The following is a 115,343-nucleotide window of genomic DNA, read 5'->3' as shown; positions in this document are numbered from 1 at the left end:
TTCGGGGATGTCTGTTCATGATTTGACGCGGCATATTCGTGATGTGATCGCCGATGCTGGTGAGGTTCCACTTCGGATTACAGTTGAATCCTTTGGGTTTAAGCATGGACTTCCCCTGGATGCTGATCACGTGCTGGACGTTCGTTTCTTGAAGAACCCTTACTGGGTCGATGAGTTGCGCCACCTGACAGGAAAGGATCAACCTGTCGCCGACTACGTGCTCTCACAACCCGGTGCTCGGGATTTTGTCCTAGGCTACGCAGATCTCCTTGCTCCCATGCTCAGGGGGTATATTGGTGAGCTCAAGCGGTACACGACGATCGCAGTTGGGTGTACGGGCGGGAAGCACCGTTCAGTGGCGAGCGCAGAGCTCATTGCCCGCCGGCTGCGTGAACACGGATTTAGTGTTCGCGTCACGCACCGTGATATGGGAAAGGAATAGCCGATGACCTACGTTGATGCTGCTGGGTGGATGCAGCGCGGCGATTCGAATAATCGCGTCGTCGCACTGGGGGGCGGACATGGATTGTCCGCAACTCTTCGCGCCCTTCGACACATCACGCGTCAGCTCACCGCTGTTGTGACCGTTGCAGACGATGGTGGTTCTTCTGGGCGTCTGCGCTCAGAAATGCCGATTCTCCCACCTGGCGATTTGCGCATGGCGCTTGCCTCGCTGTGTGAAGAAACGGAGTGGGGCCTAACGTGGCGCGATGTTTTCCAAATGCGTTTGAAGACCAGCGGTCCCATGGACGGACATGCAGTTGGCAATATCGTCATTGCCGGTTTGTGGCAGCTCCTCGATGATCCGGTAGAAGGACTTGATTTTGTCGCTCGCCTCTTAGGAGCTCAGGGGCGTGTGCTTCCTATGTCTGTCGATCCGCTGAGCATTGAAGCCGATATGGATGACAACGGTCGGCACTATACGGTGAAGGGACAATCGAAAGTAGCGATTGCCCCGGGGACAGTTGAATCGGTTCGTTTGACTCCCGAGAAACCGCGCGTTCCTGCGGCCGTTACAGAAGCGATCTCTGAGGCTGACTGGGTCGTCCTTGGCCCAGGTTCGTGGTACACATCGGTCATTCCGCATCTGTTGGTTCCTGAGCTTCATCGCTCCTTGGTTACTACTGAGGCTCACCGTGCGCTTATTTTGAATCTGTCGCGTCAACGCGGAGAAACAGACACGATGACCACGGCTGACCACGTTCGCGTTATCGCTCGGTACGCGCCGAGTTTTAAGCTCGATGTCGTCATTGCTGATCCGACGACGACTGATGATATTGATGACCTTGCCGAGGCCGCTGATGCCTTGGGTGCGCGAGTACTTCTACGCCAAGTGCGTACGGGCGACGGCGAGCCTCACCATGATCCTCTTCGTCTAGCTGCAGCCTTACGAGATGCTTTCGATGGTTTCCTCGGCGAAGTCGGTCGTAGCGAAACTTGGCTTCCCTGATTTCTCACAGTCCTTGTACTTTCCCTAAAGGAGTAACGGTGTCCCTCACATCGGATATGAAGGATGAGCTTGCCCGCAGTGCGGTTACCTCGCAGTCCGCGATGGCAGCCGAGGTCTGCGCGATTCTACGTTTCTCGGGTGGTCTTCACCTGGTGGGCGGCCGCATCCTCATCGAGGCCGAACTTGATTCTTCGGTTGCGGTCCGCCGTCTTCGCGCTTTCCTCTCAACCCTGTACAACGTCGAGTCCTTCGTCGTTGTGGTTTCGGGTTCATCATTGCGGCGGGGCAAGCGCTACGTGGTTCGGGTCGTGCATCGGGCGGATGAACTCGCTCGCCTCAGTGGCCTCGTTGATGCCGCGGGACGTCCGGTCCGTGGGCTGCCGGCTGCGCTTGTTGCAGCAGGTAAGGACGAGGCCGCAGCCGTGTGGCGCGGTGCTTTCCTAGCGCGTGGCTCCCTTCTGGAACCGGGGCGTTCGTCATCCTTGGAAATTACGTGTCCGGGACCAGAGGTTGCCTTGGCAATGGTTGGTCTGGCACGCAAGCTTGGCGCTGTTGTTCGTTCTAAGGAAGTTCGCGGTTCGGATCGAGTGACAGCTCGTGACTCTGAAGCAATCAGTGCGCTAATTCAGGCGCTTGGAGCCCCGGAAACTCATCGTTCATGGGAACAGAGGCGTGAGCGCCGTGAAGCGCGGGGGTCTGCTAATCGTCTTGCGAATTTTGACGACGCTAATCTTCGGCGCAGTGCGCGTGCTGCGGTCGCTGCCGGTGCACGAGTGGAGCGGGCTTTCGCGATCCTTGGCGATGATGTCCCCGAGCACTTGCGCGAAGCGGGTGAACTGCGCATTAAATTTAAGCAGGCCTCGCTTGAGGAACTTGGAAAGCACACTGATCCGCCTTTGACGAAGGATGCAGTTGCAGGACGCATCCGCAGGCTTCTGGCGATGGCAGACAAGGTAGCGCATGATCGCGGGATTCCGGATACCGAGTCTGCGCTCACCCTTGACATGCTCGACGGTGATTGAGATCTCTCTTTCAGCATAATGTGGGCCAGATCTCTAAGGACTTAGTTCACCCTCATCTGTGGCGGCGAGGGTGTAGATTAGAAGTACTGGAACCGCAGAGCACTGCGGGCCATAGATGCAAACCGCATCTTCATGGTTGATACAGAAAGTGTGTCCCGCAGGGGGCACAAGCAGGAGGACAACAGTGACCACCCGCGTTGGCATTAACGGCTTTGGCCGCATCGGTCGTAACTTCTTCCGCGCTGCAATTGAGCAGGGCGCAGACCTCGAGGTCGTTGCAGTTAACGATCTGACCGACAATAAGACTCTGGCACACCTGCTGAAGTACGACTCGATCATGGGTCGCTTCAATGGTGAGGTTTCCTACGACGATGAGGGCATCATCGTTGATGGAAAGCACATCAAGGTTCTCGCACAGCGCGATCCTGCCGACCTGCCTTGGGGCGAGCTCGGTGTTGAGGTTGTCGTCGAATCCACCGGTTTCTTCACCGATGGCGAGAAGGCAGCTGCACACATCGCAGCCGGCGCAAAGAAGGTTGTCATTTCGGCGCCTGCAAAGAACGTTGACGGCACCTTCGTTATGGGCGTGAACGATGGCGATTACGATCCCGCCACCATGAACATCATCTCCAACGCTTCGTGCACCACCAACTGCCTTGCTCCTCTGGCCAAGGTTCTCCACGAGAACTTCGGTATTGAGCGTGGCATCATGACCACCATCCACTCCTACACCGGCGACCAGCGTGTTCTCGACGCTCCCCACTCGGATCTGCGTCGTGCACGTGCAGCAGCTCTCAACATGATCCCCACCAAGACCGGTGCGGCTCAGGCTGTTGCTCTGGTTCTGCCCGAGCTCAAGGGCAAGTTCGACGGACTCGCAGTCCGCGTTCCCACCCCGACCGGTTCGCTGACCGACCTGACCTTCGTTGCTACCAAGGAGGTCTCGGTTGAGGCTATCCAGGCTGCCGTCAAGGCCGCTGCTGAGGGCGAACTCAAGGGCGTTCTCGAGTACACCGAAGATCCGATCGTTTCGACCGATATCGTGGGCAACCCTCACACCTCGATCTTCGATGCGACCGAGACCAAGGTTATCGGCAACCTGGTTAAGGTTCTCTCCTGGTACGACAACGAGTGGGGCTACTCGAACGCTCTCGTTCGCCTGACCTCGCTGGTCGGCTCCAAGCTCGCCTGATAGGCGCGCTGAGCGTGATGTACTAAGTTCTGGGCCCGTGTACGTGCAAACGTATACGGGCCCAGTTCACTACTCACCACTTCAATTCTTTACGATATGAGGAGAATTTTATGAGGACGATCGATAGCCTGGGTGACCTTTCCGGAAAGAGCGTGCTGCTTCGCTCGGATTTCAATGTCCCCCTCGACGGCGACCAGAACATCACCGACGATGGCCGTATTCGTGCCGCACTTCCTACCATTAAGCTGCTTCTCGACGGCGGTGCAAAGGTCGTAATCGCAGCTCACCTTGGCCGTCCTAAGGGCCAGGTCAACCCTGTTTTCTCTCTGGCGCCGGTTGCTCGCCGACTCCAAGAACTCACCGGTGTGAAGGTCACCCTTGCCGCCGATACTGTTGGCGAAGGTGCGCGTGCAGCTGTCGCTGCCGCTCAGCCCGGCGAGATTGTTTTGCTGGAGAACGTGCGTTTCAACGCAGCAGAAACCTCAAAGGATGACGCAGAGCGTGAAGCTTTCGCTGCTGAGCTTGCGTCGCTGGCAGATGCTTTTGTTTCTGACGGGTTCGGCGTCGTTCACCGCAAGCAGGCTTCGGTTTACGATGTTGCCAAGATTCTTCCCAGCGCTGCTGGTCTTCTTGTTGTCAAGGAAATCGAGTCCTTGGGCAAGGCCGTTAATGATCCCGAGCGTCCCTACGTCGTGGTCCTCGGTGGTTCGAAGGTTTCTGACAAGCTCGGAGTTATCGCGAACCTGCTGTCCAAGGCTGACAAGCTGATCATCGGTGGCGGCATGGCTTACACCTTCTTGGCTGCAAAGGGCTACGAAGTCGGTAAGTCTCTTCTCGAAGCGGATCAGATTCCCACGGTTCAGGGCTACATGGAGACCGCCGCGAAGAACGGCGTCGAGCTTCTTCTTCCCGTTGACACCGTTGTTGCTCCTGAGTTCGCTGCCGACGCTCCCGCAACCGTGGTCGATGCTGACGCAATCCCCGCTGATCAGATGGGCCTCGATATCGGCCCGAAGACCCGCGAACTCTTTGCAGGCGCCATCGCGTCTGCAAAGACTGTTGTGTGGAACGGCCCAATGGGTGTTTTCGAATTCCCGGCTTTTGCTGAGGGAACGAAGGCAGTTGCGCGTGCTATGAGCGAAGGCAGCGCCTTCACCGTCATCGGTGGCGGTGACTCGGCATCTGCTGTTCGTAACCTTGGTTTCGACGAATCCACTTTCTCTCACATTTCTACCGGTGGTGGAGCTTCCCTTGAACTTCTTGAAGGCAAGGTTCTCCCCGGTATCGCAGTACTGGAGGACTGAATAATGACACGTACCCCTTTGATGGCCGGTAACTGGAAGATGAACCTCGATCACCTCGAGGCCAATCACCTTGTCCAGGGTCTCGCAATGGAACTCTCGGATCACAACTTCGATTACTCGCGCTGCGAGGTCCTAGTGATCCCTCCCTTCACTGATCTTCGCACCGTTCAGACCGTCGTTGACGCTGACGAGCTTCAGATCAAGTACGGCGCACAGGATATTTCTGTCCATGACAACGGTGCATTCACCGGCGAAATCTCCTCTGAGATGCTGACCAAGTTGGGTTGCTCTTACGTTGTTGTCGGACACTCAGAACGTCGTGAGTACCACAACGAATCCGATCAGTTGGTCGGACAGAAGGCACGCAAGGCTTTTGATGCTGGCATGACTCCGATCCTGTGCTGCGGCGAGGCTCTTGATGTCCGTAAGGCTGGAACTCACGTCGAGTTCGTCCTCGGTCAAGTTCGCGCTGCCCTCGAAGGCTGGAACGCCGAAGACGTTGCGAAGATTGTCATCGCCTACGAACCCATTTGGGCAATTGGTACTGGTGAGACTGCAACTGCAGATGACGCACAGGAAGTGTGCGGTGCCATTCGCGAGGCTCTCCGTGCAGACTACGGTGATGCGACCGCTGACTCGACCCGTGTTCTCTACGGCGGTTCTGCAAAGCCCGGAAACATCAAGGAGCTCATGAGCCAGCCTGATGTTGATGGTGCACTTGTTGGTGGCGCGTCGCTGAAGGCTGATTCCTTCGCAGCGATGGCGCGTTTCCAGGAACTGTGATTCATTAACTCAGTGGTGCGCCGAAGAAGCAACACTTCGGCGCACCACTGGCTTTATAGTTTGTTTATTCGCTAGACTACTCAGCGTTGAAGTATCTGAAAGAATCGGAAGAAGAACGTGGCAGCTCTGAAAATTACATTGATCGTCATTATTACGGTGACTAGTATCCTGCTCACCCTGACGATTCTTATGCATAAGGGAAAGGGCGGCGGCCTGTCGGACATGTTCGGCGGTGGTATTTCTTCTTCCGCAGGATCTTCTGGCGTTGCGGAGCGTAACCTCAATCGGATTACTTTGGCTATTCTTTTGATTTGGGCGGTTTCAATCGTCGGTTTCGGTGTGTTGACGAAGTTCGCTGCCTAAGACATTCTTCATCGTGCTGCATCCGCCTGCGGATGCAGCATTTTTTACCCTGCGATAGCATGAACTTATGCTGAGTGGAGTAATGAGTGCCCTTCTGGTCTTTTTACCTGCCATATTTTGGGGCATTCTCTTTGCTTGGTCGTATCGGAATGAGCGACTCAAGGGTCGTCATTTCTCTTTCGGCGTTGCTCTTGGCTCTGGGTTTGTGGTTCTTCTTCAGTTTTGTCGCACTACTTGTGTATTCCTGGTTCTATCGCAGGCTCCCGCGGAAGCGACGCTTTGATTACATCATCATTCACGGTGCTGGTTTACAGGGTGAAGAACCAACGCCCCTTCTGCGAGGCCGAATTGATAAAGCCCTCGAGCTTTGGAGTGCTCAGGGATGCAGTGCGATCTTAGTTCCTTCTGGCGGGCAGGGTAGTGATGAGGTTATTTCAGAGGCTGAGGCGATGAGCCGTTACATGCTCCGCCTTGGAGTTCCGCGGGAGGCTCTTCTTCCAGAAGACCAATCAACGACAACGATGGAGAACCTCGTTTTTGCCAAGAAGCTTCTGGATGCGCGTCAAACAACACCCTACCGCTGCGCCTTCGTGACCTCGGACTACCACGTCTTTCGCACAGCACTTTATGCGTCGCATGTCGGTCTCAAAGGAGACGGGGTCGGCTCAAGAACCGCCTCCTACTATTTCCCGACGGCCTTTATTCGCGAGTTTATCGCAATTACGAAAGAACACTGGATGCCCTATGTAATCGTGACGATCGTGTGGGCAACCAGTGTTCTCGCGCCGTATTTTGGCCACCTACTGGGGATCTTTTTCCCCAATCAGTAGCGCGCCGGACTTAGTGGGCTGAAGCAAAACTTTCACGAGCCTTTGCTGCGATGTTCTCGGGGGTAAAGCCGTACTTTTCGAAAAGACGACTGCCTTCCGCTGACTCGCCAAAGTGCTCTAGCGAAACGATGCGACCGCAGTCGCCGACCCAGCGGTACCACGGCATCGCAATCCCGGCCTCGACGGCGACGCGCGCGCGAACTGCACGGGGGAGGACCGATTCGCGGTAATCCTCATCCTGAGCCTCGAACCACTCCATGCAGGGGACCGAGATCACGCGAACGCGAAGTCCTTCTTCTGCGAGCAGCGCGCGGGCTTGCAGGGCAGGTGCAACTTCAGATCCAGACGCCAAGAGAAGAACATCGGGAGTTCCCTCGCAGTCAGCGAGCACGTAAGCTCCGCGGCGCACGCCTTCGGCCCCTGCAAGTTCTGTTCCCTCCCCGCGAGCAGGGTTCGGCAGGTTCTGACGGCTGAGAACTAAGCCAACCGGGTGATGCTGAAGGAGGGTAGCCTTCCAGGCCTCGGCAGTTTCGGCAGCGTCTGCAGGACGAACGACTGCGAGATTCGGAATTGCGCGATAGGCAGCCAGGTGCTCGATGGGCTGGTGGGTCGGACCGTCCTCTCCAACACCAATTGAATCGTGCGTCCACACGTAGGTGACTGGAAGATCCATGAGAGCAGCAAGACGGACCGCGCCACGCATGAAGTCGGAGAAGACGAAGAAAGTTCCACCGTAGACACGGGTCAAGCCATCCGCGGCGATACCGTTCATCGCGCACGCCATGGCGAACTCACGAATTCCGAAGTGGAAGTTACGACCGAAGGGATCGGCTTCGAATGAACGCGAGTAGGTCCCTTCGGGGAGGAAAGACGTCAATCCGTTGAGGAAAGTATTATTTGATCCAGCCAAGTCAGCAGATCCGCCCCACAGTTCGGGAAGCGCTGATGCAATCGCGTTCAGCACCTTTCCCGAGGCCGAGCGGGTTGCCAGTGCCTGTCCTTCAGGGAAGCTTGGGAATGAAGATTCCCAACCAGTCGGCATTTCACCCTGGCGAAGACGGGCAAGTAGCGCAGCCTTTTCCGGGTTCTGTTCTTGCCACTGAGCGAAACGCTGATCCCATTCGTGCCGCAACTGCTTCGCGCGAGCAGCAAACTGACTGCGAGCGTAGGCGACAGCTTCTTCGTCAACATCGAAGCTCGCATCGGGGTTAGCGCCCAAGGCTTCTTTAAGTCCTCGAAGGGCGTCAGTCCCGAGCTTTGCACCGTGGATTCCGCCGGTGTTCATCTTCTCAGGAGTGGGCCACCCGATTACGGTACGAAGCGCGATGATCGAAGGCTGCTCGGTATTCGCGCGAGCCGCTTCCAAAGCAGCATCAAGAGCCGTAACGTCTTCGGTGTAGGAACCATCCTCACTGAGCCAATTGACGCGCTGAACGTGCCAGCCATAGGCCGAGTAGCGCGCCAAAACATCCTCACTGAAAGCAATATCCGTGTCACCTTCGATTGAAATGCGGTTGTCATCCCACAAAACAATGAGGTTGCCAAGCTTTTGCGTACCTGCAAGCGAAGAGGCCTCAGCTGAAACACCTTCTTGGAGGCAGCCATCACCTGCGATGACATAGACCTTGTGATCGAAAACGGACTCGCCGTATGGTGTTGAAGGATCGAGCAGCCCGTGGGTGAAACGTTCTGCCATTGCAAAACCGACAGCAGAAGCAATACCAGTTCCCAGCGGTCCCGTGGTCAGTTCGACACCCGGAGTGTGACCATACTCGGGGTGCCCGGGGGTGAGAGCACCTTCCGTGCGCAGAGCTTGAAGGTCCTCAAGCTCGACACCCATGCCAGCGAGGTAAAGCTGGAGATACTGCGTGAGAGACGAATGCCCTGAAGACAAAATAAAACGGTCACGACCCAGCCACTGTGGGTCGTGAGGATCAAGATGCATATGGCGGTGGTAGAGGGCATAGGCTGCGGGAGCGAGTGAAATAGCCGCTCCTGGGTGTCCATTTCCTACTCGTTCTACGGCGTCTGCGGCGAGAATCTTGGCGGTGGAAACGGCGCGGCTATCGAGCTCATTCCATAAAGCGGGCACGGTGTAACCTCCTGGTAATTGACGTGACCTCCCTGTACAGGCCAAGTGTAGCGGTTCGGCGCGCGTAACTTGGAAATACCTGGCGAGCATCGAAGCAATCCATACAATGGGCGCGTGGCAAGTACCTTTGAGAGGGATCGCGATGAATGGCTCGCGTTTCTGAGCGTTGAAAAAGGCGCATCAACGCATACCGTGTCGAATTACCGCCGAGATGTTGAACGCTATTTGGAATACCAGCTTCAACGAGGCCACGCCACCTATGACGCAATTACTGAGCGGGCAGTCGAAGACTATCTCGCTCATTTGAGTAGTGGAACTGGCGGGAGGAAGGCAGCGCCTTCGTCAGTGGCACGTGCTCTAGCCGCAATCCGTTCTTTCCATAAATACATCCTTCGTGAAGGCATTGCTTCCCATGACCCCAGTGCCCAGGTGCGAGTTCCTCAAGTCGGAGAGCATCTACCCAAGGCTTTGACGATCGAGCAGGTCGAGGCCCTGCTTGAAGCTGCGGGCACAGGCGACGACGCTAGGTCCTTACGTGACCGGGCGCTCTTAGAAACCCTGTATGCGACCGGAGCTCGAGTGAGCGAAGTTGTCTCGCTGGCAATCGACGACCTTGATCTTGATGAAGAACTCCCAATCGTTCGTCTTTTTGGGAAAGGACGTAAAGAACGTTTAGTCCCACTTGGCTCGATGGCGCAGCAAGCACTCGAAGCCTATCTGGTACGCGCGCGTCCCGCATTTGCATCAAAAGGAAGAGGTTGCCCCAATGTATTTCTGAATAACAGGGGAGGGGCGCTGTCGCGTCAATCTGCCTGGGAGATTATTCAGCGTGCGGCAACTCGAGCAAATCTTGAGGTTGCTGTATCACCGCATACCCTGCGTCACTCATTTGCCACTCATCTTTTGGAAGGTGGCGCGAATGTACGTGATGTCCAAGAGCTACTGGGGCATTCCTCGGTGTCGACGACCCAGATCTACACCAAGGTCACAATTGCGACTTTGAAGGAGATGTATCGCTCGGCGCATCCACGCGCAAACGTCGATCCTGCATCGATCGTTCATGCGGCCTCGGGAGAAGAGAAAAGAATTGAGACAGCCCGCGGGTAGGGCGCACAAGGCTTTGATGATNTGATCCCATTCGTGCCGCAACTGCTTCGCGCGAGCAGCAAACTGACTGCGAGCGTAGGCGACAGCTTCTTCGTCAACATCGAAGCTCGCATCGGGGTTAGCGCCCAAGGCTTCTTTAAGTCCTCGAAGGGCGTCAGTCCCGAGCTTTGCACCGTGGATTCCGCCGGTGTTCATCTTCTCAGGAGTGGGCCACCCGATTACGGTACGAAGCGCGATGATCGAAGGCTGCTCGGTATTCGCGCGAGCCGCTTCCAAAGCAGCATCAAGAGCCGTAACGTCTTCGGTGTAGGAACCATCCTCACTGAGCCAATTGACGCGCTGAACGTGCCAGCCATAGGCCGAGTAGCGCGCCAAAACATCCTCACTGAAAGCAATATCCGTGTCACCTTCGATTGAAATGCGGTTGTCATCCCACAAAACAATGAGGTTGCCAAGCTTTTGCGTACCTGCAAGCGAAGAGGCCTCAGCTGAAACACCTTCTTGGAGGCAGCCATCACCTGCGATGACATAGACCTTGTGATCGAAAACGGACTCGCCGTATGGTGTTGAAGGATCGAGCAGCCCGTGGGTGAAACGTTCTGCCATTGCAAAACCGACAGCAGAAGCAATACCAGTTCCCAGCGGTCCCGTGGTCAGTTCGACACCCGGAGTGTGACCATACTCGGGGTGCCCGGGGGTGAGAGCACCTTCCGTGCGCAGAGCTTGAAGGTCCTCAAGCTCGACACCCATGCCAGCGAGGTAAAGCTGGAGATACTGCGTGAGAGACGAATGCCCTGAAGACAAAATAAAACGGTCACGACCCAGCCACTGTGGGTCGTGAGGATCAAGATGCATATGGCGGTGGTAGAGGGCATAGGCTGCGGGAGCGAGTGAAATAGCCGCTCCTGGGTGTCCATTTCCTACTCGTTCTACGGCGTCTGCGGCGAGAATCTTGGCGGTGGAAACGGCGCGGCTATCGAGCTCATTCCATAAAGCGGGCACGGTGTAACCTCCTGGTAATTGACGTGACCTCCCTGTACAGGCCAAGTGTAGCGGTTCGGCGCGCGTAACTTGGAAATACCTGGCGAGCATCGAAGCAATCCATACAATGGGCGCGTGGCAAGTACCTTTGAGAGGGATCGCGATGAATGGCTCGCGTTTCTGAGCGTTGAAAAAGGCGCATCAACGCATACCGTGTCGAATTACCGCCGAGATGTTGAACGCTATTTGGAATACCAGCTTCAACGAGGCCACGCCACCTATGACGCAATTACTGAGCGGGCAGTCGAAGACTATCTCGCTCATTTGAGTAGTGGAACTGGCGGGAGGAAGGCAGCGCCTTCGTCAGTGGCACGTGCTCTAGCCGCAATCCGTTCTTTCCATAAATACATCCTTCGTGAAGGCATTGCTTCCCATGACCCCAGTGCCCAGGTGCGAGTTCCTCAAGTCGGAGAGCATCTACCCAAGGCTTTGACGATCGAGCAGGTCGAGGCCCTGCTTGAAGCTGCGGGCACAGGCGACGACGCTAGGTCCTTACGTGACCGGGCGCTCTTAGAAACCCTGTATGCGACCGGAGCTCGAGTGAGCGAAGTTGTCTCGCTGGCAATCGACGACCTTGATCTTGATGAAGAACTCCCAATCGTTCGTCTTTTTGGGAAAGGACGTAAAGAACGTTTAGTCCCACTTGGCTCGATGGCGCAGCAAGCACTCGAAGCCTATCTGGTACGCGCGCGTCCCGCATTTGCATCAAAAGGAAGAGGTTGCCCCAATGTATTTCTGAATAACAGGGGAGGGGCGCTGTCGCGTCAATCTGCCTGGGAGATTATTCAGCGTGCGGCAACTCGAGCAAATCTTGAGGTTGCTGTATCACCGCATACCCTGCGTCACTCATTTGCCACTCATCTTTTGGAAGGTGGCGCGAATGTACGTGATGTCCAAGAGCTACTGGGGCATTCCTCGGTGTCGACGACCCAGATCTACACCAAGGTCACAATTGCGACTTTGAAGGAGATGTATCGCTCGGCGCATCCACGCGCAAACGTCGATCCTGCATCGATCGTTCATGCGGCCTCGGGAGAAGAGAAAAGAATTGAGACAGCCCGCGGGTAGGGCGCACAAGGCTTTGATGATGCACTAGGATGGTAGGCGTGACGAATCCATCTCAGCCAACGCTTACCGGGGACCTACCTGCCGACGAAGAACAGGATTTCCCGATCCCGGCTCCTTTGACGGGACATGGACCCGCGCGCATTATCGCGATGTGTAATCAAAAGGGTGGGGTCGGAAAGACGACGACGACCATTAATCTTGCGGCATCACTTGCCGAGTACGGACGTCGTGTTCTGATTGTCGATTTTGATCCTCAGGGTGCTGCCTCAGTTGGACTGGGTATTAATACTCTGGATATGGAGCACACCATCTACAACCTCCTGATGAATCCGAAGGAAGATATTCATCAGGCACTGTGTCATACCTCGGTTCCGGGTTTGGATATTGTCCCGGCGAACATCGACCTATCGGCTGCTGAGGTTCAACTCGTCAATGAGGTGGCTCGAGAATCCGCGCTCTCGCGCGTTTTGCGTGCGGTTGTCGATGATTACGACGTGATTTTGGTCGATTGCCAGCCTTCATTGGGCTTGCTCACGGTCAATGCGCTGACGGCTGCGCACGGTGTTATTGTCCCGATGGAAGCAGAATTCTTCGCGCTGCGCGGTGTGGCACTTCTTGTGGAGACTATCGAAACTGTCCGTGACCGGATTAATCCTCGCCTGAAGATCGATGGTATCCTCGCGACAATGGTCGATACGCGCACCCTGCACTCGCGCGAAGTTCTTGAACGACTGGACGAGGCCTTCGGAGACTTGGTCTTCACCACGCGTATCGCGCGTACCGTGAAGTTCCCCGACGCTTCTGTTGCAACGGTTCCGATCACGACCTACGCACCAAACCACCCGGGTGCGCGAGCATACCGACGTCTTGCCAGAGAGATCATCGCCCGTGGAGACGTCGCCTGACAGCACGCTGACTCAAGCGGCACTTGACGAGTTTCAGGTGTCGCTTGGGGTCTTTGAAGGCCCTTTCGACCTTCTTCTTCAGCTCATTTCACGCAAGAAGCTTGATATTACGCAAGTAGCTTTGGCTGAAGTAACGGATGAGTTTATTGCCCACATGCAGGCGTTTCCTGATTTGTCGCGGACGACTGAATTCCTTGTCGTCGCGGCAACTCTTCTTGATATGAAGGCCGCGCGTTTGCTGCCCGACTACGACGAGGACTCATCGATAAGCGCAGAGGATTTAGAGGCGCGTGATCTTCTCTTCTCCAAGCTCTTGCAGTATCGCGCGTTCAAACTCGCAGCTGCTACGCTTGCCGAGCGATTGGACACCCACATGGGGCTCGTTGCTCGAAGTGTCTCGCTCGAAGCTCGTTTTGCGCGTCTCTTGCCGGAGTTGCGCTTTGAAACAACGCCGGAGGATCTTGCGCGGTGCTTCGCTGAGGTACTGAGCGCTCAGCCTCCCAGCGTGGAAGTCACTCATCTTCACGAGGCTCAGGTGCCGGTTGCCCGCGAGGCTCGCAATGTGGTGGCGTTCCTATCTGCTCATGGGAGAGCGACTTTTGCTCAGTTGATTGAAGACGCCCGCGATACCGCTGTGGTTGTCTCTCGATTCTTGGCTATCTTAGAGTTGTATCGGCGCCGCGCAATCGAGTTTGAACAGGAACAAGCTTTGGCTCCGCTTCAGATCGTGTGGAATGGAATCGACCCTCAGGTCGACGAATGGGAGGAAGACGCATGAGTGAGGCGATTAGCCCACAAGAAGCGCAGCTGCTTTTTGCTCCCGTGGAAGCAATTTTGATGGTCGTCGATCAACCGGTTACCTCCGAAGAATTGGGGAGGGTTCTTCATCTTTCCCCCGAGGATATGGAGAGTGTTCTCCACATGCTTGCTGCTGAATACTCGGGCGCGCACGGTGGCCGTGACCATGGTTTCGAGCTCCGACGTTTCGGCGGTGGGTGGCGTATCTATTCTTCTGCGCGCTGGGAGTCGCTGGTGTCGCAGTTTATTGTTGGCGCGGGACAATCTAAACTGTCTCAGGCAGCACTAGAGACACTTGCAGTCATCGCATATCGTCAACCGATTTCACGAGCGCGTATTTCGCAGATTCGTGGCGTCAACGTTGACGCAGTCGTTCGGACTTTACTGGCACGCGAACTTGTCGAAGAAGTTGGCCAATCTTCTTCGGGAGCTCGCTTGTATGCGACGACCGCTGTTTTTCTTGAACGGATGGGGATGAATTCCCTTGACGAGTTGGCCCCATTAGCACCCTACCTTCCAGCATCGGATGAGCTGGATGAACTTGAGGAGACACTGTGAGAAACGAATCCTATAGCGAAGACGGAATTCGCCTGCAAAAGGTCCTCTCACGTGCGGGGGTTGCCTCTCGGCGTGCCGCTGAGGAAATGATCGCCCAGGGGCGCGTGCAAGTTGACGGTAAGGTTGTGCGCGGTCAAGGTATGCGTGTTGATCCCGCAACCCAGGCGATTCACGTCGACGGTAAGCGCATTATTCTTGAAGAAAATCGACCGATTGTGATGGCTGTTAACAAGCCTGTTGGAATGGTTTCGACGATGTCGGATCCCGAAGGGCGGCCAACTCTTGCCGATCTGCTGGTCGACTATCCAGAGCGTCTTTACCATGTCGGACGTTTGGATATCGATACTTCCGGACTGCTGCTTCTTACCAATGACGGCGAGCTCGCAAACCGCTTGACTCATCCTTCCTACGAAATCCCTAAGACCTACGTGGCCAGGGTTCATGGAGAAGTGAAAGCTGGTGTTCGTCGTCGTTTGATGGAAGGCATCGAGCTCGAAGATGGTCCTATCGCCGTGGATTCCTTCCGTACGATGGAAACCTACGGTGACATTACAACGGTTGAGATCGTTGTTCACGAAGGTCGTAATCGCCTGGTTCGTCGTTTGATGGACGAGGTCGGTTACCCGGTTCGCGAACTGGTTCGTACGAAGTTCGGGCCGATCCGTCTGGATCACCTCCAACCGGGGACGATGCGCCGAGTGAAGGGTCCGCAGCTGGCGGCTCTCTACGATGTAGTCGGTTTGTGAGAAGCACAGTGTCGGAGCGCACTTTAGCGACACAGGGGCCTGTTCTCATTATTGGAACGGGGCTGTTGGGTACGTCGATAGCCTTGGCGCTTCGCAGTGGGGGAGTTGAGGTATACCTTCGGGATGCTTCACCAACTGCTGGAAGACTTGCGCAAGACCTAGGTGCGGGTACTTTGATCGCCCTAGACGATCCGTGTTCTCCGCGCCTCGTCATTGTATCGACGCCCCCTGATGTCGCCGATGTCTGCGTTGTTGATGCCTTGCTTCGCTATCCGCAGGCAGTGGTTACCGATGTTGCCTCTGTGAAGTCCGCTGTCTGCGACGGAGTTTTTGACGAGGCCAAGCGGCGCGGTGCGGATATTCCCAGTCGGTATGTGGGTTCCCATCCGATGGCGGGGCGGGAAAGAAGCGGGGCTGGGGCGGCTGATGCTGACCTGTTCTACGGGCGTCCGTGGGTGATTGTTCCTAATCGTTACTCAACTCCCGACGCTGTCATGGAGATCCGCTCGCTTGCCGTTGATCTTGGAGCTTTCCCGATCGAGATGGATGCTCGTACTCATGACCAGTCGGTCGCCTTAATCTCACACGTTCCCCAGCTTGTTTCCTCGATGCTCGCCGCCCGTTTGGTTGATGCGCCGCTGTCTGCGCTTTCGCTGTCTGGCCAGGGACTTCGTGATACGACGCGCATTGCGGCTTCTGATCCTCGACTCTGGACGGCAATTTTGGCCGGAAATGCCGGGCCTGTCGTTGAGGTTCTTCGTGAAATTCGCGGGGATCTTGATGACCTCATTGAACATCTCGATGCGGCGGCCCAGCGGGGTCCCCTCGAAGGGGGGAGCGTCGGCGCAGTTCATCGGGTCATGGACCTGGGGAACAGGGGAGTTGCGCGAATTCCCGGCAAGCACGGTGGCGCTCCAACCCGTTATGCGGTGCTTGACGTTTTTGTCCCTGATACCGCTGGTTCACTTGGTCGATTGTTCACAGAACTCGGCGAGATTGGCGTCAATATCGAAGACCTTTCTTTGGAGCACTCCGCTGGAGCTCAGATGGGTGTCGCAAGGATCAGTCTTGACCCATCAATCCTTGCTTCAACGGTGAAACAGCTTGAAGAACGAGGCTGGAATACAGGAAGCGGAGACTAATGATGGAAAGTACACCTCGTCGCCACGGCTTAACGATCGCGATTGACGGTCCTGCAGGTTCAGGGAAGTCGACGATCGCCAAGCTTCTTGCCGAGCGCCTCGGGATTGGCTATTTGGATACGGGCGCAATGTATCGTTCCCTCACGCTGGTGGCCCTGGAGGCTGGAGTTGATCTTGATGATCACGAGGCGGTTGCTGGACTCTTGCCAAGTCTGCATTTGAGCGCTGATTCAAACCCTGTGAATCCTCACTTCTACGTGGGTGAGAGGGAAGTGACCTCGCTGATCCGTACCCCTCGAATTGCCGAGGCCGTACCCAAGATTGCGGTTAATCTTCTTGTGCGCGCGTGGATGGCCGAGCAGCAACGTAAGCGTATGGCCGAGGCTAGCGCCGACGGCTCGGGCATGGTTGCTGAGGGGCGGGATATTACGACGGTGGTCTATCCCGAGGCTGATCTACGAGTTCTGCTTGTGGCGTCGCCTCTTGCCCGGATGAAACGGCGCGCGCGTGAACTTTTTGGTGATGACAGCGCTGAAAGCTTGGCCAAGGTACGCGCGCAGATTGTGGACCGCGACGCATCTGATTCAACGGTCAGTGAGTTTCTCACTCCCGGTCCCGGAATCGAATTAGTCGATACCTCAGAGCTTGATATCGAGGGAGTTTTGGAAGCTGTTCTTGCCTTAGTCCCAGCAGATTCTGGCGTGGCTCACTCGCGAATGTGACGGGGGTCGCTGTACTCGATTGGAGTTTTTGAGGCGAGTTGGGCTAGACTATCCGAGTCGCCGAAATACAGGTGATTAAAACGGGCTGTGGCGCAGTTTGGTAGCGCACTTGACTGGGGGTCAAGGGGTCGTGGGTTCAAATCCCGCCAGCCCGACAGTGATCAGGACCGAGTCATCGGTCCTGATTTTTTATTTGTTGGTGTTTGCTTCGCATGCGCTTTACGTGCGAGCGCGAGAAATATTGCTGCAGCAACGTGTTCTTATAGTTTTTGCATGAAAATATATACAGTTTTTCAGATAAGCGTCACTATCTGAATGTTAGCTAAACAGTTGCTCAAAATCCTGTATTTTTCAATCGTTTAAGGATATAGTTTCCTGAAAGGGTTCTCACTGTTATTAAGGCGTATCAATGGGAATGCAACACGGAGCTTTCAGTAGCCGGAGACCTCGTCTCCGATTCCTCGTCATAAACTCAGTCCTCGTCCTGGCATTAAGCTGCTTCTTCCAGCTTGCTCCTGCGGCGCAGGCCGATGGGAATAAAGAAATTCCTGGTACAGGAACATTGAGCTTCTCAGACATTAAAGGTCGAATCGGCGTCAGCGTCATTAATGATTCTGGTACTGACCGAAAGACGGAAGTCTATGACACCGCCTACTCCGGAATTATTCGAGGGAAAGAACCCTTTAACTCTGCAGACCCAAATGAGTATTCGGCACGTCATCGTCGAGGAGTCGAACCGCGTTGGCTGACACCTGAGGTCGCACAAAACGATTATTGGTCGTATTTCTCGCGCGGTATTCCCTACTATGATCAACGTGACCGCGGGGTGATCTCGGTTTCAGATACCTCTGCCCTGGGTTATAAACCCAATGACCCGGGCACTGTGAAAGCAAACACTCCCTTCTTGATTGGTACCGTTCGCCACAACAACTTCCCGATCATGTCCTACGTGCATTGGGTTCACTCGAGCTTCGACATTCAAATTGGAGATTTAAAAGAGTCCTTCCCATTTGATCAGTTTGAAACGGACAATGACACTCAGACCACCGCCGTCAGCAGAAGGGGAGGCCCCTACGTTTTCGACAGCGTGCAGCGGCGGGGTTATTCCTGTCCTTGGAATGCTCGTTACCACGCCTATTCACGCGGCGGCGGTATCAACTGCTATCGCTACGTGGGTGAAGGAAATGGCGACCGAGATATCTACACCAACTACCCAGCGAATTACCCCGAATCTGCGGGTGTTCCCGATCAGACCCCAGATTCTGATGACATCTTGACCATTACGAAGACCACATCGTCTACGAGCGTCCAGATTGACGGGATGAGCTATCGCTTGGTCCTCTTCGGATTTGTCCCTTCCGCAGATGGGAATTGTCCCGCTCAGGTCCCAGAGGGAGCTCAAAGAGTCAACGTATTCAAGACAAAGGAGAACCAGAGCTCTTTTGGATGTCTCTACGGGTCTTTTAGCCAAGAGCGCTACGTGAGGATCGCAAAGACTGTGACAAGCGATCCTTCTTTACACAGCTCGAATATTCCTGCATTTTCATTTACGACTGTCGGCTATGGCGATTGGACTGGAAAGGCTAACGCAACTCCACGCACAGATATCGTGCCAAACGTCAGTTCTTTTATCGATTGGGGAACTTTTTCTGATCAACCGTTGACCCCAACCGCCTTTGGCGCGACAGGGACAGTTTATTCGAGTGAGTATTACGCCTTCACTGTGGGTAATAGTCAGTTTGTCATTGCAGAAGGCGGTCCAACCCTACCTGGACGGCCAGCACCAAATTTCGGACAACCTGGTTTTAAAGGGCCGTGGAAAGTAGGAGAAGGCGCAACTCAAGGACGCTGGGAAAACACGAGCGTCAAATGTCTAAATGGGCTTAGGGAAGAAGTTCAAGCGACAATAGATCCTGACAGCGGTGGTATTGATTTCGGCCAAGTCCAAGCAGCACGTTCGCCCGAAGCTGTACCTATAACGTGTACTTTCGTGAACGAATACACTCAGCCTAAGATCTCCGTTCAAAAAACACTGGTGGATAACGGTGGAATGTCAGCGGGGGATGACTTCACGGTTACCTTCGCGATTCAAGCGAAAAATGAAGGCACTCTATCTGGCTCAACCGGACCGCTTCGTGATGCTCCCGGATTTGCCTCAGGACTTGAGATCACCTCGGCGCACATCGCTGCAAAGCTCGACGAGCTTAGTACCGCGCCAGCGGCAACCCTCGATCAGGGAAGTTATCTCCTGACTGAGGGCCTGGAGCTCGCCCCTGGCCAAACAACCACCTTCTATATCCGCTTCAATGTCCATCGGAATCCTGCTGTATCTGGATACTCCGAGCAAAACCTCGAGTGTGAACGCCATGTCGATGGCACGTGGGTTCGCGGACGAGGTCTGTGGAATCAGGTGAGCACGGATCCTGGCTATGATGCGGACGGAGAGAAGAACAATATTGACTGTGGTCCCGCACGCTTAAGACCAATTCGCGTGACGAAGGTCGGGACTCAAGCGCAGGGACAGGCAAATCCCGACGGTTCTTATCCTCTTCCCGGGGCAGAATTCGCAATCTACGATACCGATCCTGTCACCGCGAACGGCACGCTCACACCGGTAAGTGTTCTCAGTGATCCGAGCGGACGGAAGAGTGAATTTGAATCGAGCGCTCTCGAGATCGGAAAGGACTATTGGCTTGTTGAAACACGTGCGCCGGCTGGACATAACCTCCTCGCCCGTGCGGTAAAGTTCCGGCTTAAGGTGGATGAAAGTTCAGCGATGAGGCCAACGATCATCGAGCTTCTCGACCCAGTTGAGCAGCGGGGTATGTCAATCACGGTCATCTCGTCTTCTGATGGTTTCGCCACACAACACCCCGCTATTCAGGTGTTTGATCTTGAAGTGGGCCACTTGCCCTATACCGGTGGATGGGGAATTCTGCCCTATCTCCTCGTTGGCCTACTACTGCTCGGGTCTGCAGGAGCGATGCGAATGACAAGAATTTGATTTCCACATAAATAGCTGCTCGCATCGTGTGAGGCCTTCCACTAATTACTGTTGTTCATGTGACAGATGTGTATAGTGTTACGAAAGTGACAAACCATCATCACTGACGGAGTTTTTCGATGCGATTAGTTTCTCTTGCGGCGGGCATCGCCTTCGCAAGCTTGGTAGTTCCACAAGCGGCAGCTACTGCAGCCCCCCAAAGTAGCGCGCAAGCGGCAAGTCAGGCCGCGGCCTCGTCTGGGCAGGAACGTCCGGTCCAAAAGATCATTTTGACCCGCGCCAAAGGCGAACCCACGCAGCTTGCGCAAGCCGGCCTCGAGACGGTCAACATCGGAAGTGGACACGCGCTAACGCGGATTTCTCGCGCAACTTTGCAAGGCCAGGGGACAAGCAGCTTCGATCCAAGCCAAGATGCCGCAATTTTGACGCAGCCCTTGAGCGTTGATCCATTTTTGGTCACGGGTTTGTCATGGAGTGGGAAAGACAGCCTTGCCTCAGGCACCCAGATTTACATCCGCGTGCGCGAGAGGGGCGAATGGAGCCAGTGGTACCTCACTGATGGCGATGGTGGCGCAGGTAAAGACCGCGCTGACGGACATAATGTGCGCGGAGGAACTGATCCCTTTGTGACCGCCGGTGCCGACGCGATTCAGGTTCGCGTCACTGGAAAGGAATCTGACCTTCCTTCGGACCTCGAAGTCGCAATGGTTCCCGAAAATCCTCAAGGCGAAACCGTTTTGAGCGAGAATGATCTTGACTCGGTCCCGGCCGCGAATACCGATCTCAACCAAGACTCTGTTCAAGAGAACTCGCCGAGCTTTGCCTCTCAGATAGAGTCTTCTTCCGCTGCTCAAAGTGGCGAAGGGGAAGAGGCAGAATTTTCTGCCCAGGACACCGATGTCGATCAAGAGGCAGTCGAGACTGATAATGCACGCTCTGGCGTGATCACCTCCGGCGTAGGTTCCGGTCAGGCTCGTGGGCTTAACGGAACGAAACTTGCTCGCGCTTTCCCCGCAACTGTTCAGCCCAATGGGCTGCCGGTCGCTGTAACCAACAGGAGCGGTTGGGGAGCAGATGAGTCCTACCTTGACTGGGATCCGGAGTACTTCACGGCAAGTCATGTTGTTGTTCACCACACCGCGGGGACGAACAACTACACAATGGACCAATCAGCATCGATTGTTCGCGGGATCTATCACTATCATGCGGTCACCTTGGATTGGGGAGATATCGGGTATAACTTCCTCGTCGATAAGTGGGGACGCGCCTTCGAGGGACGAAAAGGGACGCTCTCCTCACCGGCCGGCAAGATGGTCGCTGGTGCCCACGATCAGGGCTTTAACTCCGGGACGATGGGGATCTCGATGATGGGAACCTATCAATCCGAGGCGCCGTCTCAGGCAACCCTCAATACTGTCGGTGCTCTTGCAGGATGGCAGCTCAGGCGTGCAGGAGTGACAAATATGTCCGAATCTGCAGGCTTTAGACCTAAGGGATCCAACCCTAAATATCGGGCCGGCACCTACATCAATCTTGCCCGTATCTCCGGCCACCGAGACACTTACCCGACGAGTTGCCCGGGAGATGCCGGATACTCGAAGCTTCCAACAATTCGTCAGATCGCGCAGAATGGTGCGCAGGATTCCCAATCGGCCTCGGCGGCGAATAATCGTCCGGCTTCCTACACCGTGAAGGGCGCGATCTGGGGGCTATGGAATGACAGCAAGTCGCTCATGGGCAATCCCAAATCGAATGAGGAAGCAAGTGCTCCTGGTGTCTACCAACTCTTCGATCGCGGGACCGCGTACTGGACTGCGCAGACCGATGCGCACTTTGTTGGCGGGAAGATTTTCGTCGAATACGGTAACCAGCGCTATGAGCGAGGCGTCTTAAAGTTCCCAACAAGCAACGAATACTCTGCGGGCTCTGGACGCGCGCAAGAATTCCAAGGCGGAACAATCACGTGGACCCAAAATTCCGGTAGCCATACGCTTCGCTATGGCACTGGCATTGCTAATGCTTTTAGAGAATTAGGTGGCGCGAAGGTACTGGGTGCTGCGACGTCCAATGAGACTCGTTCTGGTAGCGGTGTTTTCCAAGTCTTCGAAAAGGGGACCGCCTACTGGACGGCGGCGCATGGAACGCACTTCGTGCGAGGCCGTATCTTCGAAAAATACGGTCCGGCTGGGTATGAACGCGGAAGTTTGGGATACCCCACCAGCGATGAATACGCAGTTGCCTCGGGGCGCGCGCAAGAATTCGAAGGTGGAGTGATCACCACCTCGAACTCCGGTACGTACGTTCTGCGCTACGGCACCGGGATTGCAAACGCCTACCGAGACCTCGGAGGGGCACAAGTCGTTGGCCTGCCAACTACGGCTGAAACGCCTTCCGGGAAAGGCGTCTTCCAGGTGTTCGAGTATGGAACTGCGTATTGGACCGCCGAGGGAGGAACGCACTTCGTGCGTAATGGAATCTTTGGTGCCTATGGTGCATCCGGATACGAGCGAGGGTTCCTTGGCTACCCGCTGAGCGATGAATACTCCGCGGGATCCGGACGCGCGCAAGAATTCGAAGGTGGAGTAATTACCTGGTCTTCGGATTCAGGAACTTACGTCTTGCGTTACGGCACCGGCATTGCAAACGCCTACCGAGACCTCGGAGGCGCGAAAGTATTGGGCGTTACAAGGAGTGCTGAGACAAACTCCGGTAAAGGAGTATTTCAACTCTTTGACAAGGGAACCGCCTACTGGTCACCTACTACCGGTTCGCACTTTGTACGTGGACACATCTTCGAGGCCTACGGTCGCAGTGGATACGAACGCGGAGGCTACGGCTATCCCACCAGTGATGAATTCTGGTCCGGAGGTAGTAGAGTTCAATACTTTGAGGGCGGTAGAATCGCCTCATAATTCTGCCCCGGCGGCGTAGATGAGGCAATGATGGCGTACACGCAAGAAGACTTTCAGGAATGGATTTTCTTCATTTCTGACAAGCTGGACTACATGACCGATACATTCGCAAAGGAAAACGGTCTGAATCTTGACTTCTCAGTCGAGTCTATTGATGCCCTTGAAGAGTGGATGCTTGCGCATTACTCATCGCCTCAAGACCTCATTAACGATCCGCGGATGCACGATCTACTCACTGTGTACATCGGCGAGACCTATCGTCATCATCTCGGTGGCAAGTGGTTCATGGATCTGGAGAACAAGAAGAACGCATACTATGCGATGCCTATTCTGAAAGATCTGAATTCGCGAAGGGCTGGATCGATGACGCCCCTCATCGATGCGACAGCATCTCTCAATCGGCGCACGGGAACGTACTTGAGCACAATCTTCCGGTATAAAATCGAGCTTTCGAAAGAAACTGATGACTGAGCACTGATGGTTTGAGCGCCGTTAATACTAGTGGTGTGGCCTCCCCGATGGGAGGCCACACCACTACTCATTTCCGTCAGACTAACGACGACGACGCTCGCGCACACGTACCGAGATCTGAATCGGCGATCCTTCGAAGCCAAAGTCTTCTCTCAGACGACGTTCGATGAATCGGCGATATCCGGGATCTAAGAATCCAGTCGTAAAGATGACGAAACGTGGAGGCATGTTTGATACCTGAGTCGCGAAGAGGATGCGAGGCTGCTTCCCGCCGCGAAGAGGGTGCGGATGCGCTGCAACCAGTTCGCCGAGGAAGGCATTCAAGCGACCAGTTGGAATGCGTGTTTCCCAGCTCTCGAGAGCCGTATCCATGGCGCGCGTGAGGCGGTTGATGTGCCACGTTGTCTTTGCTGAAAGGTTAATGCGCGGGGCCCAAGCGACTTGCACAAGCTCGCGTTCTAACTCGGCCTTCAGTTGGGCTTGACGCTCTTCATCGACCAAGTCCCACTTGTTATTGACGATAACGACCGCACGGCCAGCATCAACTGCCTGCTGCACGACTCGAATGTCTTGCTCCGTCAGCGGCTCTGAAGCATCGAAAAGAATCAACGCAAGCTCTGCCTTCTCCAAAGCTGCCTGGGTACGGATCGATGCATAGTAGTCAGCGCCGGTCGTTCGATGCATCTTGCGACGGATGCCAGCGGTGTCAACAAACCACCATTTCTCACCGTCGAGCTCAATGAGTTCGTCAACGGGGTCGCGAGTCGTTCCTGCCAGTTCATTCACAACAACGCGTTCAGCGCCAGCCAAGGCATTGAGTAATGATGATTTACCGACATTCGGGCGTCCGATGAGCGCAACGCGACGGGGACCGCCTTCAGGAAGAGCTGAAGCGACAGCGGACTCCGTAGGAAGAACAGCCATGACTGCATCGAGCAGGTCACCGGTTCCTCGCCCGTGTAGGGCAGAGATTGCGTAAGGCTCTCCCATGCCAAGGGACCACAGATAAGCTGCCTCGGCTTCCTGCATAGCTGAGTCGACCTTGTTCGCGGCCAATACGACCGGCTTGCCGCTGCGTCGAAGCATTGAAACGATACGCTCATCTGTGTCAGTCATTCCGACCGTCGCGTCGACAACGAAGAGGACTGCGTCAGCGCAATCAACCGCGACTTCTGCCTGCTGGGCAACGGAACGATCGATACCTTTTACATCGATTTCCCAGCCGCCGGTGTCAACAAGTGTGAAACGGCGACCCGCCCACTCGGCGGGATAAGAGACGCGGTCGCGAGTTACTCCGGGAGTATCTTGGACGACGGCCTCGCGCCTTCCAATAATACGATTGACCAGTGTCGACTTACCGACGTTTGGCCGACCAATGACAGCAAGAACCGGGAGGCCAAACTCGTCTTCGACCTCGTCACCGTAGTCGAATTCCTCGTTTAATAGGGCGAGGTCTTCTTCATCGAGGTCAAATTGATCAAGGGATTCACGCATCGCGCGTGCACGAAGCTCCCCCTGAGTTTCGTCGTAGGGGTCTTGGATGTCGATGTGCTCTTCACTCACAGACTTATCCTATCGGTTGCAATGCCTTAGAGGCGCGCGCGAATGTCTTGCGCGAGCACTTCCTGTGCGACAGGAACGTCATTGTAGGCATGTTTAATTCCACGGATCTCTTGGTACCATTCAGCGCCCTTACCCGATATGACAACGATATCTCCGGCTTGGGCAGCAAGAATAGCTTCGCGAACGGCGTCGCGGCGGCAGGTCGGAACTTCAGTGACGTTCTCAAGATCGGGGCGGACCGAGCGAATTCCGGAAAGAAGCTGGCGACGAATATAGGAAGCATCTTCCGATCGTGGGTTCTCGTCGGTCACCCACAAGACATCAGCAAGCTGCGCGGCGATTGCTGCCAGGGGTTCTCTCTTCGTCGCGTCACGGTCACCATCGGTTCCAAAGACCAAGACGAGCTTGCCGCGAGTGAGTTCGCGAACTGACTTGAGAGTCCACTCAAGACCTTCAGGAGTGTGGGCGAAGTCGACAATGACGAGCGGTTGATTACCCGGATCCGGGTTCACGGAAGTCATGCGTCCGGGGACCTGCTCCGCATTCTCGAGCGCCTGAACAGCAGCATCAAAATCGGTGCCCATCTGGACTGCGCTGACCAAAGCCACGACGGCGTTTTGAACGTTGACTTCGCCGAGCATCGGCATGCGAATGGTACGCACATGCGATTGAGGCGTTTCAAGGTCAAAGGTGACGGCGGGGATGCCGCGATCGAAAGTAACCTTGCGAACCTTCCAATCGGCCTCGTGGTCAGAAAAAACTGCAACTGTCGTCACAGGGACTTCGCTCTCTCGTGCGAGGCGCTGGCCCCACTCATCGTCCAGGCATACAACGCCCTGCTTGGAGTGCACAGGAGTGAATAGGCTCTTCTTGGCAGCGAAGTAGGATTCCATGTCGCCGTAGTAATCCAGATGATCGTGCTGAAGATTCGTGAAAGCTGCAACGTCGAAGACGATGTTGTCGATACGATTCAGGCTGAGCGCATGAGCGGAAACCTCGACAATTGCGGCACCGCAGTCTTTTTGCCGGGCTAGGGCGAGGATTCTTTCGATTTCGGGAGCCTCAGACGTGGTCTTCTCGGAATTGATCAGCAGATCTCCCACCCGGATCTCAACTGTTCCGCACAGCGCTGGATCCCTAAAGCCGCCTCGAAGAATGGAGCGCAGAAGATAGGTAGTCGTCGTTTTGCCATTCGTTCCAGTGACCGCAGCAGTTTTCAGTGACGAGGCCGGGTGGCGATAGACATTCGCAGCGATGAGGGCACTTGCCTGGCGTGGGTCGGGAACAATGACGATCGGAAGACTTGGATACTCCGCGCGGGCCCGCGAAGCCCCCTCAGGATCGGTAACGACAGCGCAGGCACCGGAGCTGAGCGCCGAATGAAGGAAACGAATTCCGTGCTGCACGAGGCCCGGAATTGCAATAAAAATCCAGCCCTCTTCCATATCGGTGGAAGAAACGCTCACGCCATTAACAGGGAGCTCAGGATCGGGGCACAAGGTCCAATCCACGTCTTCAACGCCTTCGAGTGCCTGGGTAAGAGGCATGGCGGGGTTATTAGGACGAATTTCATTGGCTTGTGTCATACCGTTTAGCCTAACTTCTTGGCTCATGAAAAGCTCTTTCATCGACACGTCGGCAGGCAAATACCTAGAATGGCACCATGTATGTCCTGACCCGTGAAGATGCCCGTCAACGCTCTGCTTCCATAAAGGTACGACACATTGATGTGTCCCTCGATCTGTCCGGAGCGACACGCGAGTCACATTTCCCTGTGTGTTCGCATATGACGCTTGTGACTGCCACCCCCGATCTTTTCATCGATTGCGCGGGGATTGTTCAGCAGGTCAGTGTTAATGGAATCGCAGTCCCATACACGCATGATGGCGAGCGGATTGACCTCCACGAACTGCCAACAGACCAAGAGATCACTATCTGTGTTGATGCTCAGTGTCGATATTCGACAACGGGGGAGGGACTGCATCGCTATCGCGATCCCGAAGACGGTCGTTACTACCTCTACACACAATTTGAACCAGAAGACGCTCATCGGGCATGGCCGTGTTTTGACCAGCCTGACATCAAGCCCCAGTGGACATTTCATGTGATCGCCCCCTCTTCTTGGGTTGTCACTTCGAATGGTGTTGCGACAACTACTGATCTGGAAGAGAGCAACACGCGTTGGGACTTTTCAACGACGCCACCACTGTCGAGCTACATCACGGCCGTTGTCGCCGGTCAGTGGGCCATTGTTGATGGGGGAACCTGGGAAGGCAGCGCGGGAGACGGCGCCTCGGCCTGTCTCGACTTGCGTCTGATGTGTCGGCAGGCGCTTGCTGAGGCGATGGATAGCGACGATATCCTGGCGGTTACGCGCGCCGGCCTCGATCACTATCACGCACGCTATGGATATACCTATCCTTGGGGAAGCTACGACCAGATTTTTGTCCCCGAATATAACCTCGGGGCTATGGAAAACCCGGGGTGCGTGACTTTTACGGAGAGCTATCTCAGCCGCGATACTCCCTCTTTCGCTCTTCGACAAAAACGAGCGAATACGATTCTTCACGAAATGTGCCACATGTGGTTTGGCGATCTTGTAACTCCTGCTTGGTGGGACAACCTGTGGTTGAAGGAGTCCTTTGCCGAAAATCAAGGAACGACGACGGCAGCGGAAGCAACTGTTTACACGGGGGAGTGGGCGTCCTTCGCCATTGGCCGTAAAGCGTGGGCCTACGCCCAAGACCAATACCCGACAACGCACCCGATCGTTGCTGATATCCCCGATATTCCGGCTGCGACGAATAATTTTGATGGCATTACCTATGCAAAGGGGGCCTCTGTACTCAAGCAACTCGTTGCTTGGGTCGGCGAAGATGCTTTTTATCGAGGTGTCCGCCTGTACTTCCAGCGCCACGCGAACGGTGCGACGAGTCTTGACGACCTGTTAACCGCGTTGGAAGAGGCAAGCGGTTACGATCTTGCATCCTGGAAAGATGCGTGGCTTTTGACCACGGGGCCTTCGAAGCTTTCTGTGACAACAACTAGTGATGAAGACGGAAGGGTTACCTCTCTTACTCTTGTACAAGAGGGCCTTGCGCGTCCTCACTGCCTGAACATCTCTTATTGGACATCTCGGGGCGACGCCCTTCAATGCGTCAGCAAGGATCGCGTTCGCATTGAGGGTAGGGATCTGTCACTCAGCATTCCCGAAGAGTTTTCAGTCCCGGGCGGCGCCGAAATGCTCGACCTGATCGTTGTTAATGACGACGATCTGACCTACGCGATTGGAACCTTGGATGAGCGCTCGACTCAAACTGCTTTGAGCCGAGTTTCACGTATCGAACAAACGATCACCCGAGCGGTCATTTGGTCACATCTCTTTGCTGCTGTACGCGAAGGAGAACTCGACCCCCGACGCTATATTGACGCTGCATTAACCCATATGACTGCGGAGAAGGAAGACGCGATTTTTGAGCGTCTTCTGGCGACAATCGCTCAATCTCGCACTTTCTTGCCAGGACATGTCAGAGGAGAATACGACAGCAAGATCCTCCAGGCAATTGCGCAAGCCATGCGCGCAACCTCCTTGGATCGTTCGCGCTCGCTTCTTCATCTCTTTGTCGATGTGTGGAGTGCTGGAACAGATACAAGCTACTCGGATTCGCTTGTTGCCCTTGCGCGAGGCGAAGAGGGTGAGTTGCTTCCTCTGATCGCGGGGGAGGAGAGCGCGTGGGCCGTCCGCTGCGCACTGGCGGCGCGTGGCCTCGTTGATGAAAAGCAACTTGATGCGTGGCTCGATGAGTCGCCGACGGGGGAGAACAAGACTCGGTGGGTTCGTGCGCGCTCTTCGATTCCCAACGCCTCCATTCGCGAGGCCGTCTGGAAGGAAGTCTTGTCGCTGGAGCTGTCGAATCATCATTTGAGTGCATCTTTGCAAGGACTCAATGCATCCTCGTGGGAAGGCAAGGAATACACCGATCACTTCTTTGCTGAGCTTTCGTCATTCTGGGAGCGCGCGTCAATGGGATTAGGACTGCGCTACATCAATGCCGGTTTCCCCATGAGCCTTGATTCTGACCGTCCTGACGAGGCCGAGCACCTCCTCGCTTTGACTCGTCAATGGCTCACCGATAATGAAAGCGCCGCCGCTGCGCTTGCCCGCCTTGTTACAGAGAAACTCGACGATTGTGAGCGTGCTTTTACACGCCAGAAACAGTGGCAATGAGTACAGACAACACGCAAGAGACTCAAGGGACTCAGCAACAGGCGGATCCCGCCGCGTCGATGTCTTTACTCAAGGCGATTCTCGAGAATCCTCTTGACGCGGGCTACGGCGCTTACCACGATGAACCAGTGCATGGTAGGGCTGGTGTCCTCAAGCAAACCATTACGATACTGATTGCCATTGCACTCGGTATTGGCAGTGGCATTGCAATCCGGGGATTGCGCGCCCAATCCCTCAGCGAAGTGCACTCATCTTTGCTCAGCCATGCTCAGCAACAGACGCAACAGATTTCCTCTCTCGACGGAGAAGTCTCAAAACTACGCGCGCAGGTAAAAGAGCTTTCTCACGATCAAAACACGAATGCGGGCCATCAAGACGAGGCAACCAATCTTGCGAATGCCGATACCGAGGTACGTGGCCCTGGGCTAAAAGTGACACTGACAGACGCCCCCGGAGCTTCTTCATCGCGGCAAAGCGATAAGGGTCAGGTCCGTGATCAAGATATCCGTATGGTTGTCAACGCATTGTGGAGCGCCGGGGCCGAAGCCGTGAGCGTCAATGGCCAGCGAATCGGGCCTGGCTCGTTCATCCGTACTGCGGGCTCGACAATTCTTGTTGACGTGACGGCCATTTCTTCGCCATACAACATTGAGGCGATCGGGAATGCCAACGAGTTGTCCCTGGCTTTAGTTCGAGGCTCAACGGGGGACTATCTTTCCAGTGCAGAATCACTGACGGGAATTACACTGAATGCGCAGTCAGTCAAAGAAATGACTCTGAGCGCGCGAGAGAATCGGTCGACTCGTTGGAGTACGACTGTTGAAGGGGAGCACTGAGGTGTTAGCGGTACTTGGATTGATTTTCGGAATTGTTGTGGGTGTCTTAATTGATCCCACTGTTCCGACGTGGCTGCAGCCATTCCTTCCCGTCGCGGTCGTGGCTGGACTCGATGCTCTTTTGGGGGCCGGGCGCGCATGGCTTGAAGGGACCTTCCGCGATCGTGTCTTCGTGATGTCCTTTTTCTGGAATGTCGTCGTTGCTTGTCTGCTGGTCTTCTTGGGGACACAGCTTGGGGTCGGTTCGGCAATGACTACCGCGGTCGTGGTGGTTTTGGGAATCCGAATCTTCTCGAACACGGCCTCCATTCGACGTTTGATCTTTAAGGCATAAGCGATGGGACAGCACGTTAAACACGAGGATGCCCCGCAGGCTCAAGAGCCTCTGCAACCAATCCACACGCGTCTACGCGCGGCAATCTTGGCTGTTCCGCGCGGAACTCACCTTCTTCTCTTTGTGATCTGCCTTATTTTGGGAATCGCTTTGGTCACTCAGGTGCGGGCGCAGCGCACGGATCCGCTGAGTTCTCTGAGCCAAGAGCAATTGGTTGAGCTCCTTGACAACCTTTCGGTTCAAGAACAGAACTTGCGCGTGGAACGCGGGCGACTGGAATCTCAAGTCAGCCAGCTTGAAGACGAGTCTCAAAAGGAAGAGGCGGCTGCGGCTGCAGCAAAGAAAGCTGAGGAACAGGCGAAGATCAACTCTGGGCAGGTTGCGGTGCACGGCCCCGGAATCGAAATGGTCATCGCTGACTCAACGCATTCGCTCAGCTCAACGCACTTTGTGATGGCGATGGGAGAATTGCGCAATGCGGGTGCTGAGGCGGTGGATATCAACGGACATCGCATCACTATCGCCTCGAGTTTTACGAGTGATGGGGGAGTGATTCGCGTTGACGGCGAGGAAATTACTTCTCCCTATGTCTGGAAAGTGATTGGGGATTCGCAGACGATTTCGACCGCGCTCGAGATTCAAGCCGGTAGTGCTGCTCAGATGCGCGCCAAGGGCGCGTCAGTGACGATCACGCAGATTAAAGACCTCACAATTTCCTCGACGTCGACACCGAAGGTCCCTGAATTTGCCAAAGAAGTTCAATAGATCCTTCGCGAAGGTGACGCCGCCACACTATACTGAGCCTATTGTCCCTATGAACTGGAGTATGTGATGGAAAACCAGCGCCAGGAGTTCGACCCGACGGCAACTTCCGTCTTCAGTCTGAACACTGTTGACGAGGCCGTGGATGCGCCTCTGCCTTTGTCTGCGCGCGATCAGGATGCTGTTAACGCCCTTCCCGCGGGTTCCGCGCTGCTCATTGTTCAGCGTGGTCCGAACTCGGGCGCGCGTTTCCTCTTGGATGCAGAGGTCACTAACGCGGGTCGTTCGCCGCGTGCCGACATTTTCTTGGATGACGTCACTGTTTCTCGTAAGCATTGCCAGTTCCTCTCTCGTGACGGTGGGCATACCGTGCGTGATTCGGGTTCTTTGAATGGCACCTACGTCAATCGTGAGCGTGTCGACCAGTGTGAGTTGCACGCAGGCGACGAGGTACAGATTGGCAAGTATCGTCTGACCTACCAGCCTTCACCGCAAGTCCAATGAACGCGCGCGCACAGCGCAAGGTCACGGAAGAAACGATCGAGCCGTGGCCTCGCGGTATCAGTCGTGAGCCGGAACTCTCAATCGGGCAGCTTGTCGAGCGCCTGAAAGGGGAGTTTCCTGCTATCACACAGTCAAAGGTTCGATTCCTTGAAGATAAGGGCCTCGTTGTCCCCGCGCGAACCTTGGCCGGGTACCGCAAGTATTCCCGTGCTGATATCGAACGCCTTCGCTATGTTCTGGCAAGCCAGAGAGATTCATATTCGCCTCTGGATGTCATTCGTGATCAGCTCCGCGCGCTTGATGCGGGCCACGAAGTCTCTCAGCGCCGAGCCGCTCAAGTCGTTGCCTCGGAGGGAAAGGTTGTCTCCGTCGGTAATCGTCGTGCGATTCCCGCCGCTGATCTTGCTGATCTGACCGGCTGTGACTTGAGTGCCATTGAGCGTTATGTGACCTTGGGATTAATTTCCTCCGATATTGCCGGCTATTTTCCGGCTCGTAGCGTTCAGGTCGTGCTACAGATTCGTGAGCTTGAATCGATGGGCGTAGACGCACGCACATTACGCTCAGTTCGTCAGGGTGCCGAGCGCAGTGCGGATCTTATTGACCAAACCGTTTTGTCGCAGACTCCGCGCGATCGGGCTGTCGATCGAGAGCGACAAAATGCGCGTTGTCTTGAGCTAGGGGAGCGCTTCGCTCATTTACATCAAGAAATGTTGCGCGTGGCGATTTCGCAATTGACTGACGGCGGGGTGTAACCTTCAACTTGAACTTGAAGGCTCGCCGTGTTGTTGATTGACCCTCGTCCTTCATGTTCGTAGTCTTAACCTCAGATCGTCATTCTTTCGTATCAAGGAGCATTCGTGAGCGCAGAACCGCTGGATGGCATGCAGGGGCGTCAGCCTATGCTCTTTGGTGACCCTTTGGAAGGTCGCGATAGGGACGATGTGGGTTACCGCGGTCCCGTTGCCTGTGCTGCGGTCGGAATTACATATCGTCAGCTCGATTACTGGGCACGCACTGGATTGCTTCAGCCATCGGTCCGAGCTGCTCGTGGATCAGGTTCGCAGCGCCTCTATTCCTTCAAGGACATCCTGGTCTTGAAGATTGTGAAGAAACTGCTTGACGCAGGAGTTTCTCTTCAACAGGTTCGTACGGCTGTTACACAGCTTCATCGCCGCGGCGTAGATGATCTTGCCTCCATCACTCTCATGAGCGATGGCGCTTCGGTTTATGAATGCACTTCAACCGATGAAGTCATCGACCTTCTTCAAGGAGGTCAGGGTGTATTCGGTATTGCAGTCGGTCGCGTCTGGCGAGAGTTGGAAGGTTCGCTGGCCGAGCTCCCGAGCGAACGCGCTGAAGAGAATGTGCTGGTCGATGAACTTGCCGCCCGTCGTGCACTGAGGCGTTCAGTTTCCTAATCCCATTGCCGAGGCCGCGCCTGCCTTTGTGTTTTCCGCTGTAGTTTCGTATAGGGAAGTGGTGGGAATCGAAAGTTCAGGGTGTTGCGTTCTCCCTCTGCATTACTTGACATAATGTACATTATCGGATCGGTATACGTGCTTTATTTATATTGCCTTTCTCGCCGCATGTGACGATTTCGGCTAAACTTCTATTCATTCAATCAATACTGCGGGAGGATCAAGGTGGCAGATCGCGCGCTACGCGGAATGCAAATCGGTGCGAAGTCGATGGAGTCTGAGGACGGAGTCGTCTTTGCGGATCGCTTTACAGCTCAGTACCTATGCTCAAACGGACACCAATTTGAGGTTCCTTTTGCCTCAGAGGCAACGCCTCCGGCTACATGGGAATGTCGCTGTGGCCAGATGGCAGAACTGATCGGTGAAGCTACCGAGGATGAAGAGCAAAAGCCCGCAAAGCCTGCCCGCACTCACTGGGACATGCTCCTTGAGCGTCGCTCGATTGAAGAACTTGAAGAAGTTCTTCAAGAACAGCTAACTCTCCTACGTGAGGGACGTCTTCGTCTTGAAGGACACTATCGTAAGGGCTGACACTTCAGCTGTATCACTTGACATAATCTGCGCCCATTTCTTTTGGTGGGCGCAGATTTTTACTTCTTGCGACGTGAAAACTTTCGTTTAATGCCGTTCTTTGTCACCATGACAAGCTCCTCGACAAAGATTGAACCCGAAAGCTTTGACTCTCCCAATTCACGTTCGTCGAAGGTAATGGGCACCTCGACAATCGTTGCCCCCATCGCCTCGGCCATTGTCGTCATCTCGACTTGGAATCCGAAACCGACGGTCGAAACCTTGTCAAGAATGGCCGTTTCGCGCAACCAAGAAGCCTTGTGGACGCGCAAACCCGCGGTCGCATCCTTGATTCGTGTACCGAGCCAGAAATTGATATAGGCATTTCCAGCACGTGAAAGCGCCACGCGCCAAGGGGCCCAGCCGTTGGTCTTTCCTCCGGGAACCCACCGAGAGCCGATCACCATATCCGGATGATCTGGACCGGCCGCTCGGACCAGAAGCTTAGGAAGATCCTCTGGACGGTGCGAGGCATCGGCGTCCATCTGAATGAGGTAATCGAATCCCATCTCAAGTGCCCGTCCAAGGCCTTCAACATAAGCGGTTGCGAGTCCAGACTTTGCAGGGCGCGTATGTAAATGAAGACGGGAATCTGATTCCATCTGTTCACGAACCCACTCCCCCGTGCCATCGGGCGAAGAATCATCAACGATCAAAACACTCAGCTCAGGAAGGACAGCATGCACGCGTGAGAGCAAACCAGGAAGGGACTCCACTTCGCAGTAGGTGGGGATAACAGCCACTACTCCCCTGCCGGTTTCATACATCTGTTCAGAGTTCGTCATGAGCGGCGTTTCCCTTGTGATCGACGAATGGTTTGCATGCACAGCAACACCAGAAGAATTCCAGTTGATGCCCAGCTAATTTTAGCGGAATATGGCGCTATTCGCGCAGCCCAGGTGAGCGAAGAACGCAGTGGTACCTCGGCGGTTAAGGTAGCAGATTGCATCCTACCGCTTTGAGCGACAACGCTTCCGTCAGGACGAACAATTATCGAATTTCCAGTTGTTGAAGCCTGAACCGTGGAACGTGAAAACTCGATCGCACGAAAACGCGCAATCTGAGTCTGTTGTGACCCTTCGGCACTAAGCCCAAAATGATAGTTATTTGACGGAATAACGATTATCTGGCCGCCGGAAGCAACGCCTTCGCCGAGGAGATCCTCGTAAGCGACCTCAAAACAGATTCCCATCGCTAGAGGTACCACTCGCCCGTCCTGCAAAGACACATCGAAACGCGAAGAGTTATCGACAGCCTCGAGATCGATATCAACTTGTGCAGCTTCAGTTGCTAGACGCGAAATGATTGAACGCGCAGGAATGTATTCACCGAAAGGCACAGGGATTTGCTTGCCGTAATAGGACTCGCTCAAGCCTGAACCCGGATACCATACGCCCATGTAGTTGTAGCGACGATCGTCTTCGAGACGCGTAATACCCACTAGGATCGGCGCTTGCACATCTTGCGCTGCCGATCCAATCAGCCCTGAGACGAGGCGGTTATAAAGTGGATCGCGATCCGTTGAGGACTCTCCCCAGATGACAAGATCGATGTGGTCCTTCGACGCTGCTAGATCTTTCGTTAAACGCGCATGGTTTCCCGTGACTTTCCCAGGCTGAGCATAGGTTTCGAGAGCAGGAAGCTCGATGTTGCCCTGGATAGCTGCGACGGTGAGCGCGCCATTTTCTTGTGAGGAATGCAAAGGAAGTGCGATTGGTGCACAGAAGATCGCAACAGCACCAACCAAGGCGAGTGGGCGCGAATACCAGTGCAGGCCTCCACGCTGGGTGAAATCAAAAGCGCGTCGGAGACATACAGCGCATGCAATGACTGCTGCGCTCACTAGTACTTCACCACCCCAGGGAGCCAAGTGCCCTAAAGGCGTTGCAACCTGGGGATAAGCAAGATTGCCCCAGGGGAATCCTGACCAAGGAAAATGACTCCGTAGCTGTTCGATCCCCACCCAGGAAACCGCGGTTACAACCACCTGCCCGAGCGTGAAACGCGCCCAGGATAAACGCATGAGTCCGCTATAAATTGCACCCCATAACGAGAAAAACAATGTTTCAACGACACTCAAGGCGATCCATGGCAGAACGCTCCCTCCGGTTGCCTGAGCGGTCCATGGAATAAGCGGAAGCCAGAAGGCGAGTCCCACAAGAAACATGTAAAAAGCTGCGCGCCACGCGCCGACCCGGTCGACGCACGAAATCATCAGCGCTGCCGAGGGAATCATGACAATAGCGATGGACAGATCCGGGAATGATGCCCACAAGCCGCATCCGGCTAATAGACATACCGCGCAATCAAAGAGGCTGAGACGAAAACCTCGTGCTACTCGGCGTCCCACGTGACGACTCCTCGCAGAAGAAGCTGGCGCGCATCTCGCGCTTTGGCGGCAAGAGCAGGTGAAGCAACATGACGGAGCTGATCAAGGAGATCCACGACCTGGCGAACCCAACGGACAAAATCGCCGGCAAGAAGAGGTGTCCCCCAAATTGCTGTCGTTAAAGTTGCGCCATTCGCCCATGCGATTACCGCTTGTGCAAGTCCGGGATCAAGCTCTGGAGTTGAAGGAACACCGAGTTCATTTTCTATCGAAATAACCGATTGTGACAGGGCGAATGTTTCTTCCCACGCACGGGCGAGGGCTGTCGAACTTGCCGTCCACGGCTCAACCCCGGCTGATTCTTCTCCCCGTGATTGATAAACGCAGGTTGAGGCAATTGCAGCCAACTCAGGGGCCGAAAGATTGTCCCAAACCCCGCGTTGAAGAGCCTCAACAACAACAAGATTGCGCTCGCCAAAAACACGCCTCAATATTTCGCCCGAAGGAGTGACGCGATCATCAACTAAGAAACCCATCCGATCGAGAACTGCGCATACGCGGTCAAACTGAGATGCGACAGAGTTCGTTCTCCCGTCAATCCGCTTAAGGAGCTTCTCATACTCGGCGTTCTTCTTTGCCCACGTATGCCCCGCTCGAGCATGTTCATCACGGTGCGGGCATGAGTGGACTGGGTGGCGTCGAATAGCTGATCGAAGTGTGGCGATCTCACGATCAATTGGTAACGCCTGCGGTGAGGTATGTTTCTTCGCCTTTCCGCTGGCTCGAAGTTCGCGGATACGATGCGCCCACTCTTCGCGTCCCCGATGGCGACGTAACGCCTCGGAAGGAGGAACGCGTAGCACTGCAACAAGTTCAAGGCTTCCGCTCAAGTCCTCCAAACTCAAGGTATGGAAACGCCCATCGCTTCCCAAAGTCTTGAGCAAGGGACGCATGCCCGCGGAATGCTGAAGTTCAAGCGCAAGGTATCGACGGGCCTTACGTTTGGCACCAATATCGAAAACCTGACCGGGCTTCAGAGAGCGGAATAGCTCTTGGTCTTGCCTCCTGCGCTCGCTCGTATGTTCACGAGAAGCTTCCTTCTCAAGGCGTGCGAGACGGTCACGCATACTGAAGTACTCGTGGGCATCTCCTCGAGAGCACTCAACATGCTCTCCTAAAGAATCCAAGTCCTTCTCAAGAGCGCGCGCGCTCTGAGCGAGATGCACGACTGAGGAATCGGCTTGGAACTGGGCAAAAGACGATTCCAAGACTTTTCTCGTTGCCTTGCGCGTGGAATGCGCAAGCAGATTAACCACCATGTTGTATGTCGGATGGAATGCACTCACAAGCGGATAAGTACGTTTCGACGCCAGGGCAGCAACTTCCTCGGGGGCAATGTCGCGACGCCCACTGACGACCACATGGCCCTCAATATCAATCCCGCGCCGCCCTGCACGTCCTGAAAGCTGCGTAAACTCGCCGGCCGATAAACGGACGTGCTCGGCACCGTTCCACTTTTGTAAAGACTCAATCACGACACAACGCGCAGGCATATTGATACCCAAAGCAAGAGTCTCTGTGGCATAGACAATGCGCAAAAGCCCCATTGTGAAGAGCTTTTCAACCGTTTCCTTCATCAGTGGGAGCATCCCCGCGTGATGCGCAGCCACTCCCCTCTCAAGGGCACGAATCCACGGATCAATCCCTAAAACTGCGTAGTCCTCAACGGGGATAGAGCTCACCGCTGATTGTGCAATATTGCGGATACGTTCAGCCTGGGAACGAGTCGTCAGACTCACTCCGGAGGCAAGGACTTCACTAACCGCGTCCTCGCAGCCCGCACGGGAAAAAATGAAAACGATCGCCGGTAGTAGATTTGCTCGGTCTAAAGTGATCACGGTTGCGGGACGTGAACGAAAACGGCGTTGACTCAGACGTCGTCCCTGGGGTGAACATGCGTAGAGAAGTTCTGGGTTGAGCCGCTCGGATTGTCCAGTGCCTCGACGTGAGGGCGCATAGACATCGTAGAGTTCGCCGTCAACGAGCATGTGTTGGAACAGGGGAACAGGACGTGTTTCAGAGATGATGACCTCGCAAGAACCACGAACCTGGCCGATCCATTCCCCAAACTCTTCAGCGTTCGACACGGTCGCGGACAACGCCACGACCCGCGTGTGCTGGGGCAAATGAATAAGCACTTCTTCCCAGACCGGGCCACGGAAACGATCCGCAAGATAGTGCACTTCGTCGAGCACAACATGACTGAGCGTACTCAAGTCTGCACCCATGTAAATCATGTTCCGCAAGACTTCGGTGGTCATGACGATGATGGGTGCGTCAGGATTAATCGACGTATCGCCGGTGAGGAGGCCCACTCGCTCCTCGCCATAACGCTTCTGAAAATCTGCAAACTTCTGATTAGAAAGTGCCTTAATCGGTGTTGTGTAGAAAGCACGTGAATCGGTCGACAATGAGAGCGCTACGGCGAACTCACCAACAACCGTCTTCCCAGCTCCGGTCGGCGCTGCCACAAGGACACTGTGCCCAGCTTCAAGCGCGTCCATCGCTTGGATTTGGAACTCGTCAGGCCTAAAACTCAATGTATCGACGTACTTCTGGCGGAAAGACCGATCAATACGCTGCTGGCGTCTAAAAGCCTGCATTCCCTGTGCGGGAGACCACTGGCTTTCATTCGGTTCTTGTGCGTCCATTGATGCGCGACGTCGCTTCCGTGCTGGACTCACTCACCGCTCCTCATCAATTGAAAGTGGTCCCAGTTCTCAAGCGCCTGCGTAGCGTAAGTAGCCATGCGTAAACGCCATGAGGCCGGGCATTCAATGATATCTGCCGAAATATCACAGAGCAGTGCAAGAACCCACGCTTCGTTCCACACCGGTAGACTCAGCGTCACGGTATCAGCGTCTTCTTTAAGCAGCGTGCACTCGTAGTCTTCACAGAGCCACCGTGCACCCTGGGTGACGGTGAGGGTAAGAGATTGCGGAGCCTCGGCATCGGGAATCGCAACCCGAGGCCGCCGCCCGCCGATCTGTAGTGAATCGATATGGGTGACGTTATAGCTTCGATGGACCTCTCGCTTTGGATCCCAGGCGTCGAGAATCCACGCATCGACGAGGCGACGGAGCCCAAGCGGAAATACGTGACGAGGGGCGTGTATCTGACCCGTCTGATATGTGAATGTAACTTCAAGACGCTCTGCGATGGCCTCGCGAAGTTGTGCAACCGTGTCGCCTTCTGCGCTCTTCGCGAGGACCGGTTCCTCACCAAGTAGCTGAATAATCTCCCTATCCTCAGAAGAAGACGTAGCCTGTTCCTGTGCAAGACGAGAGAGCTTCGCAGCAGCAGCCAACAGCGCGTCCTTCTCGACCTCCCGCAAGTGGGGAGAAAGCGCACGTAAAGCAACAAGCAAAGTTGCTGCCTCGGCAGGGGTGAATGAAGGCAACGAGGGAAGGGTACTCCCGCGCATCACGAGGATCTCTTGTTCGTCGTAGAGCTGCCAGTCGATTCCATAGGAACGATCGAGCATCGAGTCGCCAATCTCGCCCATGTACTCGATATCTCTGCGCACCTGGCGGGAGGTACGCCCAAAGTGCTGTGCGATTTGGCGAACGGTGTGACCGGGATTCTCATTGATCCACGAGGCCATGGCGAGAATGCGCGCCACCTGCAGTTGGGATTCTTCAGGCACGACTCACCTCTTTGCGGTGAGAAGCCTTTTCGAGGCGGGATCGAAGATCCTTGACAAAAGGCTCCGGAGAGAGCGGAACACAATCGGCGGCGTAGAGAAGAACGAACTGGAGCCAATAGTGATAGGGAGCGAGGTGGCCAGTGTAGAGCTGCCACTCCCCTGTCCCCTCTTCCAGAGGAACATCATGGATCTGTGCCTCTTGGAATGCAGCCGACGCCTCACGTACGGCGAAGACCGGCTGCAGCGGGCGCGAAATATCAATAGTTTCGCTGCGGGGTGAACGAGTGCGCGCGTCCCCAGGTTCTCCGAGAACCTCGATCGGTCCAAGGATTCGGGAAAGCCTGAAAGTTCTTTCGCCTTCGCGGTCAAGATCGAAGCCTTGAAGATAGATCGCTGAGCCAGAGACCACAAGATTCCACGGCTCTACTGCTCGAGTTTGCGTTGACTTTGGACTGCGATAGACGAATGAGACCACGCTTTCACTTGTAATGGCTTGGTAGAGAGGCAGCACGTTCTCACAGCCCGAAAGACGAAGCTGGATGGCCTCGTGGGTGTGGGAGCCCATATGCGCGCGGAGTTTCGTCGCTGCAATCTGAGTGGCGTCGGAAGTTTGCCAAGCAGATGCTGCCAGGTCGATGAGAGCAATCTCGTCGGCACTGAAGTCCACGCTTTGTTGAGACTGTGCCGCAATTCGGTAAATCGCCTCGTCTCCTCGGCGGCGGACGGTAATCTCAACTCCGACCCGCTTCAGGGTGTTCTTATCCCGCGAAAAAGCAGAATCGAAAGCATCATCACTGAGCGCGCGATAGTGAGTGAGCCGACGAATCTGAGACCGCGAACGCCCACGTTCTGCAGAGGTGAGGTCAAAGAGAAGATCGAGGATTCGTACGCTGGTATCGTTCCCCTCCACGATGCCTCCTCCTTGTGACAGAATTGATCCAAGCTTCAGACTAGTGTGCCTTGGTTCTATCAGCGAGCAAAGACACGGTCAGACGACGGGAGTTGGCTGTGAGGATCCTTCTTTCGGCAAGTGACTATACGAACCTCACCAACGGTCTTGCGCGTTCCGCCAGAGACTTTTGTCAAGGATTGCGCGAGCGCGGGCACGAGGTCAAAGTTCTGTCCTACGGTGAGGAATCTTCACTGGAGTACCCGCTTCCAGAGTTGCGTATTCCTATCCTCAACGCATATATCCATGCACAAAACTTCCGCATCGCGCGCCCGGATCTTCGCGCGATCAAAGCTGCACTCCAGTGGGCAGATATCGTCTACGTTGAAGATCCTCTGCCCGCGAACGCCCTCCTGGTTCGGGAGGCACGGCGGGCTAGGATCCCCGTTGTCGGGAGTTTCCACGTCTATCCGGAGAATTTCCTTGCGCCGTTCCCGGCATTGAACCGTCCGAGCATCAATCGCGCTTTGTATTCTTTGTTCTACTCGTCGGTCTATTCAGCCTGCGACTGCATTCATGCGCCAACTCAGGCGGTCAAGGAACGTTTAGAGCGCTTTGGGTACAAGGTTCCAATTGAGGCGTTCTCAAATGGATTGCCAAACGCGTGGATTCGCGCTGATCTACCGGCATCTTCGCGCGGGGAAATTCAAACATCGCAGGCACCGCACAGGTTTACTCTCGTCTCAACGGGACGGTACGCACCAGAAAAGAACCATGAAGTTCTGCTGCGTGCTCTTGCATACTCGCGACATGCACCAGCAATTGATCTCTATTTACCAGGACGCGGCCCCCATGAGAATAACCTGCGTCGTCTTGCTTCTCCCTTAGCTGCCACTGTTCATTTTGGCTTCTTTTCGCACGAGGACCTACAAGGGCTTCTTGACCGTGCGGATTTGTATATTCACTGCGCCAGAGTCGAGATTGAAGGGCTTGCGGCTCTTGAGGCGATGGCACGAGGAGTCACGCCTTTGATCGCGCGATCTGAAGAGTCTTCAACCTGGCGATACGCACAAGATGAACGCTGCGTGTTTCCCTACGACAATCCAGTGAGACTTGCCCGGCTGATTGACTATTGGCTGGACCATCCTTGCGGATGCCGCGATATGGGAATGAAACATTACGAGCAGGCACGGGAACTAAGCATGACGCACAGCATTGATGCTATGGAGTCTTTGCTTGTGCGAACGTATCGTTCGCACGCACGCTAATGCCCTCAGACAGAAATGGCTGTCTGAGGGCACGCGGAAAATACTAGAACTACGACCGTGGTACGTAATCGTTAGTCATCACTTGATCAAGCGACACGTCTTGTTGAAGTAGCCCGGAAACCGATGACATAAAGCTCAGCATTTCGTTCCATCTGCTCGTATCCTGTTCAAGCGAAACTGTCGAATTCGCGCCAAGAATCAGCAGATTCGTCGCAGTCAGAATCTTCGTCGCTGTTTCTCGAGTTTTCTCGTCACTCAGTGTCGTATCGCGTTTCTCGGTCGCTGCAAAGGCTTGATCAGGGTGTTCGACGGCAGTCGTCATGCCTTCCTGAGTAGCTGCCAGCAACTCTTTAAGTTCGTTCGCATGATCTTTTGCCCACTGGGGTGTTGTCACCAGAGAAGCTGACACGAGTGGAATAGTGCAGTCACATTCCACCGCCTGTGCATCAACTCCAGCGGCGGAAAGCTGTACGGCCTCGTTATTGGCAAAACCGACAATTGCGTCGACGTCCCCCTTACCCAAAGCAGAGGTCTGGGTATAGCCAATCGACATAACGTTGACGTCAGAGGGCGTCATGTTTGCGCTTGCAAGGTACGCCTGAAGAGCGAGCCAAGAAGATCCGTACTCCCCCGGGATCCCAACTTTCTTTCCTTTAAGGTCACCGACGGTCTTAATTCCGGTGTCTTTCCTCGTCAGAATCACATTGGGTTGTTCGCGGTAATAGGTCGCTACCGAGATGACGTCCATTCCCTGAGAGCGCGCTTGGACGACTTCGTCGCCGGTTGCCAGAACAACTTGTTCATCTCCGCTCACGAGCGCCGTGAAAACGCCTTCGTCGTTGCCGTGATGACGAAGCTCGACGTTGAGTTTGTGGGAAGAATAGTTCCCATTGTCTAGGGCAAGGTAGATGCCAGAAAACTGGACGTTTGGAACGTAGGTTAGACCGATAACAGTTGCACCGCTTGAGTGAGTTCCACCGTGACATCCACCGAGTAGAATTACTCCCGCAGCGAGTGCGGCAACCTTACGTAATACAGGACGCATCATGCTCTCCAATCACATGTTCGTACTAGTCGGTTTCCACCATGACGCGTGCCCGCGCTTCCCAAGCAGACATGAGCAAGTAGATCAGTACTGCTTGGAGACACAGGAGAATGATGACAACAAACATTCCCGCAGTGTCGACATTCGTTCGCATTTGTGAGAGCAACATTCCGAGGCCTTTTCCTCCCATCACCATTTCGCCAACGACTGCACCCGTAATTGAGAGGGTGAAACCGTTACGAATTCCGGCAAGAATTGCCGGTGAGGCTAGTGGAATCTCAATTCGCAAAGCCATCGTGAGGCCGGCCGCTCCATCGAGCTGAGCAGCCTCACAGACCTGACGATCAAGAGATCGAAGACCCACAAGAGCAGAAATGAGGATCGGGAAAAAAGCGATCAATGCGCAAAGCATAGAAATCGGAACAAGACCGTATCCAAACCAGAGCACCAAAAAAGGCGCGAGGGCAACCGCAGGGAGCGCTTGAGAGGCCCCAAGAAGAGGTTCAATCGCATCCGATAGCGTCTGAAAACGGAAGATGCAGTAGCTCAGAGGCAGTGCGATACACACGCCGACGAGTCCGCCGACTAGAGCCTCTCCGCCTGTACGCGCAAACGCGAGCCAGAGAGAGGACTGTTGAATAAGGGAGTATCCTCGGGCGAGGACGGCGTACGGCGAAGGAAGACGCCACGCTTGAATCCCGCTCCACGCAGTGATGGCCCACCAAATAAGGACAACACATGCAAGAACAAGCAGCGGGGCGAAAACAATGAGACGGCGAGAGGCTCGACGCTTCACGGTATTCCTTCCCGCACTTCGAGCTATGCAGCCGCTCAGCGGGGTACAAACCCGCTCAACTACTTCTCCCATCCAGGCTTTAACTGTCGGTACTGGAGTTTCACCAGTTCAACCGCAATAGGTATTGCGGGTCGCGGACTATCACCGCCGGCTCGGACTTACACCGACCCCGAAGTACACGATCATTGTGGCACGTCGCGATGCGGGTGTCATTTCTAGTGCATGTGTGAGTGAGCAAGAGAACGCAAAGTTGCAATCTCTTCATATGCGTCTTCAGCGCGGAAAATTGCAGAACCCGCGACAAAGTTTGTCGCTCCTGCTTCAGCGGCCTGCTCGATCGTCGAACGAGAAACTCCCCCATCGACTTGAATTGAAATATCGAGTGCGGAAGCATCGATTGCTTCGCGAGTCCTGCGGATCTTGGGAAGCATCGTATCTAAGAAGCTTTGACCCCCAAATCCAGGTTCAACAGTCATAACAAGAATCATGTCGAACTCGGGAAGCAAATCGATGTAGGGAGCGATATCTGTTGAAGGCTTGAGGGCAAGAGCAGCTCGCGCTCCAAAATGACGGATCTCCCGAGCGGTTCGGATTGGTGCACCCGCGGCCTCGGCGTGGAAAGTCACGGATGCGCAGCCAACCTCGGCATAGGCGGGCGCCCAGCGGTCGGGGTCCGCAATCATGAGGTGCGCATCGATGGGCATAATACCGGTTCGAACGCAGGCCTCGACGACGGGAAGCCCCCACGTCAGATTCGGAACAAAGTGGTTGTCCATGACATCAACGTGGGCGATATCAGCGCTCGAAATCTTCGTGAGTTCATCCTCGAGTCGAGCGATATTGCAATTGAGAATCGATGGCGAAATGACGGGGATCGTCATGGTATCTCCTGGCGGTCTTAGAGTTTTCTGAGTGCAGCAATGAACATAAGGTCAGTTTCGTTACGGTGTTCCCACAGCTGGAGTGTTGAGGCAGCAATGCCCTGGCTTTGGGGAAGGTCGAGGGGGCGTGGCGTGATCTGTGCAGCTACAGGCGCAAGATTAATCAGCTCAACCTGACCGCCTGAGAGCACACGCGAAATCTGCTCATGTGTCTCAGCGATGACCGGCGAGCAGGTTACATAGACGATCACACCGCCACTTCTGGTCAAAGCAATTCCTCGGTCAAGAAGCTGCTCTTGGATTGTCACTAATTGCTCGAGGTCTTCGGGCTGCCTGCGCCACCTGGACTCCGGACGTCGACGCATCGAGCCTAAACCAGAGCAGGGCGCATCAATAATGACGCGATCGAAAGATCCCAACTGCCAACGGGAGGTATCTCCACCGAATTGTGTTCCATCAGCGCAGACCACCTCTGTGTTATCGAGGTGTTCGAGGGTACGTTCAACGAGACGTGCGCGGTGTGGGTGAATCTCATTAGCAATAAGGTACGCTCCGCGAGCACCGCCAAGCGCTGCAACTAACGCCGCTTTTCCACCAGGCCCCGCACACAAGTCAAGCCATTGAGCATCCGAGCCTTCCACCGGGATAGAAGCAGCGACAATTGCCGCAAGCTGCGAGCCCTCATCCTGAACCGCAGCCCTACGCTGCCGGATTGCGGGAATACGTGCAGGGTCGCCAGATTCGAGGAGAATCGCATAAGGCGAAACCTCACCATCAGCGATACGTGTATGTAAATACTCGCCGCATTGATCAGCGAGATCATCAACATCGATTAAACCCGGGCGCGCAACCAAGGAAACGTAGGGCGCTCGATTGTTCGCCGCCAAAAGCTCACGAATTTCCGAGGCCTCGCAGCCATTCGCCACGAGTGCTTTCGTATATTCTTCGACCATCCATTGCGGGTGCGAATACTCGATTGCAAGGCGCTGAGTCTCATCGCACGCGTCTAATGCTTCACGCCGGGCGTCATCGCCTTCTCGGATAATCGAACGCAAAACAGCGTTAATAAACTTTGCAGGCCCCGCACTGAGATACTGGCGCGCCAAATCTACGGTCTGGGAAACCGCGGCATGGTCGGGTACTCGCATACGCAAGAGCTGATAGGTTCCCAAACGAAGGATGTCAACAATAGCGCCCTCAATCTGTGCAAGAGGACGGGAGGAATTCCGGGCAATTACCCAGTCGAGGAATCCTTGTTCGCGCAGCGAACCATACGTGAGTTCAACCGCGAAAGCACGATCTCGTTGATCGATGTGCTCACGATGTTCAAACTCCTTAAGCACCTTGGGAAGTACAAGGTTCGCGTAGGCATCGTCTTCGCGTACTAGGCGCAGAACTTCGTACGCAATCTGCCGCGGTGCATCTGCTTCGCGGAAAGAGCGGTAACCGTCCGAATACCTGTGCGTTGCCATCAGTGCTCAAGCCCTTCGCCTAGACGATCATCGTCATTCAACCTGGCACCACGTGCCCAAGCGGCAGCTTCCATCCATTTCTTGCCCGCGGGGGCGACTTCTCCAAGTTCGAGACAGAAATCTGCACACCCAACAAGAACGCTCTTCTTCGAAACGATCAAACGTCCAGGGCCGGGAGTAGGGATGTCGGTCAGAGAAGCTTTGCCAAGCTTGAGCCGTTGGCCATTCAAGAGCGTAAAGGCACCGGGGCTTGGAATGACAGCTCGAATCTGCTGCCACGTCTGCCGAGCACTGTCAGTGAAGGAGACGGCCCCGTCAGTAACTTCTAGACGCCGGGCATAGTGAAGCTCAACAGTTGGATCGATAATCTGCGGCTGAGAGTGCGCGCTGCCCAAGTTAATCGAATCGACGACTTCTACGACTTGGCGGGAGCCGGCAACCGCCATCTCTTCAAGGAGCTCACCACTGGTTTGATCCGCGATAGCAATGGGAAGTCGCGAGAACACGGGGCCTGTATCGAGGCCTTCTTCGAGCTGGAATACGGATGACGCGGTCTCTTCGCACCCCGAAAGGATCGCCCATTGAACCGGGGCTGCACCACGAAATTCAGGAAGATTCGAAAAATGCAGATTGAGCCAACCGTGCGGCAACATGTTGAGAATACGCAGTGGGATCAGTGCGCCGTAGGCAACAACGACGGCGATATCAGCCTTCCAATGAGCAATACGCTCATAGGCCTCATCGTTCTTGAGTGAGGAAGTCTCATACAGGTCAATACCGAGCTCCGCTGCGCGCGATGCCACAGGAGATGGAACCAGCGCACGTCCGCGACCGCTTCGCGCAGGCGGTCGTGTAATCACTCCAACGACTTCATGAGAAGAGGCAACTAGGGCATTGAGGGTTGGTAACGCCGCTTCGGGGGTACCAGCAAAAACAATTCGCACAGGCATAGTCTAGCGGTTCTTTAGAACAGCTCAGGGGGATTGAGCGTCAGTCGTAGCGGATAGAGTTTACGCGCTGAACGTACACCCGAGCGCTCTCGCAGGACACGTGCAAGCTGTGGGTAGTCTTCGGTATTGCATCGAATGAGCGCACGACGTATTCCCTGATTCGGTGTGCGTCTATCGCTGCGTGGTGCGTCGACAATACCGATAAGCTCAGCGGGTAATTCTTTGCAGAAGCTGTTGAGCTGATCTTCTGGGCCGTCAATCGCAACGATGGAAGCAGTGGGAGGAAAACGAAGTACTTGGCGCTCATCCAAAATGCGCTGGATGTATTCTTCGGGATTCCAGCGAATGAGCGCCTGCGCAAGAGGTTGATCTAATCCCGCAGAGACCCAAATCTGGCCCTGTGGCCGTACCAGAGCTGCTGTAGTGAGCCAGCGGCGAAGCGCTTCTTCGGGGGCCCAAAGTTCCGGTCGTGAGGCCAATGCTGCTGCGGAGGGAATAATCAAAGCAGCGTACCCCGATTCGGCATCGGGCTGTGCACCTGCTGTGGCGACAACAATTCGCGGCGAGGCGTTGATTTCCGGGCGCTGCTCATCAATACCTTGCGAAATAAGGAGGGGAACCTGAGTAAATGAACGTCCGAGCTCTTCACCAATGCGTTCGGAGCCAATCCGCCACCACCGCAAAGCGGTCCCTTGGCATTTCATGCATCGCCAGTTGTGTGTTGCCCGGGAACACCAGGCACAAACGATGCTCTGATCACGCGATAGTGTGAGAGGCCCCGAACAAACTTCGCAACGCGCTGGTGCCCCGCAGCGCTCGCAGCCGACAACGGGAATGTAACCCGCGTTTGGGGCAAGGATGAGCACTGGGCCTTCTGTCAGGCCGCGGCGAATACACGCGTAGGCATCGGGCGGCAGCAGAGCATGCGCTGCCCTCCCCTGGCGTTCATCGTCAAGATCATCGGATACAAAGAAACGCCCCGTTGATTCACGCAGCACTTCTCTTTCTGGATTGAGCGAGATCGCCCACTTGCGCATGACAAGATACTGGGCTTTTACCGAACGGCTAAAACTGCCCACAGCCATTGCAACGTGTTCAAGGTGTGCGCGTGCAACCGCAATATCAAGCGCATCGGTACGTGGATTGCGAATCTCTCGAAGGTGGTCGTCTCCATCTCCCCAGATGATGATTAAACCTAAATCTTTCATGGGAAGCCATGCTGCCGAACGTGTGCCAACGACAATGCGATGTGAACCTTGGCTGCATTGTCGGTAAGTTCGATAACGTTCAACAGCAGATTGCTCTGCAGTGTAAAGCGCAACGGGCACCGAGAGAAGATCTTCAAGGTCGCAGCTCAGACGCTGTGCCGAACGCTGCGTCGGCGTAATGATCAATGTTGAACGCTTGGACGTCAATGTCGCGCTGGTAAGTTGAGCGATTTCTTGCGTGGAACGTCCCGGAATTGAAGTCCAGACACAACGTGGATGGTCTCCCTGTTCTAAATGCTCAATGAAGTTCGTTCCGTATGGGTAGGGCTGCCATGCGCTGGCATCACGCTGCGTCTTGATGTCTCCATCAAAGGGAAGGTGTTTCTCTTTTTCGACTGATGCACGTCGTGGCGGAATCGCAAGACTTAAGACCGCAGAGACGGTTGACAAGTAGCGGTCAGCGATATACCGAGCGAGAGAAAACGTCTGTGGTGCCACTACTGAGCAAGAGGACACCACGTCTATCAGTTCGCGGATGGTTGGACTTGGAGTATCTACGCGTTCACATGAGAGGACCCATCCCACGCGTTTTGATCCGCTCAAAGGAACTTGGACGATGTATCCGGAAAGATCGATATTTTCCCAAGCTTGAGGAACCAGATAGTCCAAGGGACGATCCAGGTGTGGAAGATCCGTATCAACATACACCCGTGCGATCAGCCGAGGTTCAACATCCTCGAGCTGGAAGCCTGGGAGTGCAATTTCTTCCATCACCATGCCTCTAGTTCATCACATGGCGCTGGCATTTGGAGACCGATTGACTCTGATCTTAGTTATCCGAAAAGAAGCGGACCATATCTGAAGGCGATCATTGCGAGGATCGCGGTGATAACGAGAACAGCAACCAGCCAGTCACCACCGGACTTCATCACAGCTTTCCACCAGTTCGGTGCTGGGAGCACGCCTTGCTTGATACACACTCGAGTCAATCCAAACCAGACCAGTGTTGTGGTGATCGTGATCAGTAAACACCAAGGACACAGGACATGAATGACGAAGTACGACTGAGTGAAGAGCCAATAGGCAAAGAGCACGCCAATTGTGTAGAGCGCTTCGACGCACAGGATGTACCACTTGGGGAAGCGAACTCCCGCGATGAGGGCAAAAGAAACTGCCAGCACAATGGCCTCGAAGAAGATTCCGAGGAAAGCGTTGGGGAATCCAAGCACGCGCGCCTGCGGCGTCGAAGCAACAGCTGAACATGACAAGACCGACGAGACATCGCAGCTAAACCTGCGGCCATCATCGGAAGCAAGCTGCCAGGCTTCGATTGAAAGGACGAAGGAAGCACACAGGCCAATCACACCTGAGATTGCCATTTCGATGGCAGTTCCCCGGTGTGGTGCTCGCGACGAGAGTTCAGATGTGCTCATCCGAGAATATCCTTCAGCATCGATACTCGATCGGTCTGCTCCCAAGGGAAGATATTGCGACCAAAATGCCCATAAGAGGATGTGCGTGCATAGATTGGACGTAGCAGATCGAGGTCCTCGATGATACCGGCCGGGCGAAGATCAAAGCAACGAGTAATGGCCTCGGTCAAAGCATCATCACTTACGCTCCCGGTTCCGAAGGTCTCCACGTACAAACCAACCGGATGTGCGCGACCAATCGCGTAAGCTAGCTGAATTTCGCAGCGCTTGGCATATCCGGCAGCGACGATATTCTTCGCGATCCAGCGAGCAGCATAGGCTGCAGAACGGTCGACCTTGGAGGGATCCTTACCTGAGAATGCTCCACCCCCGTGACGGGCCATACCTCCGTATGTGTCGACGATAATTTTACGTCCGGTCAGCCCGGCATCACCTGCGGGTCCACCAATGACGAAGCGCCCAGAGGGATTGACCAAAAGCTTCATCGAAGAAGTCGATAACTCCAAACCAGCCTCTTCAAGGACCGGGGCAACAACCAAGGCTCGCAGTTGCTCATCCAGGTCTGTCATCGAAAGTTCGGGGTCATGCTGCGTTGAAATGACGAGGGTATCAAGTTCGCGGGGAACCCCCTGTTCGTCGTAGGCCAGCGTGACCTGAGTTTTACCGTCCGGGCGTAGGCCGTGGGCAAGTCCCTGGTGACGAACGTATGCAAGACGTTCGGCGAGCTTGTGGGCAAGCCAAATGGGAGCCGGCATCAAGTCCGGCGTCTCATCAGAGGCGTAACCGAACATCATTCCTTGATCGCCGGCGCCCTGTGATTCACGGCGATCTTCGCTTGAAGATGTACGCGTTTCGAGTGAGTGGTCAACGCCCTGGGCAATATCGCTACTCTGAGCGCCGATCGAGACCGAAACGCCGCAGGAGGCTCCGTCAAAGCCCATGCAGGAGGAGTCATATCCGATCTCAAGAATCTGCTCGCGTACGATTTGGGGAATCTCGACGTATGCATCCGTCGAAACCTCTCCGGCTACGTGCACCAAGCCGGTGGTCACCATGGTTTCAACAGCCACACGTGAGCGAGGATCCGCCTCGAGAAGCGCGTCCAAGATGGAATCAGAGATACGATCGCAGACCTTATCAGGATGGCCTTCGGTCACGGATTCGGAAGTAAAGTATTTTCTCATGTCACTCACGCTTCTATCGTAGTTAGGCGTTCGGCAATTAGATCAACTAGGGTGCGGGCGACGTCGGCCTTCGTCCCGCCTCCTTCGGTGACAAGGGAGCCTTGGGCATCCATCACATACACATAGTTCGGTACGTCTCCAAAACCGAGGCTCTCCCCTACGGCGTTCACTGCTAAGTAGTCGGCGTTCTTCCGCCGTGCTTTCGCTCGACCATATTCAAGAACGGTCTGAGGATCGCCGGTTTCTGCAGCGAATCCGATGACAACTGAGGGACGTTGGGGCGAAGAAGTAACGGCCTTGAGAATGTCCGTAGTTTCTTCCAGCTGGATTATTGGCGGTGCAGCGCCCTGCTCTTCTTTTTTGATTTTCGAGGCCGCAGGGGCCTTTGGGCGGTAATCGGCGACCGCCGCCGCCATAACGAGTGCGTCGCACGACTGGAGTTTTTCGAAAAGCACCGAGTGCACCTCAGCGGCGCTAGAAGCTGGAATAACAGTGCATTCCCGTGGGAGAAGCGAAGCCTCAATATTGGAGGCAACCAGGGTCACATCCGCACCACGCCGCGCAGCTTCTTTAGCAATCTCGATTCCCTGTCGACCGCTGGACCGATTCCCGAGGAAACGAACTGGGTCAAGCGCCTCGCGAGTACCACCTGCGGTAACGATGATTTTCTTGCCAAAAAGCTCGCCGCTCGAGGCAAGAATGCGGCTTACCTGTGCGGCGATATCCTCCGGTTCGCTCATTCGCCCAGCGCCAGAGTCCCCCGAAGCTAAATCGCCTTTCTCCGGACCGACGATAATAAACCCACGTTCGTGAAGGGTTTTGATATTGTCTTGCGTCGCCGAAGCGTTCCACATCTGCGTGTGCATCGCGGGGGCCACGATAACTGGACACGAACTCGCTAGGACAGTTGTAGTAAGCAGATCATTTGCCTGTCCGTGTGCAATGCGGGCGATAAGGTCGGCAGTAGCCGGAGCGATAACAAGCGCATCACAATTCCGAGCAAGCTCCACATGATCGGCGCCTCCGCCATGAAAGACGTCGGTGAACACGCACTTCTGCGTCAACCCTTCCCACGTAGTCTTGCCGACAAACGCAAGGGACGCCGGAGTCGGGACAACCGATACTGTGAAGCCTTCCTTTTGGAGCAGGCGAAGCAGGAATACGGCTTTATATGCAGCAATGCCCGCAGAAACACCGAGAACGATGTGCGCGGGCTTGTGCTCAGGCTTGAGGTGCTGACTCAAGGGTCAACAGGCCTTCATCAATCTCACGAAGTGCGATTGCCAAAGGCTTCTCGTCAACTTCAGTATCGACAACAGGGCCAACAAACTGGATCATGTTCTGCTCCAGCTGGATGTTGTAGGAATTGATCTGACGTGCACGACGGGCCGCAAAGATCACCAGGGCGTACTTCGAATCAACGTGTTCGAGCAGATCATCGATCGGCGGGTAGGTGATACCTTCTGGCTGTGCAACAATTCCGGACATGCAAATCTCTCCTGATGTAATGAGCGAGAACTAAATTCTATTCTAGCCCCATGATTTGGGCGAGTTCCTCGACGGCGGTTTCCAAATCATCATTGACAACAGTGACATCAAACTCATCTTCTGCTGCAAGCTCAGTCTTTGCCGTGAGAAGTCGACGTTCCTGCTCAGCAGCATCTTCAGTTCCTCGATTCACGAGGCGAGCAACAAGCTCTTCCCACGAAGGAGGCGCAAGAAAAACGAACTGCGCATCCGGCAATGACTCCCGGACTTGGCGCACGCCTGCAATATCGATCTCGAGGAGGAAGGGAACTCCCCTCTTCACGGCGTCATCAACAGGCCCTCGCGGAGTTCCGTAGTGATACTTGCCATGAACAAGCGCCCATTCGAGCATCTGCCCTGAATCGACGAGCCGAAGGAATTCCTCTTCGGAAACAAAGTGGTAGTGCACTCCGTCTACTTCACCGGGGCGAGGAGAACGCGTCGTCATTGAGATTGAAAGCTCAACTTGAGGAAAACGCTCACGCAAACGTGCAATAACGGTGCCTTTGCCGACAGCCGTTGGGCCGGCGATAACGGTAACTTTGGAAGTAGACATGCCTGTATGCTGCCACAGTGAAGCCGAAACTTCAGCCGAAGCGGCGAATCAGTTCCTCTCGCTGAACCTGCCCAAGACCACGAACACGTCTAGAAGGCGCAATCTTGATCTCGTTCATGAGAGCTTCAGCAGTACTCACACCGACTCTGGGCAGGGCTTCAAGCAAAGAACGCACCTTCATCTTCGCGATTGCTTCATCACTAGCGGCCATATCAATGACCTCTGAAAGAGTGAGCTCTCGCGATTTGAGCGCATTCTTCACCTCAGCGCGCCGACGACGAGCGCGCGTCGCCTTTTCCAGAGCCTCGGCTCGCTGTTGCGGAGTTAGATCTGGCAGTGCCATCTCACTACGCTCCTTTTCTAGATTCCCCTGACAGGAATAGCATCGCACTTTCTTGATGATTTTTGGTGCAAATGCAACCGACAAATCGCGAATTTCCACGAGCTAAAGGCGTGAGAAGCAGCTTCGCAACGAGCGACTATTACGGAGCAGAGACTCGCAAACCCGGAAAAACTGCAGAGCTTCAGTTTCTACTACACGCATTACTGTCTACGAGAAACTGCCGCTGACCTGCATCGGATGCGCATCACCTTTGCCGACCCGTCACCGATTGACGGAACTAAGAAGAGACGTTGAGTTCCACGTGTGGTGATGTCCACCGGAAGTATGCGCGTCAACACAAATTACTAAATATGGCATATCTCACACTCTCGGAAGTGTCCCCTATAGTGTAAACGGGGTGCCCGAAAGCACCCCGTTTACACATTATGACGTTTTAGTACTCGTCTAAGAGGTCATCCAATTCGTTGATTTCATCGGCACTGAGCTCATCGTCGATGTCATCTTCAGATTCCTGAACAGATTGACGAGACCAGCTCGGTGATTCGATGTCTCGGCGAATGGCGTCAAGGATGGCGTTGACGAAGCCCGCAGACTCTTCGGTGGAAATCGACTTGACGATGGAAATCGCCTCGTCAATCGCAATCACCGGAGGAACGTCTTCGGAGTTTGACAGCATTTCCCACACCGCGACGCGCAAAACTGCGCGGTCGACCGCAGGAACTCGATCTAAGCCCGTTCGCGCATGAGAATCAATGAGCCGATCAATCCGATACAGCTCATCGGCAACTCCTTCGATAATTTGAATCGAATAGTCGGGCAGCGGAGTCAGTGCGGCGGTGATTACCTTGCGTTCGCGAAGGAGATCGCGCAGCACGCTCGCATTCCTGCCCATGCCACGCTGGTCGGCCTCATAAACGACGTCGGCAGCACGCTTGCGAGCCTTCGTCCGAGAAGTGAATTGGTGCTTCTTGTGAGACATTATCAGTCGGTCACGCGTCCGGAGTAAGAGCCATCGCGGGTATCGACCTTGACTCGTGTTCCTTCTTCCATGAAGAGCGGAACCTGAATCTCGTAGCCGGTCTCGAGGGTCGCGGGCTTGGTGCCAGCGGAAGAACGATCGCCCTGCAGGCCGGGCTCGGTGTGGGTGATCGTCAAGACGACGGTTGCGGGAAGTTCGATGAACAGAACCGCGCCGTCATGCTGAGAAACAATGACGTCCTGGTTCTCAACCATGAAGTTACGGGCATCACCAACGACCTCGGCAGGAACGTTAATCTGCTCGTAGGTAGAAGCATCCATGAAAACGTAATCGGAGCCATCCTGGTACAGGTACGTCATATCGCGACGATCGACTGTAGCGGTTTCGATCTTGACGCCCGCGTTGAAGGTCTTGTCAACGGTCTTCCCGGACAGAACGTTCTTAATCTTGGTGCGCACAAAGGCAGGGCCCTTACCCGGCTTCACGTGCTGGAATTCAACAACCTGCCACAGCTGGCCGTCAATCACCATGACGAGGCCGTTCTTCAGATCATTTGTCGTAGCCACTATAAAAGTCCTCCCAAATCGGGTGAGTTTAAACCGTGGCCATCTTACACGCCACGATGATATTCTCCGCTACCTCACTCGGAGTTTTTAAACCAGTGTCACAAGAAAAACTAGCAAACTCAAGGTAGGTGCGATCCAATTCGCGGGTCATCATCGCAAATAACGAGCGTGGTGCGCCAAGCCCCACGGAGCGTGGAGCATTGAGGCCAACGCGTCGCGCGGCTTGATCAATGGGAAGCTGGAGAAGAACAACAGCGCTCCCCTGCTTCTTCAAAGCAATCAAACGGTCGATAATTCTTTGATGACGCGCCTGCGATGGTGAGAGCACCGCAATATCGCACACGCCGCTCAAAAGCCGCTCACCGGCATCTTCAAGCGCACGATCAAAAGGAAAATCTTCATCCGCGACGAGTTCGTCGAATGAACGCGAATACTCTGACTGAAGGATATCGATGTCTTCGGTAACGCTGAGCCCGCATCGAGCCGCGATCTCACGGGCAATTGTCGTCTTCCCGCTCCCCGAAGTCCCCACCAAAACAAGCTTGGGGGTAATAGCCGAACTCAATGCTTCATTCCCATTGACTCAGCGCATACGCGCACTTCATCGGGAGTAATAGGAAGTGTTACAGGATTCTCGATCCCATCAAGAAGCACGAATCTCAAAACGCCGGCACGCACCTTTTTATCGGAAAGCATGACGTTGAGAAGATCTTCGATTGACGCATCGAGATAATGCGTTGGCAACCCAAGAGAAGCAAAGTCATGCTCATGACGAAGGACGTCTTCTTCGGTAAGAAGACCTCGCTGATGGGCAAGATGAGCCGCAAATACGCAGCCGATGGCGACCGCATCACCGTGGCGAAACTCGAAGTTCTCAAGCTTTTCGATGGCATGGGCCAGAGTATGGCCATAATTAAGAAACTCGCGCGGGCCACTCTCGTGCAGATCCATACTCACTACACGAGCTTTGACCGCAATCGAACGTTCGATGAGTTCAGCAATAATCTCTCCGTCCGGATCAAAGATCTCCTCAGGATCAGATTCGACGATCTCTAGGATCCGCGGATCAGCAATAAAACCGCATTTGACGACCTCTCCCAAACCCGCTCGGTAGTCTTGCTCGCTCAGCGTCTTCAAATGGTCAAGGTCGACGATGACGCGACGCGGAGAATGGAAAGCTCCAACAAGGTTCTTACCCACCGCAGTGTTAATACCGGTCTTTCCTCCAACTGAGGCATCGACCATTCCCAAAAGTGTCGTTGGAACCGCAATAAAGTCAATTCCTCGAAGCCAGGAGGCAGCAAGGAAACCACCAACATCTGTCGTTGCTCCCCCACCGATCGCGACAACGCAATCAGCTCGCCCAATTCTCTCGCGTCCGGCGAGGTCCCAAAGATCAGAAAGATTATCGATTGTCTTTGCATCTTCCCCATCAGGAAGAACGTGGGTGATTGTCGTGTAGCCCAGATCTTGAAGTTTGCGCATCATAGAACGCGCATAAGTGTGAAGCGGCGGCGCGCACAGGATCAAGATCTTTGTCGCATTTTCACGAAGTTTCTCGGTGACGGCAGCGATAGGAAAATCGCGTGCGATCACAACATCGTAGGGCTGATCTACTTCGACAGGAATGGTACGAACCATGGTTATCTCTCCCAACGCGCCAAGGATTTGCTGGACGACTTCTTGAGATGGACCAGCATTCGTCTGAACAGTTACCGACGCGACCTCACGGAAATAGTCTTTTCGCTGTTCCCACAGCTCTTTGAGGCGTTCTTCCGCGTTTCCAGCGAGGAGTGGACGCGTCGATCCGCCAGCGCGCCGAAGCAACTCGCTCAGTTCAGCTTCGATGTAGATCACACACCGACCGCGCAGTCGTTCACGTGTGCGCGCACTGATAAGCGCGCCGCCTCCTAGAGACAAAACACCTGGAAGCTCAAGGGCCTGACCAATGACCTCTTCTTCGATTGTGCGGAAAGCGGCCTCGCCGTCGCTGGCAAATATCTCGGGGATACTCCGCCCTTGGCTACTTTCAATGAGTGAATCAGAGTCACGGTGTGCGACGCCCAGTGCAGCGGCAAGCTCACGTCCAACTCGGCTCTTGCCGCTCGCTGGCATCCCAACGAGAACAATCACTGCCGCATTCACTGCGTCAGTCCAAGTCGCTCACTGATATGCGCGCAGTAAGCCTCAAGATTGCGCTTGCACTCCCTCAAGGAATTACCCCCCGCATGATCGCTCAAAGCACGGGCAAGGACCAAAGCGACCTCGGCCTCGGCAATGACTGCACCGGGGACCACCTGGCAGGTGTCAGAGCGCTGATGAAGAGCTCGTGCGTCTTCACCCGTCGCAAGATCAACCGTCCTCAAAGCGTGGGGCACGGTTGAGATCGGCTTAAAGGCAGCGCGCACGACGATCGCCTGACCGTTTGATGTTCCGCCTTCTATGCCACCAGCGCGGTTCGAGGCCCTCGTGAGAGTTCCATCGGCGGCTCGAATAATCTCGTCGTGAGCCTGGGAGCCAGGCAGGCGCGATTGCGCGAATCCGTCGCCGATCTCAACGCCCTTGACAGATTGAATGGACATCAGGGCTGCAGCAAGCTGCGCATCAAGACGGCGATCAGATTGAACGTGAGTCCCTACCCCAATCGGAACATTCCACGCCACGACTTCAACGATTCCGCCAACGGTATCGCCAGCGGCGCGGGTTTCCTCGACACATGCCAAAAATTCGGATTCATCATCCTTATCGAGTGCGCGCATCGGCGAGGCATTCAGATGTTCTTCATCAGATGGCAAGGGAAGGCGACTCGACTTCGCTTCGCATGGCCCAACGCCAACCACATGGGAAACCAGTTCGATGTTTGCAAGCTGACGCAGAAAAGCCTCTACGCAAGCTCCTAAAGCAACGCGAGCAGCCGTTTCGCGTGCGCTCGCTCGCTCAAGAATCGGGCGAATTTCATCAAGATCGTAAGACAAGACACCCGGAAGATCTGCATGCCCGGGACGAGGTTTTGTCAGCGCGCGATTTCGCGCAACTTCACGCTCATCACCTTTACCAGCGTCGACGAGAAGATCCTCGGGCGAAACAGGATCGGCGGACATCACCTTCTCCCACTTCGGCCATTCAGAATTCGCAATCTCAATCACGATTGGAGCGCCAGTTGTCAGCCCATGGCGGACTCCCCCAAGAATTCGCACTTCGTCAGCTTCAAACTTCTGACGCGCACCACGTCCGGCGCCCAAACGACGTCGTGCAAGGGCATCGCGAATAGTCTGGGTGGTCAGTTCAACCCCAGAAGGCATGCCCTCAAGAGTTGCGACCAGCGCTGGACCGTGTGATTCACCTGCAGTAAGCCATCTGAGCATGTTCGTAGTTTCTCACACTTACGCTCAGGGCTTCCAAGGAAGCCACACTATGAGGCCGGAGCCGTCGCCAGGATATCGATGATGATGCACAAAGTATCGTCACCGGTTGCTTGATCAGGCGGAAGAGTGATCGCTAGACGTGAACCGACTTTTTGGTCGATAAGAAGGGGCCGAAGACCCGGCATAAGTTCGCTGAGCCGGACGCGTTCAGGAACACCCGTTCGCCAGGTAGATTCGCGTTCAATCCCATCGCTCCACCCGCTGACGAAATACTGAACGACAATGTCATCATCGGCGCGCACCTGACCGCCCGAACCAGTGAGTAGCGGCTGGACAGTTGGGCCTGAAGGAAGCTGATCACCATGAGTGATGACAGGGCCTTCATCGCGCATCGTAACTTCAAGCGGACCGCTTCCATTAACTTGCGCGGAGGCTTGCCCCGAGGCCAGGGTCGGCAAGATATCGATGACGACGACTTCGCCGGTGTTTAGACGCGTCGTGGGAGTTGCGGATACGTTCGAGGCCGGAGCATTCGAAAGAGGGCGAGCAATGAGGAGACGGCTTCCCTCGCTTCGTCCCGTCACTTCGCGGGCCAGGTCCGCCCCCAGCGAGTCATTGTCAGCCCGGCCGACGACGAGGCGTGGGCGTCCATTGGGGGAAAGCAGCTCACCCGTGCGCGCATCGAAGACAGTGACGGATAAAAGAACCGGGGAACCGGCGGTAATCGCACGACCTTCGCCCTGCGAAATAATCGCATGTTTTGTGCTGACAATTTGAAGCGGTTCACTCAACTTGACCGTGGGCGTCGCACCAACACGTCCGGAGACCTCAACTGAGGCTAGAACAGAACGAGGGGCATCGCCCGAGACGGAGCTAGCATTCCTATGCACGACAAACCACACAGAAGAAGCAATTACTGCGCACACAACTAATAGCGCAATAAGCGCAAAGACCCAGCGTCGCCTCGGGCGCTGCGACTGTCGACGGGCACCGCGCATACGCTGACGTCGAGAACTCAAACTCTGAGCGTGTTCACTCATGCTGGAAGGAATTCGTCTCGAGCGCGCAACCCTGAGATGAACTGATCAACGGATTCAGATTCGGTCGCGAAAGGATCATTCATCAGAACGTAGCGACTGGGATCATCAATTCGCGAAGCGCGCACCCAGTCAATTGCCAATTCAATGCCAGCAGTTTCTGCAGCATTAATGATCGAAGAACGAAGATGCGCGCGCGTTGATTGCGGCGCCTGAATGCAGGCTTGTTGCACTTGTTCCTCGGTTGTGAGGCGTCGCATGAGACCGCTACTTTCCAATCCGCGACGAAGCCCGTTGGGACCAATGTCGTGATAGGACAACAGCAAACGTGCAACTCGCGGATCATCAAGCGTGGTCTGTTTACGCTTGAGATACTCCTGGATCAAACGGAACTTAATGGCGAAATCGAGTTCGCGATCAACAGACGACCAGTCACCACTGCGTAGGGCCGCAAGTGCTCGTCGCCACAGATCAATAACTTGGCGAGTCGAAGCGTCGCATGAAGAATCGCCCAAATCAATTCCCAGTACATCGACCACGCGTTGAAGAATCCGCTCTTGGATGTCGAGGGCAGAAAGCTCCCCACCATGTGCCATCGGAATCTTCACTTGAGCCGACAGGTCTTGATTAACCTGACGAATTGCCAGCATGGGATCGGCCAATTCAAGATCTGACAGATTCATCCCGTCTTCGACGGCATCTAAGACCAAAGAAGTCATTCCCACTTTGAGGAATGTCGTCGCCTCGCACACATTCGTGTCACCGCTGATGACGTGGAGTCTACGGTATTGGCCCGCGTCGGCCAAAGGCTCGTCACGCGTATTGATGATTGGACGAGTTCGCGTGGTCGCTGAGGAGACGGCCTCCCACATCTGCTCTGCGCGCTGTGAAAAACAATAGCTAAGTTTGTTCCCCGAACGCCTCAGGTGCCCCGCACCAACAAGTACCAATCGCGTGACAAAGAAGGCAACCAGGCCTTGAGCGACTTGCCGGAAGTCGCGACGACGGTGAAGAAGATAATTTTCATGGCAGCCGAAGCTGTTCCCTGCAGAGTCCACATTGTTCCGGAACAAGTAGATCCTTTCGGGATCTGCTAATCCCTCAAGTTCTGCACGGGTTCGATCATTGAGTTGGTTGAGTAACTCATCACCGCAGCGGTGCTGGGCAAGAAGGTCTTCAAAAGAGTCGCATTCGGCAGTCGCGTACTCGGGGTGAGCTCCCACATCAAGGTAAAGACGCCCACCATTTCGCAGGTAGACATTGGGAGCGCGACCACTTAGGGCGAGTGGCGCGAACAATAAACGTGCGGCAGCATCAGCATCATGAATCGGAGGTGCACCTGAACGCGTCGCGCAGGTTAGCCCATACTCGGTCTCGATGCCGACGACTCGGCGCCTCACCTCACTGTCCTCCCTTTTGGACAAATCCCTGAACGAATGATTCCGCATTGGTTTCAAGAACGGTATCAATCTCATCAAGCAGTGCGTCGAGAGAATCAGTCTGCGCGGAAGACGAGGCGTGGACCTGGCCCGCGGCCTCGTCATCTTCGTGCCCGCTACCGCCAGCAAATAACTGTGAAAGACTCATCTTTCCTCCTCTTCTGCACGGATCAGTGTACCGCGCTCAAGATCAGCCAAAAGTGTGGCATCGATACCGGCCGCTTCGACGAGCGGCCTACGAATCATGTGATCGCCCCGGCGTTCACATAGTGAAGTCCACGAGGCCGCAGCAAGTGCGGGAAGATTTCTTACAGCATACCCGCGTAGGTACGCCCGGGTGTTTTCAGGAGCCCAATCGGCTGCATGTTCAACCTGTTCGGCAGTGAACATCCGCTTGACACGGCCTGCCCGCTCCAGCGCGACAACCAAGGAACGGTCCTCACGCAAATCCGCCCACTGCAGGTCCATTGCAGCAAGCCTCGGGTCATCCCAAGAAGTGCCCAAACGCGCACGCTGACGATCGAAAAGTTGGTACTTACCCACCCATTCGACTTCCGTTGCGACACTGAAGAGATCACTCGACATACGGCTGAGAATGTCCTCCCAGTAGCGCATGACGAGTTCTTCTTCTTCGCTTAAGGCGACTCCGGTGCGTGTGAGGCTTTCATGAACGAGCTCAAGATAGATCTTTTGGATATCGAGCGCGCTGCGCGCTCCTCCTACGCAACTGGCCTGGTAGGTCAAGGTCGGATCATGACTGATATTCCATGTTTCTTGAACCGGATCATCGAGTGCAAGCGCATCCCACTCCATCCCCAGGCCCGCCTCGATCGCTTTTAATACCAGCGCGGTAGTGCCCAAGCGCAGGAAAATCGAAGAATCGAATTGATTACCATCTCCACCGATCACGTGAAGACGCCTGTAATATGCGGGATTGGCGTGGGCCTCATCGCGAGTATTAATAATCGGTCTGTTGAAGGTCGTCTCAAGGCCAACCTCGTTTTCGACGAAGTCGGCGCGTTGGGCAATCTGAAAGCCAGCGACTTCACTGCGCTGTCCGATTCCTACACGCCCCGCTCCGCAGATCACTGGACGCGTGACGAAGAAGGGGGTCAGTCCTCGTACAAGATCGTCTAAATCGATGGTGCGGCTGATCTGATAGTTCTCGTGAGTACCGTATGCTGCACCCTTGCCATCAGTGTTGTTCTTGACTAATACGATGTCTTCGCCAGCCTCGCGGGCAACCGCCATCATTCGTCGTGCAATGACTTCCCCGGCTCGATCCCAAAGCACGCCATCGCGCGCATTAGTTGTCTCAGGCGCGGAATATTCCGGGTGCGCATGGTCAACATAGAGCCGTGCTCCATTCGTAAGAACCGAGGAAACCGCTGCTGGCAAATATCCCTGTGATCGCCGAGGCAGTGGCAGAGTCTCACTTCCACCCGAGGGAGCGAGGTGGTAGGGATCGTCAGTGAGCATCGAGGGGTCAGCAGCCGCGCGAGTCAATCGCATTCCACGTAAATCATTGAGCGGGTCTTCGGCTGTGTAATCCCAGCGAACGGGTTCACTCCCTTCACTTCGAGTCCCGCGACGCGAAATCTTCGAATAGGCATCAACGATCCGACACGAAAGATCGACGGGATCAGCTCCAGGATCTGAAGGTGAATAGATGCCGTACTCGGTTTCTGTGCTCATCACCAGAGCCGACATCATTCCTCCTCTTTCTTGATCGGTCGGATGTCAACGATGTCTTGGTCGAGGCCAATTGTGCGCGCCCAGTCCGCCGGCGCCTGACGGGTCGCGAGCTCCATCGATTCTCGGATTTCGTCGTCGAGGCCACGCATCAGGTGCTCAATCGTCAGTCCGTTTCGGGAGTTTTCGATTGCGTCCAGAATTGCGTACTTCTTTGCCCGTTCGACAATCCCAGCAATCATGGCACCTGAAACGATGTCTGCGAGATAAATCGTTCGATCAGTACCACTATGAGTGCGTGCACTCAAGAGCGCAGTATCAGCTTCACGCCGATACAGATGAGCAACCGCGCGTGAGATCATCTCATCATGAGAAAGTCCATCTGGCCTCGTTTGAAGTGGAACAGACGCATCAAGGTGCTTCACAAAGATTGCGTGTGCCGAGGCCTGGTCCGGTCGATCAATGCGGATACGAACATCGAGTCGACCGGGGCGCAAAACCGCGGGGTCGATCATGTCTGCACGGTTCGAAGCACCCACAATCACGACGTTATCAAGACTCTCAACGCCATCCATTTCGGCAAGAAGCTGCGGGACGACCATGGTTTCAACATCGGATGAAATACCCGTTCCACGCGTACGGAACAAGGCCTCCATTTCATCGAAAAAGATCACGACCGGCACTTTCGCCGAAGCAAGAACTCGGGCACGCGCAAAAATCGCGCGGATCTGTCGTTCAGTTTCGCCGACAAACTTGGTCAGAAGTTCTGGCCCCTTGATCGAGAGGAAATAACCTTCTCCAGAGGAACTGAAATCACGCAGCGAATGCGCAAGCGCTTGCGCAATCAGTGTTTTACCGGAGCCAGGAGGGCCATACAGCAGGATGCCTTTCGTTGGGCGCAAGCCATACTGCCGATAGAGCTCGGGATGCCTAAGCGGCAACTCGATTGCCTGACGGATCGTTGTGATCTGTTCATCAAGACCACCGATGTCATCAAAGGTGACCTGAGGAATTTCAGGAGTAAGAAGCTGCTCAACATCTTGACGAATGACGCGCTCATAGGCAAAAGCCGTGCGAGTATCGACCAAGACACTTTCGCCGGGACGCAAAGTTCCGTGGCGAAGAGGTCCAGCAAGCTCAACAATGCGATGGCTACCAGCCTCCGCTGAGACAACCGCACGATCGGTACCGATCAGCTCGGCGACCTGCGCAAGTTCACCGACGCGTGAGTATTCGCCTACCCCAACGACGACCATCTTGTCGTCGATCAGGACGTGCTGGCCCGGAGAGATCGAGGTGATATCAACCTGCGTTGCTACGGCAAGACGCATCAGTCGGCCAGAAACATAGACCTCAACACTGCGCGCATCCGTATCACCACGGTGAAAAACCCCAAGGGTCAACGGTGGCTGATTCACATGTTTGAGTTGCTCACGGAGGCGAAGGAGTTCTTGACGAACTTGAGTAAGTGCTGCGCTTAGGTGCGCATTCTTTTGTTCGAGAATCGACAATTCTGTCTGTTCAGCGCTCATCGCTGTCTCTTCCCTCAACCCATGTGCGGGCCTTCGCCTCAAGATCTCGGCGAACCTTACGAATCTTCTTATCTGAGCTCAGGCGCAAACCCACGCGCGACTCGCTCCACTCGTCTTCCTCATCCCATGCTCCTTGGAGGCCTTCAGCTGCCTTCGCGGGACGCGTGGAACGCTCCTGGGGAAGAGTATTGGGAGCTAGACGTCGACAAATCATGAGGAATCCCGTGTGCGCAACCATTCGGTGTTCGGGGCGAACGGCAAGACCGTCAACATGCCACTCACGTGAAAGGCTTTCCCATGCGAGAGGCTCGGTAAAGTTCTGCGTAGCTCGCAGGTCTTCAATCAAACGCGACATCTGAGTAACGGTTGCGATGTAGCAGCAGAGAACTCCACCGGGAACAAGTGCGTGAGCAACCGCGTCAAGGTTCTCCCAAGGCGCAAGCATGTCGAGGACAATCCGGTCAACGCTGGCCTCGGGCAAACCTAGTAATTCCTCTGCAAGATCGCCGACACGTAAATCCCACGCGGGGTGTGGCGTTCCAAACCACAGTTCAACATTGTCCCGAGCAATCTCGGCGAATTCTTCGCGGCGCTCAACAGAAATGAGCGTCCCCTTCTCCCCCACAGCGTTGAGGAGGGCCATCGACAAAGCACCTGAGCCGGCACCGGCCTCGACGACAACTGCTCCAGGGAAGATATCCGCGTAGTGAACAATCGTCCCAGCGTCCTTGGGGTAAACCACAGCTGCGCCTCTGGGCATCGACATGACGTAGTCAGCTTGGAGAGGACGCAGAATTTGGAACTGACGTCCTTCCTCAGTAGTGATCACTTGGCCATCAGGGCGGCCAATCAGATCATCATGGTCGATAAAACCACGATTTGATTGGAAGCGACCACCCGCAACCAAAATCACCTGGTGGAGGCGTCCCTTGGGATCGCGAATTTGAACCCTCTCACCTTCGCGGAGGGGACCACGATGGCGTTCTTGACCGAGGCCATGGAGTGCAGTTTCATGAGTACTCATCGCCTCTACACTACCGTGAGCCAAAGATGAAATTCCTGTTAAAAGCGCGCCTCAGAAGGTGGAACTCGTTACGGTAGGACCATGAGGAATTCCCGTCCGAGTCATCCAGCATTGTCAGCAAGCCGCGCAAAAGAGTATCAGCGCTGCCCGCTTCAGTTTCGTCTCCACGTTGTCGACCGGGTCAAAGAGCCTCCCACTCAGGCGACTCTCTTGGGAACTACCGTGCACAGCGCGCTCGAAAACCTCTATGCGGCTCCACGAATGCAGCGCGATGAAGCACTCGCTCACAGTCTTTTGGAACGCGAATGGAAGACTACCCTCGAGCAAGATCCCACGGTGATGAGTCTTTTTAAGGATCATGCGGATTTTGAACGTTGGTACGCACGTATGCGTTCAATGATTTCGAACTATTTTCAGATCGAGGAACCTCGCGCACTTGAACCTCATTCAAGGGAGGCCCTTGTCGAGGGAACAACTCAAGATGGCGTGCACCTCTTGGGGTACATCGACCGCGTCGATCGGGCTCCAAACGGTGACTTACGCGTCATTGATTACAAGACCGGTAAAGCACCCTCCGAGCGATTCCAAGAAGAGGCTCTCTTCCAAATGCGTTTCTACGCGCTTCTTCTCAGCCTCACAGAGCGTCTACCTAAACGTACCCAGCTCGTTTACCTCGCCTCGCAAAAGGTCTTAACTTTCGATCCGGACCCGGCAGATATTGATCGCTTGAGTGCGCAGCTGGGCGCTCTATGGGAGCAGATCAGGAATGACGCAGTGAAGGAATACTTCCCGCCTCGCAAGAATCCCCTGTGTAATTGGTGCGGAGTTCAACAGTTGTGCCCGCTGTTTAACGGAGAAACCCCCAAGATTCCGCAAGAAGGACTTCAGCGTCTTCTAGCGGTAGGACCTGCTCCCCGTTAGGAATGTGCCCCCTGGACAAAGTTCGGGCACTCACCCGCCATAATCGCCTGAATAACTTCCTCATTCAGGTCTGACAGTTCACGAATGTACGGGTAGTTCTTCGCAAAATCTTCTGCCGCCGCGCCTTTGATCGCCACAGCCACCCCGCCGCTGGCCGAAGCTGCTTGAAGTCCTACGGGGGAATCCTCAACGATCAGACAGGAGGCAATATCAACCCCAAGAAGACGCGCGGCCTTAAGGTAGCCCTCGGGCGAAGGCTTTCCCTCAGCAACATCGTCACCATAAACCGCTGTCGTAAACCCAGGGGTGGCAGGTGCATGGGCAAGCACGCGAGAAGCAACGTGGCGCCGTGTTGCGGTGACGACCGCGGTGGGGATTCCCTTGGAATTCGCCCATTCGAGAAGCTCTCGAAGGCCAACTTTCCACGGCAGCCCCTCATCAAGGAGATCGATCACTCCCTGCTCAACGCGCTCCCCAACCACGGCCTCGTCAAGGGGATGAGCGGCGAAGGAACGCAAGAGAGCCACCATTCGCGGCAAGGTTGACCCTAGAAGTTGAGCACGCATATCTGGGGTCATTTTCGTGCCCATTTCGGCAAGAGCCCGCGCTTCGGCAGCTTCCCACAAGGGTTCTGTATCAACAATGGTTCCATCCATGTCGAAAAGAATTGCCTGAGGTTGTGTCATTCGTGCGGTCCTCTCTCCTTCGAACGATTACACGCCCGCACCCGTCCCCAATGCGGAAAGCACTCCGGTAACAAGGCCAAGGGCTACAAGAATACCAATGGCTATGCGGTACCACACAAAAGGCGCGTAGGAACGCGTTGAAATGATCTTCAGGAACCACAAAATAACAACGATTCCAACCCCGAAAGCAATCACTGTTGCGAGCACGGTCGGGCCAACCGCAATCGCGTCGCCGCCGGTTACGACCTTGGCAACTTTATACAGTCCCGAGGCCATAATCGCGGGCATCGCGAGAAGAAAAGAATAGCGAGCTGCAGCTTCGCGGGAATATCCGAGGAAACGCCCCATGGTAATGGTTCCCCCCGAACGGGACACTCCGGGGATCAAAGCCATTGCTTGTGCAAGACCATAAAGTATTGCGTCTTTCCAACTCATCGATTTCAGCTCACGCGTATCCGGCGCGTAACGGTCGACAAAACCAAGAAGAAGGCCGAAGACAATCAGCATCACAGAGGTAATCCACAAGTTACGCAGTGTCGTGTCGATCGCGTCTTGGAAGAGTAGGCCCAGAATTCCGATGGGGAGGGAACCAACGATGATCATCCACCCCATGCGCGCATCAGGATCCGATGAAGGGACGCGTGACTCTTGAGAGCCGAGCGGCAATGAGCGGAACCACGCTCGAAGAATCCGCACGATGTCTTTCCAAAAGACGATGAGGACAGCGAGTTCTGTCCCAATCTGCGTAATTGCCGTGAAGGCAGCCCCTGGATCTGACGATCCCATGAGTTCTCCAACAATTCGAATGTGCGCCGAAGAAGAAATTGGAAGAAATTCTGTCAGACCTTGGACAAGCCCGAGAATGATTGCATCAAGCCAGCTCATACATCCACTGTAGGGCCCAGGGCCCCGTCAAAGCGAAATTTGCGCATGTGTAGGCCGTCATAGAGCTGGCGTTCTACTCTAGTGACATGGATATTCGACACTGCGGAAAACACGGCCTCGCCGTATCGAGTCTTGGACTTGGAACATTGACGTGGGGGCGCGATACCGCCGAAGAGCAGGCCTGTGCAATGTTGGCTGCCTTCGTCGACGCGGGTGGAAGCCTCGTCGAAATTAGTCCTCTCCACGGCAGCGGACGCGCGCTCAGTGTCCTTTCACAGGCGCTCAAACAAGTCGGACGTCATCGCATTGTTATCGCCTTGCGAGGAGCAATGCGCTTTTCGCAAGGTTCTAACGAAGTTTCGGCCTCCCGCGGAGATATGTTGCGTTGCCTGGACACAACACTGGCGATTCTTGACACCGATTACGTTGATCTCTGGCTTGCAACGCCTTCACGTGCATCCGTCCCATTGGAAGAAACACTGTTGGCACTTCAGTGGGCGTATTCCAGCGGCCGCGCGCACTACGTGGGGTTGAGTCACCGTGATACTTGGGATTGCGCACTTGCCTGGGCAAAGTCTGAAATTCTTCCCTTGACCGCTGTCGAAGAAGAGTTCTCGCTTGTGTGTCCTTCTCCCCTCCTTGATCGTGCCCGAGACAAGAATTTTGGTTTTCTTGCGCACTCGCCACTTGCTGGAGGCGTGCTAACAGGAAAGTACCGCCACGCCACTCCCCCGGACTCACGCGCAGCCTCCACGCACTTGCGTCACACTGTTGCGCCTTACCTTGATTCCAGCGATCCCATTGTCGAGGCCCTCTCTCAGGCCGCGCAGGGGCTGGAGTCATCAATCGCAGATATTGCGCTTGCTTGGGTGCGCGACACTCCCGGTGTGACGAGTACGATTATCGGACCGAGGAACCTCAAACAGCTCGAGCAGCTTCTTGCTGGACAGCTTGAACTACCTTCGCCTATCCGCAGCGTCCTCAACGAGCTAGCAGATAAATAAGCAGTGTGGGCCAGCCCGAAGGCTGCCCCACACTCATTGATGTACGTGACCTTTAGGCGACAATCTCAGTCGTCGTCCTCTTCGTCTTCCAGATCGATGAAATCGTCGTCGTCCTCTTCGTCTTCCAGATCGATGAAATCGTCGTCCTCTTCGCCGTCTTCATCATCGTCAGAGACAATGAGATCGAAAGGAAGTTCGACTTCATACTGCGTGAAAAGTACGTCGTCGTAGGTGAAGAAGGCGTCACGAAGTGCCTCTTCAGCGTCAAGGAGTGCCTGCTCGTCAACCTGGTCTGAAGACGTAACTTCATAGTGGTTTTCGAAGGCTGCGATCAATTGATCAAGAACGAGGCGCGGATTCGTGGTCATGGTCACATATTCTACATGAAACTCTAGGGTAAGTTCAGTTGAGAACGAATGCCCGAAACCATGAGGTCAGCGCCCTTAATCTCGGCAGTTTGATCCGCACCTAGAATACGAGCATTTCCCTCGCTATCAAGAAGCTGGGAGACGCCGTGCTCAGGCCCCAGTGGCAAGATTACCCATTCATCACTGGGAACATATTGGACTTCGGGAGTCTTTCCAGCGAGCTGTGCAGAGATATTTGCAATAACCACGCGCGCCTGAGCACGTGCGGCATCCGCACGCTTCGACTCGCGGACATCGGTCAGGTCGCCGACTGCATAGACACGTTCTTGTCCAGACACAAGCAACGTCGATTCAACCCTCAGAGCCCCATCGGGACGCAATGCAGATTCCAAGGAGGTGCCGATGACGTAGCCGGAATTTGGACGCGATCCATAGCACTGGAACCAGATATCTGCTTCGATGCTATGACCGTCCTTGGTTTCGACGTTGAAGTGGCCGAGTTCACCGACGTTAAACGGCGGAAGGTAGGCAAGCTCTGAACCTTCAAAAAGGCGAATGTTCAATTCAGCCAGCTGCTCACGTACCTGGTCGCGCAGAGCCTCAGAGAAGCCGTAGGTCGGCAGGATTTCCGGGCTCTTCTCAACCAAAGTGATGTCAATGTCTGGGAACGCATGACGCAGTTCGCCAGCAAATTCAATACCAACGGTTCCGCCGCCGACCAATAACACAGAGCGCGCACCATGGAGATAAGCGGAAAGCTGACTCAAACGAGCTTTTGCAACGTCAGACCGGGAAGCCGTGTACTTCGCAGGAAAAGGATAGGTCGAGCCAGTTGCGAGCACGACGTAGTCCGCATCAATGGGATCCTGTCCAAAAATATGAACACGAGTGCCTTCAACCCGCGAAACGGTTCCGTGCACAACCCGGCCATTGGTCAGAAGGTTTGTGTAGGGCATGAAGATCGAGTGCTGCCACGCCTCGTCAACAGCTGCACGCAAAGCCGCAGCGTGATGAACGAATTGATCCTTTTGTTCAACCAAGATGACTTCAGCCAAAGGATCAAGTCCCTTGGCGACGGTGACACCACCGTATCCGCCACCGACAACGACGACTCGGGCCACAGCGCTCTCCTTTACTCGTTCGCTCCCCTTCATTGTCCCCGAAAACTTTCTGCGCGACGAGCGCAAAAAGTGTGTTATTGCTGACCGAGGGCTCGTGCGATATTCGGAGTGAAGAAGTTCGGGCCCTTCAAAACCTTGCCATCCTCGCGGAGCTTGACACTTCCATCCGGCATCAGTTTCGACAAATTGGATGCCTGAATTTCAGCGAGGACACGATTCAAGTCAATGCCCGACTCGAGGGCCATGCCGTAGATGACATAGACCAAATCCCCTAGAGCATCCGCTGTCTCAATAATGTCGCGCGTCCCATCGTCGGCAGCGGTCGCGCGCTGCGTCGCTTCTTCAACGATTGCGCGAGCTTCCTTTCCGTAAACCGCGCCCAGGAGTTCAGCGAACTCTTCGCGAATCAAGCTCACGCGCATGTGGAGACGCTCATAATCAAGGGTTGGTTCCTGACCGTCTCGCACGCGATCAGGCATGAAGTAGGTGCTGTGGAACTGCTGAACAAGAGCTTGCGGACGCGATGAGTCCAAAACTTCGGGTGTCCCAGCGCTAGGCCCGTCCCAGGCAGTGGCGGGAGTACGCGGGTCAGTAGAAAGGATGCCACCCACCCAGGCCTCGTAACCGGGAAGACGCACAATGCCTTCCTTGCGGAAACCGTTCTTCCACACTGCTTTCCACGAACCCCAATTTCCTACATGCGCCGCCCACTCAACTCTGGAAGCGCCCAAGGTTCCAAAAGCAGCATCGAGGGCACAAGCGACCGCTTCGGTTGCAATGCCCTGTCCCCATTCGCTGTGGCACACGAAATACGAGACTTCATAACGGTCAGAAAAGTGAGCATTTCGAATAAGTTCGAAGCGGCCAAGGAAACGTCCATCATGGGCACTGCGGATCGCCCAATCCGCACTCCCCTGCTCCCACTTCGAAGGCACCTTTGCAAGATTCTCTTCAGCCATGGACAGAGTGTAAGGATGAGGAATCGAGGTTGTTTCGTGGAAAATCGGATCCTGCAGTGCGTCAGTAAGATCTACCGCGTCGTTCGCAGACATCGGGACTAAAACAATATTTTCACCGTGAACGTCAAAGGGTTCCATCAGTGTGTTTCCTCCGTCGTATCTGTGGAACCCAATGATTGGCTCCACGCACTTTCCAAAATACGCGTCGTCGCCTCGACGCTCTGTAGACCTTGAACAACGAAACGCCGATCAAAAAGATAGGTCGGTATTGAGTCAATCCCCATCTGAATGGCAATTTGGTAATCCGAAAACACTTCGGATGAGGCCACAGGGTCGCTGAGAGCGTCAACAATCAGCGCTTCGGGGATTCGTACGTCCTGCGCGCACCCGATCAACACGTCGGGGTCGGCAAGGTTTAAGCCAACTTCGAAGCGGGCGCGGAACAGGGCCTCGGCATAGGTAAATTGATAGGTCCCTGCGCCCGTCGTGATTCCAGAGCGCCCGTCCATTTCTCGAGCTGCAGCCATAGCCTTATGGGCAAACGAGGTCGGTGCAACAACCAAGGATTCAAAGTCCAGGGAAATTCCATCCGCGCGTGAAAGCTCACTCACTCGCTCAAGTGCCTCGTTGGCCTCGTCCAGACTCATGCCGGGATGGGTATGAACGAGGAATTCGGCCTGAGACATTTCAAGGACACTCGATTGCTCAGGATCCAGCAAATAGGCATGGAAACGAACCTCAACCTGATCACGATGGTCGAAACGCGTCAGAGCATCACGCAGATGATGGATACCGAGGTAAGACCAGGGGCACGCAAAATCTGCCCACACGTCGATATGCATGCATTCTCCTTGAAAAACGGTATCAATCGTCCTACCCAAAAGGGTACGTGTGCCCCTGAAGAGTTACCACCGCAAAACGCGCCTTAAAGCGCGCACGGCGCGTTTTCATCCAACAGTGATGCGCGGAATATAAAAGAAAACCCGGGGATCTTTCGATCCCCGGGCACTTGTGCGCGGAGGGGGACTTGAACCCCCACCCTCGTAAAATGAGGACTAGCACCTCAAGCTAGCGCGTCTGCCTATTCCGCCACCCGCGCAGGTGACTCACAAAGCTAAAGCTTTGCGGCTTGGAAACTTTAACACGCACGAGCGTCAGTCACAAATCGAGATTCGCGCGAGCGTTTCAAATTTTCCGTGGGCGATACTGGGATCGAACCAGTGACCTCTTCCGTGTGAAGGAAGCGCGCTACCCCTGCGCCAATCGCCCGAGGTGGGTACCGGATTCGAACCGGTGTATACGGCTTTGCAGGCCGCTGCCTCGCCTCTCGGCCAACCCACCCTATCCAACCTCAACCACAAGGATTTTCGGAAGGTCAGAGCGGATGACGGGACTCGAACCCGCGACCCTCACCTTGGCAAGGTGATGCTCTACCAACTGAGCCACATCCGCACTCAGTCTCTATCAGACTGGGGCCTTGTCCGTCGTTAGATAACGACAGTGGGCGATACTGGGTTCGAACCAGTGACCTCTTCCGTGTCAGGGAAGCGCGCTACCACTGCGCCAATCGCCCGAGCGGATGACGGGACTCGAACCCGCGACCCTCACCTTGGCAAGGTGATGCTCTACCAACTGAGCCACATCCGCGTTTAAAACCATCGAAACGGTTTTGCAACGGATGGAAGCCTAACAGGGTTTGGCCCCGGAACACAAATCATGAGTGAGTGTCCCCGCTCACACCCCGCGTTTTTTATTGTGGCGGCGCGCCTCCACCCCCACTTCGACACTCCCTCATAGAGTCAAAGACGTGATCGAAGTGGCACCACCAGAGGATTTCCGAACCGCACTCATGTCATTGCGCGGCGCGGTGCATCCTCACGTCGAAATCGAGGAAGTTCCCGCACCCCGGGCACTTGCTCCTTTCACCGCTGCGCTTGCCCTTCGAACCACTCAAATGGCACACGATGAAGCGCTCGCTTTTGGGCGTTTCATTGTTTTACACGACCCAAACGGACAAATGGGATGGAATGGCCCATTTCGCCTCGTCACTCAGCTTCGAGCCCAGATCGATGCTGATATGAGTTCGGATCCCCTCCTGTCCGAAGCTTTGTGGAATTGGACCCACGATTGCCTTGAGGAGCGCGGCGCCGGTTTCCACGACTTAACCGGAACTGTCAGCAAGGAAGTGAGTGAATCCTTCGGCGGTCTGATTTTGATGGGGTCGACTTTGGCTGTAGAAATCCGCACTTCTCTCACTCCCAATACGCCGTGGATTGGTGAGCACCTCTTAGCGTGGCAGGACCTCATGTGTCGTATTGCTGGCGTCGAAAACCAACGTTTTCTTGAGAGGGCTTAAGTTGTGCTAGTCGACAACCCGTACGGAATTCTCCAGGGCGACACCGAAGATCCACAACTTATTGCCTACCCTCGAGACGGAATCCCCGAGGTCATCTCGACCATCGACGCGCTCAAGGAAGCGGCAGAAAAGTTGGGGCGCTCAGCAATGCCTCTGGCTGTCGACGTCGAGCGAGCCCAAGGCTTCCGCTACGGTTCCTCCCCCTATCTTCTCCAGCTACGCCGCGAGGACGTCGGGTCCTTCTTGATCGATACGGCTGAACTCAGTGATCTAACGATTCTTCAGCCTTTTATTAATGCCCCCTGGATTCTTCACGATGCCTCGCAGGATCTACCAAATCTGCGTGAACTTGGCCTGCGCATTCCGGAGCTCTTTGACACCCAGATCGCTTCTCGTTTAGTCGGCCTCACGCACTTCGGCCTCTCTGCAGTATGCGAGCAACTTCTTGGGCTCGCTTTACTCAAGGACCATCAAGCCGCAAATTGGTCCGTGCGGCCACTTCCCAAAGACTGGCTCCGCTATGCGGTCCTCGATGTCGAGCTTCTGACGGCCTTAAAGGACGCGCTCGAGCTGCGTCTAGAGGCTCTCGGGCGTCTTTCATGGGCCCAGCAGGAGTTTTCTCACATTGCCGAGGCCGCACCTCCCAAACCGAAGAAAGACCGTTGGCGATCAATTCCCGGCATCGGCAAACTCACTTCCAAGAGAGCTCTCGCTATTGCACGAGAACTTTGGTTTGAGCGCGATGCTATTGCCCAGGAAATCGACTTGGCGCCAGGACGTTTGGTTCGCAATAGTGGAATCATTCACGCTGCCCAACGCCCGCCTCGAACCCGCCACAACTTGCTCTCGATCGCGGAGTTTCGTTCACCACAAACCCGCCGTTACGCCGATCGTTTTCTTGCCGCCGTCGGAAGGGCACTCGTTCTTCCCGAAAACCAGCTCCCGCCTCGTCACCGTAAAGAGGACGATGAACACACCCCCAGCGTTCGTCACTGGCAGCGCCTGCGCGCAGAAGCTCACGATTTGCTTCTCCAGGTGCGCGCCACCGTCGCACAGCAGTCTGAATACCTCGAAATCAGCCCGGAGATCGTGCTAGAACCACGTATCCAGCGAGCACTCGCCTGGGATTACTCGCAAGATGAGCCGATTGGGCCTGTTGATGAATATCTTACGGCTCACGGTGCGCGCCCATGGCAAGTCGCCATCGTCGCGCCCGATCTTCATCGGCTACTTGCGGGCTAGTTCGCGTCTGAGCGTGGCTGCGAGTCCTTCAGCATCCAGATTCAAGGCAGACACGATGCTGACGCGACTTGCCTGATCAAGGAATTTCTTTGGAATCCCAGCGCTGATAACGCGAACATTCAGAGTTTCATCGCGAGCGCTCAAAAGGTCGCGCAGAGACCAACCGAATCCCCCATCCACGAGCCCATCCTCGACACTTAAGACAAGATCTGCGCCTTCAGCCAAGGAAACAAGAGCTTCGGGAACGGGAAGCGCCCACCGAGGATCAACCACTCGAACGGTGGCTTTGCCTTCGTCTTCAAGAAGCGCTGCACTTTCAAGCGCAGCTGGAACCATTGATCCGAGGGCAACAATGCACACCCGAGGCAGTGCGCTCTTCTCATCCCAGTCCTTAAGGACATCGCACCCGCCTTCACGACGCAGGTGGACGATCGGATCGTTCAAAGCTCCCTTGGGATAGCGCAAGACGGTCGGAGCATCACCGACAGCAACGGCCTCGCGAAGTTCTTCACGTAAGGTGGCTTCGTCACGCGGCGCAGCCAGACGCAAACCGGGCACAGAATTCAGCATGGAAATATCCCACATACCATTATGTGAGGCTCCGTCATCGCCGGTAATTCCGGCGCGATCAAGCACGAAAGTAACACCGCAGTGATGGAGTCCGACGTCCATGAGAATCTGATCGAAAGCGCGGTTAAGGAAAGTCGCATAGACCGCAAAAACCGGGTGGGCTCCGGCAAACGCCATTCCAGCTGCAGCAGCAACTGCGTGCTGCTCTGCGATACCCACATCGACGACGCGATCGGGATAATCATCCTTGAAAGGCCCTAGGCCTACAGGAAGCATCATCGCCGCGGTAACGCCAACGATGTCATCGCGTTCATGAGCGAGTTTCCGAATTTCATCGGCGAAAACACTGGTCCAGGCGAAGCGGGCCGGAGCAATGGGAAGCCCCGTTTCCGGGTGGATCCTTCCCACGGCATGGAAACGGTCCGCGATGTCTTCTTCGGCTGGGGTGTAGCCGCGTCCCTTTTGTGTCATCACATGGATGAGTACAGGTTCGTGAAGCTCGCGGGCACGATTGAAGATCTCTTCCATAGCAGCGATATCGTGCCCGTTAACGGGTCCGAGGTATTTCAGGCCAAGGTCTTCAAACATTGCCTGCGGGATGAGGGTGTCTTTAAGCCCTGTTTTCAGGCCATGCAACGCGCCGTAAGTTGCTCGTCCTGGCTCACCGAAATTCATGAGAGTCCGTTTGCCCCAAGACAGTGCTTTCTCATAGTTCTGCGATGAACGCAGAAGATCGAGATGGCGTGCAAAAGCGCCGATCGTAGGCGCATAGGAGCGGCCATTATCGTTGACGACGATAATGGCACGCCGCTTGGGATCCGACGCAATGTTATTGAGCGCCTCCCACGCCATTCCGCCGGTCAATGCGCCATCGCCAATGACCCCAATAGTCCAGGTGGGGTCCCCCCTTCGCGCCTTCTCGCGCGAGATTCCATCGACCCACGATAGGGATGAGGACGCGTGAGAATTCTCTACGACATCGTGGATGGATTCTTTGCGACTGGGGTATCCCGAAATGCCACCTTCTTGGCGTAGCTGTGAAAAATCCTGGCGACCAGTGAGCAGCTTATGGACGTAGGTCTGGTGTCCGGTATCGAAAACGATTGTGTCAGAAGGAGAGCGGAAGACTCGATGAAGCGCAATGGTGAGTTCAACAACGCCAAGGTTCGGTCCAAGGTGCCCGCCAGTTTTCGAGACGTCATCGATCAGTTTCGTCCGAATCTCTTCAGCAAGAGAATCTAATCGCGCGGCAGGCATCCGCCTAAGATCGCGGGGTGAATCAATAGTGCTCAGCAATGAAGCTTGATTCTCGGATTGCGTCATGGGAACGATTCTAGTGTCAAGGATGCGATGAGGCTCAAAGAGCAACAGAGTTTCAAGGGCGAGAATTCTTCGAGGCACGAGATCGCACCACGAATTAGAATAGAGCTGGCGAGAACTTTCCCCATGTAGAAGGAGACATGATGAGCGTGCAACGCCCGTACGGACAGTGGGATTCTCCTGTAGAAGCTGATTCGTATACCCAGACATCAGTGCAGCTGTCACAGGTACGCGTCGACGAGGCCGATACCTACTGGGTTGAAGGAAATCCCCGCGACCAGGGGCGCAACACCCTTTTGCGTTCGAATTCAATGGGAGCGATTTCTGAAGTTCTTCCTTTGATCGACGGCATTCGCCTGCCTGACGTACGCACACGCGTCCATGAGTACGGTGGCAAGGCCTACGCGGTCTCGGAAGGATTAATTGTCTTCTCTGACGGTTTTGATGGCCGGGTCTACGCATTCAATACCCGCGATCCTCACCGCAAACTTGTTCCTCTTACGCCCCTGGGCAAGGTGCGCTATGGTGACTTCGAAATCGCAGACGTACGCGGCCTCGTTTATGCCGTTGCAGAGGACCACTCGAACCCAGGTGAACCTGTCAACTCTCTTGTTGCGATTCCTTTGGACGGACGCGCAGCCCGTAACGCCTTCGAAATCATGTCGATCTTCAGCGGTACTGACTTTGTTTCTTCCCCAGCAATTAGCCCTGACGGCACGAAACTCGCGTGGCTGAGCTGGAACCATCCTGAGATGGCCTGGACGCACTCCACCTTGCATGTAGGCGCTCTGGACTTTGAAGGGCGAGTATCTGCTTCCCTGGTTCTGGTTGACCGCCCGAAGGTCTGCGTCTACGAGCCTCGTTGGACCCTCAATGGCGACCTCATCCACGTTGACGATTCTTCTGGTTGGGCGAATCTCTACCGTACCGAAGGCTTCCATTGGAATGACGATGAAGATGCGCTTGCATGGATGGGACGTTTGCGGACTCGTCCGCTCCACCCCAGTCCTCGTGCGTTCTCGCACCCGCACTGGCAGCTCGGACTGCATTCCTACGACAATTTCGACTACGAGAATTTGATTTGTTCGTGGGCTGAGAACGGAACCTGGCATTTGGGAACCGTTCGCCTCGATAATGGAATGTGTGAAGAATGGCGTACCCCATGGTGGCCGACTGGTAATGTTGCGTGCTTTGAGGGGCGCGTTGTCACTCTTGCCGACTCCCCCACCCACGAACCTGCCATTGTCGAAGTTAGCGGTGGCTCTTCTCGCGTCATGCGTTCCTCCTCGCAAGAACGACTCCCTGAAGAACTGATCTCACAGGCGCGACAAGTTTCATGGACAAGCAGTGACGGAGAAACCGTCTACGGCTTCTACTATGCACCGACGAACCCGCAGTTTACTGCTCCCGAGGCGGAACTTCCGCCCCTCTTGGTCAACGTGCACGGAGGCCCGACCTCTTCGGCGCGCGCTGGCCTCTCCATCGGCGTGCAGTACTGGACGTCACGAGGCTTCGCCTACCTCGATGTCAACTACCGCGGTTCCACCGGTTTCGGGCGCACGTATCGTGAGCGCTTGAACGGACACTGGGGGGTCCTCGACGTCCAGGATTGCGCAGAGGGTGCTCAGTACCTGGTTTCTCAAGGATTGGCCGATCCCGCGCGCCTTGCGATCCGAGGCCGCTCCTCAGGTGGCTACACCGTCCTTTCTGCCTTGGCCGATACCGATGTCTTCACCGCTGGAACTTCTCTCTTTGGTATCGCTGACCTCAAACTACTAGAAGCGACAACCCACAAGTTTGAATCCCACTACGATCTCAAGCTGCTCGGCTCGGACAATCTTGAAGATGCATTGTGGATCGAGCGTTCCCCGATACACAAGATTGACCAGATCCATGCGCCGCTTCTTCTCCTCCAGGGAAGCGCCGACAAGGTCGTGCCTCCTTCCCAAGCCGAATCGATGTACGAGGCGCTTCGTGGCAACGGACGCGCGGTTGCTTTACGTATTTATGAGGGCGAGGGCCACGGCTTCCGCCGCGCCGAGAATATAAAAGACTCGTGGGAAAGCGAACTCAGCTTCTACTCGCAAGTCTGGAAGCTTAATGCTTCGTGTCCTGTGCAGGTAGAGATTCAAAACCTCTAAGTTTCTTGGATAGACATGGTGTGGGGGCAGACCGTTTTGGTCTGCCCCCACACCATTAGTTAGCTCAGCGCCACGTGCTTACTCGATGCATTAATCCCTGCTCAGGACCGTCATCACCTCGAAATGATGCGTGTAAGGGAACAAATCCCACGCCCTCAAATCTGAAATACGGTAGCCCCTCTCGCACAGATCGTGAAGATCACGAGACGCAGCTGCTGGATCACACGAAACCAGAACAATGCATTGAGCTCCTGTGGAGGCCATCGCATGACACACTTCTTGCCCTGCGCCCGCGCGCGGTGGATCTGCAACGATGACTTCTGCGCCACCGATGTAATCGTTCAACTCTCGTACTGCACCGCCATCCACGTCACCGACGAATGGCTCGCATGCGCTGCGCCCAAGATTGTTCGCAGCGTCAGCAACCGCGGCCTCGTCCCCTTCAAGAGTCACCAAGGCACCATGCTCACCTACAACACGAGACAGGGGAAGCGAAAAAAGCCCCGCGCCCGAATACAGTTCCATGACCCGAGATGGGCAATGAGCGCCCACGATCTCTTCGACGTTGCGTGCCAATACCTCGGCGCCGCTTCGGTGGGTCTGCCAAAAACCCCAAGGGCGAACCGCGTAGTCATCGCTTCCTTGTGGATGCGAAATGCGCCAGTGTAAAGGACCGTCCCAAGAATTGCCTTCCCCGTCCCAGCAGCCGTGATCCGTGCAGATCACGGGAGTGCCACCGGGTGGTGCGATGAGGCGAATACGCGATCCCTGTGGGAGAGAAGAAAAGATCTTGTTGCCTTCCCAAACGGGAAGTTCATTGATCTGAACTGCTGCCAAGGGCATCGAATCAAGTCGCACAATCTTGTGGGAGCGATACTGGCGCATCCCAAGGAAGCCTTCCGCATCGACAACACACTCAATGCGTGTGCGTCGCCCGAGAAGACTGGCGGATCCCTCATCACCAGGCGCAGGCTGAACCTCTACTCCCCCAATCGCATCGATCTGTTGCAAAACGCGCTCGCGGCCAATGCGCCCAAGCTGATCCACTAAAACCTGGCTCTTCCATCGACGCTGTCCTTGGGGACTCACATGTGCGAGTTCTCCGCCGCCTACGCCTCCAGGTCCAGCGGCGGGCCACACACTGGGAATTCTGTCCGGGCTGCCTTCAAGAATTTCTATAGCGTCGGCCCAGGCCATACGCTTCTGGCGATCAATGATGCGTGCACGAACACGCTCACCGGGCAACGCATGCCGAACAAAAACCACGCGGCCAGACTCATCTCGAGCGATGCAAGCACCACCGTGTGCGGGAGCGCCGATCGTCAGTTCACAAATCTCGTCGCCCCTGCTCACGCCCTCTCCTTTGCTTCACGCCGTTTAAAGGGATCGTTCACGCTCTGACGTCCTTCGACTTCCGCCTCTTCACCAAGCTTCCACGGAACGATAGTGACGACAACCCCGGGAATACGAAGCAAAGACCGCGACAGACGCAGCGCCATCTGATTGTGGAGCAGGTTCTCCCACCAGTGGCGAACAAGGAACTCGGGAATATAGATCACAAGCATTTCGCCTGGAGAACGAAGGCGCCGTGCTCGCACATACGACTTCACAATCTGCGTGACATCTCTGAATGGAGAGGAAATCAATGTGAGCGGAACCGGAAGTCCCGATTCAGTCCACTCGCGGCGAATATGTTCTTCTTCGTCAAGATCCGCAACCACAGAGACGATTTCAAGGTTGGTTGGCGATTGAACACGCGCTGTTGCGATTGCACGCATCGAAGGCTTTGAAAGGTTCGACACCAATACGAGGGCTCTGACACGGGTGGGAAGGGCACGTCGAGCATGCCAGTCATCGATACGTAGTTGCCCGCGAATCGTGTCGTAGTGGCGGCGAATCAAGCGCTGAATACCAAAGACCAGAGCGATCATGACAACAGTGATCCACGCACCGTGCGTAAACTTCGTGACGAGGACGATGGTGAGGACAAAACCGGTCATCATAAAACCGACAATATTGATCGACCTCGAGCGCAGAACTTTGCTGCGTTCTCCCCCGTTCTGAGGCAGTCGAAGACGTTTATTCCAATGTCGGATCATTCCCAGCTGTGAGAGTGTGAAGGAGACAAATACGCCGACGACATAGAGCTGAATGAGGCGAGTTACGCTCGCATCAAAAAGAATAACCAAGGCCGAGGCACCGACCGCCAAGACCATAATTCCGTTGGAGTAAGAGAGTCGATCACCGCGCTTGTAGAGCTGACGCGGTAAGAAGGAGTCGCGTGAGAGAACCGAGGCCAAGGTCGGGAACCCATTAAAGGCGGTGTTCGCGGCAAGCACGAGGATAAAACCCGTCACCGCCGTTACCAGAATAAAGAGAACGGAGCCGTCTCCGAAGATTGTCGAGGCCAGTTGGCCAATAACCGGAGCAAAATGAACCTCAGGGTGAGGCGTCCCGTTGAGGAATACCTTAGACGTATCGTCCACCATCTGTACCCCGGTGCGGCGTGCCAGCACAAGGATCGAAATCATCATCGTCGCCGCGATACTGCCCAGAAGCAGCAGAGTAATTCCAGCATTTTTCGATTTCGGACGGCGGAAGTTTGGAACGCCATTTGAGATAGCTTCGACGCCAGTTAGTGCAGCGCAGCCGGACGAGAACGCTCGCATGAGCAAGAACGCGCCCCCCAACCCAACAAGTCCATCACTGTGTGCGTCGCTCGCATGAATCTCATAAGCAGCACTGGCGGCCAGGGGTAGATGCCCAGTAAAAAGTCGGATAAACCCTACGATCACCATGAGAGCAATCGCAAACATGTAGGTGTACGTTGGGATTGCGAAAGCAGTTCCTGCCTCACGTGTGCCGCGCAGGTTGACGAGCGTGAGAAAGATGATGAGTCCTACAGCGATGGGGACTTCAGAACCCCGCAGGTGAGGAACGATTGTCGTGATGTAATTTGCGCCAGAAGAGATCGATACCGCAACGGTAAGCACATAGTCGACTAGTAGAGCTGAAGCAACAAGAAGTCCCCAGCTCGGACCAAGGTTAGTTGTGACGACCTCGTAGTCGCCACCACCAGAGGGATAGGCATGAACCGTCTGCCTGTACGACAAGACAACAACAGCCAAAACACAGGCAACAACGACGCCAATCCATACTGACTTAATCAAGGCTATTGACCCAGCAAGAGCCAAGGTCAGCAGAATTTCGTCCGGAGCATAAGCGACCGATGATAGGGCATCCGAAGCATAAATCGGCAACGCGAGTCGTTTTGGAAGGAGCTGGCGAGCCGCGGCTTTCGAACGTATGGGGCGTCCGATGATTACTCGTTTCGCGGATTCAACGAATGAAGACACCTTATAAGACTATCCTTTAGAGGACTGAGCGTCATTTTTGTTCGCAGGGTAACCGCTAAGTGCTGTCAAGAGATGCTATCTGCTCTCCGGGCGAGTAGCGTTAGAGTGTGCATTTCGTAATTATGGGTTGCGGCCGGGTGGGCGCAAGTCTTGCAGGCATTCTGGATGCGCAAGGCCACTCAGTTGCCGTCATCGATTCAGACTCCAAAGCATTCCAGAGGCTCCCGCGAGATTTCTCGGGGCGCCGCGTTACTGGGCTTGGCATGGACCGCGATACTCTCAAACAGGCGGGCCTCAAAGATGCCTACGCTTTCGCTGCAGTATCCAGCGGCGATAACACGAATATCATTGCCGCACGTGTTGCACGAGAGACTTTCCATGTCGAACGCGTCGTTGCCCGAATCTACGATCCTGAACGTGCCTTTGTTTACGAGCGTCTCGGTATCCCTACAGTTGCAACGGTCAAACGTACGACTGAATCAGTTCTACGTCGCCTCATGCCTCCTGATGCCGCAGTCACGTGGACTCACCCTTCGGGTTTAGTCTCTCTGGTCACAGCAACACCAATTGCTGATTGGTATGGAATTTCCTTCCCAACTGTAGAAACGCTCACCGGCGAAAGAATCGCATTTGTCTCTCGGTTGGGAACAATTCTTCCGGCACGACCTGAGCTTGTTATTCAAGAATACGATCAGCTCTACTTTGCAATTTCGGGCGAAGATCCTCTTCCGCTCCGCGATATTTTGACGCGTGCTCCGCGCATGGAGGACTAAAAGATGAAAATTGTTATTGCTGGAGCAGGCTCAGTGGGTCGCGCAGTCGCCTTGGAACTCCTCGACCACGGCCATGAAGTCACGCTGATCGATAAAAAGCCCGATCAGCTGCGTGTCGCATCTGTCGCCGATGCTGAGTGGGTTTTAGCTGATGCCTGCTCTCCGGAGGCACTTTCCGAGGCAGGTCTGCGGGAAGCTGACGTTGTCCTCGCCGCCACGGGAGACGATAAGGCAAACCTTGTCATCTCACTCCTGGCGAAGACTGAATTCGCAATTCCCCGAGTAGTCGCACGTCTGAACAATCCGAAGAATGAATGGTTGTTCAATGCCTCGTGGGGAGTCGATGTTCCTGTCTCAACTCCACGTATTATGACAGCGCTCGTCGAAGAAGCAATCTCTGTTGGCACACCGGTTAAACTCTTTGCTTTCCATTCAGCTCAGGCAGCGATGTATGCCTTTGTTCTTCCCGAGAATTCGCCGATTATCGGCAAGAGTATCGCAGATGTTGCATTCCCCCCGCGTGTCGTACTGAGCGCAATTTTGCGTGACGGAGAACCTTTTGTCCCACGGGCAGACGACCAATATGAATCTGGAGATGAGCTAGTCTTCCTGATTTCCGCGCGCGGCGGGCAAGCCTTGGATGCACTTACTCAGATGGTGACGATGTCGCTCGATTGAAATCATCTTTGAGCAGCCACCACGTCAGCCACGCTACCGGGATAAACAGGGGAATACCAAGAGCAATTTTCATGGCGGAAAGCCACGCGACATGGTCACTGAGCCACAACGGTACCTGCACCGCAAGCCGAATAATGAAAAGTGCTGCCCATGCTAGCGTGAGCCAGACGCACTTGCGTGCGAGCTCGCGCATTTCACTGTGACGCATCCAATTCAAGGGACGTCCAGTAAGCGCGCCAAATATGACTGCAACCAGTGGCCATCCAAAGGCAAGGCTCAAAAGCAGAACAAGCGCACTGGCAGCATTAGTTAACAGCCCCCACGTAAAAAAATGAACGCCTCGGCCGGAAACAAGAGCCCAGACAACAGCGATTGTAACCCCGAACAGTCCCGAAATGGCCTGTACCACAGCCTGTCGTTGCGCAATTCGAATCACCGTAAAAATGAGTGAGCACAGCGCCGACGCAAGTGCAGAATATACCAAAGCACCGCTGACGAGATATGCACCTAAGAACACCAAACCGGGAAGAACAGCCTCGGCTACTCCCCTAGCTCCGCCAAGAACACTGTGAAGAGAGAAGTCTTCGTCAGCAAGCCACGAGTAGCGATTATTCGACATTCTCTTCAGCAATCAATCGGTAGAGAGGGTTGGTCATGACTTTCACGCCATTGGTTAATCCGACTGTCCCCTCAACTTCAAGGTGGATTCCCGCGTGCAAACCGGGAATATCGCTGCGCCCAGGCCATCGAAGAACAATCGTTCCTGTTCCGTCAAAGAGCGTCGCATCAATAAGCGGACGAATCTCTTCCGGATAATAGGTTACCGATTGGATTGCTCCGAATAGCACCGCCTCTTCACGAGGAAGAACATCGGCAACTGCCCGTCGTCCACGCTCTTCTCTGCTCCGTTTTTCATCGTCGGCGTCGAGGTCTTCACGTGTTACGGAGAAAAGACGCGAGATGCGAGCAAAGACTTGCTTAAACATTCGGAACTTCGACACTTTCTTGCGAAGGAAGATGCAACGGCAGAAGGTCGAGGCGCGGACGGGGTTCGTTGCCACGAACAACAACGATTCGATCAATCAATTCTTCGAAATCGCTGGCTTCTTGCCCGCCAAGAGCAGCTGGTCCAACCATATCGATGCGAGCAAACCAGCGGTCACCTTCACGCCCGATAATGCGTGTACGGGTCGTCCCCTCTGAACCATCGGGTAGCGTCACCGATTCATCGACTTCAAGCTCATGACCATAGCGAGTGTGCTTATCACGTACAGTGCTTCCGCCTTCTTCGTAAGCTGCACGAATTTGAGGGCGAAGTTCATCCCACATCCCAGCCGAGCGCGGTGCAGCCGCAACAGAGAACTGAAGGCCTGACGATGCCAAGACAAGCATGATACGGATGATGCTCTTGCCGTCTTCACCCGCTTGAGCGCGAATCTGCATGCCTGGGACTGCAGGGATACGCAACGACCCTAAATCAACGTAGTCCAGCGAGGTGTCGACTTCGTATTCCTCACGAGGTCCGGGAACCTCCCACAACTCTGACTCATCGTAGAGCTGCGGAAGCTTTACCTCTTCGACCTCTTCTTCTACCTGAGATTCCTTACGCGTACGTCCGAACATAACTGAATTATCTCACGCTCAGCCGGCACACTCAGTGCAGACAGGCTGGCCGTTATCATCTGTGTAGGCCAACTGTGAAGCGTGATGGACGAGGAAACACATTGAGCAGGTGAATTCATCATCCTGCTTGGGCACGACGTGAACCGTCAGTTCTTCCTTCGAAAGGTCAGCACCGGGAAGCTCAAAATTCTCTGCAGCTTCATTCTCATCATCGTCAACGTTGGCAGAGCCAGAATCGTTGCGGCGAGACTTCAGTTCTTCAATCGAATCTTCCGCAACATCATCGTCATTCTTACGAGGTGCGTCGTAATCGGTAGCCATAATGCCCTCCCCTTTTCTGTCGTGATGCGTCACGTTCACACACAACACATTCGCTGGGCTGCAGGGTAACACGTTGAAACTTTTCGCGCTACTGAAAAGGACACGCGCCCTGGCAATCGCCGATTTTCGCTGCATCTTTGAGAAAATCTGAGAGCAGATGCAAGGAGGAAACGATGATCGATCTTGATCTTCTCGGAGTTGGCGCTGACGAGGAAACACTGGTCTTCACGGATAGTGAGGGCCATCGTTACACCACCCCAATTACCGATGAGCTACGCGGAGCCGTTCGTCGCGACCGTCCACGCATCGAGGCAATTACTGAAGATAAGCCTTTGCGCCCGCGTGAAATTCAAGCTCTTCTTCGATCAGGTGCACGTGCTGTTGATATTGCACGCGAGCACAATGTTGAGGTTTCCCAAATCACGCGTTACGAAGCCCCCGTTCAAGCTGAGAAGGATTACGCACTCTCGCGCGCACTTTCCAGCCACATCGGATCGCTTCCGGACTCTCCCGTAATGGGAGATTTGGTTGTCGACCGTCTTGCAGCCCGAGGGGTGAGCCCAGATTCCCTTAATTGGTCGGCCTCACGCCAAGCTGATTCCCCCTGGGTCATTCAGTTGACCTTTGTCCAGGGTGCCGTCGAGCATGGCGCTCAGTGGCGTCTTCCTTCCTCCGGTCACCTCGAGGCCATTGACGAGGAAGCCCGCTGGCTTACTGAAACTGCATCTCCGACGGGCGTTCAAACTTTCGCGTCCCTTCCAAGTCCTGCACCGCTTCCGAGCGCAAACGAAGAAGATATCCAGCAGCGCGAGGCACTCATCGATCAGCTCAATTCTCAAAGGGGCAAGCCCCAGGAGATTGAGTATGACCTTGATGAGGATGATGAAGAGCTTCCGCATCTTCCTGCTGGAGTTGAATCCCTTGCGGCACGAATCCATTCTTTGACGGAAGCGCGTCGAAGCTCGACCCCGGCAGATGAAGAGGCACAGTCTCGTGCGGAAGCCGACGAACTCCCACTTCCCTTGGAACAACTCGAAGACATGCCCTCAGCACCTGCGCCAAAGAAATCAAAGCGGCGTTCAGTGCCTAGCTGGGACGAAATCGTTTTCGGTTCGCGCGCCTAAACCAAAGGAATAAGAGGAATAAGCATTTCCTCTTGTGTCAAAGAGCCGTGGACGCCGGTAAGGGACATCGCAGCTGCGCTTTGCGTGCGACTGTCAACGATCCCGCCGCGGCCTCGTGAAAAAGCGACAAAGTCACCGGTTTCGGCTAGGCCAGGGCCTTCTCCCATCAATTCGGCGAGCTCGCTTGGCCCCACAACCCACGCTTGCTCATCTAGGAAGTTTTCCCAACGTTCTTGAACGCGTTCGGGATCTTCACCGCGCTCGCAGTGGACATGAACTGCGCGTGTCTCCCCGGCAACGACGCGAACTCCCTCGCGCAAAGCAGGAGTCTGGGCGACATCAAGAATCTGTGAGAAATCGATGTTGACCATGCCGTGGTCCGCAGTCAGTAGAACACGCACGCCGGCAGGGATTCGCGAAAGGAAGCGTCCCAATCCAGCATCAAAGTCTTCAAGCGCCTCGCTCCACTGCGTTGAATCGGTACCGTAGGAGTGGCCACAGGCATCGATATCGGACCAGTACAGGTAGACGAGCTTACTCCCCTGTTTCAGCTCAGTTACTGCCGCATCACAACGCTCTTCCCAGCGAGTTGCGGGAACAAAATGGGCGCCACGCAGCGCTGCGGTGGTCAGCCCCGATCCGGCAAACTTTGCGGGAAGAATAGTCGCAGTCGGTATTCCTAAGTCGCGCAGTTTTTCAAAATATGTTGGGCATTGCTGCCAGTGCGCGGGATCAATCCCATCAGTAAAAGCAAGGAGATTGAAGATCTGCTCGCCATGAAACACGCTATAGCCCACCATGCGTGTTTGCCCCGGGAGCTGGCCAGTTCCGCAGGCGGTAATGCCCGCCGCCGTCGTTGAAGGAACAACCGAGTACGTAGCCTCAATACTGTCGCGAAAAGCGCGAAGAGTTCGAGCGTGCCCCAAGTGATCTTGAAGGGGAAGCAACCCCAAACCGTCGACAAGAATAACGACGACTGCATCAGCCGACGGCAGTGCAAGTCGCCGAGCAAGATCGGGGCGGGCAAAAGGCACCGATGGGGCAACAGCGCCGAGTGCCATCGGAATAACATCGGTCAAAGAGATGTCGCTATCCTCTGCCAAACACGCGCCGCGGGCGCGAAGATTAGAAACGCTCATTGCTGACCACCTGCGTAAGCGCATCGATCAATATCTGTGCATCAGCACATGCTCGCGCGCCGTCCCCCAACTGCGAGATACGAATCGTCACATCGTCTGGATAGGTGCGAGCTTGGAAACCATGATCAGCCTCGCAAGTCGGATCGTCGCAGCGAAGCGACTCAATATCACTGCGTCTTTGGGAAGCCATGTCGACACTGATAGTAATTTCGCTAATCTCTTCGCTATCTGTCGGATCCGCGAAGACTTCTTGGACTGAAACTCCACGAATCGCCCGAATTGAGTGCACTGCAGAAGTCACAACAGCGCTGTGATTGTCAGCCTCGTCAATGTGGACCTGGATGAAAGAACTGCCGGCGAGAATGAGAATCGTCAGGTGGCGGAACATGGATCCGCGATCGAATGCCGCCTCGACTTGAACAAGAGATGCCTTGATTTCTTGATCACCAACGAGCCGATGAACAGCGCGCGTGGCCAACTGCGGGAAGAAACCCGCACCTTCAATATCGCGATCCAGTTTCACCACACAATCTTAACAAGAGCGGCGTGTACTTGGCGGATTCTGAACCTTTTCATAGAGAATCGACCCATGCGAACGAAGGAAGAAAAACTGATCCTGCCCGAGGATGATCGAAACATTACCGAGATCGATGTTTCCTCAGAAATGCGGGGTTCCTTCCTCGAATATGCTGTCTCCGTTATCCATGCGCGCGCACTTCCTGATGCGCGAGACGGCCTCAAGCCGGTCCAGCGTCGCATCCTCTTTCAAATGGACCAGATGGGTCTGCGTCCTGATCGTGGTCATGTGAAGTCCCAACGCGTGGTCGGCGAGGTCATGGGTAAGCTTCACCCCCACGGTGATTCCGCGATTTATGACGCACTCGTTCGACTCGCACAGCCCTTCAATCTTCGTGTTCCACTCGTTGATGGGCACGGTAACTTTGGTTCGCTCGATGATGGTCCGGCAGCAGCACGTTATACGGAAGCTCGCATGGCTCCGGCTGCACTGGACTTGGTTGCCTCCCTTGATGAAGACACGGTCAATTTCGTTCCCAACTACGACAACCAATTCATGCAGCCCGAAGTACTACCTGCTGCTTTCCCTCAATTGCTTGTCAATGGCGCCTCGGGAATCGCCGTCGGTATGGCAACAAATATTGCCCCCCATAATCTGGCAGAAACGATCGCTGCTGCCCAGTATCTGTTGAATCATCCTGAGGCAACACTTGCCGACCTCATGCGATACGTCCCCGGGCCAGACCTTCCCGAAGGCGGCGTCATCGTTGGGCTCGAGGGTGTCAAAGAAGCCTACGAAACCGGGCGGGGTTCTTTTAAAACTCGTGCCAAGGTCCAAGTTGAACGCGTTACTGCGCGAAAGATGGGCCTCATTGTCACTGAGCTCCCTTACATGGTTGGTCCCGAAAAGGTCATCGAAAAGATCAAAGAGAATGTCTCTGCAGGGCGTCTCAAAGGCATTTCGGCTGTTCAAAACCTCACCGATCGTATTCATGGCCTCCGTCTCGTGATTGAAATCAAGAACGGTTTTAATCCAGAAGCTGTTCTCCAGCAGCTCTATGCACGAACGCCTCTTGAAGATTCTTTCTCGATCAACGCCGTAGCTTTGGTTGATGGCAAACCCCAGACCTTGGGCCTGAAAGATATGCTCCGCGTTTTCCTTGACCACCGCATTGAGGTCACTACTCGGCGCTGCGAGTTCCGCCTTGCTAAGCATCGCGATCGCCTCCATTTGGTCGAAGGCCTACTGATTGCCGTCCTTGATATCGACGATGTCATCGCAATCATCCGTTCCTCCGATGATGTGGAAACTGCACGCGAAAGGCTCCAAACTGCTTTTGATCTCTCCGAAGTCCAGGCCAACCACATTCTCGAATTGCGCCTGCGCCGCCTCACAAAGTTCTCACGCCTCGAACTTGAATCCGAACGCGATGAGTTGAACGCGAAGATCGCAGAGCTTGAAGAAATTCTGGGGTCCCAAGACCGCCTCTACGAACTCATTAGCAATGAAATGAGCGACGTCGCCCAGCGTCTGGGGACTCCACGTCGAACTCTTCTCTTGTCGGCGACGGGCACGCAAGTGGATCAGGCTCTTCCTGGCGCTGCCCTTGCAACCTTGCCAACGGCCTCAGGAAAAGCCTCAACGATGGCTCTTGAGGTGCCCGACGACCCGTGTGTTGTCGTACTTTCTGCTCAAGGAGGGCTTGCCCGCGTTGAAGGCGCAGATCCCATCGAGGCCGGGCCACGCGCATCCCACGACGGAATCCGCGCACAATTGGTATCGACGGCCCGATCACAAATTGCCGTCGTAACTGCAGACGGGCTTGCACACCGCATCGAAGTCGTTGATCTTCCGGCTCTTCCCCGTTTTGAAACTGGGCTTTCATTTGCCGCTGCAACTCCAAGTGCGCTTCTGCTCCATACGGATTCACCCGCTATCGGGCTTTTGGATCCCGAGGCCTCGACTGTCATGGCAATGGGAACGCGGATGGGCGTTGTCAAACGACTCAAGCCAGACGTCCTCCAACGCGACGAGTGGGAAGTAATCTCCATGGAAGACGGCGATGAGTTGGTTGGTTTTGCGCCAAGTACCGACGCATCCGACCTCGTCTTTATTACTTCCGACGCGCAGCTTCTGCGCACTCCCGCAGACAAGGTGCGCCCGCAGGGACGTACTGCCTCGGGAATGGCGGGAATTAAACTTTCCGACTCCGCGCATGTGCTGGGATTGTGGGTCATAGACGCACCAGAAGAAGCACTCGTTGTCACCGTTGCGGGGGCAGCAGGAGCCCTCCCTGGAACCGGACAGACGACCGCAAAAGTTACACCTCTGTCCCTGTACCCCTTCAAGGGACGAGGCACTCAAGGCGTGCGCGTCCAGCGTTTCCTTCGCGGGGAAGATCGCTTGGATATCGCCTGGGTCGGCGAAAATCCGCGTGCGGCTTCGGCGGATGGAAGCCCCGTGGAGCTACCGGCTGTTGACGAGCGACGCGATGGTTCAGGCACACCACTGACTCATGCCATCGCCACTATCGGCTAGCGCTCAGGTCAAGGTGACGAGATCGAGGTAGGAATCATCCCACAGGTCTTCGTCCGCGTCTGGCAATACAAGAACGCGCTGCGGTGAAAGCGCGGTGACCGCGCCTGGATCGTGGGTGACCAGTACGACCGCTCCTTCGTAGGAGTGCAGTGCATGCAAGATCTCCTCGCGCGAGGCGGGATCAAGGTTGTTGGTCGGTTCGTCCAGCAGTAGAACATTGGCGCCTGAGACAACCAGAGTTGCAAGCGCAAGACGGGTCTTTTCGCCGCCGGAGAGCACATGCGTGGGTTTATCGACGTCGTCTCCACTGAAGAGGAACTGACCGAGAACATTGCGTACATGGGTATCGTCGAAATCGGGCGCGCTATGGGACATGTTTTCTCGAACTGTCGCCGCCATATCCAAAGTGTCATGTTCCTGCGCGTAGTATCCGATTTTCAGTCCATGACCGGCTTCAACGACTCCGCTGTCGGGTTCTTCAACTCCGGCCAAGAGACGCAGGAGCGTTGTCTTTCCAGCACCGTTGAGGCCGAGGACAACAACCTTCGACCCCCTGTCAATTGCCAAATCAACACCGGTAAAGACCTCGAGGGATCCGTAGCTCTTCGACAGGCCCTGAGCACTTAATGGCACTTTGCCACACGGAAGCGGATCGGGGAATCGCAAGCGCGCGACCTTTTCTTGAACGCGTTCAGCCCCAACAGAGGCAACGAGTTCCTCTGCACGACGCAGCATTTGTTGAGCAGCAACCGCTTTTGTCGCCTTCGCACGCATCTTTTCGCCTTGAGCACGCAGTTGTTCGGCTTTCTTCAACGCAAGCGAGCGTTCTTTTCGGCGGCGACGTTCGTCTTCTTCGCGTTGTTTGAGGTAGGCAGACCAGCCAAGGTTATAAATATCGACCTCTGCGCGGTTGGCATCCAGGTAGAGCACTTGATTGACAGTATCGCCCAAAAGCTTCACATCGTGGGAGATAACGAGTACTCCGCCCGGGAAGGTTTTGATCCAATCACGAAGCCAGATGATTGAGTCGTGATCTAGGTGGTTTGTCGGCTCATCGAGCAAGAGGGTATCCGCCCCGGAAAACAGGACTCGGGCCAGCTCCACGCGACGCCTCTGGCCGCCCGAGAGAGTCGACAGAGTCTGAGACAAAACCCGATCGTCCAAACCAAGAGAATGGGCAATTTGCGCTGCCTCGGCATTGGCGGCCCAGCCGCCAGCTTGAGTAAATTCGTGATCGAGACGAACGTAGCGTTCCATCGCTTTTTGCTGGCGATTTCCCTCTGTCGTCGACATTTCTTGTTCTGCGCGCTTAATTTTCTTGATGATCGCGTCGATTCCGCGAATTGAAATGATGCGATCACGTGCGAGTTGATCAGGATCTCCTTCACGTGGATCTTGAGGAAGATACCCAATGGTTCCGTTGCGCGTAATGGTCCCCTCATACTGAGCGCTTCCATGATCCTCTTGCCCCGCAAGGAGCCTCATGGTTGTGGTTTTTCCCGCCCCGTTGCGACCGACTAAACCAATGCACATCCCTTTATCAATCCTGAAAGAGGCATTGTGGATGAGCTCGCGTGGGCCGATACGCAACGAGAAATTGGAAACATTGATCACATATTCATTCTAATGGGCGCCTCCGCCGGCGCCCAACGCGCACTCGGGTAACGTCTGCGGGCAGAATAGAGGGGTTGACAATATTCAGGAAGGAACTCCGATGACCGAGCCAAGTGGGCACACCAAAGCTCCCCGAGTGTATGACATCGTTGCTGTCAGTTTCGTTGCTTTCTTATTGATCTCTAATATCGCCGCGACAAAGGTAACAGTGCTCGATGCTGGCCCGATTCACTTGGTATTTGACGGCGGTGCGGTCCTCTTTCCCCTGACTTATATTCTTGGCGATGTGCTCTCCGAAGTGTACGGTTTCGCGCGCGCACGCAGGGTCATCATCATGGGTTTCGCGGCTTCTCTCCTTGCTTCGCTGACGTTCTGGGTTGTGCAATCAATTCCCGCTGGCCCTGGATACGAGAACCAGGATGCCTTCGTCGCAGTGCTCGGTTTCGTTCCTCGAATCGTTGCCGCTTCGATCGGCGGATACTTGGTCGGTCAGCTCATGAACTCCCTTGTTCTGGTAAAGATTCGACAGCGTTGGGGTGCCAACCACCTCTGGGCGCGTTTGATCGGTTCGACTCTTGTCGGTGAGGCTTTTGATACCGTTATTTTCTGCACGATCGCCTTTGCTGGAATCATTCCCGGAAGCGAATTCCTCAACTACATCATCACGGGCTACGTTTACAAGGTTGGAATCGAAGTTGTTTTCCTCCCCATCACGTACCGCGTCATTGCACTGGTTCGTAAGGTTGAGCACCTGCGCCGCGAAGAGGTTCTGGCATGACACTTTCGTCTCAGTGGATTGGCGCCCCTATTGACGTCGGTTCTTCTTTCCCTCATTCCGATCGGGATCACGGTTTTGATTGCCACACGCGCCTTGAATACGGCCCAGGTCTTGGCCGTACCGGCACCCTTCACACTGCACACGGCACGATTTCCACGCCCGCGTTCATTCCAGTGGGGACTAAGGCGAATGTTAAGGCGCTTGTCCCTGAAATGGTGCGTGGCCTCGGCGCCCAGGCTGTCCTTGCCAACGCCTACCACCTCTACCTCCAGCCAGGTTCGGATATCGTTGACGAGGCCGGGGGCTTGGGTTCTTTCATGAACTGGGCAGGTCCGACCTATACGGATTCGGGCGGCTTCCAAGTCCTTTCCTTGGGAGCCGGATTCAAGAAGGTTCTCTCGGCGGAGTTTTCAGGTGATGCGGATTTCAAGGATCCCAAGCTCAATAAGCAGGCAGTCAAGGCATCCCGAGCAGTTGTTGACGATGACGGCGTGATTTTTAGCAGCCACATCGACGGTTCTAAACACCGTTTCTCGCCCGAAGTTTCCATGCGCATTCAGCATGAATTGGGTTCGGACATCATGTTCGCCTTCGATGAGCTGACTTCTTTGCTCCATCCACGCAGCTACCAGGAAGAATCCCTGGAACGCACCCATGAGTGGGCACGTCAGTGTCTTGCCATCCACCGCAGGCTGACCCAGGAGCGTGAGGGCAAGCCCTATCAGCAGCTGTGGGGAGTTGTTCAAGGTGCTCAGTACGAGGATCTTCGACGCATCGCTGCCCACACATTGGCTGAAATGAATGTCGATGGACAGATCTTCGATGGCTTTGGGATCGGCGGAGCGCTCCAGAAGGAAAACCTCGGAACGATTGTGTCCTGGGTGAGTTCGGAACTTCCCGAGGACCGGCCGCGCCACCTTTTAGGGATTTCCGAACCTGACGATCTCTTCCGAGGCGTCGAGGCCGGTGCCGATACATTCGACTGCGTCAATCCCTCCCGCGTTGCGCGCAATGCGGCGATTTATTCTCCCGACGGCCGTTTCAACATCACGAATGCTCGTTTTAAGCGCGATTTCACTCCCCTTGTTGAAGGCTGTGGGTGCTACACCTGCACGCACTACACTCGCGCCTACGTCCATCACCTTTTCAAGGCCAAGGAAATCCTCGCTTCAACGCTGACCACTATTCACAATGAGTGGTTCACCGTCCGCCTTGTTGACGCCATCCGAGATTCGATAAATACCGGCGAATATTCGGACTTTAAAGAGGAAATGCTTGGGCGTTTTTCAGGCGCACAAGGCTGAAACCTACGGTAACGTAGGGTCAGACATTCCACTAAGGAGGAGACATGGTCTCAGAGCTGACGACGAAGTCGAGGCTTCAGTATGATCCCGGTACTCCCTACGAGGTTCCGGTTGCTGATACCTCCCTTATTTCCCTTCTCGAGACATCCGCGCGCCTCTACCCTGAGCGAGTTGCGATTGATTACTTGGGGGCAACACTGACATACACCCAGCTGTACGCTCAGGTTCTCCGCGCCGCACAGGTGCTCGTTGAAAACGGTGTTCGCAAAGGCGATGTTTGCGCGATCTGCCTGCCTAACTGTCCTCAAGCCTTGGTCGCTTTCTACGCCTGTATGCGTATTGGAGCCGTTGCAGCCCAACACAACCCTCTTGCACCAATTGAAGAGATCCATCAGCAATTGGATCGCCATCACGGAAAAGTCGCTATTGTTTGGGAAAAGTCTGTCGACGCTTTCATCCGTGAAGGAGACCAGGCTCTCGACTGTATTTTCACCGTCGATATTTCGGCGCAAATGCCTCGTACTTCGCGCGCTTTGCTCAAACTCCCTATCGAAAAAGCGCGCTCTACGCGCGAGCAAATGCGCGGAGAACGCCCCAAGGGGACACACTCGTGGGATCACGCGGTTGCGCGCGCACGCCTCATCCACCCTGACACACCCGGCGCCTCGGCCCAAGATCTAGCCGTCATTTTGCACACCGGGGGCACCAACGGCGTTCCCAAATCAGTTCCGCTCACGCACCGCAATATCGGTTCGAATGTCAATCAGTGCATCATGTGGGTATGGAAACTCCATGAGGGCGCCGAGAACTTTTATTCGCTGCTCCCCTACTTCCACGCTTATGGGCTGACCCTCTTGATGTGCGCTGCTGTTCGCCTTGCGGCGACCCAGTTGGTTCTCCCCAAGTTCGATGTCCATCTGGCGCTGGAGGCTCACAAGCGTCATCCGGTGACCTTCTTCGTGGGCGTTCCTCCCATGTTCGAGCGTCTCATGCAGGCCGCACAAGAAGAGCACATCGATTTGACCTCAATGAAGTGGTCGTTGTGCGGCGCAATGCCGCTGTCTCAAACCCTTGCGCAGCAATGGGAAGAGATCACTCAGGGAATGGTCATTGAAGGCTACGGCATGTCTGAGACTTCCCCGGTGATCGCAGGAGTTCCTCTGGCAGCCAATCGTCGGCATGGTGCTTTAGGACTAGTCTTCCCCTCAACTGACATTCGCCTCGTCGATCTTGAAGATCCCTCTGTTGATGTTGAAGAGGGGACCCCCGGTGAAATCATCGTTAAAGGTCCTCAGGTGTTTAGCGGTTACCTTGGCGCTCCCGAAGAGACGGCCCGTGTCTTCACCGAGGACGGGTGGCTGCGCACCGGTGATATTGCAGTTATTCGCGATGGCTTCTTGATGATGTCTGATCGTAAGAAGGAACTGATTCTTTCAGGCGGCTTCAATGTCTATCCTTCACAGGTCGAGGACGCGATCCGGTCGATGCCCGGAGTGAAGGATGTTGCTGTCGTTGGTCTTCCCTCGGGGGATGCTCGCGAGGAAGTTACTGCAGCCTTGATCTTGGAAGATGATGCTCCGATGATTACCCTGGCGCAGGTGCGTCAGTGGGCAGAAAAGTATGTTTCTCACTACGCGCTCCCGCGCCAGCTCGCCATCATTTCCGAGCTGCCGCGTAATCCCTTGGGAAAGGTCATGCGCCGCAAGGTTAAAGAGCAGCTTCTTGATCCCGCAAACCGTATGTTTTCCAGTGCTTCGAAAGCAATTGGCGAGGCCGCGGCCGCGGTAAGCGAACGTCTTTCTCCTCCCGATACTTCCGCAGACGATAAAGACTCCGACAATGAGTAAACAGTCCCCCGACAAATCAATGAGATTGGTTCGCCATTCTCGCGCAATCGTTGATTCACTGAGCCGAGGGGCGCAGCGTCTCGGCTCTTCAACTGCGCAGAGACTGCGTTCCGGTCGTAAGAGCAAGATTGAGCCCCGTGCTCTGTCTCCGCGTCGAACAGTTCAGTGGGTTCCACCCCAGCGCGTCGAGCGCCGGGGTGCGCGTCCTTCCTCTTCGGATGCTCGCAAACCTCTGATCCCCCGGTGGCTTGCGCAAGCAGGCTATGGATCGTGGGCGATCATCGGCGTACTCATCGTAATCTCCGCCGTTGTCTTCGCAATCGCCCAAGCAACGCCGGTATTTATTGCAATTTTCGTTGCCCTGTTGCTTACCGCGATTTTGAATCCTTTGACGAATTACCTTAACCGGTGGGTGAACCGCTGGATTGCAGTTTTCGCTGCGCTCTTCGCGTTTATTGGAACTTTTGTTGCGCTGATGACGCTTGTCGTGTCCTCGATCGCGGGACAGTGGCCGAATCTTCTTTCAGAAGTGAGTAACGGTCTGGGAAAGCTCTCTGATCTTGTTGCTCGTCTGCATCTTCCTTTCCAGATCCCGCTCAATGATCTCAGCCATTTAAACGAAACTCTTATTGCGCAAGGCAAGAACTTTATCGCGTCCAATTGGTCAGGACTGCTCAGCGAGACTCTAGCGAATGTTTCCAATGCTGCGGTCGTCGCCTCGGTATTGGTCCTCGCCTTCTTCATCACGATCTTCTTCTTGCACTCCGGCGGACAGATGTGGGACTGGTTCGTTTCCTTACTCCCCTATCACCGACGCAAGATCACCAATCGAGCTGCACAAGCAGGCTGGAGCACCTTCTCCGGCTATGCACGAGGAACGATGCTGGTGGCTGGAACAGACGGCCTCTTTGCTGGAATTTTCCTCCAATGCATCGGGGTCCCCGTCGCCCCTGCTCTTGGTATTTTGGTTTTCATCGGCGCGTTCATCCCCCTGATTGGTGCCCCCACGGCGATGATCCTCGCAATGATCGTTGCTCTTGCAGCAAAGGGCATTATTACAGCAGCTATCGTCGGTCTGGGAATCGCACTGATTGGCCAGATCGAAGGGCATATTCTCCAGCCGCTCATCATGGGGCACCAAGTTTCTCTCCACCCGGTCGTCGTCGGTATCGGCGTCATGGTGGGAACCTTCACCGCTGGACTCCTCGGCGCGATCATCGCGATTCCGATTATTGCGGTTGCTTGGGCGATCTTCGCTGAGCTTTATACCCCGCGTGAACGTAGCTAGCTTGCGGCACGCAAGTTTCAACGGAAATCTCGAGAGCTCAAACGCAGCTGAGTAGAAAACGGATAGATCCGAAAAGCTCGGACGCTTCGCGTACCATAAGCATTTTCGCAGTACCCATCTACGACTACCGCAGAGGCCATCACTTCACGTCGATGGTGCTTCCACGTCGCCTCTGTAACCGTCACGTTGACGCTGCCGCTCTCGTCTTCCAAGCTGAGAAAGAGTACCCCTCCTCCGCTGCACGGACGCTGTCGATGCGTGATAATTCCTGCAACTCTGATCCTCGACTGATTTTCTTGACGGAGGATCTCGCAGGCCGGAATTACTCCCTGTGCGTTCATCTGTTTTCGGATCAACGCAAAAGGATGGCTCGTAACAGATAGGCCCATGGCTTCATAATCCAGATTCATCTGCGCAACAGAATCGAGCGGTGGAAGGGAAGGAAGATGGTATTCCATCCCAAGTCCTTCCAACATCGGTTGATACTCCCGATCTTCGCCACCATCTTGTCCTAAGACGCCACTGGCCCAAATTCCTTCGCGGCGCTGATATCCCATTGAATCGACAGCACCAGCTTGAGATAGTCTTTCAAGATCTGTGCTGCGAAGCCTAGCGCGCGAGGCAAGATCCTCAAGATCTTGATAGGGGCCTTCCTCCCGCCCTCGGAGGATCCTTTTGATGCTCCCCTTATCGAGGCCTCGGATCATATCGAGGCCAAGAACGATCCCCCACTCGGGATGGATATCAACCAGCCCTTCTTTTCCTTCCATTCCTATTCCGCATGCTTCCTGTGCTCGCTCAGCACCAATGATCTGCACAATCTTGCTCAGCGGAAGTACCTGCGTGGACTCTAGCGAAAGGTTCACGTCAGGTGCGCACACACGCAAGCCGTGGCCTCGTGCATCGTGAACAAGAGAGGAAGGGGAATAAAAACCCATGGGTTGATGAGAAAGGATCCCCGCATAAAAGTGCTCGGGATAGTGGACCTTAAGCCAAGCGGACGCATAAACGATATAGGCGAAAGAAAAAGAGTGCGATTCAGGAAAGCCAAAGTCGGCAAATCCCTGGACCTGCCGAAAGACCTCTTCGCAAATATCTATCGGGATACCCCGCTCTTTCATCCCCTCGATGAAAGATCCGCGCAATTTTTTCATTTTCTCCGCGCTACGAGAAGAACCCATGGCTCGGCGTAATTCATCAGCCTGAGCGGCAGAAAAGCCAGCAACATCCATAGCAATGTGCATCATCTGTTCTTGAAAGAGAGGAACTCCCAAGGTCTTTTCTAAAGCCGGACGTAGAAGAGGATGAAGATAGCTCACCCTTTCTTCCCCCCGACGACGGCGCAAATATGGATGCACCGATTCGCCTTGAATAGGACCGGGACGAATGAGAGCGACTTCAATGACAATGTCGTAAAAGCAACGCGGCTGAAGCCTGGGCAAAGTATTCATCTGCGCGCGAGATTCAACTTGAAAGACTCCCATCGTGTCTGCCGCGCACAACAAGTCATACACTCGCGGGTCTTCGTCTTCGAGTTCATAGAGGGAAAGAATTTTTCCTTGCGAATTTCGAATTCCTTCCTTCTCAAGAGACTCAAAAATCGATCCCAAGGCTCCAAGCATTCCCAGTCCAAGGAGGTCAAACTTCACCAATCCGGCGTCTGCACAATCCTCCTTATCCCATTGGATCACGCTTCTCCCCCGCGTTTTTGCCCAACGAATGGGGCAGATCTGGCTCACGGGATGCTTGCTGAGGATCATCCCTCCGGAGTGAATCCCCATATGGCGCGGAAGCCCACTCAAAAGCTGGGCACAGGTGGTAAGCATCATCTGCGAAGGGGCCGTGTCTGTTCTGTGGTTTTCTTCCCTTCGCTGAGCTCGGCTTGGAACGTGAGCCGCGTCAATTCCCAGAGCCCTGGCAGCGTCTTTATAGGCCAATTGCGAACGGTATGTAATCACTGTTGCCACTTGAGCGGCACGTCTTCTTCCATAGCGTTGGTAGACATATTGGATGACTTCTTCACGGCGGGCACTGTCGATGTCGATATCAATGTCTGGGGCTCCTGAGCGTCCCGGGGAAAGAAAACGTTCAAAGAGCATTCGATGGCGAATAGCATCAACTGCTGTAATCCCAAGGCAATAGCAGACGGCAGAATTCGCTGCAGAACCACGTCCTTGGCACATAATTCCCCGCCTTCGACAAAAATCTACGATGTCGTAGACGATGAGAAAATAGCCAGCAAAGTCAAGCTGTCCGATAATCGACAGTTCATGGTCAATGACCTCCCACGCGTGCGGGTTGGCGGATCGGGGACCATAGAGTTCCTGCGCTTTTGCATAGGAAAGCGCAGTGAGCCAAGAAATTGTTGTATGTCCTTGAGGAACCTCCATCTCGGGCAAATCCCAGGTATCAAATGACATCGGGTAATAGCATTCACGCGCAATTCCAGAGGCGTTGGAAACCGCCTGAGGAGCCATGCGATGAAGAGCGAGCATTTCTTCTGCGCTCTTCAAAAAAGAATGCTGGGCTGGAAGCAGATAGCGAATCTCATCCAAAGATTTACCCTGTCTGAGAGCACATAGAAGGTCCGCTCGATATTTTGACTTAGGAGAAGCCATGGTGACGCCACCGGCAGCAGCAAGAGGAAGTCGATGTTTGTGCGCGAGATCAGCAAGCTCGGCCCCCATGTCGTCTTCTCCGGGCCGCAGCACGCTTTCAACGATGATGCGCTCGCGCCCGAACAGGGAAATGAGGTCATTGAGAAAACGATCAGCTTGGTTTCTTCCCTGCGCATGCAAAATTCGTCTGAGAGGCCCGCGGGTACCTCCCGTTAAAATCCGTATATCCTGCGCATTTTCGGCAATATTTTCGAGGCCGTGGCTGGGGTTTTCACCTTCAACGTCCTCAAGTGTTCGTTCACTCATCAGCGAGCACAGGTCTCTATATCCGTCTTGAGATGTCGTGAGGATTGGTAAGCGAATTCCGGTATCTTCCCATCCACAAGGGAGCCCCCAGCCAGGTGATCCTATCGAGGCGTTGCCATCGTAGCGAGAAAACTGAGTGGCAGAAAGAGTGAGCTCGGTTCCAATAATCAACGGGAAAGATGACTCGCGTGCAGCCTGCAAGGAGCGGATCAGGGAGTACATTCCATCGCGCTCTAGCAGAGCAAGAGCGTCAAGACCGAGCTGCTTAGCGCAGAGGATGTAGTCTTCGGGGGCATCTGCTCCCTCTAAAAACGTGAAGTAGGAGTGCGCGTGTAACTCAGCATAAGGATGGGAAACCACCCCCCTATTATATCGAACGGGTGTTCGATAGCTATTGCTGGGGTTTCACTCTCCCACTCCCAAAAGTTCGATCAATTGATCGATATCCATCCTCTGAGTACTCTCATCACCAACATCATCAACGACGGTATCGATCAGCCTTTGCTTATGCGCCTGAAGCTGACAAACCTTCTCTTCAATCGTCTCCTGGGCAACTAGTCGATAGACATTGACCGCACGACTTTGCCCGATCCGGTGTGCACGATTAATCGCCTGAGCTTCAACAGAAGGATTCCACCAAGGGTCCATGATGTAGACATAGTCTGCTTCAGTGAGCGTGAGCCCAACTCCCCCAGCCTTCAGTGAGATAAGGAAAACAGATCCTTCTCCTCTACGAAATTTTGCGATAACATCCTCACGCTTTCGTGTCTTTCCTTCAAGGAGAAGACACGAAATTCCGCGCTGTTTCAGAGCGCTATCGATTCGTTCAAGAAAACTCACGAATTGACTAAAAACAAGTACCTGGTGACCTGCAGGAACAATTTGCTCTAGGTGCGAACACAGCAGATCAATCTTTGCAGAACCAACCCCCTCGTAGCGCTCATCAACAAGAGCCGGATCAAGGGAAAGCTGTCGCAGCCGTGTGAGTGCAGCAAGAACTTCAAATCGCCCTTGAGCCCCTTCATTGTTGAGCTGAATACGAAGGAGCCGAGCACGTTCACGAGTGAGGTAGCGGTCGTAAATCTGACGTTGTCGCCCTTCTAAGGGAACGGGAAGTAGTGTTTCAATGCGATCGGGAAGTTCAGGTGTGACTTCTTCTTTCGTACGGCGAAGGATGAATGGAGCAATCAGCGTATGCAAAAGTTCTAAAGCGCTGTCTTGCTGAGTCCCTTCAATGGGACGTCGGAATTTCTCATTGAAGTGCGCATGCGTCGACAGGAGGCCGGGGACACTCAAAGACATCAGTGACCACAGGTCCTCGAGTGAATTTTCAATGGGAGTTCCGCTCATGCAAATTCGCCAGGGAACCTGGAGTTCTTTCACACTTCGATAGAGCATCGTGCGCGGATTCTTGAGAACCTGCGCTTCATCGATGACGAGTCCACTGAGCGAGTGGTTGTCCCACAACAGGTGGTCCATTCGGAAGAGCGTGTGTGAAGTAATAACGATGTTGGATTGTGAGATGCCATCCCAAGCAAGCGGATTTCGCTGATGCGAGGCGCGAAGCACGCATGTCCTGAGCTGCGGAAAACACCTCGCGGCTTCATTTGCCCAGCTTGAAATGACGCTGGTCGGAACAAGAATCAAGACGGGTGATTCAAGACTTCCTTCCTCGCGAAGAGCATCGATTGCTGCGAGGATCTGCCTGGTTTTTCCCAGTCCCATATCGTCGGCAAGAATGCATCCAAAACCAGAGGAAATCCGGCTGTGAAGCCAGTTACGACCTTCAAGCTGATACGGGCGAAGACGAGGGTCTTGATCTTGATCCGTATGGGACTGTGCGCGCAGCGCAAGTTGTTTTAGGGCCGACGTTCGAGAGCGCCATTGCAGGTCTTCTTGTGCGACATCAACTGTCTGACTCAGTCTTTCCCATAGCCCAAGTTGTGAGGTATGAAGACGAATATCATCAATCGAACGCGATCGCGTCAGTTGCGCAGCTCCACGAAGCAGGACGCGAAGGCGTTCGACGTCGATACCTTCAAGGCGCGCCCATTGTCCGTCATTAACACGAATGTATTCTTCACCTGAAGACAGCGCCTTCAAAACTCGTGAAATTGGAATTTTTTCGTTACCAACTTGGATCGCGACGTGAAGCCCCCACCAATCGGGAGAATCCGTTGCTTCGATAGCAGCAGTAACAGTTGCCGCCTCTTCAGTGAGGGTTAATTGCCTGAGGCTATCGTCGATATCCCAATGCACCGATGAGAGCGGCCATGCTCCAATCTCTTGTATGAATGCGGGGACTTGGGGAAGCGGAATAAGAAGGCCCTGCGCACTTGGATGAAACGACGCCGAGGCAAAATAGCGCCGTAAGAGAGCATGTGCATCATTAAAGGCGCGCTGAATATCCTCATCAAGCTCTGAGAACTTTGTCTGGGGAGACAAAATGACACGGAAACATTTATTTCTGAGGTGATATTCCAACGCCCATTCGATCTGCGCACACACGCGGTTTTTGGGATGCAAAATGAGTAGGAGTTTTGGCCGGCAGTTTTCTACAGGGAAGGTTCCCGTCGATGAGGTGCACTCAAAACGCTCGCGTAATAGTGGCAGCCATTTGAAGAGGAAATCTCCAATGCTTTTAATTGGGATCTGAACGATCTGATCGGGCAGCAACTCATCATCGATATCCTCCTCAGCAATTGCCCCATCACCGCCGTCACAAAAGGTTAGCGACATATGCGGAGCTTGCCGCGGAAAGGGAATTTCTTCGTTTGCTCTGGTCACATAGTGGCGGCGATACGAAAGTTCAAGACTCTTCTCAGTAAGATTCATGTCGATCACGAGGCGTGACGAACTGAGTTCGAAGTGAAATCGCTGAAACTGCGGTGTTAAAAGCGCGACTCCCCCGCATTGAAGTCTATATAGCCAGCGCGGCGCCTCCATGCCAAGAGAATCTAGGTAAACGTCATATCCCGTTGAAATATGCCCCTGTAATTTTCGGCTGCACTGATAGAACCGGCGGAGAAGTTTCAGTTGCTTAGGTGCTAGAGCATCAATAACCCCACCCCAGCGTGACTGCGCTAATTCCGCCCAACTCAACCTGCGCGGCGGTAGGTGGTCCGTGCTCAAACGCACTGGAGTCAGCCATACCGGGTCTGCAGGATCATGCGCATCAATCACAAGGCCTAAGGATTCTCCTCCGTCCGCTGAAAGCAAGATTTCAAGATCACGGTTCCATGCTGGTTGATGCGTACGGCCCTCACGTGCAGAGAACACATTGTCCATCGCACACTGAAGTAAAGCTGCAGCATGAGCGCAGGCTCCGTTAAGAAAACACGCGCATTTCAGGCGTAGATGCGGAAAAGGTAAGGAAGGCGCATATTCGATTTCGCTTCGATAGGACACGCCTTTTGCACGTACCCGTGCCCACACTCGCTGCTCATCCCATGTCACGTCATCAACGTCACCGCGTTTGAACGCAAGCGCCCCCTGTGCCCATAGAGCGTGACCAACGCATGTCGTTGCTCCCTCCTCACCACAGGAGAGCAGTGCTGCGCGGATCGGTGATGTGTCCATCTCTTCAGGATAATCCACACTCAAAAGGAGCCTCACACTCATATATCCCCACGAGGCTCCACGCATGATGACTCCACATCAAAAGCAGATCCGGAGAAGAATCAGACTTCACTCGAAGGTAATGAGTCTGCGGGTCATGGGACATCTCCACAGTTGGCTCACACCACCATTGTTGAGGTACAGCCCATGGTCCACGCCAGGACAGAATGCGATACCACTTCTCTTCCCCAAAGGCACAGACTTTTACGTCTTGAGGACTACTTGTCAAAGCAGATCGTTCATTAACACGTACATCTATTCTTCGCCCCCCTTCGACCTTTCCATAGACTTCCGTTGGATATGGACGGATACACAGTCTTGAAGGAGCGTCTTCGATTCCTCCTTCAAGACAAGTCACCTGTTCTTTTTCTTTTCTTTCATCAACGGAGGCGAATCCTGCGCGTTGAGTGGGTGAATATCCCGGAAGGATCCGAGGAATACGAATGGCATTTTCACCTTTATAGGCACAAATTTTTCGCAGAACAGAATCACGTTGAGGTGACTCACCAGCCCGCCATAAAGCTCGCGAAGCCCCCACGCGCTCACAGTGTTCAGCCCGTACATTCACGCGTACAAAGCCCTGCTCGTTTTCAGAAGCAGACAACCAAGCAACCAACTGCCATCGAATCCGATCGGCAATTTCATCTTCCTCTCCGTCTATCCCCCACCATTGCCGTTCATAAGATTGCGATGCAGAATCTTGAGCACTCACAGCGATACTGGAACAACGCAGTCCATAAAAATCCAACTTCTCGCAGATTTGATGAGCTAAGCGGCGCGCACAAAACGCAACTTGCTCCTCGCGTTCAATGCTCTCCTCACATTCTTCTTCCGCTTGAAGATCGTCGAGAAGAATCTGTCTCTCGGGAAGCCATAGATCTTTTCCCGTAAAAAGTTCCCATACATGTTTTCCAATGCTGCCAAACCGCGAATACAGGGCAGCAGATCCCATTCTCCGAATATCGATTCCTCTTGTAATCCCAGCAGAATGACACGTCTGCACAAACTGAGAAAGTATATTGTGCTGTTTGGGTGGGAAAAGAGAAAGACACTGATGAACTTCGAGCTGATCAAGAAAATCTTGAGTGTCTTCTGGGGCAAGGATAATGCCGCGCCTGGCCGCACCATAACTTGCAAGAGGACCAGAAGCTATTCCAACGTTGCTCTCTGAACCAGTGCAATCTGAAATAGCGTCAACAAGATTTTCAGCTAATTGCGCTTCTCCCCCACTCCAGCGAGCAGCTCCAGCGGCCGGAGCCCAGGCAAGCCCCGGATAAATGCAGGCTATTCGAGCGATCCACTGTTCGCATGCTCGCAAAATTACTTCAAACGAAGAAATATCCCGGCGCATATCGAATGGCAGAACTAAAAGATCAGGACATAAATACCGCGCCATGGACAGTTTCATCCCCTGCCTGACACCGCATTTTCGAGCAGGCGGAGTGACGACCTGTATATATCCCCCTGCTTCAATCGCACCGTGAGCTCCGGGAGGAATGTCAACAACCAAAGAATTCACAGGCCAATTAGGAATCCACACCATGACATAGCGCATTTCAAACAGCCTTTCGTCTTTCATACATCTGATCGCACCAGAGCCTGCTCATTCCTCCCCATGGGACAGCAGTAAAAAGTGCAGCTCTTTCTTGACGTACTTGAGCACTGAGACGACGCATATCGCCAATCTCTAAGGGGCACTTTCCGAGATAAAGAACCCTGTAGTAAGGAAGAAGCAAAGAGATAACGCGCGCGTCTGCCGCGGAAGATGGAACTTGCACGCAACGCGCAAGATCAAGACCTTGCTTGGCTGCGTATTCCCATCCAAAGTCATCAGCGCCTATGAGAGCACAGGAGTTTTCTTCGCCGGTGAGCGCCACGAAAATCCGGGTCAGTAGTGAGTAGTTATTCCCAAATTCCCACACACCCGCATAGCTTGATACACGTTCCCAAGACCCGTGCTTTTTCTCAATCCCCAGACGAGTTTCAACATCGTTCAAAACCTGACGAGCAATATCTAGACGCGTCACACAACCACCCCAATCGAACAAATGTTCTATTAGTGTATGTGGCCCCACCTCATTTGCGTCCACTTTTGATCCACTTCAAGAAGTGAAAGAATACCGCCATGCATCTCTTCGATCGCCCAACCGCTCCGAATCCTTATGAGGCTTTGCCCCCAACCCAGACTTTTACTCTTAAATCCAACGATCTGATCGATGGTCAGTCCCTTCCCTTGCTCCATAGCGCACAGGGAGGAAATGTTTCGCCACATCTACAATGGAGCGGATTCCCTCAGGAAACAGAAAGCTTTTTTGTTTCCTGTTTTGATCCGGATGCCCCGACTCCTTCAGGCTTTTGGCATTGGATGATCATCGATCTGCCTTCTTCTTGCACTTCTCTTGCCCAAGGAGTCGGACACTCAGATCTTGAACTTGATGGAAGTGCTTTCCATCTACGCGGAGATCACGGCGATCATTCCTACTTCGGAGCAGCCCCTCCAGCAGGAGATCGTGCGCACCGTTACATCTTTTCAGTCCACGCGCTTAACGTTCCCACCTTGCAATGCGATGACGAAGTCTCTTTAGCGATGTATTCATTCCTCGCAATCGAGCACTCCATCGCCCGCGCCACTTTGACCGCTACTTTCTCCACTCCGCTGAACTAATATGCTTCACATCATTTTTCTTGAACCTGAAATCCCCGGAAATAGCGGAGCCGCAATTCGCTTAGCCGCTTGCACGGGAGCTTTCCTTCATTTGGTCGAGCCTCTGGGATTTGATATGTCCGATACCAAGCTCAAGCGCGCAGGCTTGGATTACCACGACCTCGCACACGTTAAAGTCCACCACACCTTCAACGAGGCACTTGCAGAGGTTCCTGGAAGAATCTGGGCTTTCACTGGACACGCATCACGCCACTACAGCGATATCACCTACGGCGATGGCGATGGGCTTCTTTTTGGACGAGAATCCGTCGGCTTACCTGATTGGGCAATGTCTCACCCCCGAGTCAGTGAGTGCGTGCGCATCCAGATGCGTGAAGGCATCCGCTCTCTCAACCTTGCAAATTCCGCTTCCATCGCCCTATACGAGGCCTGGCGTCAGCTTGGCTTCCCCGATGGAGTTTAGTGTTTCGCCCCTGAGATTTTTGACGAGCGTAAGCTCAATCCCGGACGCTCAACTTGCTCAGCAAGTTCAACGATCCTGCGCGGATTTGATAGCCACATCCAGATAGCGCCGATGAGTGCAACAGCAAGCGGAAGGTAGGAGTAGTCACTCCCAAACGAATTCCACGCATTTCTCACCAGAGCAAACTGCGACAGATGATTCTGCGCTAGCCCGCAGACAAGCGGCCCGATAAGTCCTAAAGTGATCATGCACCAGCCAAGGATGCGCATGCGCCGCCCATTATGTGTCAGAGCAATGGCGGCAATTACGTAAATTAGACCGATAAAAATGGCGGTGAAGCGTACCCACAGGGGCACATCGCGCCGATGATACGCATCAACAACGGCCAAGATAGTAACAGTAAGACTGAACAACCAGTACAGAGCGATGACAAGTCGACCAGAGCCGCGTGAGGGTGGCCGGTTATCTTGAGACTGCTCGTGTGCTGCTTCGCTCACATCTCCTCCTTCGTTTAGTGCCATAGTAGTTGTTTTTCCTGAGAAAGCTTGCCAATTTCGACTGCACAACATGTGGGCTGTCTAACCGATTGAGCAGCTATTTTCTCGCGGACAAATACAGTCACTAGTGGAAGAATAGGACCTAAGTCGGACATTGAAGGTCCGTTCTCTTCGCTATCAAGGAGTGGAACACGTGAGCGAGTCTGTATACGACCTCGTCATCCTCGGCGCAGGGTCAGGCGGCTATGCTGCAGCTTTGCGCGCCTCCCAATTGGGATTGAAAGTCGCCCTTATCGAAGGTGACAAGGTTGGTGGAACCTGCCTCCACCGTGGCTGCATCCCTACAAAGGCATATTTACACGCAGCAGAGACTGCTGATGCGATTCGCGAGTCGGACACCTTCGGAGTCCAGGCAACTTTGCAGGGAATCGATATGGCCAAGGTTGGTCAGTATCGTGATTCCATCATCAACAAGCTTTTCCGAGGCGTTCAAGGGCTGCTTTCTTCGCGCGGAGTTGACGTGATCGAGGGCTGGGGGCGCCTTGCCTCCCCTGACACCATCGAAGTCAATGGCCGCCGCATCGTCGGCCGGAACATCATTTTGGCAACAGGCTCGTACTCGCGCTCAATTCCTGGACTCGATATCAGCGGCCGTATCATCACATCGGACCAAGCGCTCCAAATGGAGTGGGTCCCGCAGCGCGCAGTTGTTCTTGGCGGCGGCGTCATTGGCCTAGAGTTTGCTTCCGTCTGGCGTTCCTTCGGCGCGGAAGTCACAATCATCGAGGCGCTCCCCCACCTTGCAAATAACGAAGACGAGGCAGTTTCCAAGCACCTCGAGCGTTCATTCCGCAAGCGTGGCATTGCTTTCCACACCAATACCCGTTTCGCCAGCGCAACACAGGACGACTCCGGTGTTCACGTCGCAACAGAAGATGGCAAGACCTTCGATGCCGATGTTCTCCTGGTTGCAGTCGGACGCGGCCCTGTCACCGAAGGTTTGGGCTACGAAGAAGCCGGTATCAAGATGGAGCGCGGCTTTGTTCTCACCAATGAGCGACTGCACACCGGTGTGGGCAACATCTACGCAGTCGGAGACATCGTTCCGGGACTTCAACTTGCACACCGCGGCTTCCTGCAGGGCATCTTCGTGGCGGAAGAAATCGCCGGTCTCTCCCCCACGATGATGGACGAATCTGGAATTCCACGAGTAACCTTCTGCGAACCCGAAATCGCCTCTGTTGGCCTGACTGAGAAGCAGGCACGCGAGAAGTACGGCGACAAGGTGCACACGGTCGAATACAACCTTGCGGGCAACGGAAAGTCTAATATCCTTGGAGCAACGGGCTTCATTAAGCTCGTTTCCGTGGAAGATGGACCCATCGTCGGCTTCCACGGCATCGGCGCACGTATTGGTGAGCAGGTCGGAGAAGGCGAGCTCATGGTCAACTGGGAAGCCTACCCCGAAGATCTTGCAGCACTGATCCATGCCCACCCGACGCAAAACGAAGCTATTGGCGAAGCAGCGATGGCTCTGGCCGGTAAGCCTCTCCACGCACACAACTGACCTGCCACCGACAAGGAGATTGAACATGGCAACCGCAGTGATCATGCCCGCTTTGGGCGAGTCGGTAACAGAAGGCACCGTCACGACCTGGCTGAAATCGGTGGGCGATACCGTCGCACTCGATGAGCCCTTGGTCGAGGTTTCTACAGATAAGGTGGACTCTGAAGTTCCTTCCCCAGCAGAGGGCGTTCTTCTGCAGATTCTCGTCGCAGAAGATGAGACGGTTGAGGTCGGCACACAGCTGGCCGTTATTGGAGATCTTTCCGAGGCCCCTCAAGATGGTCCCGCGCCGGCACAAGAAAGCACTCCCGAGCCCGCTGCTTCCACTCCCATCGAAGCACCTGTTTCGGCTCCCGCTCCGACTGCTTCGTCGCCAGTCGCTGGAACCGAGGTACTTATGCCAGCATTGGGTGAATCCGTCACCGAAGGCACTGTCACCACTTGGTTGAAGGGCGTCGGTGATGCAGTTGAAATCGACGATCCTCTAGTTGAAGTATCGACCGACAAGGTGGACTCAGAGGTTCCCTCCCCCGCAGCCGGTTTCTTGGCAGAGATCCGTGTAGCCGAAGACGATACTGTCGAGGTCGGCACTGTCCTGGCTGTTATTTCTGCTCAGGCTCCAACGACTGCTGCTACACCCGCTCAGCCGGCAGCTCCGGCAGCCCCCGCGCCGGCACCGGTTGCGGCTACCGTTTCTGCCCCGACAGCTCCCGCAGCACCTGCACCTGTCGCGCTTACGCCGAGCGCCCCTGCCCCGGTCAGCCCATTCCCGACTGCGGCCTCGTTGGCTGAAACCGCAGCAAAGGGTGAGCTAGCCACCCCCGTACCGGCTGAAGTGACAGCTACCGGCTATGTCACGCCCATCGTGCGTAAGCTTGCTCGTGAAGCAGGTATCGACCTTGCCGAGATCACAGGCAGCGGTATTGGCGGAAGGATCCGCCGCGAGGATGTCGAGGCCGCAATCAAGGCACGCGCGGCAGTGCAAGCTCCTGCAGCTCCTGCAGCGAGTGCAGCACCTCAGACTGCCGTAGCAGCAGCCCCTGGCGACAATGTCTTCTCCGGCCGCGAGGCATCACCGCTTCGCGGAACCACTGAGAAGATGTCGCGTTTGCGTCAAACCATTGCTCGCCGCATGGTTGAGTCACTGAGCACCGCTGCACAGCTGACAACGGTCATTGAAGTTGATGTCACCAAGATCGCCGCTCTGCGTGCGCGCGCAAAGGACGCATTTGTTCAGCGCGAGAACACCAAGCTGACTTTCCTCCCCTTCTTCGTCAAGGCTGCGACCGAAGCGCTGCGCTTCCACCCCAAGCTCAACGCAACGATTAATGACAAGGAAGTAACGTACTTCGATCACGAGAACATTGGCATCGCGGTAGATACGGAGCGTGGCCTGCTGGTCCCGGTCATCAAGAAGGCCCAGGAAATGTCAATCGCCGACGTTTCGCGTTCAATCAACGATCTTGCTGCACGCACACGTTCGGCAACGATCGGTGCTGATGAGCTTTCGGGTTCGACCTTCACCGTCACGAACACTGGTTCAGGTGGCGCGCTTTTCGATACGCCAGTGCTCAACATGCCGGAAACGGCGATCATGGGTGTTGGAACTATTGTGAAGCGCCCCGTTGTAGTTAAGGATGCACTCGGCAACGATTCGATCGCGATCCGTTCAATGGTTTATCTCTCATTGTCCTACGATCACCGTCTGATTGACGGCGCAGACGCATCCCGTTTCCTCATGGATGTGAAGCGCCGACTTGAAGAAGCTGCATTCGAGTCAGAACTCGGCCTGTAGACTTCACTGATCTAATTACTGTGGTGGGCAAGCTTGTGCTTGCCCACCACTTTTATTTCGCAGCGTCAGAAACGATGTCCGCATCTAGCGATCAACGTCCAAACATGAGAAACTGTCAACCGGTATGCGATGTTGCGTCGCCTCGTGGTGCGCTCGGTATCAATGCTCATCAGTATCGATAGAAAAGCTTGAACATGTTTAAAAATCTTTTCAAGAAAACCGATTCTAAGCGTCGTCGTGTTGGTGTCGCCGCCGCTGTTGGCGCTTTAGCCAGCGTCTTCTCGGCAATCGTCAAGTTCGGCTGGGAAGTTCCCTTCCCACCACGCACTCCTGAGCGTAATGCCACCAATCCTCCTCAGATGCTGCTGCAGCAGCTTGGAATGACCTCGGATCAGGTACACACGACGGTCAGCTTCAATGGCAACGATAACCTGCCGATCTATTCCTTCATCATTCACTTCTCTTTTGCAATTGTCTTCGCCCTCTTCTACTGCATCGTTGCTGAGTATTTCCCCGGAATTAAGCTCTGGCAGGGTGCAGCATTCGGTCTCTTGGTATGGATCGGCTTCCACTTGATTCTCATGCCACTGATGGGTACCGTCCCCTCCCCCTTCCCCTGGGTTGAAGGTGGACAAAGTTGGGCCGAACACTTCTCAGAGGCACTGGGCCACGTCGTATGGTTGTGGTCGATTGAAATCGTCCGTCGCGATATTCGTAATCGCATCACACACGAGCCTGATGCAGAGGTTCCGCTGGCCGCAGCAACCCGCTGATCATGACACTTTAGGGAGTGTGAAGCTCACCATGAGCTTCACACCCCCTTTATATATTCCTTTGAGGGAGAAAAACCCGCTAACATTGGAGCTGTTATGAGCGAGAAAAGTACACCTCAGAAGAAGCGGCGTTTTTATCACAACTTGATGGACGCCTTCCGAATTTGTCAACGAACCTACCCTTGGGTCGGGTGGCTCATGGCCGGCGTTGTTGTGATTGCAACCGCATTGGGCGTTCTTGCAGCCGCATTGACGCACTCGGGCTGGTTCTCGCTCACGTTCCTAGGCTTCTTAATCGGCGTTCTCATTGCGACATTCATTCTGTCTAACCTGACAGACCGCGCGACCTACGCACAGGTGGAAGGACGCGTTGGCCAGGTATACGTCGCCATTAGCCGCATCCGCAACGGTTGGATTGTCAATGAGCAACCGATTGCTGCCAATGCCGAACAAGACCTTGTCTGGCGCCTCGTCGGACGCCCCGGAATTGTTCTTATCTCAGAAGGCCCAAGCTCTCGCGTTCGCTCCCTTCTCGAACAAGAACGTAAGAAGGCACAGCGCATTATGCGCAATGTCGAGATCACGACAATTCAGGTAGGTACCGGCAAAGGCCAAGTGCGCCTTGCCAATCTGCTTCGCGAACTTCGCAAACTCAAGAAGAACCTGACGCGCGATGAAGTGCCATTGGTGAACCAACGCCTGAGCGCCCTTGACAGACGTTCGGCACCAATTCCTAAGGGAATTGATCCCGCTCGAGCTCGTCCGAATCGACGCGCATTGAGAGGACGTTAAATCACACTCAGGCTTGCAGACCACCGGTTTGCAAGCCTGAGCTCTTTTGTTGACGATGTCACCCCAACCAAATGGTCTTCCAACGCTTCAATCTCTTCCCACATATGACTGCGCTTGAGAACGTCATGGAAGGCCCGATCCACGTCTTGGGCCGACCCCGGAATGAGGTAAGAGAAGAAGCACAAGAATATTTGGAATTAGTCGGCTTGGGAGATCGACTCAACCATTATCCTTCTCAGCTCTCAGGTGGCCAGCAACAACGCGTGGCAATTGCTCGCGCGCTCGCGATGAAACCGGAACTCATGCTCTTCGATGAGCCAACTTCAGCCCTCGACCCCGAACTAGTTGGCGAGGTACTGACAGTCATGCAAAATCTCGCGCAGGCGGGAATGACGATGATCGTTGTGACGCACGAAGTCGGTTTCGCACGTGAGGTCGCTGATCACGTGGTCTTTATGGATAGAGGGGTAATTGTTAGTCCTCAAAACCCTCGTACACGCGAGTTCTTCTCCAAAGTCCTCTAAGCACTAGACTTAACACTCATACTATTTCGGAGGTCAAGTCCAGCAAGCCTAGGCCTCCGGAACATCGATTGCGTACAAGCGCGATTGACCGACGACTCTAAAGCCAAGATATTCAAAGACGGAAAGCATCGCTGAGCCTTCTGCCTGTGCGATTCCAGTGGCAATATGTGCCATACCGTCCTGCGCCTGAGCAGACATCGAAGTCGCGACGAGCGCATCAAGGACGCGACCCGTCCTCCACTCATCTCCTACACCGATCTGATCGATGTAGCCTTCTTTCCAACCAAGTGCAGCCCAATCTTGCTCGTACTTTGACGATAAGACGAAACCCGCGATACGGGGGCGATCGGAGCGTCGGTCGACAGCAATGAAGGACCACTCTGGCACGAAGGAGCTTCGTCCCATGGTCCATTGTTCTTCAGTCATCGCTGTCCTGCCCTGTTGCTGGGCTATGGAGTTTGCAGCCTGACGTAGTTCCTCATCCCACTGGGGGCTCCATTGTTCGATGGAAATATAGGAACCGAGCGAAGGAATAGCAGGCAGAGGACGCAGTTTTGCTCGCAGGTCGTAGTAGGTGCGTTCCCAATGGAAGCCTTGAGATTTCAAGGCACCTTCAAGGTCGTCTTGCCAGTTTTCAACATAGCTCACGATTGCGCGGCTACCGTTGCCTTTATAGCGTTCAAGCATCGCCTGCGCTGAAAGGATTTGCCAGTCGACCAAGGCACGTCCGAGCCCGATACGACGAAAGTCAGGATCGACGCCTCCTTGGCATAGACATTCAATGCGTGCAGAGGCGCGCAATCGTGTCTGGGCGAAGGCTACCATGCGTCCCGACGCCATACCTTTCGTTGCTATACCGACGATTCCTCTCCATTGAGTGGGCAAAGAAAGCATTTCAGCGACTTCAGCTAATGCTGTGCGATACGGCGGATTATCACGCGCCTCCATGCGCGCAATTAGCGCACCGAGTGCGTGAAGATCATCCTCTGTGAGAACACGCCACGTAATACCGTGATGTTCCGGAGGAAAGGGCGGGATGCTGTCCTCATTTCCTGTGAGTTGAAATGAAACCATTCATTACCGTACTTCTACTGATCGATACTGTAAAAAACGCGGGTGCGATCATTAACAAATCCAAGATGTTCATAAACAGATTGAGCATGCGTTGGACTCTTTAAATCTGCATCAATACCTATCCTGCTCATTCCATCATGAGCAGCGGCGCGAGTTGAAGCAGAAATTAATGCCGAGGCGATACCTCTCCCCCGGTGATCGGCAGGCACACCGATGGTATTGATATACGCCTCGAGGCGCCCGTGGGCAATCCAGCTTTCTGCAGACCGACCGGCCATGCAGTACCCACAGATCTGTCCCTCATCTGTAAGCGCAGCGAAGGACCAGCGATCCTCATAGTCTTCAAGCGCACGATTCCACCAGAAATCTCGGGCTTCAGTCAGGGGGTGATCGCTGAATACTTCTGAGTGCACACGATGCAGTTGCGAAAATGAAACCTCACTCATCGGGCAAATCTTTATATTCTGAGGGACCGGAGCAAGATGCTCTGAACCTTCGAGATCTCGATACATAACTTGGAACATGTGCTTGGCGTAAAACCCTGCAGCAATGTAGAGACGCCGACGGTCCGTCATGTGCCCATCGACCCAGTTGGCGATTGAAGCCTGCAGAGTAGATTCTGCGCCGAAGTATTCGACGAGCATCTGGCGCGCGCGGCCGTCTTGCCAGTGAAGAAGAGAGCGCCCGACTCCACGGCCTCGCCACAGAGGATGAATGACGGCGTTGACGATGGCAACCGCGGCCTCGGTAACCCCGGTCAAAACTTTCACGCTCCCAAGAGCAACAATGCCATGATCCTGGGCGATTCCCACGATCACCTCGAGAGGGGAAGCCGTACGGTGTCCTAATGCCAAGTCCGCAATCTCCTGCGAGGCTGTCCGGAAGATCGCATCATCTTCTTTCTCAACTTCGCGGATCAAATCGGCGACTGCACCTAGATCCGATGGGATCAAAGGCCGCCACCGCAAACCAAGATGAGAACCTGGAAAAGAGACTACCTCGGGCGGCTTTAAACGCTCCGCAAGTCCATTCATAGGAAATATTCTACGGGAAAGCGGGTCCTCAGTCCTAGTTAATATCTATGCGCAGCGCCTAGGCATCAATACGGTCACGATCGATGCCCGCAGCCTCTTCGACAATGAAATCACGTCGAGGACCAACAACTTGCC

At 54.7% G+C, this 115,343-nt stretch carries 102 protein-coding genes, 7 tRNA genes, 2 pseudogenes and 1 riboswitch (2 of these 112 running past the window's edge); of the genes and pseudogenes, 49 read left to right on the top strand and 62 right to left on the bottom strand.

What is annotated here, in order from left to right; all coding sequences use genetic code 11:
• The 8 genes from rapZ to BQ8011_RS06475 all read left to right on the top strand — a co-directional run.
• A protein-coding gene (rapZ, locus tag BQ8011_RS06510) for an RNase adapter RapZ (protein WP_072455792.1) crosses the window boundary here: on the top strand, nt 1-442 show its final stretch. Its footprint begins 515 nt before the window's first position; 442 of the gene's 957 nt are visible here — the last part of the coding sequence; its start codon lies beyond the left edge, outside the window; it ends in the stop codon at nt 440-442.
• A 3-nt stretch (nt 443-445) separates the two neighbouring features.
• Nucleotides 446-1,450, top strand: coding sequence for a gluconeogenesis factor YvcK family protein (locus BQ8011_RS06505; RefSeq protein WP_072455790.1), 1,005 nt, complete (start codon nt 446-448; stop codon nt 1,448-1,450).
• A gap of 38 nt (nt 1,451-1,488) precedes the next feature.
• Complete coding sequence (gene whiA, locus BQ8011_RS06500) at nt 1,489-2,472, top strand: DNA-binding protein WhiA (RefSeq protein WP_072455788.1); 984 nt, start codon at nt 1,489-1,491, stop codon at nt 2,470-2,472.
• A 184-nt stretch (nt 2,473-2,656) separates the two neighbouring features.
• A complete protein-coding gene (gap, locus tag BQ8011_RS06495; RefSeq protein WP_019126003.1) occupies nt 2,657-3,664 on the top strand; it encodes a type I glyceraldehyde-3-phosphate dehydrogenase in 1,008 nt (335 codons plus the stop codon).
• Nucleotides 3,665-3,774: 110 nt separating this feature from the next.
• Nucleotides 3,775-4,968, top strand: coding sequence for a phosphoglycerate kinase (locus BQ8011_RS06490; RefSeq protein WP_072455786.1), 1,194 nt, complete (start codon nt 3,775-3,777; stop codon nt 4,966-4,968).
• Nucleotides 4,969-4,971: 3 nt separating this feature from the next.
• Nucleotides 4,972-5,751 (top strand): triose-phosphate isomerase, encoded by a 780-nt coding sequence (tpiA, locus tag BQ8011_RS06485; protein ID WP_072455784.1) that lies wholly within the window; start codon nt 4,972-4,974, stop codon nt 5,749-5,751.
• A gap of 117 nt (nt 5,752-5,868) precedes the next feature.
• Entirely contained in the window at nt 5,869-6,114 is a 246-nt protein-coding gene (gene secG / locus BQ8011_RS06480) for a preprotein translocase subunit SecG (RefSeq protein ID WP_072455782.1), read from the top strand.
• A 149-nt stretch (nt 6,115-6,263) separates the two neighbouring features.
• Nucleotides 6,264-6,944: a YdcF family protein gene (locus BQ8011_RS06475; RefSeq protein WP_106406430.1), complete on the top strand. Its 681-nt coding sequence runs from the start codon at nt 6,264-6,266 to the stop codon at nt 6,942-6,944.
• A gap of 10 nt (nt 6,945-6,954) precedes the next feature.
• Here BQ8011_RS06475 and tkt read toward each other — a convergent pair whose 3' ends face one another.
• Nucleotides 6,955-9,036, bottom strand: coding sequence for a transketolase (gene tkt / locus BQ8011_RS06470; RefSeq protein WP_072455780.1), 2,082 nt, complete (start codon nt 9,034-9,036; stop codon nt 6,955-6,957).
• 114 nt (nt 9,037-9,150) lie between these two features.
• Between tkt and xerD (BQ8011_RS06465) the strand changes: the two genes are divergently transcribed.
• Complete coding sequence (xerD, locus tag BQ8011_RS06465; RefSeq protein ID WP_072455778.1) at nt 9,151-10,143, top strand: site-specific tyrosine recombinase XerD; 993 nt, start codon at nt 9,151-9,153, stop codon at nt 10,141-10,143.
• A gap of 9 nt (nt 10,144-10,152) precedes the next feature.
• Here xerD (BQ8011_RS06465) and BQ8011_RS06460 read toward each other — a convergent pair.
• Nucleotides 10,153-11,145, bottom strand: a pseudogene (locus BQ8011_RS06460) (transketolase); the annotation flags it as partial.
• A 114-nt stretch (nt 11,146-11,259) separates the two neighbouring features.
• On the opposite strand from BQ8011_RS06460, the gene xerD (BQ8011_RS06455) reads away from it, so the two are divergent.
• From xerD (BQ8011_RS06455) to BQ8011_RS06405, 11 genes are all read left to right on the top strand, one after another.
• Nucleotides 11,260-12,252: a site-specific tyrosine recombinase XerD gene (xerD, locus tag BQ8011_RS06455; protein WP_072455778.1), complete on the top strand. Its 993-nt coding sequence runs from the start codon at nt 11,260-11,262 to the stop codon at nt 12,250-12,252.
• A gap of 29 nt (nt 12,253-12,281) precedes the next feature.
• On the top strand, nt 12,282-13,157 hold the full coding sequence (locus BQ8011_RS06450; protein WP_456047819.1) for a ParA family protein: 876 nt from the start codon (nt 12,282-12,284) through the stop codon (nt 13,155-13,157).
• Nucleotides 13,141-13,935 (top strand): segregation and condensation protein A, encoded by a 795-nt coding sequence (locus BQ8011_RS06445; RefSeq protein ID WP_072455776.1) that lies wholly within the window; start codon nt 13,141-13,143, stop codon nt 13,933-13,935. Before BQ8011_RS06450 ends, BQ8011_RS06445 begins: the two co-directional genes overlap by 17 nt.
• On the top strand, nt 13,932-14,513 hold the full coding sequence (gene scpB, locus BQ8011_RS06440; protein ID WP_072455774.1) for an SMC-Scp complex subunit ScpB: 582 nt from the start codon (nt 13,932-13,934) through the stop codon (nt 14,511-14,513). The genes BQ8011_RS06445 and scpB overlap by 4 nt, the downstream gene beginning before the upstream one ends.
• Nucleotides 14,510-15,259, top strand: a complete 750-nt coding sequence (locus BQ8011_RS06435) for a pseudouridine synthase (RefSeq protein ID WP_072455772.1) — start codon at nt 14,510-14,512, stop codon at nt 15,257-15,259. The genes scpB and BQ8011_RS06435 overlap by 4 nt, the downstream gene beginning before the upstream one ends.
• Nucleotides 15,260-15,267: 8 nt before the next feature.
• On the top strand, nt 15,268-16,401 hold the full coding sequence (locus BQ8011_RS06430) for a prephenate dehydrogenase (protein WP_072455770.1): 1,134 nt from the start codon (nt 15,268-15,270) through the stop codon (nt 16,399-16,401).
• Nucleotides 16,401-17,123 carry a (d)CMP kinase gene (gene cmk, locus BQ8011_RS06425; RefSeq protein WP_072455768.1) on the top strand — a complete coding sequence of 241 codons (723 nt, stop codon included), beginning with the start codon at nt 16,401-16,403 and terminating at the stop codon, nt 17,121-17,123. Before BQ8011_RS06430 ends, cmk begins: the two co-directional genes overlap by 1 nt.
• Before the next feature lie 81 nt (nt 17,124-17,204).
• Nucleotides 17,205-17,278 (top strand) — tRNA-Pro (locus BQ8011_RS06420).
• A gap of 407 nt (nt 17,279-17,685) precedes the next feature.
• The gene (locus BQ8011_RS06415) at nt 17,686-20,127 is read left to right on the top strand and encodes a prealbumin-like fold domain-containing protein (protein ID WP_231945287.1); all 2,442 of its coding nucleotides are present in this window, start codon (nt 17,686-17,688) and stop codon (nt 20,125-20,127) included.
• Between the two features lie 119 nt (nt 20,128-20,246).
• Nucleotides 20,247-23,039 (top strand): N-acetylmuramoyl-L-alanine amidase, encoded by a 2,793-nt coding sequence (locus tag BQ8011_RS06410; RefSeq protein WP_072455766.1) that lies wholly within the window; start codon nt 20,247-20,249, stop codon nt 23,037-23,039.
• Nucleotides 23,040-23,069: 30 nt separating this feature from the next.
• Nucleotides 23,070-23,510 carry a hypothetical protein gene (locus BQ8011_RS06405; protein WP_072455764.1) on the top strand — a complete coding sequence of 147 codons (441 nt, stop codon included), beginning with the start codon at nt 23,070-23,072 and terminating at the stop codon, nt 23,508-23,510.
• Nucleotides 23,511-23,591: 81 nt separating this feature from the next.
• On the opposite strand, the gene der is transcribed toward BQ8011_RS06405, so the two are convergent.
• Nucleotides 23,592-25,073: a ribosome biogenesis GTPase Der gene (gene der, locus BQ8011_RS06400; protein ID WP_034503336.1), complete on the bottom strand. Its 1,482-nt coding sequence runs from the start codon at nt 25,071-25,073 to the stop codon at nt 23,592-23,594.
• 26 nt (nt 25,074-25,099) lie between these two features.
• On the bottom strand, nt 25,100-26,659 hold the full coding sequence (locus tag BQ8011_RS06395; RefSeq protein WP_072455763.1) for a UDP-N-acetylmuramoyl-L-alanyl-D-glutamate--2,6-diaminopimelate ligase: 1,560 nt from the start codon (nt 26,657-26,659) through the stop codon (nt 25,100-25,102).
• Between the two features lie 77 nt (nt 26,660-26,736).
• Between BQ8011_RS06395 and pepN the strand changes: the two genes are divergently transcribed.
• From pepN to BQ8011_RS06355, 8 genes are all read left to right on the top strand, one after another.
• Nucleotides 26,737-29,301: an aminopeptidase N gene (pepN, locus tag BQ8011_RS06390; protein ID WP_072455762.1), complete on the top strand. Its 2,565-nt coding sequence runs from the start codon at nt 26,737-26,739 to the stop codon at nt 29,299-29,301.
• On the top strand, nt 29,298-30,137 hold the full coding sequence (locus BQ8011_RS06385; protein ID WP_072455761.1) for a DUF881 domain-containing protein: 840 nt from the start codon (nt 29,298-29,300) through the stop codon (nt 30,135-30,137). Before pepN ends, BQ8011_RS06385 begins: the two co-directional genes overlap by 4 nt.
• Nucleotide 30,138: 1 nt before the next feature.
• Complete coding sequence (locus BQ8011_RS06380; RefSeq protein ID WP_034503327.1) at nt 30,139-30,471, top strand: small basic family protein; 333 nt, start codon at nt 30,139-30,141, stop codon at nt 30,469-30,471.
• A 3-nt stretch (nt 30,472-30,474) separates the two neighbouring features.
• A complete protein-coding gene (locus tag BQ8011_RS06375) occupies nt 30,475-31,236 on the top strand; it encodes a DUF881 domain-containing protein (RefSeq protein ID WP_072455760.1) in 762 nt (253 codons plus the stop codon).
• 66 nt (nt 31,237-31,302) lie between these two features.
• Nucleotides 31,303-31,737, top strand: coding sequence for an FHA domain-containing protein (locus BQ8011_RS06370; protein WP_034503319.1), 435 nt, complete (start codon nt 31,303-31,305; stop codon nt 31,735-31,737).
• Complete coding sequence (gene ftsR / locus BQ8011_RS06365; protein ID WP_034503317.1) at nt 31,734-32,492, top strand: transcriptional regulator FtsR; 759 nt, start codon at nt 31,734-31,736, stop codon at nt 32,490-32,492. The genes BQ8011_RS06370 and ftsR overlap by 4 nt, the downstream gene beginning before the upstream one ends.
• 129 nt (nt 32,493-32,621) lie before the next feature.
• Nucleotides 32,622-33,158 carry a MerR family transcriptional regulator gene (locus BQ8011_RS06360; RefSeq protein WP_072457709.1) on the top strand — a complete coding sequence of 179 codons (537 nt, stop codon included), beginning with the start codon at nt 32,622-32,624 and terminating at the stop codon, nt 33,156-33,158.
• Between the two features lie 225 nt (nt 33,159-33,383).
• Nucleotides 33,384-33,749 (top strand): RNA polymerase-binding protein RbpA, encoded by a 366-nt coding sequence (locus tag BQ8011_RS06355; protein WP_072455758.1) that lies wholly within the window; start codon nt 33,384-33,386, stop codon nt 33,747-33,749.
• Between the two features lie 59 nt (nt 33,750-33,808).
• On the opposite strand, the gene BQ8011_RS06350 is transcribed toward BQ8011_RS06355, so the two are convergent.
• From BQ8011_RS06350 to BQ8011_RS06330, 5 genes are read right to left on the bottom strand one after another with little or no spacing between them, the layout of a single operon-like run.
• A complete protein-coding gene (locus BQ8011_RS06350) occupies nt 33,809-34,573 on the bottom strand; it encodes a polyprenol monophosphomannose synthase (protein WP_034503311.1) in 765 nt (254 codons plus the stop codon).
• Nucleotides 34,570-36,138: an apolipoprotein N-acyltransferase gene (lnt, locus tag BQ8011_RS06345; protein ID WP_072455756.1), complete on the bottom strand. Its 1,569-nt coding sequence runs from the start codon at nt 36,136-36,138 to the stop codon at nt 34,570-34,572. The genes BQ8011_RS06350 and lnt overlap by 4 nt, the downstream gene beginning before the upstream one ends.
• Nucleotides 36,123-38,828 carry a DEAD/DEAH box helicase gene (locus BQ8011_RS06340; RefSeq protein ID WP_072455754.1) on the bottom strand — a complete coding sequence of 902 codons (2,706 nt, stop codon included), beginning with the start codon at nt 38,826-38,828 and terminating at the stop codon, nt 36,123-36,125. The genes lnt and BQ8011_RS06340 overlap by 16 nt, the downstream gene beginning before the upstream one ends.
• 29 nt (nt 38,829-38,857) lie before the next feature.
• Nucleotides 38,858-39,823: a helix-turn-helix transcriptional regulator gene (locus BQ8011_RS06335; protein ID WP_072455752.1), complete on the bottom strand. Its 966-nt coding sequence runs from the start codon at nt 39,821-39,823 to the stop codon at nt 38,858-38,860.
• On the bottom strand, nt 39,816-40,733 hold the full coding sequence (locus BQ8011_RS06330; protein ID WP_072455749.1) for a helix-turn-helix transcriptional regulator: 918 nt from the start codon (nt 40,731-40,733) through the stop codon (nt 39,816-39,818). The genes BQ8011_RS06335 and BQ8011_RS06330 overlap by 8 nt, the downstream gene beginning before the upstream one ends.
• Nucleotides 40,734-40,831: 98 nt before the next feature.
• On the opposite strand from BQ8011_RS06330, the gene BQ8011_RS06325 reads away from it, so the two are divergent.
• Nucleotides 40,832-41,980, top strand: coding sequence for a glycosyltransferase (locus BQ8011_RS06325; protein WP_072455747.1), 1,149 nt, complete (start codon nt 40,832-40,834; stop codon nt 41,978-41,980).
• Nucleotides 41,981-42,029: 49 nt separating this feature from the next.
• Here the strand turns inward: BQ8011_RS06325 and BQ8011_RS06320 are convergent, their stop codons facing one another.
• The 23 genes from BQ8011_RS06320 to BQ8011_RS06210 all read right to left on the bottom strand — a co-directional run bounded on the left by BQ8011_RS06320 (nt 42,030) and on the right by BQ8011_RS06210 (nt 65,009).
• A complete protein-coding gene (locus BQ8011_RS06320) occupies nt 42,030-43,028 on the bottom strand; it encodes an ABC transporter substrate-binding protein (protein ID WP_231945284.1) in 999 nt (332 codons plus the stop codon).
• A 22-nt stretch (nt 43,029-43,050) separates the two neighbouring features.
• A complete protein-coding gene (locus tag BQ8011_RS06315; RefSeq protein WP_034503289.1) occupies nt 43,051-43,821 on the bottom strand; it encodes an ABC transporter permease in 771 nt (256 codons plus the stop codon).
• 56 nt (nt 43,822-43,877) lie between these two features.
• Nucleotides 43,878-44,002: riboswitch (FMN riboswitch) on the bottom strand.
• A gap of 34 nt (nt 44,003-44,036) precedes the next feature.
• The gene (gene rpe, locus BQ8011_RS06310) at nt 44,037-44,702 is read right to left on the bottom strand and encodes a ribulose-phosphate 3-epimerase (RefSeq protein ID WP_072455743.1); all 666 of its coding nucleotides are present in this window, start codon (nt 44,700-44,702) and stop codon (nt 44,037-44,039) included.
• A gap of 17 nt (nt 44,703-44,719) precedes the next feature.
• Entirely contained in the window at nt 44,720-46,174 is a 1,455-nt protein-coding gene (locus BQ8011_RS06305) for a transcription antitermination factor NusB (RefSeq protein WP_072455741.1), read from the bottom strand.
• Complete coding sequence (gene fmt / locus BQ8011_RS06300; protein WP_072457707.1) at nt 46,174-47,118, bottom strand: methionyl-tRNA formyltransferase; 945 nt, start codon at nt 47,116-47,118, stop codon at nt 46,174-46,176. Before fmt ends, BQ8011_RS06305 begins: the two co-directional genes overlap by 1 nt.
• A 20-nt stretch (nt 47,119-47,138) precedes the next feature.
• Nucleotides 47,139-49,103 (bottom strand): primosomal protein N' family DNA-binding protein, encoded by a 1,965-nt coding sequence (locus tag BQ8011_RS06295; RefSeq protein ID WP_231945283.1) that lies wholly within the window; start codon nt 49,101-49,103, stop codon nt 47,139-47,141.
• A gap of 62 nt (nt 49,104-49,165) precedes the next feature.
• Complete coding sequence (locus tag BQ8011_RS06290) at nt 49,166-49,765, bottom strand: vitamin K epoxide reductase family protein (protein WP_052040918.1); 600 nt, start codon at nt 49,763-49,765, stop codon at nt 49,166-49,168.
• Nucleotides 49,762-50,949, bottom strand: a complete 1,188-nt coding sequence (gene metK, locus BQ8011_RS06285) for a methionine adenosyltransferase (protein WP_072455737.1) — start codon at nt 50,947-50,949, stop codon at nt 49,762-49,764. Before metK ends, BQ8011_RS06290 begins: the two co-directional genes overlap by 4 nt.
• Nucleotides 50,950-50,954: 5 nt before the next feature.
• Nucleotides 50,955-52,193 carry a bifunctional phosphopantothenoylcysteine decarboxylase/phosphopantothenate--cysteine ligase CoaBC gene (gene coaBC / locus BQ8011_RS06280; RefSeq protein WP_072455735.1) on the bottom strand — a complete coding sequence of 413 codons (1,239 nt, stop codon included), beginning with the start codon at nt 52,191-52,193 and terminating at the stop codon, nt 50,955-50,957.
• Complete coding sequence (rpoZ, locus tag BQ8011_RS06275) at nt 52,171-52,437, bottom strand: DNA-directed RNA polymerase subunit omega (RefSeq protein ID WP_034503272.1); 267 nt, start codon at nt 52,435-52,437, stop codon at nt 52,171-52,173. The genes coaBC and rpoZ overlap by 23 nt, the downstream gene beginning before the upstream one ends.
• Before the next feature lie 37 nt (nt 52,438-52,474).
• On the bottom strand, nt 52,475-53,032 hold the full coding sequence (gene gmk, locus BQ8011_RS06270; RefSeq protein WP_034503270.1) for a guanylate kinase: 558 nt from the start codon (nt 53,030-53,032) through the stop codon (nt 52,475-52,477).
• A 31-nt stretch (nt 53,033-53,063) separates the two neighbouring features.
• A complete protein-coding gene (gene mihF, locus BQ8011_RS06265; RefSeq protein ID WP_034503267.1) occupies nt 53,064-53,375 on the bottom strand; it encodes an integration host factor, actinobacterial type in 312 nt (103 codons plus the stop codon).
• 433 nt (nt 53,376-53,808) lie between these two features.
• Entirely contained in the window at nt 53,809-54,354 is a 546-nt protein-coding gene (nusB, locus tag BQ8011_RS06260) for a transcription antitermination factor NusB (RefSeq protein ID WP_072455733.1), read from the bottom strand.
• A 2-nt stretch (nt 54,355-54,356) separates the two neighbouring features.
• Nucleotides 54,357-54,920: an elongation factor P gene (efp, locus tag BQ8011_RS06255; RefSeq protein WP_034503263.1), complete on the bottom strand. Its 564-nt coding sequence runs from the start codon at nt 54,918-54,920 to the stop codon at nt 54,357-54,359.
• Between the two features lie 28 nt (nt 54,921-54,948).
• On the bottom strand, nt 54,949-55,485 hold the full coding sequence (locus BQ8011_RS06250; protein WP_072455731.1) for a shikimate kinase: 537 nt from the start codon (nt 55,483-55,485) through the stop codon (nt 54,949-54,951).
• Nucleotides 55,482-57,065 carry a 3-dehydroquinate synthase gene (gene aroB, locus BQ8011_RS06245; protein ID WP_231945282.1) on the bottom strand — a complete coding sequence of 528 codons (1,584 nt, stop codon included), beginning with the start codon at nt 57,063-57,065 and terminating at the stop codon, nt 55,482-55,484. The genes BQ8011_RS06250 and aroB overlap by 4 nt, the downstream gene beginning before the upstream one ends.
• Nucleotides 57,062-58,285, bottom strand: coding sequence for a chorismate synthase (aroC, locus tag BQ8011_RS06240; RefSeq protein WP_034503251.1), 1,224 nt, complete (start codon nt 58,283-58,285; stop codon nt 57,062-57,064). The genes aroB and aroC overlap by 4 nt, the downstream gene beginning before the upstream one ends.
• A gap of 47 nt (nt 58,286-58,332) precedes the next feature.
• Nucleotides 58,333-59,304 (bottom strand): FKBP-type peptidyl-prolyl cis-trans isomerase, encoded by a 972-nt coding sequence (locus tag BQ8011_RS06235; RefSeq protein WP_234952150.1) that lies wholly within the window; start codon nt 59,302-59,304, stop codon nt 58,333-58,335.
• Between the two features lie 17 nt (nt 59,305-59,321).
• Nucleotides 59,322-60,722, bottom strand: coding sequence for a proteasome accessory factor PafA2 family protein (locus BQ8011_RS06230; protein ID WP_072455727.1), 1,401 nt, complete (start codon nt 60,720-60,722; stop codon nt 59,322-59,324).
• A 1-nt stretch (nt 60,723) separates the two neighbouring features.
• On the bottom strand, nt 60,724-60,909 hold the full coding sequence (locus BQ8011_RS06225; RefSeq protein WP_072455725.1) for a ubiquitin-like protein Pup: 186 nt from the start codon (nt 60,907-60,909) through the stop codon (nt 60,724-60,726).
• Nucleotides 60,906-62,474, bottom strand: a complete 1,569-nt coding sequence (gene dop, locus BQ8011_RS06220; RefSeq protein ID WP_072455723.1) for a depupylase/deamidase Dop — start codon at nt 62,472-62,474, stop codon at nt 60,906-60,908. Before dop ends, BQ8011_RS06225 begins: the two co-directional genes overlap by 4 nt.
• Nucleotides 62,471-63,985, bottom strand: coding sequence for a proteasome ATPase (gene arc / locus BQ8011_RS06215; protein WP_072455721.1), 1,515 nt, complete (start codon nt 63,983-63,985; stop codon nt 62,471-62,473). The genes dop and arc overlap by 4 nt, the downstream gene beginning before the upstream one ends.
• On the bottom strand, nt 63,975-65,009 hold the full coding sequence (locus BQ8011_RS06210) for a tRNA (adenine-N1)-methyltransferase (RefSeq protein WP_072455719.1): 1,035 nt from the start codon (nt 65,007-65,009) through the stop codon (nt 63,975-63,977). The genes arc and BQ8011_RS06210 overlap by 11 nt, the downstream gene beginning before the upstream one ends.
• A gap of 81 nt (nt 65,010-65,090) precedes the next feature.
• Here BQ8011_RS06210 and BQ8011_RS06205 point away from each other — a divergent pair, with 81 nt between their 5' ends.
• The gene (locus BQ8011_RS06205; RefSeq protein WP_072455717.1) at nt 65,091-65,930 is read left to right on the top strand and encodes a RecB family exonuclease; all 840 of its coding nucleotides are present in this window, start codon (nt 65,091-65,093) and stop codon (nt 65,928-65,930) included.
• Here BQ8011_RS06205 and BQ8011_RS06200 read toward each other — a convergent pair.
• Nucleotides 65,927-66,616: an HAD family hydrolase gene (locus BQ8011_RS06200; protein ID WP_072455715.1), complete on the bottom strand. Its 690-nt coding sequence runs from the start codon at nt 66,614-66,616 to the stop codon at nt 65,927-65,929. The genes BQ8011_RS06205 and BQ8011_RS06200 overlap by 4 nt on opposite strands.
• A gap of 27 nt (nt 66,617-66,643) precedes the next feature.
• Nucleotides 66,644-67,501, bottom strand: coding sequence for an undecaprenyl-diphosphate phosphatase (locus BQ8011_RS06195; protein WP_072455713.1), 858 nt, complete (start codon nt 67,499-67,501; stop codon nt 66,644-66,646).
• An 86-nt stretch (nt 67,502-67,587) separates the two neighbouring features.
• Here BQ8011_RS06195 and BQ8011_RS06190 point away from each other — a divergent pair, with 86 nt between their 5' ends.
• On the top strand, nt 67,588-68,505 hold the full coding sequence (locus tag BQ8011_RS06190) for an aldo/keto reductase (RefSeq protein WP_072455711.1): 918 nt from the start codon (nt 67,588-67,590) through the stop codon (nt 68,503-68,505).
• 65 nt (nt 68,506-68,570) lie between these two features.
• On the opposite strand, the gene BQ8011_RS09015 is transcribed toward BQ8011_RS06190, so the two are convergent.
• The 10 genes from BQ8011_RS09015 to BQ8011_RS06140 form a co-directional block, all read right to left on the bottom strand.
• A complete protein-coding gene (locus BQ8011_RS09015) occupies nt 68,571-68,873 on the bottom strand; it encodes a DNA primase (protein WP_072455709.1) in 303 nt (100 codons plus the stop codon).
• 23 nt (nt 68,874-68,896) lie between these two features.
• A complete protein-coding gene (locus tag BQ8011_RS06180) occupies nt 68,897-69,994 on the bottom strand; it encodes an FAD-dependent oxidoreductase (protein WP_072455707.1) in 1,098 nt (365 codons plus the stop codon).
• Nucleotides 69,995-70,068: 74 nt separating this feature from the next.
• Entirely contained in the window at nt 70,069-71,091 is a 1,023-nt protein-coding gene (locus BQ8011_RS06175) for a GNAT family N-acetyltransferase (protein ID WP_072455705.1), read from the bottom strand.
• Nucleotides 71,091-71,795, bottom strand: a complete 705-nt coding sequence (locus BQ8011_RS06170) for a DsbA family oxidoreductase (protein ID WP_072455703.1) — start codon at nt 71,793-71,795, stop codon at nt 71,091-71,093. The genes BQ8011_RS06175 and BQ8011_RS06170 overlap by 1 nt, the downstream gene beginning before the upstream one ends.
• Nucleotides 71,796-71,965: 170 nt before the next feature.
• Nucleotides 71,966-72,052: transfer RNA gene (locus BQ8011_RS06165), tRNA-Leu, on the bottom strand.
• Between the two features lie 98 nt (nt 72,053-72,150).
• Nucleotides 72,151-72,222: transfer RNA gene (locus BQ8011_RS06160), tRNA-Val, on the bottom strand.
• Nucleotide 72,223: 1 nt separating this feature from the next.
• Nucleotides 72,224-72,294 (bottom strand) — tRNA-Cys (locus tag BQ8011_RS06155).
• Nucleotides 72,295-72,332: 38 nt separating this feature from the next.
• Nucleotides 72,333-72,405: transfer RNA gene (locus BQ8011_RS06150), tRNA-Gly, on the bottom strand.
• A 49-nt stretch (nt 72,406-72,454) separates the two neighbouring features.
• Nucleotides 72,455-72,526, bottom strand: a tRNA-Val gene (locus BQ8011_RS06145).
• A 1-nt stretch (nt 72,527) separates the two neighbouring features.
• Nucleotides 72,528-72,600: transfer RNA gene (locus BQ8011_RS06140), tRNA-Gly, on the bottom strand.
• 160 nt (nt 72,601-72,760) lie between these two features.
• Here BQ8011_RS06140 and BQ8011_RS06135 point away from each other — a divergent pair.
• Together BQ8011_RS06135 and BQ8011_RS06130 are read left to right on the top strand one after the other, a co-directional pair.
• Nucleotides 72,761-73,309: a DUF3000 domain-containing protein gene (locus BQ8011_RS06135; RefSeq protein ID WP_072455701.1), complete on the top strand. Its 549-nt coding sequence runs from the start codon at nt 72,761-72,763 to the stop codon at nt 73,307-73,309.
• 3 nt (nt 73,310-73,312) lie between these two features.
• A complete protein-coding gene (locus tag BQ8011_RS06130; RefSeq protein WP_072455699.1) occupies nt 73,313-74,551 on the top strand; it encodes an HRDC domain-containing protein in 1,239 nt (412 codons plus the stop codon).
• Here the strand turns inward: BQ8011_RS06130 and dxs are convergent.
• Nucleotides 74,537-76,444 (bottom strand): 1-deoxy-D-xylulose-5-phosphate synthase, encoded by a 1,908-nt coding sequence (gene dxs, locus BQ8011_RS06125; RefSeq protein WP_072455698.1) that lies wholly within the window; start codon nt 76,442-76,444, stop codon nt 74,537-74,539. The two genes, BQ8011_RS06130 and dxs, sit on opposite strands and share 15 nt — an antisense overlap.
• 140 nt (nt 76,445-76,584) lie before the next feature.
• On the opposite strand from dxs, the gene BQ8011_RS06120 reads away from it, so the two are divergent.
• On the top strand, nt 76,585-78,582 hold the full coding sequence (locus tag BQ8011_RS06120; protein ID WP_072455696.1) for an alpha/beta hydrolase family protein: 1,998 nt from the start codon (nt 76,585-76,587) through the stop codon (nt 78,580-78,582).
• 90 nt (nt 78,583-78,672) lie between these two features.
• Here BQ8011_RS06120 and BQ8011_RS06115 read toward each other — a convergent pair whose 3' ends face one another.
• The gene (locus tag BQ8011_RS06115; RefSeq protein ID WP_072455694.1) at nt 78,673-79,935 is read right to left on the bottom strand and encodes a class I SAM-dependent RNA methyltransferase; all 1,263 of its coding nucleotides are present in this window, start codon (nt 79,933-79,935) and stop codon (nt 78,673-78,675) included.
• The gene (locus BQ8011_RS06110; protein WP_072455692.1) at nt 79,932-81,938 is read right to left on the bottom strand and encodes an APC family permease; all 2,007 of its coding nucleotides are present in this window, start codon (nt 81,936-81,938) and stop codon (nt 79,932-79,934) included. The genes BQ8011_RS06115 and BQ8011_RS06110 overlap by 4 nt, the downstream gene beginning before the upstream one ends.
• 122 nt (nt 81,939-82,060) lie before the next feature.
• On the opposite strand from BQ8011_RS06110, the gene BQ8011_RS06105 reads away from it, so the two are divergent.
• Both BQ8011_RS06105 and BQ8011_RS06100 read left to right on the top strand, forming a co-directional pair.
• A complete protein-coding gene (locus BQ8011_RS06105) occupies nt 82,061-82,711 on the top strand; it encodes a potassium channel family protein (protein WP_072455690.1) in 651 nt (216 codons plus the stop codon).
• Nucleotides 82,712-82,714: 3 nt separating this feature from the next.
• Complete coding sequence (locus BQ8011_RS06100; protein WP_072455688.1) at nt 82,715-83,389, top strand: potassium channel family protein; 675 nt, start codon at nt 82,715-82,717, stop codon at nt 83,387-83,389.
• Here BQ8011_RS06100 and BQ8011_RS06095 read toward each other — a convergent pair.
• The 4 genes from BQ8011_RS06095 to BQ8011_RS06080 are packed head-to-tail and all read right to left on the bottom strand — an operon-like array spanning nt 83,358 to nt 85,333.
• A complete protein-coding gene (locus tag BQ8011_RS06095) occupies nt 83,358-84,008 on the bottom strand; it encodes a DUF3159 domain-containing protein (protein WP_072455686.1) in 651 nt (216 codons plus the stop codon). The two genes, BQ8011_RS06100 and BQ8011_RS06095, sit on opposite strands and share 32 nt — an antisense overlap.
• Nucleotides 83,998-84,375 (bottom strand): OB-fold nucleic acid binding domain-containing protein, encoded by a 378-nt coding sequence (locus BQ8011_RS06090; protein ID WP_072455683.1) that lies wholly within the window; start codon nt 84,373-84,375, stop codon nt 83,998-84,000. The genes BQ8011_RS06095 and BQ8011_RS06090 overlap by 11 nt, the downstream gene beginning before the upstream one ends.
• The gene (locus BQ8011_RS06085; protein ID WP_072455679.1) at nt 84,368-85,012 is read right to left on the bottom strand and encodes a DUF3710 domain-containing protein; all 645 of its coding nucleotides are present in this window, start codon (nt 85,010-85,012) and stop codon (nt 84,368-84,370) included. Before BQ8011_RS06085 ends, BQ8011_RS06090 begins: the two co-directional genes overlap by 8 nt.
• Before the next feature lie 18 nt (nt 85,013-85,030).
• Complete coding sequence (locus tag BQ8011_RS06080) at nt 85,031-85,333, bottom strand: DUF4193 domain-containing protein (RefSeq protein ID WP_034503172.1); 303 nt, start codon at nt 85,331-85,333, stop codon at nt 85,031-85,033.
• A gap of 173 nt (nt 85,334-85,506) precedes the next feature.
• On the opposite strand from BQ8011_RS06080, the gene sepH reads away from it, so the two are divergent.
• The gene (sepH, locus tag BQ8011_RS06075; RefSeq protein WP_072455677.1) at nt 85,507-86,457 is read left to right on the top strand and encodes a septation protein SepH; all 951 of its coding nucleotides are present in this window, start codon (nt 85,507-85,509) and stop codon (nt 86,455-86,457) included.
• On the opposite strand, the gene BQ8011_RS06070 is transcribed toward sepH, so the two are convergent.
• Both BQ8011_RS06070 and BQ8011_RS06065 read right to left on the bottom strand, forming a co-directional pair.
• Entirely contained in the window at nt 86,454-87,596 is a 1,143-nt protein-coding gene (locus BQ8011_RS06070) for an alkaline phosphatase family protein (RefSeq protein WP_072455675.1), read from the bottom strand. The genes sepH and BQ8011_RS06070 overlap by 4 nt on opposite strands.
• Nucleotides 87,583-88,119, bottom strand: a complete 537-nt coding sequence (locus BQ8011_RS06065) for a DUF5998 family protein (RefSeq protein ID WP_072457703.1) — start codon at nt 88,117-88,119, stop codon at nt 87,583-87,585. Before BQ8011_RS06065 ends, BQ8011_RS06070 begins: the two co-directional genes overlap by 14 nt.
• A 66-nt stretch (nt 88,120-88,185) precedes the next feature.
• On the opposite strand from BQ8011_RS06065, the gene BQ8011_RS06060 reads away from it, so the two are divergent.
• On the top strand, nt 88,186-90,651 hold the full coding sequence (locus BQ8011_RS06060) for a DNA gyrase/topoisomerase IV subunit A (RefSeq protein ID WP_072455673.1): 2,466 nt from the start codon (nt 88,186-88,188) through the stop codon (nt 90,649-90,651).
• Between the two features lie 3 nt (nt 90,652-90,654).
• On the opposite strand, the gene BQ8011_RS06055 is transcribed toward BQ8011_RS06060, so the two are convergent.
• Nucleotides 90,655-92,265: an ABC-F family ATP-binding cassette domain-containing protein gene (locus BQ8011_RS06055; RefSeq protein ID WP_072455671.1), complete on the bottom strand. Its 1,611-nt coding sequence runs from the start codon at nt 92,263-92,265 to the stop codon at nt 90,655-90,657.
• A gap of 100 nt (nt 92,266-92,365) precedes the next feature.
• Here BQ8011_RS06055 and BQ8011_RS06050 point away from each other — a divergent pair, with 100 nt between their 5' ends.
• From BQ8011_RS06050 to BQ8011_RS06035, 4 genes are read left to right on the top strand one after another with little or no spacing between them, the layout of a single operon-like run.
• A complete protein-coding gene (locus BQ8011_RS06050; protein WP_072455669.1) occupies nt 92,366-93,043 on the top strand; it encodes a queuosine precursor transporter in 678 nt (225 codons plus the stop codon).
• A complete protein-coding gene (gene tgt / locus BQ8011_RS06045) occupies nt 93,040-94,347 on the top strand; it encodes a tRNA guanosine(34) transglycosylase Tgt (RefSeq protein ID WP_106406406.1) in 1,308 nt (435 codons plus the stop codon). Before BQ8011_RS06050 ends, tgt begins: the two co-directional genes overlap by 4 nt.
• 44 nt (nt 94,348-94,391) lie before the next feature.
• A complete protein-coding gene (locus BQ8011_RS06040; protein WP_072455667.1) occupies nt 94,392-96,194 on the top strand; it encodes an AMP-binding protein in 1,803 nt (600 codons plus the stop codon).
• Nucleotides 96,187-97,482 carry an AI-2E family transporter gene (locus BQ8011_RS06035; protein ID WP_072455665.1) on the top strand — a complete coding sequence of 432 codons (1,296 nt, stop codon included), beginning with the start codon at nt 96,187-96,189 and terminating at the stop codon, nt 97,480-97,482. Before BQ8011_RS06040 ends, BQ8011_RS06035 begins: the two co-directional genes overlap by 8 nt.
• Nucleotides 97,483-97,499: 17 nt before the next feature.
• Here the strand turns inward: BQ8011_RS06035 and BQ8011_RS06030 are convergent, their stop codons facing one another.
• The 4 genes from BQ8011_RS06030 to BQ8011_RS06015 all read right to left on the bottom strand — a co-directional run bounded on the left by BQ8011_RS06030 (nt 97,500) and on the right by BQ8011_RS06015 (nt 106,051).
• Nucleotides 97,500-100,766, bottom strand: coding sequence for an error-prone DNA polymerase (locus tag BQ8011_RS06030; RefSeq protein WP_072455663.1), 3,267 nt, complete (start codon nt 100,764-100,766; stop codon nt 97,500-97,502).
• A 45-nt stretch (nt 100,767-100,811) separates the two neighbouring features.
• Nucleotides 100,812-103,145: a DEAD/DEAH box helicase gene (locus BQ8011_RS06025; RefSeq protein ID WP_231945281.1), complete on the bottom strand. Its 2,334-nt coding sequence runs from the start codon at nt 103,143-103,145 to the stop codon at nt 100,812-100,814.
• A gap of 844 nt (nt 103,146-103,989) precedes the next feature.
• Nucleotides 103,990-105,603: a Y-family DNA polymerase gene (locus BQ8011_RS06020; RefSeq protein WP_083429943.1), complete on the bottom strand. Its 1,614-nt coding sequence runs from the start codon at nt 105,601-105,603 to the stop codon at nt 103,990-103,992.
• Nucleotides 105,581-106,051: a hypothetical protein gene (locus tag BQ8011_RS06015; protein WP_072457699.1), complete on the bottom strand. Its 471-nt coding sequence runs from the start codon at nt 106,049-106,051 to the stop codon at nt 105,581-105,583. Before BQ8011_RS06015 ends, BQ8011_RS06020 begins: the two co-directional genes overlap by 23 nt.
• Nucleotides 106,052-106,149: 98 nt before the next feature.
• On the opposite strand from BQ8011_RS06015, the gene BQ8011_RS06010 reads away from it, so the two are divergent.
• On the top strand, nt 106,150-106,689 hold the full coding sequence (locus tag BQ8011_RS06010; RefSeq protein ID WP_072455657.1) for a YbhB/YbcL family Raf kinase inhibitor-like protein: 540 nt from the start codon (nt 106,150-106,152) through the stop codon (nt 106,687-106,689).
• Nucleotide 106,690: 1 nt separating this feature from the next.
• Nucleotides 106,691-107,152: a tRNA (cytidine(34)-2'-O)-methyltransferase gene (locus BQ8011_RS06005; RefSeq protein ID WP_072455655.1), complete on the top strand. Its 462-nt coding sequence runs from the start codon at nt 106,691-106,693 to the stop codon at nt 107,150-107,152.
• On the opposite strand, the gene BQ8011_RS06000 is transcribed toward BQ8011_RS06005, so the two are convergent.
• Nucleotides 107,149-107,649 (bottom strand): hypothetical protein, encoded by a 501-nt coding sequence (locus BQ8011_RS06000; protein ID WP_083430000.1) that lies wholly within the window; start codon nt 107,647-107,649, stop codon nt 107,149-107,151. The two genes, BQ8011_RS06005 and BQ8011_RS06000, sit on opposite strands and share 4 nt — an antisense overlap.
• 193 nt (nt 107,650-107,842) lie before the next feature.
• Here BQ8011_RS06000 and lpdA point away from each other — a divergent pair, with 193 nt between their 5' ends.
• The 5 genes and pseudogenes from lpdA to BQ8011_RS05975 form a co-directional block, all read left to right on the top strand.
• Nucleotides 107,843-109,216: a dihydrolipoyl dehydrogenase gene (gene lpdA, locus BQ8011_RS05995; protein ID WP_072455653.1), complete on the top strand. Its 1,374-nt coding sequence runs from the start codon at nt 107,843-107,845 to the stop codon at nt 109,214-109,216.
• A gap of 25 nt (nt 109,217-109,241) precedes the next feature.
• Entirely contained in the window at nt 109,242-111,011 is a 1,770-nt protein-coding gene (gene sucB / locus BQ8011_RS05990; RefSeq protein ID WP_072455651.1) for a 2-oxoglutarate dehydrogenase, E2 component, dihydrolipoamide succinyltransferase, read from the top strand.
• Between the two features lie 194 nt (nt 111,012-111,205).
• Nucleotides 111,206-111,784 (top strand): YagU family protein, encoded by a 579-nt coding sequence (locus BQ8011_RS05985; RefSeq protein ID WP_072455649.1) that lies wholly within the window; start codon nt 111,206-111,208, stop codon nt 111,782-111,784.
• Nucleotides 111,785-111,880: 96 nt separating this feature from the next.
• The gene (locus BQ8011_RS05980) at nt 111,881-112,576 is read left to right on the top strand and encodes a DUF4191 domain-containing protein (protein WP_072455647.1); all 696 of its coding nucleotides are present in this window, start codon (nt 111,881-111,883) and stop codon (nt 112,574-112,576) included.
• A 71-nt stretch (nt 112,577-112,647) separates the two neighbouring features.
• Nucleotides 112,648-113,100 (top strand): annotated as a pseudogene (locus BQ8011_RS05975) (amino acid ABC transporter ATP-binding protein); the annotation flags it as partial.
• Nucleotides 113,101-113,148: 48 nt separating this feature from the next.
• Here the strand turns inward: BQ8011_RS05975 and BQ8011_RS05970 are convergent.
• The 3 genes in view from BQ8011_RS05970 to BQ8011_RS05960 are tightly spaced (at most 58 nt apart) and all read right to left on the bottom strand, a layout consistent with a single transcriptional unit that may run on beyond the window.
• A complete protein-coding gene (locus BQ8011_RS05970) occupies nt 113,149-114,174 on the bottom strand; it encodes a GNAT family N-acetyltransferase (RefSeq protein WP_072455645.1) in 1,026 nt (341 codons plus the stop codon).
• Nucleotides 114,175-114,188: 14 nt separating this feature from the next.
• Nucleotides 114,189-115,208 (bottom strand): GNAT family N-acetyltransferase, encoded by a 1,020-nt coding sequence (locus tag BQ8011_RS05965; RefSeq protein ID WP_072455643.1) that lies wholly within the window; start codon nt 115,206-115,208, stop codon nt 114,189-114,191.
• Nucleotides 115,209-115,266: 58 nt separating this feature from the next.
• On the bottom strand, nt 115,267-115,343 hold the end of the coding sequence (locus tag BQ8011_RS05960) for a DNA gyrase/topoisomerase IV subunit B (RefSeq protein WP_072455641.1). 2,032 nt of this gene lie beyond the right edge of the window; only the last 77 of its 2,109 coding nucleotides appear in the window; its start codon lies off the right edge, out of view — the gene reads right to left on this strand; it ends in the stop codon at nt 115,267-115,269.

It is taken from the genome of Actinomyces marseillensis, assembly GCF_900155605.1.
Lineage (GTDB): Bacteria > Actinomycetota > Actinomycetes > Actinomycetales > Actinomycetaceae > Pauljensenia > Pauljensenia marseillensis.
The sequence above is the reverse complement of the archived record's forward strand: the minus strand, read 5'-3'. Positions and strand labels throughout refer to the sequence as shown.

Excerpts from the sequence above, each read along its gene's own strand:
- BQ8011_RS06020 (WP_083429943.1), bottom strand. The coding sequence starts at position 105,603 with ATGAAAGACGAAAGGCTGTTTGAAATGCGCTATGTCATGGTGTGGATT.
- BQ8011_RS06205 (WP_072455717.1), top strand. The coding sequence starts at position 65,091 with ATGAGGAATTCCCGTCCGAGTCATCCAGCATTGTCAGCAAGCCGCGCA.
- BQ8011_RS06295 (WP_231945283.1), bottom strand. The coding sequence starts at position 49,103 with ATGGAAGAAATTGCACTCCCAGGCTTCCAGCTCGAGGATGTTGAACCT.
- BQ8011_RS06190 (WP_072455711.1), top strand. The coding sequence starts at position 67,588 with ATGGATATTCGACACTGCGGAAAACACGGCCTCGCCGTATCGAGTCTT.
- BQ8011_RS06410 (WP_072455766.1), top strand. The coding sequence starts at position 20,247 with ATGCGATTAGTTTCTCTTGCGGCGGGCATCGCCTTCGCAAGCTTGGTA.
- BQ8011_RS06505 (WP_072455790.1), top strand. The coding sequence starts at position 446 with ATGACCTACGTTGATGCTGCTGGGTGGATGCAGCGCGGCGATTCGAAT.
- dop (WP_072455723.1), bottom strand. The coding sequence starts at position 62,474 with ATGATGTCGGCTCTGGTGATGAGCACAGAAACCGAGTACGGCATCTAT.
- BQ8011_RS06375 (WP_072455760.1), top strand. The coding sequence starts at position 30,475 with ATGGGACAGCACGTTAAACACGAGGATGCCCCGCAGGCTCAAGAGCCT.
- BQ8011_RS06290 (WP_052040918.1), bottom strand. The coding sequence starts at position 49,765 with ATGAGCACATCTGAACTCTCGTCGCGAGCACCACACCGGGGAACTGCC.
- BQ8011_RS05965 (WP_072455643.1), bottom strand. The coding sequence starts at position 115,208 with ATGAATGGACTTGCGGAGCGTTTAAAGCCGCCCGAGGTAGTCTCTTTT.
- BQ8011_RS05970 (WP_072455645.1), bottom strand. The coding sequence starts at position 114,174 with ATGGTTTCATTTCAACTCACAGGAAATGAGGACAGCATCCCGCCCTTT.
- BQ8011_RS06070 (WP_072455675.1), bottom strand. The coding sequence starts at position 87,596 with ATGAGCGTTTCTAATCTTCGCGCCCGCGGCGCGTGTTTGGCAGAGGAT.
- BQ8011_RS06005 (WP_072455655.1), top strand. The coding sequence starts at position 106,691 with ATGCTTCACATCATTTTTCTTGAACCTGAAATCCCCGGAAATAGCGGA.
- rpe (WP_072455743.1), bottom strand. The coding sequence starts at position 44,702 with ATGACGATCCCCGTCATTTCGCCATCGATTCTCAATTGCAATATCGCT.
- BQ8011_RS06170 (WP_072455703.1), bottom strand. The coding sequence starts at position 71,795 with ATGCATATCGACGTGTGGGCAGATTTTGCGTGCCCCTGGTCTTACCTC.
- BQ8011_RS06200 (WP_072455715.1), bottom strand. The coding sequence starts at position 66,616 with ATGACACAACCTCAGGCAATTCTTTTCGACATGGATGGAACCATTGTT.
- BQ8011_RS06120 (WP_072455696.1), top strand. The coding sequence starts at position 76,585 with ATGAGCGTGCAACGCCCGTACGGACAGTGGGATTCTCCTGTAGAAGCT.
- BQ8011_RS06195 (WP_072455713.1), bottom strand. The coding sequence starts at position 67,501 with ATGAGCTGGCTTGATGCAATCATTCTCGGGCTTGTCCAAGGTCTGACA.
- BQ8011_RS06085 (WP_072455679.1), bottom strand. The coding sequence starts at position 85,012 with ATGTTCGGACGTACGCGTAAGGAATCTCAGGTAGAAGAAGAGGTCGAA.
- arc (WP_072455721.1), bottom strand. The coding sequence starts at position 63,985 with ATGAGCGCTGAACAGACAGAATTGTCGATTCTCGAACAAAAGAATGCG.
- BQ8011_RS06090 (WP_072455683.1), bottom strand. The coding sequence starts at position 84,375 with ATGTTTAAGCAAGTCTTTGCTCGCATCTCGCGTCTTTTCTCCGTAACA.
- cmk (WP_072455768.1), top strand. The coding sequence starts at position 16,401 with ATGATGGAAAGTACACCTCGTCGCCACGGCTTAACGATCGCGATTGAC.
- BQ8011_RS06350 (WP_034503311.1), bottom strand. The coding sequence starts at position 34,573 with ATGACGAACTCTGAACAGATGTATGAAACCGGCAGGGGAGTAGTGGCT.
- BQ8011_RS06025 (WP_231945281.1), bottom strand. The coding sequence starts at position 103,145 with ATGTCGCTAACCTTTTGTGACGGCGGTGATGGGGCAATTGCTGAGGAG.
- BQ8011_RS06080 (WP_034503172.1), bottom strand. The coding sequence starts at position 85,333 with ATGGCTACCGATTACGACGCACCTCGTAAGAATGACGATGATGTTGCG.
- BQ8011_RS06395 (WP_072455763.1), bottom strand. The coding sequence starts at position 26,659 with ATGACACAAGCCAATGAAATTCGTCCTAATAACCCCGCCATGCCTCTT.
- tpiA (WP_072455784.1), top strand. The coding sequence starts at position 4,972 with ATGACACGTACCCCTTTGATGGCCGGTAACTGGAAGATGAACCTCGAT.
- BQ8011_RS06050 (WP_072455669.1), top strand. The coding sequence starts at position 92,366 with ATGACCGAGCCAAGTGGGCACACCAAAGCTCCCCGAGTGTATGACATC.
- dxs (WP_072455698.1), bottom strand. The coding sequence starts at position 76,444 with ATGACGCAATCCGAGAATCAAGCTTCATTGCTGAGCACTATTGATTCA.
- BQ8011_RS05985 (WP_072455649.1), top strand. The coding sequence starts at position 111,206 with ATGTTTAAAAATCTTTTCAAGAAAACCGATTCTAAGCGTCGTCGTGTT.
- BQ8011_RS06385 (WP_072455761.1), top strand. The coding sequence starts at position 29,298 with ATGAGTACAGACAACACGCAAGAGACTCAAGGGACTCAGCAACAGGCG.
- sepH (WP_072455677.1), top strand. The coding sequence starts at position 85,507 with ATGATCGATCTTGATCTTCTCGGAGTTGGCGCTGACGAGGAAACACTG.
- pepN (WP_072455762.1), top strand. The coding sequence starts at position 26,737 with ATGTATGTCCTGACCCGTGAAGATGCCCGTCAACGCTCTGCTTCCATA.
- BQ8011_RS06040 (WP_072455667.1), top strand. The coding sequence starts at position 94,392 with ATGGTCTCAGAGCTGACGACGAAGTCGAGGCTTCAGTATGATCCCGGT.
- mihF (WP_034503267.1), bottom strand. The coding sequence starts at position 53,375 with ATGGCACTGCCAGATCTAACTCCGCAACAGCGAGCCGAGGCTCTGGAA.
- BQ8011_RS06175 (WP_072455705.1), bottom strand. The coding sequence starts at position 71,091 with ATGGAACCCTTTGACGTTCACGGTGAAAATATTGTTTTAGTCCCGATG.
- BQ8011_RS06210 (WP_072455719.1), bottom strand. The coding sequence starts at position 65,009 with ATGAGTACTCATGAAACTGCACTCCATGGCCTCGGTCAAGAACGCCAT.
- BQ8011_RS06450 (WP_456047819.1), top strand. The coding sequence starts at position 12,282 with ATGGTAGGCGTGACGAATCCATCTCAGCCAACGCTTACCGGGGACCTA.
- BQ8011_RS06490 (WP_072455786.1), top strand. The coding sequence starts at position 3,775 with ATGAGGACGATCGATAGCCTGGGTGACCTTTCCGGAAAGAGCGTGCTG.
- BQ8011_RS06405 (WP_072455764.1), top strand. The coding sequence starts at position 23,070 with ATGGCGTACACGCAAGAAGACTTTCAGGAATGGATTTTCTTCATTTCT.
- BQ8011_RS06360 (WP_072457709.1), top strand. The coding sequence starts at position 32,622 with ATGCAGGGGCGTCAGCCTATGCTCTTTGGTGACCCTTTGGAAGGTCGC.
- BQ8011_RS06370 (WP_034503319.1), top strand. The coding sequence starts at position 31,303 with ATGGAAAACCAGCGCCAGGAGTTCGACCCGACGGCAACTTCCGTCTTC.
- BQ8011_RS06010 (WP_072455657.1), top strand. The coding sequence starts at position 106,150 with ATGCATCTCTTCGATCGCCCAACCGCTCCGAATCCTTATGAGGCTTTG.
- BQ8011_RS06100 (WP_072455688.1), top strand. The coding sequence starts at position 82,715 with ATGAAAATTGTTATTGCTGGAGCAGGCTCAGTGGGTCGCGCAGTCGCC.
- BQ8011_RS06095 (WP_072455686.1), bottom strand. The coding sequence starts at position 84,008 with ATGTCGAATAATCGCTACTCGTGGCTTGCTGACGAAGACTTCTCTCTT.
- BQ8011_RS06320 (WP_231945284.1), bottom strand. The coding sequence starts at position 43,028 with ATGATGCGTCCTGTATTACGTAAGGTTGCCGCACTCGCTGCGGGAGTA.
- tgt (WP_106406406.1), top strand. The coding sequence starts at position 93,040 with ATGACACTTTCGTCTCAGTGGATTGGCGCCCCTATTGACGTCGGTTCT.
- BQ8011_RS09015 (WP_072455709.1), bottom strand. The coding sequence starts at position 68,873 with ATGACCACGAATCCGCGCCTCGTTCTTGATCAATTGATCGCAGCCTTC.
- BQ8011_RS05980 (WP_072455647.1), top strand. The coding sequence starts at position 111,881 with ATGAGCGAGAAAAGTACACCTCAGAAGAAGCGGCGTTTTTATCACAAC.
- scpB (WP_072455774.1), top strand. The coding sequence starts at position 13,932 with ATGAGTGAGGCGATTAGCCCACAAGAAGCGCAGCTGCTTTTTGCTCCC.
- BQ8011_RS06340 (WP_072455754.1), bottom strand. The coding sequence starts at position 38,828 with ATGGACGCACAAGAACCGAATGAAAGCCAGTGGTCTCCCGCACAGGGA.
- BQ8011_RS06035 (WP_072455665.1), top strand. The coding sequence starts at position 96,187 with ATGAGTAAACAGTCCCCCGACAAATCAATGAGATTGGTTCGCCATTCT.
- BQ8011_RS06305 (WP_072455741.1), bottom strand. The coding sequence starts at position 46,174 with ATGGCAACGCACAGGTATTCGGACGGTTACCGCTCTTTCCGCGAAGCA.
- BQ8011_RS06060 (WP_072455673.1), top strand. The coding sequence starts at position 88,186 with ATGCGAACGAAGGAAGAAAAACTGATCCTGCCCGAGGATGATCGAAAC.
- gmk (WP_034503270.1), bottom strand. The coding sequence starts at position 53,032 with ATGTCTACTTCCAAAGTTACCGTTATCGCCGGCCCAACGGCTGTCGGC.
- metK (WP_072455737.1), bottom strand. The coding sequence starts at position 50,949 with ATGAGAAAATACTTTACTTCCGAATCCGTGACCGAAGGCCATCCTGAT.
- BQ8011_RS06105 (WP_072455690.1), top strand. The coding sequence starts at position 82,061 with ATGGGTTGCGGCCGGGTGGGCGCAAGTCTTGCAGGCATTCTGGATGCG.
- sucB (WP_072455651.1), top strand. The coding sequence starts at position 109,242 with ATGGCAACCGCAGTGATCATGCCCGCTTTGGGCGAGTCGGTAACAGAA.
- BQ8011_RS06225 (WP_072455725.1), bottom strand. The coding sequence starts at position 60,909 with ATGAGTCTTTCACAGTTATTTGCTGGCGGTAGCGGGCACGAAGATGAC.
- rpoZ (WP_034503272.1), bottom strand. The coding sequence starts at position 52,437 with ATGTCCGGAATTGTTGCACAGCCAGAAGGTATCACCTACCCGCCGATC.
- BQ8011_RS06475 (WP_106406430.1), top strand. The coding sequence starts at position 6,264 with ATGAGCGACTCAAGGGTCGTCATTTCTCTTTCGGCGTTGCTCTTGGCT.
- nusB (WP_072455733.1), bottom strand. The coding sequence starts at position 54,354 with ATGTCTCACAAGAAGCACCAATTCACTTCTCGGACGAAGGCTCGCAAG.
- ftsR (WP_034503317.1), top strand. The coding sequence starts at position 31,734 with ATGAACGCGCGCGCACAGCGCAAGGTCACGGAAGAAACGATCGAGCCG.
- aroC (WP_034503251.1), bottom strand. The coding sequence starts at position 58,285 with ATGCTCAGATGGCTTACTGCAGGTGAATCACACGGTCCAGCGCTGGTC.